This is a genomic window from Paraburkholderia caledonica (genome assembly GCF_000383275.1).
In the GTDB taxonomy this organism is placed as follows: domain Bacteria; phylum Pseudomonadota; class Gammaproteobacteria; order Burkholderiales; family Burkholderiaceae; genus Paraburkholderia; species Paraburkholderia caledonica.
In genome coordinates this window covers 113326-226423 of the sequence record NZ_KB911035.1, presented here as the reverse complement: position 1 = coordinate 226423, position 113098 = coordinate 113326, and the positions used below count along the sequence as shown (strand labels likewise).

General features: G+C 62.9%; 105 protein-coding genes (2 of these 105 running past the window's edge). 46 read left to right on the top strand and 59 right to left on the bottom strand.

Going from position 1 to position 113098, the window contains the following annotated elements; translation table 11 throughout:
• A protein-coding gene (bcsD, locus tag H281_RS0107170; RefSeq protein WP_020066406.1) for a cellulose biosynthesis protein BcsD crosses the window boundary here: on the bottom strand, positions 1–381 show its 5' portion. The gene continues 75 nt to the left of window position 1, outside the view; only the first 381 of its 456 coding nucleotides appear in the window; its start codon is at positions 379–381; its stop codon lies beyond the left edge, outside the window.
• A 591-nt stretch (positions 382–972) separates the two neighbouring features.
• Here bcsD and H281_RS0107165 point away from each other — a divergent pair.
• Positions 973–3315 carry a bifunctional diguanylate cyclase/phosphodiesterase gene (locus H281_RS0107165; RefSeq protein ID WP_020066405.1) on the top strand — a complete coding sequence of 781 codons (2343 nt, stop codon included), beginning with the start codon at positions 973–975 and terminating at the stop codon, positions 3313–3315.
• Positions 3316–3392: 77 nt separating this feature from the next.
• Here H281_RS0107165 and H281_RS36755 read toward each other — a convergent pair whose 3' ends face one another.
• Both H281_RS36755 and H281_RS0107155 read right to left on the bottom strand, forming a co-directional pair.
• On the bottom strand, positions 3393–3536 hold the full coding sequence (locus H281_RS36755) for a hypothetical protein (RefSeq protein ID WP_020066404.1): 144 nt from the start codon (positions 3534–3536) through the stop codon (positions 3393–3395).
• A 62-nt stretch (positions 3537–3598) separates the two neighbouring features.
• Positions 3599–3889: a hypothetical protein gene (locus H281_RS0107155; RefSeq protein WP_020066403.1), complete on the bottom strand. Its 291-nt coding sequence runs from the start codon at positions 3887–3889 to the stop codon at positions 3599–3601.
• Positions 3890–4220: 331 nt separating this feature from the next.
• Between H281_RS0107155 and H281_RS0107150 the strand changes: the two genes are divergently transcribed.
• Entirely contained in the window at positions 4221–5327 is a 1107-nt protein-coding gene (locus H281_RS0107150) for a 4-oxalomesaconate tautomerase (RefSeq protein WP_020066402.1), read from the top strand.
• 72 nt (positions 5328–5399) lie between these two features.
• On the opposite strand, the gene H281_RS0107145 is transcribed toward H281_RS0107150, so the two are convergent.
• A complete protein-coding gene (locus H281_RS0107145; RefSeq protein WP_020066401.1) occupies positions 5400–6722 on the bottom strand; it encodes a LysR family transcriptional regulator in 1323 nt (440 codons plus the stop codon).
• The gene (locus H281_RS0107140; RefSeq protein WP_027804368.1) at positions 6719–7420 is read right to left on the bottom strand and encodes a GntR family transcriptional regulator; all 702 of its coding nucleotides are present in this window, start codon (positions 7418–7420) and stop codon (positions 6719–6721) included. The genes H281_RS0107145 and H281_RS0107140 overlap by 4 nt, the downstream gene beginning before the upstream one ends.
• A 400-nt stretch (positions 7421–7820) precedes the next feature.
• Here H281_RS0107140 and H281_RS0107135 point away from each other — a divergent pair, with 400 nt between their 5' ends.
• The 4 genes from H281_RS0107135 (at position 7821) to H281_RS0107120 (ending at position 12221) form a co-directional block, all read left to right on the top strand.
• Positions 7821–8666 (top strand): gallate dioxygenase, encoded by an 846-nt coding sequence (locus H281_RS0107135; protein WP_020066399.1) that lies wholly within the window; start codon positions 7821–7823, stop codon positions 8664–8666.
• Positions 8663–9022 carry a protocatechuate 3,4-dioxygenase subunit alpha gene (locus tag H281_RS0107130; protein WP_020066398.1) on the top strand — a complete coding sequence of 120 codons (360 nt, stop codon included), beginning with the start codon at positions 8663–8665 and terminating at the stop codon, positions 9020–9022. Before H281_RS0107135 ends, H281_RS0107130 begins: the two co-directional genes overlap by 4 nt.
• A 107-nt stretch (positions 9023–9129) precedes the next feature.
• Entirely contained in the window at positions 9130–10473 is a 1344-nt protein-coding gene (locus H281_RS0107125) for an MFS transporter (protein ID WP_020066397.1), read from the top strand.
• A gap of 278 nt (positions 10474–10751) precedes the next feature.
• Entirely contained in the window at positions 10752–12221 is a 1470-nt protein-coding gene (locus H281_RS0107120; RefSeq protein ID WP_020066396.1) for an alkaline phosphatase family protein, read from the top strand.
• Positions 12222–12266: 45 nt separating this feature from the next.
• Here the strand turns inward: H281_RS0107120 and H281_RS0107115 are convergent, their stop codons facing one another.
• Positions 12267–14633, bottom strand: a complete 2367-nt coding sequence (locus H281_RS0107115; protein WP_027804367.1) for a DNA polymerase II — start codon at positions 14631–14633, stop codon at positions 12267–12269.
• Positions 14634–14817: 184 nt separating this feature from the next.
• Between H281_RS0107115 and H281_RS0107110 the strand changes: the two genes are divergently transcribed.
• Positions 14818–15243 (top strand): PRC-barrel domain-containing protein, encoded by a 426-nt coding sequence (locus H281_RS0107110; RefSeq protein ID WP_020066394.1) that lies wholly within the window; start codon positions 14818–14820, stop codon positions 15241–15243.
• A 136-nt stretch (positions 15244–15379) separates the two neighbouring features.
• Here the strand turns inward: H281_RS0107110 and H281_RS0107105 are convergent, their stop codons facing one another.
• The gene (locus H281_RS0107105; RefSeq protein ID WP_020066393.1) at positions 15380–16390 is read right to left on the bottom strand and encodes a DUF2891 domain-containing protein; all 1011 of its coding nucleotides are present in this window, start codon (positions 16388–16390) and stop codon (positions 15380–15382) included.
• A 347-nt stretch (positions 16391–16737) separates the two neighbouring features.
• Between H281_RS0107105 and H281_RS0107100 the strand changes: the two genes are divergently transcribed.
• Entirely contained in the window at positions 16738–16941 is a 204-nt protein-coding gene (locus H281_RS0107100) for a hypothetical protein (protein ID WP_027804366.1), read from the top strand.
• Between the two features lie 46 nt (positions 16942–16987).
• Here H281_RS0107100 and H281_RS0107095 read toward each other — a convergent pair whose 3' ends face one another.
• A complete protein-coding gene (locus H281_RS0107095; protein WP_020066391.1) occupies positions 16988–17917 on the bottom strand; it encodes a LysR family transcriptional regulator in 930 nt (309 codons plus the stop codon).
• 187 nt (positions 17918–18104) lie between these two features.
• On the opposite strand from H281_RS0107095, the gene H281_RS0107090 reads away from it, so the two are divergent.
• From H281_RS0107090 to H281_RS0107080, 3 genes are all read left to right on the top strand, one after another.
• Positions 18105–18974 carry an amidohydrolase family protein gene (locus H281_RS0107090; protein WP_027804365.1) on the top strand — a complete coding sequence of 290 codons (870 nt, stop codon included), beginning with the start codon at positions 18105–18107 and terminating at the stop codon, positions 18972–18974.
• Positions 18975–19118: 144 nt separating this feature from the next.
• A complete protein-coding gene (locus tag H281_RS0107085; RefSeq protein ID WP_020066389.1) occupies positions 19119–20420 on the top strand; it encodes a dicarboxylate/amino acid:cation symporter in 1302 nt (433 codons plus the stop codon).
• A 124-nt stretch (positions 20421–20544) separates the two neighbouring features.
• Complete coding sequence (locus H281_RS0107080; protein ID WP_033379450.1) at positions 20545–21630, top strand: porin; 1086 nt, start codon at positions 20545–20547, stop codon at positions 21628–21630.
• Positions 21631–21672: 42 nt separating this feature from the next.
• On the opposite strand, the gene H281_RS0107075 is transcribed toward H281_RS0107080, so the two are convergent.
• The gene (locus H281_RS0107075) at positions 21673–22824 is read right to left on the bottom strand and encodes an MBL fold metallo-hydrolase (protein WP_020066387.1); all 1152 of its coding nucleotides are present in this window, start codon (positions 22822–22824) and stop codon (positions 21673–21675) included.
• Between the two features lie 83 nt (positions 22825–22907).
• Here H281_RS0107075 and H281_RS0107070 point away from each other — a divergent pair, with 83 nt between their 5' ends.
• Positions 22908–23522 (top strand): TetR/AcrR family transcriptional regulator, encoded by a 615-nt coding sequence (locus H281_RS0107070; protein WP_020066386.1) that lies wholly within the window; start codon positions 22908–22910, stop codon positions 23520–23522.
• A 316-nt stretch (positions 23523–23838) separates the two neighbouring features.
• Here the strand turns inward: H281_RS0107070 and H281_RS36750 are convergent, their stop codons facing one another.
• The 3 genes from H281_RS36750 to H281_RS0107055 form a co-directional block, all read right to left on the bottom strand.
• Positions 23839–24219 (bottom strand): hypothetical protein, encoded by a 381-nt coding sequence (locus tag H281_RS36750; RefSeq protein ID WP_164701835.1) that lies wholly within the window; start codon positions 24217–24219, stop codon positions 23839–23841.
• A 163-nt stretch (positions 24220–24382) separates the two neighbouring features.
• Positions 24383–24799, bottom strand: a complete 417-nt coding sequence (locus H281_RS0107060) for a cupin domain-containing protein (RefSeq protein WP_020066384.1) — start codon at positions 24797–24799, stop codon at positions 24383–24385.
• Positions 24800–24901: 102 nt separating this feature from the next.
• Entirely contained in the window at positions 24902–25864 is a 963-nt protein-coding gene (locus H281_RS0107055) for a LysR family transcriptional regulator (RefSeq protein WP_020066383.1), read from the bottom strand.
• A 168-nt stretch (positions 25865–26032) separates the two neighbouring features.
• Here H281_RS0107055 and H281_RS0107050 point away from each other — a divergent pair, with 168 nt between their 5' ends.
• A complete protein-coding gene (locus H281_RS0107050; RefSeq protein WP_020066382.1) occupies positions 26033–26650 on the top strand; it encodes a peroxidase-related enzyme in 618 nt (205 codons plus the stop codon).
• Positions 26651–26673: 23 nt separating this feature from the next.
• Here the strand turns inward: H281_RS0107050 and H281_RS0107045 are convergent, their stop codons facing one another.
• The gene (locus H281_RS0107045; RefSeq protein ID WP_027804363.1) at positions 26674–27924 is read right to left on the bottom strand and encodes an MFS transporter; all 1251 of its coding nucleotides are present in this window, start codon (positions 27922–27924) and stop codon (positions 26674–26676) included.
• 142 nt (positions 27925–28066) lie between these two features.
• A complete protein-coding gene (locus tag H281_RS0107040; protein WP_020066380.1) occupies positions 28067–28993 on the bottom strand; it encodes a LysR substrate-binding domain-containing protein in 927 nt (308 codons plus the stop codon).
• 264 nt (positions 28994–29257) lie between these two features.
• On the opposite strand from H281_RS0107040, the gene H281_RS0107035 reads away from it, so the two are divergent.
• Positions 29258–29986 carry a DUF899 family protein gene (locus tag H281_RS0107035; protein WP_020066379.1) on the top strand — a complete coding sequence of 243 codons (729 nt, stop codon included), beginning with the start codon at positions 29258–29260 and terminating at the stop codon, positions 29984–29986.
• Between the two features lie 57 nt (positions 29987–30043).
• On the opposite strand, the gene H281_RS0107030 is transcribed toward H281_RS0107035, so the two are convergent.
• Positions 30044–32017, bottom strand: a complete 1974-nt coding sequence (locus tag H281_RS0107030; RefSeq protein WP_027804362.1) for a putative bifunctional diguanylate cyclase/phosphodiesterase — start codon at positions 32015–32017, stop codon at positions 30044–30046.
• 200 nt (positions 32018–32217) lie between these two features.
• Positions 32218–32601 (bottom strand): hypothetical protein, encoded by a 384-nt coding sequence (locus H281_RS0107025; RefSeq protein WP_020066377.1) that lies wholly within the window; start codon positions 32599–32601, stop codon positions 32218–32220.
• Positions 32602–32952: 351 nt separating this feature from the next.
• On the opposite strand from H281_RS0107025, the gene H281_RS0107020 reads away from it, so the two are divergent.
• Positions 32953–33231 (top strand): HU family DNA-binding protein, encoded by a 279-nt coding sequence (locus H281_RS0107020; protein ID WP_006049832.1) that lies wholly within the window; start codon positions 32953–32955, stop codon positions 33229–33231.
• A gap of 171 nt (positions 33232–33402) precedes the next feature.
• On the opposite strand, the gene H281_RS0107015 is transcribed toward H281_RS0107020, so the two are convergent.
• The 3 genes from H281_RS0107015 to H281_RS0107005 form a co-directional block, all read right to left on the bottom strand.
• Positions 33403–34521, bottom strand: coding sequence for a 3-deoxy-7-phosphoheptulonate synthase (locus H281_RS0107015; RefSeq protein ID WP_020066376.1), 1119 nt, complete (start codon positions 34519–34521; stop codon positions 33403–33405).
• Between the two features lie 116 nt (positions 34522–34637).
• Positions 34638–35495, bottom strand: coding sequence for a DUF72 domain-containing protein (locus H281_RS0107010; RefSeq protein WP_020066375.1), 858 nt, complete (start codon positions 35493–35495; stop codon positions 34638–34640).
• 126 nt (positions 35496–35621) lie between these two features.
• Complete coding sequence (locus tag H281_RS0107005; protein WP_020066374.1) at positions 35622–36377, bottom strand: TetR/AcrR family transcriptional regulator; 756 nt, start codon at positions 36375–36377, stop codon at positions 35622–35624.
• 281 nt (positions 36378–36658) lie between these two features.
• Between H281_RS0107005 and H281_RS0107000 the strand changes: the two genes are divergently transcribed.
• The 4 genes from H281_RS0107000 to H281_RS0106985 all read left to right on the top strand — a co-directional run bounded on the left by H281_RS0107000 (position 36659) and on the right by H281_RS0106985 (position 42465).
• Positions 36659–37840, top strand: coding sequence for an isovaleryl-CoA dehydrogenase (locus H281_RS0107000; RefSeq protein ID WP_027804361.1), 1182 nt, complete (start codon positions 36659–36661; stop codon positions 37838–37840).
• Positions 37841–37937: 97 nt separating this feature from the next.
• Positions 37938–39545: a carboxyl transferase domain-containing protein gene (locus tag H281_RS0106995; protein ID WP_020066372.1), complete on the top strand. Its 1608-nt coding sequence runs from the start codon at positions 37938–37940 to the stop codon at positions 39543–39545.
• 28 nt (positions 39546–39573) lie between these two features.
• Positions 39574–40359: an enoyl-CoA hydratase/isomerase family protein gene (locus tag H281_RS0106990; RefSeq protein WP_027804360.1), complete on the top strand. Its 786-nt coding sequence runs from the start codon at positions 39574–39576 to the stop codon at positions 40357–40359.
• A gap of 72 nt (positions 40360–40431) precedes the next feature.
• Positions 40432–42465 (top strand): acetyl/propionyl/methylcrotonyl-CoA carboxylase subunit alpha, encoded by a 2034-nt coding sequence (locus H281_RS0106985; RefSeq protein ID WP_020066370.1) that lies wholly within the window; start codon positions 40432–40434, stop codon positions 42463–42465.
• Between the two features lie 40 nt (positions 42466–42505).
• Here H281_RS0106985 and H281_RS0106980 read toward each other — a convergent pair whose 3' ends face one another.
• The 5 genes from H281_RS0106980 to H281_RS0106960 all read right to left on the bottom strand — a co-directional run bounded on the left by H281_RS0106980 (position 42506) and on the right by H281_RS0106960 (position 46201).
• Positions 42506–43297, bottom strand: a complete 792-nt coding sequence (locus H281_RS0106980) for a phosphate/phosphite/phosphonate ABC transporter substrate-binding protein (RefSeq protein ID WP_020066369.1) — start codon at positions 43295–43297, stop codon at positions 42506–42508.
• Between the two features lie 46 nt (positions 43298–43343).
• Positions 43344–43622: a DUF1488 family protein gene (locus H281_RS0106975; protein ID WP_027804359.1), complete on the bottom strand. Its 279-nt coding sequence runs from the start codon at positions 43620–43622 to the stop codon at positions 43344–43346.
• A gap of 223 nt (positions 43623–43845) precedes the next feature.
• Complete coding sequence (gene gph, locus H281_RS0106970) at positions 43846–44538, bottom strand: phosphoglycolate phosphatase (protein WP_020066367.1); 693 nt, start codon at positions 44536–44538, stop codon at positions 43846–43848.
• Positions 44535–45305 (bottom strand): HAD family hydrolase, encoded by a 771-nt coding sequence (locus tag H281_RS0106965; RefSeq protein ID WP_027804358.1) that lies wholly within the window; start codon positions 45303–45305, stop codon positions 44535–44537. Before H281_RS0106965 ends, gph begins: the two co-directional genes overlap by 4 nt.
• A gap of 179 nt (positions 45306–45484) precedes the next feature.
• Complete coding sequence (locus H281_RS0106960) at positions 45485–46201, bottom strand: MotA/TolQ/ExbB proton channel family protein (RefSeq protein WP_020066365.1); 717 nt, start codon at positions 46199–46201, stop codon at positions 45485–45487.
• A gap of 261 nt (positions 46202–46462) precedes the next feature.
• Here H281_RS0106960 and H281_RS0106950 point away from each other — a divergent pair, with 261 nt between their 5' ends.
• Positions 46463–47584, top strand: coding sequence for a YVTN family beta-propeller repeat protein (locus tag H281_RS0106950; RefSeq protein WP_027804357.1), 1122 nt, complete (start codon positions 46463–46465; stop codon positions 47582–47584).
• A gap of 74 nt (positions 47585–47658) precedes the next feature.
• On the opposite strand, the gene H281_RS0106945 is transcribed toward H281_RS0106950, so the two are convergent.
• Complete coding sequence (locus tag H281_RS0106945) at positions 47659–50022, bottom strand: TonB-dependent receptor (protein WP_020066362.1); 2364 nt, start codon at positions 50020–50022, stop codon at positions 47659–47661.
• 204 nt (positions 50023–50226) lie between these two features.
• Between H281_RS0106945 and H281_RS0106940 the strand changes: the two genes are divergently transcribed.
• Positions 50227–51249, top strand: a complete 1023-nt coding sequence (locus H281_RS0106940; RefSeq protein WP_020066361.1) for a histidine kinase — start codon at positions 50227–50229, stop codon at positions 51247–51249.
• Here H281_RS0106940 and H281_RS0106935 read toward each other — a convergent pair.
• From H281_RS0106935 to H281_RS0106880, 12 genes are all read right to left on the bottom strand, one after another.
• Positions 51219–51881: a response regulator gene (locus H281_RS0106935; RefSeq protein WP_020066360.1), complete on the bottom strand. Its 663-nt coding sequence runs from the start codon at positions 51879–51881 to the stop codon at positions 51219–51221. The genes H281_RS0106940 and H281_RS0106935 overlap by 31 nt on opposite strands.
• A gap of 83 nt (positions 51882–51964) precedes the next feature.
• The gene (pqqE, locus tag H281_RS34400) at positions 51965–53167 is read right to left on the bottom strand and encodes a pyrroloquinoline quinone biosynthesis protein PqqE (RefSeq protein WP_020066359.1); all 1203 of its coding nucleotides are present in this window, start codon (positions 53165–53167) and stop codon (positions 51965–51967) included.
• A 4-nt stretch (positions 53168–53171) separates the two neighbouring features.
• A complete protein-coding gene (pqqD, locus tag H281_RS0106925) occupies positions 53172–53441 on the bottom strand; it encodes a pyrroloquinoline quinone biosynthesis peptide chaperone PqqD (protein WP_020066358.1) in 270 nt (89 codons plus the stop codon).
• A complete protein-coding gene (gene pqqC / locus H281_RS0106920) occupies positions 53438–54190 on the bottom strand; it encodes a pyrroloquinoline-quinone synthase PqqC (RefSeq protein WP_020066357.1) in 753 nt (250 codons plus the stop codon). The genes pqqD and pqqC overlap by 4 nt, the downstream gene beginning before the upstream one ends.
• A 43-nt stretch (positions 54191–54233) precedes the next feature.
• Positions 54234–55154, bottom strand: coding sequence for a pyrroloquinoline quinone biosynthesis protein PqqB (gene pqqB, locus H281_RS0106915; RefSeq protein ID WP_020066356.1), 921 nt, complete (start codon positions 55152–55154; stop codon positions 54234–54236).
• Positions 55151–56146: an alpha/beta fold hydrolase gene (locus H281_RS0106910; protein ID WP_020066355.1), complete on the bottom strand. Its 996-nt coding sequence runs from the start codon at positions 56144–56146 to the stop codon at positions 55151–55153. Before H281_RS0106910 ends, pqqB begins: the two co-directional genes overlap by 4 nt.
• Positions 56147–56181: 35 nt before the next feature.
• Positions 56182–56745: a cytochrome b gene (locus H281_RS0106905; RefSeq protein WP_020066354.1), complete on the bottom strand. Its 564-nt coding sequence runs from the start codon at positions 56743–56745 to the stop codon at positions 56182–56184.
• A 15-nt stretch (positions 56746–56760) separates the two neighbouring features.
• Entirely contained in the window at positions 56761–57615 is an 855-nt protein-coding gene (locus H281_RS0106900; RefSeq protein ID WP_020066353.1) for a formylmethanofuran dehydrogenase subunit C, read from the bottom strand.
• Entirely contained in the window at positions 57612–58571 is a 960-nt protein-coding gene (gene fhcD / locus H281_RS0106895) for a formylmethanofuran--tetrahydromethanopterin N-formyltransferase (RefSeq protein ID WP_027804355.1), read from the bottom strand. Before fhcD ends, H281_RS0106900 begins: the two co-directional genes overlap by 4 nt.
• A gap of 31 nt (positions 58572–58602) precedes the next feature.
• Entirely contained in the window at positions 58603–60303 is a 1701-nt protein-coding gene (locus H281_RS0106890; RefSeq protein ID WP_020066351.1) for a formylmethanofuran dehydrogenase subunit A, read from the bottom strand.
• Positions 60300–61718, bottom strand: coding sequence for a molybdopterin-binding domain-containing protein (locus tag H281_RS34395; protein ID WP_020066350.1), 1419 nt, complete (start codon positions 61716–61718; stop codon positions 60300–60302). Before H281_RS34395 ends, H281_RS0106890 begins: the two co-directional genes overlap by 4 nt.
• A gap of 303 nt (positions 61719–62021) precedes the next feature.
• On the bottom strand, positions 62022–62768 hold the full coding sequence (locus H281_RS0106880) for a HisA/HisF-related TIM barrel protein (RefSeq protein WP_020066349.1): 747 nt from the start codon (positions 62766–62768) through the stop codon (positions 62022–62024).
• Positions 62769–62781: 13 nt separating this feature from the next.
• Here H281_RS0106880 and H281_RS0106875 point away from each other — a divergent pair, with 13 nt between their 5' ends.
• The 3 genes from H281_RS0106875 to H281_RS0106865 all read left to right on the top strand — a co-directional run bounded on the left by H281_RS0106875 (position 62782) and on the right by H281_RS0106865 (position 65730).
• Positions 62782–63915 carry an ATP-grasp domain-containing protein gene (locus tag H281_RS0106875; RefSeq protein WP_020066348.1) on the top strand — a complete coding sequence of 378 codons (1134 nt, stop codon included), beginning with the start codon at positions 62782–62784 and terminating at the stop codon, positions 63913–63915.
• Positions 63912–65036: a hydantoinase/oxoprolinase family protein gene (locus H281_RS0106870; RefSeq protein WP_020066347.1), complete on the top strand. Its 1125-nt coding sequence runs from the start codon at positions 63912–63914 to the stop codon at positions 65034–65036. Before H281_RS0106875 ends, H281_RS0106870 begins: the two co-directional genes overlap by 4 nt.
• Positions 65037–65139: 103 nt before the next feature.
• On the top strand, positions 65140–65730 hold the full coding sequence (locus tag H281_RS0106865; protein WP_020066346.1) for an amino acid kinase family protein: 591 nt from the start codon (positions 65140–65142) through the stop codon (positions 65728–65730).
• 93 nt (positions 65731–65823) lie between these two features.
• On the opposite strand, the gene H281_RS0106860 is transcribed toward H281_RS0106865, so the two are convergent.
• From H281_RS0106860 to pqqA, 3 genes are all read right to left on the bottom strand, one after another.
• Positions 65824–66567, bottom strand: coding sequence for a (5-formylfuran-3-yl)methyl phosphate synthase (locus H281_RS0106860; protein WP_020066345.1), 744 nt, complete (start codon positions 66565–66567; stop codon positions 65824–65826).
• 54 nt (positions 66568–66621) lie between these two features.
• A complete protein-coding gene (locus H281_RS0106855; protein WP_020066344.1) occupies positions 66622–67206 on the bottom strand; it encodes a DUF447 domain-containing protein in 585 nt (194 codons plus the stop codon).
• A 100-nt stretch (positions 67207–67306) separates the two neighbouring features.
• Positions 67307–67381, bottom strand: coding sequence for a pyrroloquinoline quinone precursor peptide PqqA (gene pqqA / locus H281_RS35895; protein WP_013342881.1), 75 nt, complete (start codon positions 67379–67381; stop codon positions 67307–67309).
• Positions 67382–67934: 553 nt separating this feature from the next.
• On the opposite strand from pqqA, the gene H281_RS0106850 reads away from it, so the two are divergent.
• From H281_RS0106850 to rpe, 8 genes are all read left to right on the top strand, one after another.
• Entirely contained in the window at positions 67935–69434 is a 1500-nt protein-coding gene (locus H281_RS0106850) for a ribulose-bisphosphate carboxylase large subunit (protein ID WP_020066343.1), read from the top strand.
• A gap of 109 nt (positions 69435–69543) precedes the next feature.
• Positions 69544–69972 (top strand): ribulose bisphosphate carboxylase small subunit, encoded by a 429-nt coding sequence (locus H281_RS0106845; RefSeq protein ID WP_020066342.1) that lies wholly within the window; start codon positions 69544–69546, stop codon positions 69970–69972.
• A 114-nt stretch (positions 69973–70086) separates the two neighbouring features.
• Positions 70087–71175, top strand: a complete 1089-nt coding sequence (gene cbbX / locus H281_RS0106840; protein WP_020066341.1) for a CbbX protein — start codon at positions 70087–70089, stop codon at positions 71173–71175.
• Positions 71176–71200: 25 nt separating this feature from the next.
• Entirely contained in the window at positions 71201–72316 is a 1116-nt protein-coding gene (locus H281_RS0106835; RefSeq protein WP_020066340.1) for a class 1 fructose-bisphosphatase, read from the top strand.
• A gap of 62 nt (positions 72317–72378) precedes the next feature.
• Positions 72379–73251 carry a phosphoribulokinase gene (locus H281_RS0106830; RefSeq protein WP_020066339.1) on the top strand — a complete coding sequence of 291 codons (873 nt, stop codon included), beginning with the start codon at positions 72379–72381 and terminating at the stop codon, positions 73249–73251.
• 90 nt (positions 73252–73341) lie between these two features.
• Positions 73342–75402, top strand: coding sequence for a transketolase (tkt, locus tag H281_RS0106825; RefSeq protein WP_020066338.1), 2061 nt, complete (start codon positions 73342–73344; stop codon positions 75400–75402).
• A gap of 32 nt (positions 75403–75434) precedes the next feature.
• Positions 75435–76472, top strand: a complete 1038-nt coding sequence (fba, locus tag H281_RS0106820; RefSeq protein ID WP_020066337.1) for a class II fructose-bisphosphate aldolase — start codon at positions 75435–75437, stop codon at positions 76470–76472.
• Positions 76473–76486: 14 nt separating this feature from the next.
• Complete coding sequence (gene rpe, locus H281_RS0106815; protein ID WP_020066336.1) at positions 76487–77197, top strand: ribulose-phosphate 3-epimerase; 711 nt, start codon at positions 76487–76489, stop codon at positions 77195–77197.
• Positions 77198–77216: 19 nt separating this feature from the next.
• On the opposite strand, the gene H281_RS0106810 is transcribed toward rpe, so the two are convergent.
• Genes H281_RS0106810 through H281_RS0106800 form a run of 3 tightly spaced genes read right to left on the bottom strand, consistent with a single transcriptional unit; the run spans position 77217 to position 81316 of the window.
• Positions 77217–78599, bottom strand: a complete 1383-nt coding sequence (locus H281_RS0106810) for a DUF6513 domain-containing protein (protein WP_020066335.1) — start codon at positions 78597–78599, stop codon at positions 77217–77219.
• Between the two features lie 24 nt (positions 78600–78623).
• Positions 78624–79202, bottom strand: a complete 579-nt coding sequence (locus H281_RS0106805; protein ID WP_020066334.1) for a flavoprotein — start codon at positions 79200–79202, stop codon at positions 78624–78626.
• Positions 79199–81316 carry a sigma-54-dependent Fis family transcriptional regulator gene (locus H281_RS0106800; RefSeq protein WP_020066333.1) on the bottom strand — a complete coding sequence of 706 codons (2118 nt, stop codon included), beginning with the start codon at positions 81314–81316 and terminating at the stop codon, positions 79199–79201. Before H281_RS0106800 ends, H281_RS0106805 begins: the two co-directional genes overlap by 4 nt.
• Before the next feature lie 421 nt (positions 81317–81737).
• Between H281_RS0106800 and H281_RS0106795 the strand changes: the two genes are divergently transcribed.
• Positions 81738–82274, top strand: a complete 537-nt coding sequence (locus H281_RS0106795; protein ID WP_020066332.1) for a dihydroneopterin aldolase — start codon at positions 81738–81740, stop codon at positions 82272–82274.
• 69 nt (positions 82275–82343) lie between these two features.
• Here H281_RS0106795 and H281_RS0106790 read toward each other — a convergent pair whose 3' ends face one another.
• From H281_RS0106790 to H281_RS0106745, 9 genes are all read right to left on the bottom strand, one after another.
• The gene (locus H281_RS0106790; RefSeq protein WP_020066331.1) at positions 82344–82751 is read right to left on the bottom strand and encodes a hypothetical protein; all 408 of its coding nucleotides are present in this window, start codon (positions 82749–82751) and stop codon (positions 82344–82346) included.
• 91 nt (positions 82752–82842) lie between these two features.
• Positions 82843–83352, bottom strand: coding sequence for a formaldehyde-activating enzyme (gene fae, locus H281_RS0106785; protein ID WP_020066330.1), 510 nt, complete (start codon positions 83350–83352; stop codon positions 82843–82845).
• Between the two features lie 103 nt (positions 83353–83455).
• Positions 83456–84394 carry a triphosphoribosyl-dephospho-CoA synthase gene (locus H281_RS0106780; protein ID WP_020066329.1) on the bottom strand — a complete coding sequence of 313 codons (939 nt, stop codon included), beginning with the start codon at positions 84392–84394 and terminating at the stop codon, positions 83456–83458.
• Positions 84395–84502: 108 nt separating this feature from the next.
• Positions 84503–85537 (bottom strand): ATP-grasp domain-containing protein, encoded by a 1035-nt coding sequence (locus H281_RS0106775; RefSeq protein ID WP_020066328.1) that lies wholly within the window; start codon positions 85535–85537, stop codon positions 84503–84505.
• Entirely contained in the window at positions 85534–86577 is a 1044-nt protein-coding gene (gene mch / locus H281_RS0106770; RefSeq protein WP_020066327.1) for a methenyltetrahydromethanopterin cyclohydrolase, read from the bottom strand. Before mch ends, H281_RS0106775 begins: the two co-directional genes overlap by 4 nt.
• Entirely contained in the window at positions 86540–87754 is a 1215-nt protein-coding gene (locus H281_RS0106765) for an ATP-grasp domain-containing protein (RefSeq protein WP_020066326.1), read from the bottom strand. Before H281_RS0106765 ends, mch begins: the two co-directional genes overlap by 38 nt.
• A gap of 27 nt (positions 87755–87781) precedes the next feature.
• Positions 87782–88747, bottom strand: coding sequence for an NAD(P)-dependent methylenetetrahydromethanopterin dehydrogenase (locus H281_RS0106760; RefSeq protein ID WP_027804353.1), 966 nt, complete (start codon positions 88745–88747; stop codon positions 87782–87784).
• 262 nt (positions 88748–89009) lie between these two features.
• Positions 89010–90038 (bottom strand): beta-ribofuranosylaminobenzene 5'-phosphate synthase family protein, encoded by a 1029-nt coding sequence (locus H281_RS0106750; RefSeq protein WP_020066323.1) that lies wholly within the window; start codon positions 90036–90038, stop codon positions 89010–89012.
• A 214-nt stretch (positions 90039–90252) separates the two neighbouring features.
• Positions 90253–90660: a 4a-hydroxytetrahydrobiopterin dehydratase gene (locus tag H281_RS0106745; RefSeq protein ID WP_027804352.1), complete on the bottom strand. Its 408-nt coding sequence runs from the start codon at positions 90658–90660 to the stop codon at positions 90253–90255.
• 574 nt (positions 90661–91234) lie between these two features.
• On the opposite strand from H281_RS0106745, the gene H281_RS0106740 reads away from it, so the two are divergent.
• From H281_RS0106740 to H281_RS0106690, 11 genes are all read left to right on the top strand, one after another.
• Entirely contained in the window at positions 91235–93001 is a 1767-nt protein-coding gene (locus tag H281_RS0106740; RefSeq protein WP_370687530.1) for a methanol/ethanol family PQQ-dependent dehydrogenase, read from the top strand.
• Between the two features lie 236 nt (positions 93002–93237).
• Positions 93238–93657 (top strand): c-type cytochrome, encoded by a 420-nt coding sequence (locus H281_RS0106735; protein ID WP_020066320.1) that lies wholly within the window; start codon positions 93238–93240, stop codon positions 93655–93657.
• A 30-nt stretch (positions 93658–93687) separates the two neighbouring features.
• On the top strand, positions 93688–94602 hold the full coding sequence (locus tag H281_RS0106730) for a substrate-binding domain-containing protein (RefSeq protein WP_020066319.1): 915 nt from the start codon (positions 93688–93690) through the stop codon (positions 94600–94602).
• Positions 94599–95408: a hypothetical protein gene (locus H281_RS0106725; protein WP_020066318.1), complete on the top strand. Its 810-nt coding sequence runs from the start codon at positions 94599–94601 to the stop codon at positions 95406–95408. The genes H281_RS0106730 and H281_RS0106725 overlap by 4 nt, the downstream gene beginning before the upstream one ends.
• 13 nt (positions 95409–95421) lie before the next feature.
• Positions 95422–96408 (top strand): LysR family transcriptional regulator, encoded by a 987-nt coding sequence (locus H281_RS0106720; RefSeq protein ID WP_020066317.1) that lies wholly within the window; start codon positions 95422–95424, stop codon positions 96406–96408.
• A gap of 52 nt (positions 96409–96460) precedes the next feature.
• Entirely contained in the window at positions 96461–97480 is a 1020-nt protein-coding gene (locus tag H281_RS0106715; RefSeq protein ID WP_020066316.1) for an AAA family ATPase, read from the top strand.
• Positions 97481–97483: 3 nt separating this feature from the next.
• Positions 97484–98443, top strand: coding sequence for a DUF58 domain-containing protein (locus H281_RS0106710; protein WP_020066315.1), 960 nt, complete (start codon positions 97484–97486; stop codon positions 98441–98443).
• Complete coding sequence (locus tag H281_RS0106705; RefSeq protein ID WP_020066314.1) at positions 98440–99375, top strand: hypothetical protein; 936 nt, start codon at positions 98440–98442, stop codon at positions 99373–99375. Before H281_RS0106710 ends, H281_RS0106705 begins: the two co-directional genes overlap by 4 nt.
• Positions 99372–100361 carry a vWA domain-containing protein gene (locus tag H281_RS0106700; protein ID WP_020066313.1) on the top strand — a complete coding sequence of 330 codons (990 nt, stop codon included), beginning with the start codon at positions 99372–99374 and terminating at the stop codon, positions 100359–100361. Before H281_RS0106705 ends, H281_RS0106700 begins: the two co-directional genes overlap by 4 nt.
• On the top strand, positions 100358–100927 hold the full coding sequence (locus H281_RS0106695) for a hypothetical protein (protein ID WP_020066312.1): 570 nt from the start codon (positions 100358–100360) through the stop codon (positions 100925–100927). Before H281_RS0106700 ends, H281_RS0106695 begins: the two co-directional genes overlap by 4 nt.
• A complete protein-coding gene (locus H281_RS0106690; RefSeq protein ID WP_408735236.1) occupies positions 100924–101958 on the top strand; it encodes a vWA domain-containing protein in 1035 nt (344 codons plus the stop codon). The genes H281_RS0106695 and H281_RS0106690 overlap by 4 nt, the downstream gene beginning before the upstream one ends.
• Positions 101959–102018: 60 nt before the next feature.
• Here the strand turns inward: H281_RS0106690 and H281_RS0106685 are convergent, their stop codons facing one another.
• Positions 102019–102963, bottom strand: coding sequence for an ATP adenylyltransferase family protein (locus tag H281_RS0106685; RefSeq protein WP_020066310.1), 945 nt, complete (start codon positions 102961–102963; stop codon positions 102019–102021).
• Positions 102964–103043: 80 nt separating this feature from the next.
• Positions 103044–103865, bottom strand: coding sequence for a LysR substrate-binding domain-containing protein (locus H281_RS0106680; RefSeq protein WP_174447015.1), 822 nt, complete (start codon positions 103863–103865; stop codon positions 103044–103046).
• A gap of 124 nt (positions 103866–103989) precedes the next feature.
• Between H281_RS0106680 and H281_RS0106675 the strand changes: the two genes are divergently transcribed.
• Complete coding sequence (locus H281_RS0106675; protein ID WP_020066308.1) at positions 103990–104841, top strand: alpha/beta fold hydrolase; 852 nt, start codon at positions 103990–103992, stop codon at positions 104839–104841.
• 68 nt (positions 104842–104909) lie between these two features.
• On the opposite strand, the gene H281_RS0106670 is transcribed toward H281_RS0106675, so the two are convergent.
• The 3 genes from H281_RS0106670 to H281_RS0106660 all read right to left on the bottom strand — a co-directional run bounded on the left by H281_RS0106670 (position 104910) and on the right by H281_RS0106660 (position 108517).
• Positions 104910–106133 (bottom strand): acyltransferase family protein, encoded by a 1224-nt coding sequence (locus tag H281_RS0106670; RefSeq protein ID WP_027804350.1) that lies wholly within the window; start codon positions 106131–106133, stop codon positions 104910–104912.
• 105 nt (positions 106134–106238) lie between these two features.
• On the bottom strand, positions 106239–107240 hold the full coding sequence (locus H281_RS0106665) for a glycosyltransferase family 2 protein (RefSeq protein ID WP_020066306.1): 1002 nt from the start codon (positions 107238–107240) through the stop codon (positions 106239–106241).
• 260 nt (positions 107241–107500) lie between these two features.
• Positions 107501–108517, bottom strand: coding sequence for an ATP-grasp fold amidoligase family protein (locus H281_RS0106660; RefSeq protein ID WP_027804349.1), 1017 nt, complete (start codon positions 108515–108517; stop codon positions 107501–107503).
• Positions 108518–108913: 396 nt separating this feature from the next.
• Here H281_RS0106660 and H281_RS0106655 point away from each other — a divergent pair, with 396 nt between their 5' ends.
• Entirely contained in the window at positions 108914–109603 is a 690-nt protein-coding gene (locus H281_RS0106655; RefSeq protein ID WP_020066304.1) for a hydrolase, read from the top strand.
• 45 nt (positions 109604–109648) lie between these two features.
• Here H281_RS0106655 and H281_RS0106650 read toward each other — a convergent pair whose 3' ends face one another.
• Both H281_RS0106650 and H281_RS0106645 read right to left on the bottom strand, forming a co-directional pair.
• Positions 109649–111538, bottom strand: a complete 1890-nt coding sequence (locus H281_RS0106650; protein ID WP_020066303.1) for a feruloyl-CoA synthase — start codon at positions 111536–111538, stop codon at positions 109649–109651.
• Between the two features lie 120 nt (positions 111539–111658).
• A protein-coding gene (locus H281_RS0106645; RefSeq protein ID WP_027804348.1) for an aldehyde dehydrogenase crosses the window boundary here: on the bottom strand, positions 111659–113098 show its 3' portion. The gene runs 12 nt beyond the window's last position; 1440 of the gene's 1452 nt are visible here — the last part of the coding sequence; its start codon lies beyond the right edge, outside the window; it ends in the stop codon at positions 111659–111661.

The window sequence follows — 113098 nt, the reverse complement described above, 5'->3', positions numbered from 1 at the left end:
GCCTTGCGCGCCAAGCGCGCTCAACCAGGTCTGATACGCGCCTTCCAGGAATGCCGGGGTCCACGCGAGCGCGTCGTTGCCGAACGCCGGCAGCGGCGCGCAGTAGTGAACGATGCGTAGCGACTCCGAGTCGTCGGCGAGTTCGACATATCCCCAATCGATTTCCTGCCAACGCTCGTTCAGGGTCCGCTCGAGGTCGGTGGTCGAGTCGCAGGCAGGCAGCGGATGGGCCGCAGCAAACCGACTTCCCACGCGGTGCATCAGTTGACGCAATTCATCGCGGCCGATCTGCGCCTCGAACTCCGAGGCCAAGGCGCAAAGCATGCCCCGCCATTGCGGTGACATCTGGCGTTCGAGCAGGTAATCGAGGATTGGAACCATGTTTTCTGGAAAATGGCCGTCGATGCCAACTGGCTAAAAAGGACCGCGACGACCGGGTGCAGGGACAGTGCTCGCATAACTCGCGCAAGGCCGCGTAGGTTAGTTTTACCGCTTTCACCAGGCGCTTCCGCACACTTTGAAGCAGTCTACTTAAGACATTAACTTTTAGCCACTTTCGGTCACCTGGCCGATACGTGCGAACCCTATGCTGCATACAGAAGGACCACGAAGCATTACAACTTCTGCCATGAGTCTGTGGCTCGCAAACGACTGTTGCGCTCACAACTTCCAGGTGTATTAACGGCTGCTTTGTTCAAGGCATTGAGGATCTTCGCCTTCCTTTTTCTACCGACGTGCATTTCCGCGCGAGGGGCTATTTCTCGTCGGAATTAATTTCCGGCCGGGAGTATGATCGCCGAGCCCCGAGCATTGCGGATTCAGCGCGCGGGCGCGGCCCAGTCGCTGCGTCGCCTGATCCGAGCGAGCGCCCGCGTATTTATTGCCGGATATTTTTGGAAAGGCTCAACATTCGTCAGATGTTTGCCGATATACATGGATAGAGTGACCGGACCTGCCCTGTAGCCCATCCTTATGCTCCTCACTTCGACGCAGCACTCATCCGATGCCAGTCTGCGCGAGCGCTTTCACCGGCGCTCGCTTGAACATCAGCGTCCGCTGTCGACCGTGACAATGGCGTTCACCGTCGTTGCGTTCCTCTCTCTCGTCGCGGCGCGTGCGTTTGTCGGCGGACCGGCGGCGCCGCTTGCGTATCGCCTTGGCTGTGCGCTAGTGCTGGCTTTGCTGGTGCTGGCCATCCCGCGTGCGAAGTCGACGTGGACCTTCGGGGCAATCGGCGTCGCGTTTTCGCTCGCGCTCGTCGGCGGACTTGCGCTGAATGTTGTGGGCTTGCAACAGCCGCTGCTGTGGACGCTGCCGGCGATGGTTGTGATACCGGTTTGCGCCGCGCCGCTCTGGCTCACGCCGACGCATTTCTTTGTCGGCAGCGCGCTCTTCTATGCGGCAGCGATTCCGCTGCTGCCTGGCGCGCCGCGCACGGCCAACGTCGACGTCGTCATGTGGATGTGGATCGCGGCGATTGGCTTGCCGACCTCGGTCGTATTTCATTTCGGCTTCTACCGGTTCCGGCGGAATCACTTCCTGCTGGAGGACCAGTTGGCTCAACTGGCGGCCACCGATCCATTGACCGGTCTGCAAAACCGCCGCGCGTTCGTCGCCCAGGCGGAGCGGCGGCTCGCGGACGTGGCGCAGGGCGGAGAGGTCAGCGCGATCTTTCTGGACATCGACAACTTCAAGTCGTTGAACGACCGGTTCGGTCATGGGGTGGGCGACCTTGCGTTGCGCGAAGTCGCGCAGGTGCTGCTCGACGGAACCGGCGGCACGGACAGCGTGAGCCGGATCGGCGGCGAAGAATTTGCCATATTGCTATGCGACGGACTGGCCGGCGCGCTGCGCCTCGCCGAGCGGCTGCGCGGCGCAATTGCCGAGATTGAGCGCCCGGACGGCAATCTGACTGCCAGCTTCGGCGTGGCCGAACACCGCAGCGGCGAAAGCATCATGGTGCTGCTCGACCGCGCCGATGAAGCGTTGCTGCGCGCCAAGCATTCGGGCAGGAATCGCGTGTGCTCGGAGCGCCCGCTGCCGCAGGCACCGCTGCAATCGCTGATCGAAGACGCCTGTGGTGCGGCGGGCTCGGCGGGCGCGTCGAACTCGCGGCATCGATGGGAAGACTACTACCTGACCTCTCATTTTCAGCCGCTTTTCAGCTTGTCGCATCAGAAGCAGGTGGGCTTCGAGGCGCTGCTGCGGGGCGAGCTGGACGACGGCACGCTGCTGCCGCCCGCGGCGCTGTTCGCGCCGAAGCCCTCCAACGACGAAGGCGTGCTCGACCGTGCGAGCCATGCCGTGCACCTTGCCAACGCACGCGCGTCGCTGCCCGCCGACGGCTGGCTGTTTCTCAACATTCTGCCGGCCACGTTCGTCGCCGACGGTTATGCGGATGACCTCGCCGCCATCGTGCGAAGGGTGGGACTCGCGCCGCAGCAGGTGATTCTGGAAATTCTCGAGTCGCATGGCGGCAGTGTCGGCGAGATGTCGCGCGCAGCGGCGCTGTATCGCGAACACGGTTTCCTGATTGCCGTCGACGATTTCGGAGCCGGCCAGTCGAACCTCGACCGGCTGCTGCGCATCCGTCCGGATATCGTCAAGCTCGACGGCGAACTGATACGCGCGACGAGCCACGGCACCGAACAGCCGATCTTGCCGAAGCTCGTGTCGCTGTTGCATCAGGCCGGCATGCTGGTGGTAGTGGAAGGTGTGGAAACGACCGAGGAGCTGATTCTCGCCGTCGAATCGAACGTGGACTTCGCGCAAGGGTATCTGCTTGGGCGGCCGGCAGCGCAGATCGTTTCGCCTGGCTCCGTGCATCTACGAATTGACGATGCGTTCGACATGATCGCGCAGGGCCGCGCGCATCAGCATGCGTTGTTCGAATCCGTGGTCGAGCCGTACCGCGTGGCGTTGCGCGAGGCCGCGGACGCGTTGCATGCCGGCGTAGCCATGGATCGCGCGTTCTCTTCTCTGGCGACGTTCGAGCGTTGCGTAAGCTGCTTCATCCTCGACGCTTCCGGACGCCAGCTCGGTCCCGAAGTGCCGGGGCCGGCGTGGAGCATGGAAGGCGCTTCGCTGCATCCGGTGGCGAATCCGCGAGACGCGCGCTGGGATCATCGGCCGTACTATCGCAATGCAGTGCTGTTGCCGGGTGTCGCGATCGCCAGCAATCCATATCTTTCGCTAGCGAGCGGCAGGCCGTGCATCGCAGTGACGCTCGCTGCACAGTTCGCGGACGAGCGTTCGGTGATCGGCGTCGAACTCGACTGGTCGGCGCAGGGTTTGCCCTGGCCGGCGCGGGAATGACGGCACCCAAGCGGCGCCGTGCAACGACCGTTCACCGCAATCCAGCGAGCCCCGCTGCATCGCGCCCCGCCGAGCCCTTATTCGGCGATTGAGAAGCGCGCCGGACGGCTTTGTGTCGACTTCCTGGGGCGCTCGACGCGCGCCGTGGCTCCGCGGATGAACAGCACCGCGCAGAACGCAACCATTGCCCAGATGCAGAGAATTACCGTCAAAGCGCTCATTTCTTGTCTCGAAGATTGGAAACCGCGGTTATTGCTGTCGGCCTTGTTTTATTCAGGGCCGGTCAGTGCATCGTGAGCTGGTCGGCCCCGCCGGAAACAAGCTCGTCGATCAGACGCGTGGTCAGACCCAGTTGCTGTTCCAGCGACGCGCGCGCTGCCTGTGCCGCTGCATCGTCGCCGCGCGCCGCAGCATTGTACGTCTGCGTCGCGAGGTGCAACACATTCTGCGAAGCAATGTGCAGGCCGTGCATGGTTTGCGCATCGGCGTCGGGCGCAGGGTTGGTCCATTCGGCCGTTGCCGGCTCGAGCGGGTTTTCGTCGAACGGGCGATTCTGGCGATGACGGGAAGACATCTGAAGCTCCTGACGCAATTGGCACAATGTCAGTGTGCGCTGGGTGGCCGAGCTTCAATTGGTCGAATAGAAGGCGGTTTTGAAGCCAATCCCCGGCGATGGGCAAATGCGCGCATTTCGTATGGAGAAAACGGTTTTCACGTGGACGTTGCGTCAACGCATGCCAGCAGGCTCGCATTCGTGCCATTCCAGGCGGCTTGCAACAAGGCTGCAGATCGCCGTCAGGCATAGTCGATAAACAGATTGGATGGACTTGCAGGCCGCTTTAGGTGCTGTGCCGGCGGCATCGAAAACTACAATGAGAGCCGCCTATTAGCGATGGAGACTCGCGATGCCCAGCCGCACCCAGACCCGCATTCCCTGCATGATGATTCGCGGCGGCACGTCCAAAGGCGCGTTTTTCATGGCGTCCGACTTGCCCGCTGAGCCCGCCGAACGCGACCGTGTGCTGCTCGCGGTGATGGGCTCGCCCGATCCGCGGCAGATCGACGGCATCGGCGGCGCGGACCCGCTGACCAGCAAGGTCGCGATCATCTCTCCATCGTCGCGCGAGGACGCCGACGTCGACTATCTGTTCGCGCAAGTCGTCGTCAACGAGGCGCGCGTCGATTTCGGCCAGAACTGCGGCAACATTCTCGCGGGCGTCGGGCCGTATGCGATTGAACGCGGACTCGTCAACGCTGAAGACGGCAGCACGCGCGTGGCGATTCACATGGTCAACACCGGGCAGATCGCGGTTGCAACGGTCCGCACACCGGGCTGTCGCGTGACGTATGAAGGCGACGCGCGCATCGACGGCGTGCCGGGCGGCGCCGCGCCGATTCCGCTCGAGTTCCGGGATACGGCCGGCTCGACGTGCGGCGCGCTGCTGCCGACGGGACGGCTCAAGGACACCGTGGAGGGCGTCGAACTGACGTGCATCGACAACGGCATGCCGCTCGTGCTGATGCGAGCGCGCGACCTGCAACGCACCGGTTACGAAACGCGCGAAGAACTCGACGCAGACAACGAGCTCAAGGCGCGCATCGAAAAAATCCGGCTTGTCGTGGGCCCGATGATGAACCTTGGCGACGTCAGCGCGCGCACGGTGCCGAAGATGTGCCTCGTGGCGGAGCCGCGCAACGGCGGCACCATTTCCACGCGCAGTTTCATTCCGCACCGCTGCCATGCATCGATTGGCGTGCTTGGCGCAGTCAGCGTGGCGACGGCGGCGGTACTGCCCGGTACGGTGTGCGACGGCATTGCGAAAGTGGAACTCGAAGGTGCACGCAAACGGGTTTCCGTCGAGCATCCGACCGGCGAGTTCACCGTCGAACTCACGCTCGGCGGCGAGCCCGAGCGGCCCGAAGTGCTGAGCGCGGCGTTGCTGCGCACCGCGCGCTGGCTGTTCGACGGTGTGGTCGGCATTCCTTCCTCGGTATGGGAGCCGCAGGTCTAGCGACGGATACGACCGCGGTCCTCGCTGCTGGTCGTTAGCGGACCATCAGCGGGCAGTCGCCGCAAGCCGCCGCTAACTTGCCGCGACGCTGACTGTGCGCGTGAGCTCGACCACCGACAGACGAATTGCGTCGATCAGCGCCCGAGCCGCCGGCGAGGGTGTACCTGCCGCGCGCATGGTCAGCCCAATCTCGCGCCGCGTGTTGTGCAGCGGCACCTTGAGTACTGCGAGTTGCCCCGCTTGCACCTCGTAGTGCAACTGCTGCGCGGACAGCGCCGCCACCATGTCGGTGCCAAGCAGCAGGCCGCGAATCACGGCGAGGTCGGCGGTTTCGACCGTGGGCAGTGGCGGTTTGATTTTCATCCGTTTGAACTGGGCTTCGAACAGCGCTCGCGCGGGCGCGTGACTGCGCGGCAGGATCCACTGCGCGTCACGCAGATCCGCGATGTTCGGCTCATGAGCGCGCGTAAGCGGATGATCGCGCCGCACGAGAAGCACCATGTCTTCGGACATCAAGCGCTCGTTCTTCAGGCCGCTCGTCGAGTCGTTCTCGCGCAGCGCGCCGAGAATGAAGTCGATGTCACCCGCTCTCAATCCCGCGACCAGCGCTTCATACGCGCTTTCGTCGGTGACTACCCGCACGCCCGGATTGTCCGCGCTCAATTTCGCAATCGCTTTGGGAAGGATCAGCGTGCGCCCGAGCGGCAGCGCGCCGACCGTTACCGCGCCCCGGATATTGCCGCGCAGGGCGGCGATATCGTCGGGTACGTGGCGCAATTCGTTCAACGCGCGCCGCACATGCAGCAGAAACGTTTCACCTTCGGCGGTGAGCAGAATGCCGCGCGGGCTCCGGTGAAAGAGGCTCAGTCCCGAGCCGCTTTCGAGCACACGAACCGCGGTGCTGACGGCGGGCTGACTGATACCGAACGTTTTGGCCGCGCTCGGCATATGACGATGCCGTGCAAGCGCGACGAAAATCTGCAGCCGCCGTGTGTTCAGCAGATAGGCCGGCAGTGCGCCTTCAGCAGCAGGGCGGCGGCGCGCCTGCCGCGCAGCGCACCATTGTGCGAGTTCTTCGAGTTCTACGAATATCCGTTCGCAGCGAAGCAGCACCGCCCGGCCAACGGGTGTGGGCAGCATGCCCGAAGGACCGCGATCGAATAGCGGTTCTCCAACTGCCGACTCGAGTTCCTGAACCGAGCGCGTCACCGCCGATTGCGCGCGAAACAGCGCGGCGGCCGCACGCGTTGCACTGCCCATGTCCGCGACAAGGCGAAAGGCGCGCAGTTGCGCGAGATTGAGCAGGTCCTTGCTGCTTGCGGGCGCCGTGGTCTTCGCAGGCGCTTTGCCGGGCGCGTCGTTTCTGACGGCAACGAGCGATGCGTCGCGCGTCATGCGGCGCCTGCGATCAAATGCAATGCCGGCAGCGACAGATTCAGACTTTCCTTCGATATGTGCGTGTGCTCTTTCATCAACGCCTCGACGCGCGCGCCTTCGCCTTTCTTCAACGCGTCCGCGATTGCGTGGTGCTGTCGGTGGGCGTACATCAGCATCATGAATTGACGCTCGCGTGCGGCTTCGTCGAATGCGATGGTGGAGGGCGAGACGAACGGAATCTTGTCGTTCAGACTCAACGCGGCGCTGACCGCCGTGTTCTGCGCTGCCTCGATGATGAGCGAATGGAAGCGTCCGTTCATCGCTGCATAGCGCACGTCGTCGCCGGGTTGAAGGTTGCCGTTGCGAAAGATGTCGTCGCCTTCGCGCAGGCAATCGTCGAGCGCGGCGGCAAGTGCAACGTCCACGCCGCTCTCGGCGACCGCACGCGCGGCGAGACCTTCGAGCACGCCGCGCACGTCGATTGCGTTCAGTACGTCGCGTACGCTGAAGCGGCGGACTATATAGCCGCGCGCGCCCGAGCGGTCGAGCAGTCCTTCCGAAGACAGCACACTGAGTGCATAGCGCAGCGGCGTACGTGATACGCCGAGCGATTGCGCGAGTTGCGCTTCGACGAGTCGTTGGCCCGGCGACAGTTCTCCTGCCAGGATCTTCTCGCGTAAGGTCTGAACAATAGCCTGCTGTGTCGTTTCGTTCATCGTCATCTGCTCATTGGACGTCGTCCAGTATAGCCACGCAAAACGCGCCGCACCACGGTAGAGACACACCTTGCGAGTTGGTTTCAGAGGCATCTATTTTGTTTATGGCTACCTGTCACCAAAACTCCTTGGAAAATGCTGCGCACGGGGAATTGGGATACAAAACGCTCCAAGCGGAGGAAGGCTTTCAGGACTGATACAAGGCTCAGACAGTCTGCAATGGGGCTTCATATAGGCACTCATTGACCCCATAACATTGGTTTACCCGTACTTCCTAAAAAGCCGCGCAACTCTTATCTTGGTATCCCAAGAGTAATGCGAGAAGGCGTTCAGCCTTCCTGCAACGTATCCGATTGACCCGCAGTAATTGCGCAGCACGAAGCGACGGAAGACAAACGAAATGGCAAGGATCATTGGTGGCATCGGCACCTCGCATGTGCCGACTATCGGCATGGCGTACGACAAGGGTAAGCAGAACGACCCGGCATGGGCGCCGCTCTTCAAGGGCTACGAGCCGGTTGCGAACTGGCTCGCCGAGCGTAAGCCGGACGCTATGGTGATGTTCTACAACGACCACGCGAACAGCTTCTTCTTCGACTGTTACCCGACCTTCGCCCTGGGCGTGTCGGGCAATCATGAATTCGCGGACGAGGGTGCGGGCAAGCGTCCTCTTCCGGATATCGCGGGCCATCCCGATCTTGCAATCCACATTGCCGAGCAACTGGTCAACGACGAGTTCGACCTCACCATCTTTCAGGACCGTCCGCTCGATCACGGCTGCAATTCGCCTCTCTCGTTGATGCTGCCTCATGCCGGCGGCTGGCCGCTTGCGCTGGTGCCCGTGCAGGTCAACGTGCTGCAGTATCCGCTACCGACCGCGAACCGCTGCTATCGCCTTGGCCAGGCGTTGCGCCGCGCGATCGAATCGTTTGAAGAAGATCTCGACGTGGTAGTGGTCGGTACGGGCGGTCTTTCGCACCAGGTGCACGGCGAGCGCAGCGGCTTTAACAACACCGAGTGGGACATGGAGTTCCTCGACCTGATCGTTCATGAACCGCAACGTCTTGCCGCGATGAAGCATGTCGATTACGTGCGCCTCGGCGGCGCGGAAAGCGTCGAAACGATCATGTGGCTCGCCATGCGCGGTGCGCTCGGTCCGAAGATCCGCGAGCTGCATCGCAATTACTACCTTGCAACAAGTACCGCAATGGCCGTGACGATTTACGAAGACGAGGTGGCGCAATGAATCCGCAACTGATCGGCGTCGAAGAACTGACGGGCACGTATCCGTTCGATATCCGCCAGAGCATCAAGGCGATGCGCCTGAACCGCTTCTTCTGGCAGATGCGCGAAGCGGCGGCGCGCTCACTGTGGCTCGAAAATCGTCAGGCGGCGTATGACAAGGCAGGTCTCACGCCGCAGGAACGCACGCTGGTCGACAACGCCGACTGGATCGGCCTGATCCGCTACGGCGTGTGCTTCTTCGTGCTAGAGAAATTCGCGCGCGTGGTGAAGATCACCAACCTCGGCATGTACGCAAGCATGCGTGGCGAAACCCTCGAAGCGTTTTTAAAGACGCGCAACGTGCCCGACGCCGTTTAGCGCGCAGCACTTGAGCCGCGCGCTGGCGGCTTCTTCATTTCGATGCAGAACAAAACCCGGCTTCCACGGAAAGCCGGGACGGGAAACTATTTTCTTCGGAGACATGCATGAAATCTGCAGATTCAGTCGACATCAAGGCGTTTATCGACGCACGAAAGGTGTCGCCCTACCAATGGCTCGTGCTCGTTCTGTGTTTTCTGATCGTCATGATGGACGGCCTGGACACGGCCGTGATGGGCTTCGTTGCGCCTGTCATCATGCATGACTGGAATGTGAGCCGCACCGCGTTCGGTCCGGTGATGAGCGCTGCCATGGTCGGCCTCGCGGTCGGCGCGTTGGCTGCGGGCCCTGTTGCCGATCGCATTGGACGCAAGAAGGTGCTCATTGCTTCGGTGTTCTGCTTCGGCTTTTTCAGCCTGATTTGCGCATTTGCCGAGACGCCTGTGCAACTCGTCGCGCTACGTTTTCTCACGGGCCTCGGCCTTGGCGCCGCCATGCCGAATTCGACCACGCTGCTCTCCGAATATGTGCCGTCGCGCAATCGCTCGCTGCTGCTCACGATCATGTTCACGGGCTTCAATTTCGGCTCCGGCGCGGGCGGCTTCGTCGCGGCTTCGCTGATCCCGCACTACGGCTGGCGCGCGGTGTTCATGTTCGGCGGAATTCTGCCGATTGTGAGCGTGCCGCTGCTGCTGTGGCTGCTGCCTGAATCCGCGCGTCTGATGCTGGTGCGCAAACTGCCCACTCAACGTATTGCGGCGACGCTCGGGCGCGTGTGCGGCCACGAATTCAGCAGCGACGTGCGCTTTACGGCGCCTGAACCGGTGGTCGCCGCCAAGGCGCCTGTGCGGATGCTGTTCGCCGACGGCTACGCATTCAGCACGCTGATGCTGTGGCTGACCTATTTCATGGGACTGCTGATCATTTATCTGCTGACCGGCTGGCTGCCGACGCTGATCAAGGACGCCGGTTTGCCCGTCGAGCGCGCGGCCGCGATCACCGGCATGTTCCAGTTGGGCGGCACTGTCGGCGCGGTGGCGGTGGGCTTCGCGATGGACCGTCTGGACCGCAACGGCGTGATCGGTGCGGCCTACCTGCTGGGCGGCGTATTTATCTTTGCGCTCGGCATGGGCACGCTCAAGTCGAGCCTGCTGCCGGTTCTCGTCACGTGTGCGGGGTTCTTCATGAGCGGCGCGCAGACCGGCTTGAATGCACTGGCGCCGAGCTGCTATCCGACGCGGGCACGGGCGACGGGCGTGAGCTGGATGCTCGGGTTCGGGCGCCTCGGCGGGATTCTGGGTTCGCTCGTGGGCGGTGCGCTGCTGTCGCTCGGGTTCAGCTTCCAGGTAGTGTTCTCGGTGCTGGCTGTCCCCGCCATCATCGCGGCCGTTGCAATCGTGATGAACCGGCTTGCGCTGCGCTTCATCAGCAGCCCGGTTGCCGACGCATAAGCCCTGAACCAGGGGCGTTGCGAAGGCTTATAGCCGGTCGCTGTTTCCGGCCGTGCCGCATCGCTCAGGCCCGGCGCGGCGCGGGCATATCGCTCACCGTTTTCCATTGCTGGCCCAATCCTGTTGCCGTGGAAGAAGCCGGGCTGCGTTGTCAGCCCGGCTTTTCTTTTTAGCGGAACGGTAATTGCTCCCTCGTTGCACGAAATCGCCCGGCGGTAAAAATCCGCCACGCGAATTCTTCCACGAAAACAGCAAGCAGCTAACAAAGGGAGACGATCATGACGACCAGGCCAACCAATCCGCCCGATGCAGGCCGCCGCAAGGTTCTTGCCGCGCTGGCAGGCTCAATAGCACTGTCGGCGTGTGGAGGAGGCGGCGGAGGCGGTAACAGCGGCGGCTCCGGAGGAACGCCAGCCGTCGGCACGATTCCTCCTGGCCGCGCGAATCTGCCGCGTCCCGCGCTACCCGATCCGGCCACCTCGGGCATCGACCACGTGGTGCTCGTCACCATGGAAAATCGCTCATTCGACCATCTGCTAGGCTGGGTGCCCAATGCGGAAACTGCACAGAGCGGTCGAAATTTCAAAGATGCATTTGGCGAAACTCACACGCCGTTCTCGCTCCCCTCGAACGCCGCCTATGGTTTCCAGGCCTGCTCGTTCGCCGACCCCAATCACTCATACGACGCCGGACGCGTTCATCTTGCCAATGGCGCAATGAATGGCTTCCTGCTCACGCCCAACACGAGCCTCGCGCGTGGCGACCTGTTGCCGATCGGTTATTTCCAGGCGGCAGACCTCGACTTCTATCGCGGCGCGGTACCGCAGTACACCGTCTGCGACTATTACATGAGCGGCATTCTGGCCGACACTTATCCGAACCGCGTCTATCTGCACAGCGGCGAGACAGACCGCTTGTCGGACACGCTCGCCACGTCGACGCTGCCAACGATCTGGGATCGCCTGGACGCGAAAAACGTCTCGTCCGCCTACTACTTCCACGACGTGCCGTTTACCGCGCTCTACGGCACGCGCTACGTGGGCCGCTCGAAGCTCTTTGCCAACTTTCTCTCCGATGCCGCCGCGGGCACGTTGCCGTCGTTCTGCATGGTCGAGCCGAGCTTTGGCGGCGAGGCGCAGGGCACGTCGAACGACGACCATCCTCACGCCGACGTGCGCAACGGCCAAGTGCTGCTCGGCCAGATCTACGATGCGCTACGCACCAGCCCCAACTGGAGCAGGACGCTGATGATCATCGTGTATGACGAGTGGGGCGGCTTCATGGAGCATGTCGCGCCGCCCGTTAAGCCGGTGTCCGCCGCCGAGGCCGCACTCGGCAACGACGGCCGGCTCGGTTTTCGCGTGCCCTGCATGCTGCTCGGACCGCGTGTGCGTGCCAACTACGTGTCGCGTTATCCGTTCGACCCGAGCTCCATTCACCAGTTGCTCGCATGGCGCTTCGGACTGGACCCACTCGGTGTGCGCGCGAGCGATTCGACAACCTTCAACCTGGCCTATGCGCTCGACTTTACCGACGCCGCGCGCACCGACGCGCCGGCGATCGCGGTGACGCAAGGCACCTTTGGCTCTGCCTGCTCGAATCTATCGACGGCGACTTCGGGCGCGAGCGGCATCGAGCAACTCGACAAGAGCCAGGCCGTGCCCAACACGGCGATCAGTGCGCCGGGTGGCCGTTTTGCCGAGTTGCGAACCAAAGCGGACGCGCTCGGCTTTCCGGCGCCGCAATAAGCCTGAATGATATGGCTTGCCCGACTTTACGCTGCTGGCACCCCGTCAGAACAACTGTTTCTGCCCGGACGTCAGCCGCGTAAAGTCGTCGCGCAGCAGCGGCAAGATTGCGTCTGCAACGGGTTGCAATTGACGCGTCAGATAGTGCTCGTAGTCGATGGCCGAGCGTAGCGTTTCGAGCGGCTCGGGTCCGGCGATCGTCATGACGTAGCTGATCCAGCCGCCGTTCTGATATTGCAGCGGGCGTCCTTGCCGGCGGTTGAATTCGTCGGCGACGCGCGCTGCGCGCACGTGAGGCGGCACGTTGCGCTCATAGTCGCCAAGCGGCCTGCGCAGGCGCTTGCGATAGACGAGCTGATCGTCGAGCTTGCCTGCGAGCGTATCGCGCACATAGTCGCGCACGTAGTCCTGATAAGGCTGCTGTGTGAAGATGCGCCGATAGAGCTCCTGCTGAAATTGTTGCGCGAGCGGAGTCCAGTCCGTTCGCACCGTTTCGAGTCCTTTGTAGACGATCTCTTCGCTGCCGTCCGGCAAAACAGTAAGCCCCGCATAGCGCTTCTTGCTGCCTTCTTCGGCGCCCCGAATGGTCGGCATGAAGAACCGCCGGTAATGCCGCTCGAACTGCAGTTCGAGTGCGCTCTCCAGCCCGAAACGCTGTTGCAGATCCTGCCGCCACCATGCGTTGATATGGTCGACAAGCGTTCGTCCAATGCGGCTCGCTTCTTCTTCGCCGTGCGCGTGCTTGAGCCAGACAAAGGTCGAATCCGTATCGCCGTAAATGACTTCATAACCTTCGGCCTGAATCAGCTCGCGCGTGCGGTGCATGATCTCGTGACCGCGCATCGTGATCGACGACGCAAGCCGCGGGTCGAAAAACCGGCAACCTGTCGAACCGAGCACGCCGTAAAACGCATTCATGATGATCTTCAGCGCTTGCGAGAGCGGCTTGTTCTGCTCGCGCTTAGCTGTCTCGCGGCCTTGCCAGACCTGGCTCACAATCGACGGCAGGCAATGGCGCGTGCGAGAGAAGCGGGCGCCGAGAAAGCCCGGCACCGATTGATCGTCGGCGGGATTCAGCATGCCTTCTACCAGTCCGACCGGGTCGATCAGAAACGTACGAATGATCGACGGGTACAGGCTCTTGTAATCGAGCACCAGCACTGAATCGTAAAGTCCAGGGCGCGAGTCCATGACGAATCCGCCGGGACTCGCGGCGCCCGCCACGTCGCCGAGATTAGGTGCGACATAGCCTTGCCGGTGCATTCGCGGCATATACAAATGCGTGAACGCCGCAACCGAACCGCCGCTGCGATCGGCAGGCAGGCCGGTTACGGTGGCGCGTTCCAGCAGAAACGGCAGCAGTTCTGTTTTGGCGAAAATGCGCGTAACGAGCTCGCAATCCTTCAGGTTGTACCGGGCGAGCGCCGGCTTGTCCTCGTCGAAGCGGCGCTGGATCTCATCCATGCGCTGATAAGGATTGTCGATAGCTTTGCCTTCGCCGAGCACGGCGCGCGAAACGTGTTCGAGACTAAACGACGGGAAGCTCCACGTCGCGGAGCGTAACGCCTCTATGCCGTCGATGATTAGCCGCCCGGCTGCACCCGCGAAATAGTGGTTCTGCTTGAGGCCGTGTTCGCGCCATTCCATCGCGGCGCCGCCACGTCCAAGCCGAAGCGGCACGCGGTATTGTTCGGCATGCTGCTGGAGTACACGCAAATCGAACTGCACGAGATTCCACCCGATGATCGCATCGGGATCGTGCCGCTCCATCCACGTATTCAACTTTTCGAGCAACTGTGCGCGCGTTTCGCAGTATTCGAGGTCGAAGTCGAGTTCACTCGCGTCGCCGTTCGGCGGCCCGAGCATATACACCTGACGCTGCCCGCAACCTTCGAGTGCAATCGAATAGAGTTCGGCGTGGACGCTCGTTTCAATATCGAGCGACACGAGTTTCAATGAAGGACGATAGTCCGCTGCCGGTTTCAACTCGCCATTCACGAGCGCGCCGTCGCGTGCATGATCACCGCTGAACATGACCGGCGCGGTGATGAAACGCTCCATCATGTAGCGCTCGGGCGGAAAGATGTCGGCTTCATAGACGTCGACGCCGCCTTGCTTCAGGCGCTTTTCAAAGGCGGTCAACTGACGATATTGCGGACAATACAGTCCCATCACGGGCCGATGATGAAAGTCGCGCAGTTCCAGTGAACGCAGATCGAGCGGTGCTTCGCGACGCAGAATGGTTTCGGCGCGCTCGCGCTGTTCAGCGGGAATGAATGCAACCGATGTTTGATGCCGCAGACGGATGTGGCGAGGCCCGCCGTCCGTTGCCAGCCAGAAATCGACTTCGGTGCCGGCGGGTGTGTCCCGCCAATGCCGCGTCAAGATGAAACCCTGTTCAAGCTCAGTCAAACTCACCACCTCGGAAACAGCGCGTTATCGCCCGATGCGATTTTACCGCCCTGTGTATGCAGCGCGCTCCGCCCCTGTGTCACCGAGCATGCAGCCGCGCGTCGCAGCCGGTATGATGCTTTCGCAGCGTTTCGTTCGGCGCGATTATGCGCCGGTCAGATCTTCTAAAAAGGGAGTAAATAGAATGACCTTGGGCAAACTTCTGGTGGCTGTCGCGGTAGCTGCAACGAGCTTTGGCGCGCAGGCGCAAGTCGCCGGCACGCAACCCCTGAGTGTCACCGTCGAGCAGTCCAATGCGCTGCTGAACGGCTGGAGCGTGAAGAAGAGCATTCTTGGCAAGGCTGTGTACAACGACCAGAACGAGAAGATCGGCTCGATCCGCGATCTGGTGGTCGCACCGGACGGCTCGCTTTCAGCAGCAATCGTCGCTGCGGGCGGTTTCCTTGGCGTTGCGTCGCATGACGTAGCGGTGCCTATCGCAGCACTCGACATTCGCTCGGGCAATTTTTATCTGGCCGGCGCGACGAAGGCAGCCTTGAAGGCAACGCCGGAATTCCAGTACAACAAGGTCCAGGCGCCGGCGAAGCCGAAGAAGCTGTCGACACAGTGATGCAGGTGGCGGCGGATTCGCGGGCTCTACGAGAGGCCCGACTTGAGGCGCGCGATTTGTCGCCCGATTTGTGAGTTGATCCGTCGTCCCACGCAGATCTGTTTTGCAGGCCGGACATAGCCGGCCTGCACCCAACTCACGCTTCCAGTGCGAGCGTAGCGAACGTGCCCAGCCAATGCTCGCCCATGTAATCTCCCGCCACGTGAGGCAGCGCGCTTTGCAAATGCCGCTCGGCCGAATCGAACAGCACTGCGCGCCGTATGTCTTGCGCCGGTAGCGCGCGGGCCAGCGAGCGTTGACACCATGCACGGCTCAGATTGAGGCCGTCGAGGTGCGCAATCTTGCCGTCGGTGCGATCAGTGACGGTAACCGGTTCAAACAGCGTCGCGGGCTTTTTCGCACCCAGATCGGGAAGAAAGCGGCCGAACCAGTCGACGAACTGAGCGGGCGGCAACACACGCCGCATCAACTCGGCTTCCATCAGCGAAGGGGACAGAAACTCGTCGCCCGCGGGCTCCCATGCCTGGCAACCCACGTCGTGCAAAAACCAGCGCTCCGCGGTACTGACGATCAGCGCTTCGAGCTGGCTGTGTGACGTTTGCCGCGCGAAATCCAGCGTGAGTGCAAGCGCAAATGCCATGTTGAAGTGCGTGCCGACGCGCAACGGATAGGTGGCCTTGGGAAGGAACGTCTGGAAGCGTTCGACGAAAACTTCGGTCAGCGGCGCGAACGTTTTCGCCCACCGCGCAGCATCCGACAGCTTCAACGAATGTAACTGCGCGCTGAGCGCGAGCAGCCATGCCCAGCCATACGGCCGCTCGAAGCCAAGGTTGTGCGGCAAGTCCAGATAAGCGCGCTCGCCGGCCACGTTTGCCGTGGTGAAGTGCTCGTCGACCACAGCGACGATACGTGCTGCTTCCGGCAGGTCCGGAAAGCGCTCTATTAAATGAAGAACCAGCCAGTAGCCGTGCACGCACGAATGCCAGTCATAGCTGCCATAAAAGATCGGATGCAATGCACGAGGGCTCTTGACGTCTTCGGGACCGGCAAGCGAATGCGTGAGTTTGTTCGGATATTCGCGCGTGAGGTGGGCGAGCGCAAGGTTGGCGAATTTCGAAGCGAGTTTGCGAGTGAGCAGGGCAGTCATTAGCAGTTCCTCGAAGGCGGAATACGAACAGGCTACTAGTATCGTATTGGCGGCTGACAATAGCAAAGCGGCAAGCGTCGCGCGCTGCCAGATGCGCTCCGGGCAATTCCGTCGCTACGGCTGGATTGGCGCGATGTTGGCGTTTGCGGCCGCGAACAGAAGGCAATTGCAGTTAAAGCGGCGCTTAAATTTTCGAACGTTGATTGGGAGGGACGAGAGCAAAAAAGGACGTCCGAGCGGTGTTCCTTTCGACTTCTTTGCGCCGCTCTTTTGCTTCGTATGCGCGTGCTATGGTCGCTTTCCAGAACAAGCAATGCGCTGATCACACGAAGATGGAGCAGTTCTTTATGCGGCGTACTAGTGCCGTGAATTTCCTGCTGGCGCGCCGGCGCATGTGCCTCGACAAGATTGCGGCCGCAACCAGCGACGACGTGCAACGCCAACGTGAAGTGGAATTTCTCGAGCGCCTGGTACTCGACGTTCGCGCGGGCCGGCTCAGTACATTCGAATTGACCCACGCAAAAGCCGTTGCCGTGGTAATTACGGATTAGCGATTTAAAGTACTGCAAGCGCTATGGCGAAGACGTCCCTCATTTCTTACCTGCTGCGCACCGCACTGTAGAGGGGCAATGCCCGCTCTTCGAGCATTGCAATCGCCTGAACCGCCAGTTGCGACAACGTATGCTTACTGCTCGTCGCAATAGCAAGGCGACTGAATAAAGTCGGCTCGGTAATCCGTGTGACGCTAAAGCGCCGTTTGAGCGCGTCGCTCACGGTTGCGTTGAGCGGCAGCACTGCGTAGCCGATGCCTTCGCTGACAAGATCCAGAATCGACGACACCGCATCTACCTCCAGCTCAATGTTGAGCCTTACCCCTTGCTCGGCAGCGACTGATTCGAGCATGCGCCGGATTGCGTGCATGCGCCCGGGAATCACCAGCGGATAACGCGGAATATCGCGCAACGCGATTGCATCTACCGGCTCGCGTGCGGATTCGGCTTGCGCTTCGCTGTTATCAGCACCGATCAGAAAGAGTTCTTCGGTGAATACGGTGCGTTTGTCGATCAGCGGTGTATCGAACGTGTCGTAAAGAACTGCGACGTCGACACGACCCATCATCAGCCATTCAATCAGATAGGTCGACAGACCTTCTGCAACCGAAATGGTCGCGCCGGGAAACGACGTGCGAAAGCTGCGCACCAGTTCGTTGGTCGCCACTTTCGCGAAGCTCGGCGTAATGCCAATGCAAAAATGCCCGCCGACGGTACCGCGCAACTCGTCCAGATCTTGCGACGCGCGCTGGACCTGCGAAAGGATCCCTTTCGAATGAGCGAGCATTCGCTGACCTGCGGGCGTGAGCGCGACGCCGCGGCCATTTCGCTCGAGCAGCGTATGGCGCAATTCCACTTCGAGCTGTCGCACGAGCCTGCTCAGCGCAGGCTGGTTGGTGTCGAGCGTAATGGCGGCGCGGGTAAAGCTGCCGAGTTCGGCCACATGCACAAACGCTTCCAGCTGCTTGAGGTCCATGGCGGGAGGTATGTGAAATTCACATATCAGCTAGTTTGGTATAGCGATTGTATCGAGCGACGCTCCCCGCGACAATCGGCTTACTTCAGCTTACCTGGCAGCTCATTTGCCAGCTCACTTGCCAAGTTCCTGCCAGCTTACATAGAGAGCCGCGCCGCGCGGCCACCCAGATAGAGACGACGCTTCCATGAAATCCTGTTTGCCGCCCGATCCCCATCCTGTCCGGCCCGCACAGCAATTGCCGGCCAACGCCTGCGACGCGCATTGCCATGTGTTCGGTCCCGCCGAAGTTTTTCCGTATGCGCCCGATCGCAGCTACACGCCGCCCGACGCGCCTTTCGATCAATTGGTCGCGTTGCATGATTTTCTCGGCCTGAGCCGCGGTGTGATCGTGCAGGCGAGCTGTCACGGCACCGACAACACCGCGATGCTCGATGCGATAGCGCGTGGCAACGGCCGTTATCGCGGTGTCGCGATAGTCGACGGCGATGTGACCGACGCACAACTCGCCGACCTCGACGCACGCGGCGTGCGGGGCGTGCGCTTCAACTTCGTCGCGCACCTTGGCGGCGCGCCGGATCTCGACGTGTTCGACCGGGTACTGCAGCGGATCGAGCGGCTGGGCTGGCATGTCGTGCTGCATCTGGATGCGCAGGATATCCTGCAGTACGCCGAGCGGATCGAGCGTATCAAGGTGCCGTTCGTGATCGACCACATGGGTCGCGTGCGCGCCGAAGCAGGCCTCGATCAACAGCCGTTCCGGCAACTGCTCGAACTGATGCGCAATCCGCTCGCATGGGTCAAGGTCTGCGGTTCGGAGCGTGTGTCTGCAGGCCGCCGGCCTTTCGACGATGCGATTCCGTTCGCCCGAACGCTGATCGAAGCCGCGCCGGACCGTGTGCTGTGGGGCACGGACTGGCCTCATCCGAACATCAGCAAGGACATGCCGAACGACGGCGAACTGGTCGATCTGCTATTACGCTTCTGCCCGGACGAGGCATTGCGTGAAAAACTGCTGGTGACAAATCCCGCGCGGCTTTACGGCTTCGACGTGTAGTTGCAGCCGCAATCATGTCCTGAACTGCCGCGTGAGACGGCAGGCATGCGGAAGGCGACATTTATCGACTTTCCGCTCATCAATTTCGATGGAGACGAAGATGACTAGAACTGATTCCCGGGTTTGCCGATTCGGAGCGGCTTCATGAGCGAGAGTGCCGTCATGACCTCGTCCGCGCCGGGCGCGAAGAAGCCGTTTTACAGAACGCTGTATTTCCACGTGTTTGCCGCGATCATTATCGGCGTGCTGCTCGGGCATTTCGCGCCGTCGCTCGCCGTGAAGATGAAGCCGCTCGGCGACGCGTTCATCAAGCTCATCAAGATGGTCATTGGCCCAATCATCTTCTGTACTGTGGTGACCGGCATTGCCGGAATGGGCGACATGAAGAAGGTGGGGCGAGTCGGCGGCAAGGCGCTGCTGTACTTCGAGATCGTGTCGACGCTCTCGCTCGTGATAGGTCTTGTAGCAGGGCACATCTTTCACCCGGGCAGTGGTTTTAATCTGGATCCGGCCACCATCGACACAAAAGCTCTGGCCGGTTACACGACTGCTGCACATCAGCAGAATACAGTCGAGTTTCTGATGCACATCATTCCCGACACCGTTACAGGTGCCTTCGCGTCGGGCAACGTGCTGCAGATCCTGCTGATCTCAGTGCTGTTCGGCGCGGCGCTTGCAGCGACCGGAGAGCGCGGGCGCCCGCTGATTGCAATGATCGATTACTTTGCCCATACGTTTTTCGGCATCGTTCACATCATCATGAAGGTGGCGGCAATCGGCGCATTCGGCTCCATTGCGTTCACGATCGGCACCTACGGAATCGGCGCGGTGGTGCCGCTGCTGAAGCTGATCGGCGCGTTCTATGCGACGCTCGCCGTATTTGTGATCGTGGTGCTGGGTGCAATTTCGCGGCTGCTCGGTTTCAGCATTTTTCGTTTCATGAGCTATATCCGCGAAGAGATTCTGATCGTGCTCGGCACGAGTTCTTCTGAGGCCGCGCTTCCGCAAATGCTCGAAAAACTCGAGCGCCTCGGCTGCTCGAAGTCGGTCGTTGGACTCGTGATTCCGGCGGGCTATTCGTTCAATCTCGACGGCACGAACATCTACCTGACGATGGCTGTGCTATTCATTGCCCAGGCGTTCAACATCGAACTCAGCTTGACGCAACAACTGACGCTCGTGGGCGTAGCGATGCTGACGTCGAAAGGGGCAAGTGGTGTGGCCGGTGCCGCGTTCGTGATGCTCACTTCCACGCTGCTGGTTTTCCCGCTCATTCCGGTGTCCGGCATGGTGCTGATTCTCGGCATTCACCGTTTCATGGGTACAGGTCTCGCGATTGCAAACACGATCGGTAATGGCGTTGCGACGCTCGTCGTGTCCGCGTGGGAGCACGAACTCGACCGTTCGAAGCTGAATGCAGGCATGTCGCGTCGACGGGCGGATTGACCGCATGCTTTGACCACCTAGCCGCTGCAAAACAATAGAGATCGTTCTGGTTGCGTGCGCCTACGCGCACGCAGCAGGGGCAGCTTGCGCTCAAAAAATACAAACTGGTCAGGAGACATAATCCATGTGCACAAAAATAAACGGCATGCGCCACGGGGCACGCTTTAAAGCAACATGCATTGCATCGGCGCTGCTCGCGTTAGTGAGCGGCACAGCGAACGCCGATTCTTCGCAAGCGGCGGCGGGCGCTGCGTCGTTATCGACTTCGTCGGTTCAGATGTACGGCTTGATCGGCATGTATATCGACAGCGCGAAAGTCAGTACGGCCCGCGCAAGCACGGTGCAAATGGGCGGTGGCGGAATGACCACGTCGTTCTGGGGCATCCGCGGCCGTGAAGATATAGGCGGCGGTAACGCGGTGATCTTCAGCCTCGAAAGTTTTTTCCGGCCGAACACCGGGCAGATGGGACGCAATACGACCGACGGGCTCTTTTCGCGCAACGCCTACGTTGGACTCACCGGCGCATACGGTACGTTCAAGTTCGGCGAGCAAACGAACCCAACGTACATCAACCAGCAATTCGTTAACCCGTTCGGCTCTTCCGTGGTCTTCTCGCCATTGATCGTGCAGTCGTATACGGCGAGCTACAACAATACGGTGATCGGCGACACCGTCTGGCAAAACGCAATCGAGTACGTATCGCCGAATTACGGCGGATTGACGGGCACGGCGATTTATAGCGTGAGCAGCACGACGGGCCATCAGGGGCGCGACAACGTCGGCCTGCATTTGACGTATGCGAATGGACCGCTGACTGCGGTGTTTTCTGCGCAGCGCGTGCGGACGGCGGCGGTCGCGCCGTCAACGGGACAGTATCTTTATCTCGCCGGCGCCGCGTACGACGCGAAGTTCATGAAGGTCTACGGCGCCGCGCAAATGACCAGCAACAACAACGTCGAAACCGGCTCGCATACTTATGAACTGGGTGTTTCCGTTCCGCTCACGCCGTCCAACGTGATTCTCGCCGAGTGGGCGCGCACCAAACACAGCGCGCCGAGAGACCGCAGCGATGTGCGCAACACGGGAAGTCTCGCCTACGAATATATTCTTTCTAAACGCACCTACGTGTACACGGTGTATTCGTACGACAAGCTCACGGCCAATCCTTCAGGCAGCACGTATGGCGTGGGCATCCAGCATACCTTCTGAAGAGGCTGCGGAAGTCCGTTGAAGGGACCTCCGTACGCTGCCTCAGGAGTTCGCCCGGCCCGCGCGGTTGCATGAGAACAGGCGTGCGAATGAACGCGCGAGAAAGCCCTGCGATGGCTGCGGCGCCTTAACCGGCTCAACGACATTGCGCCACCAACGCTCGCCTCGATGCGGCGCGGCGAGATCTAACCGCTGGCCCATGCGCGGCGTCGAAAGCGCGATGCCACGCGCGGCGGCAAGCCCGAGCACCCGTTCGAATGGCTCGTACCATTTGTGCATCGCCAGATCGAATGTGCCGTTATGAATCGGCACAAGCAACTGGCCGCGCAGGTCGATATGCGCCTGTACGGTGTCTTCGGGCTGCATGTGGACGTAAGGCCATTGCGCGTCGTACGCGCCCGTTTCGACGAGCGTCACGTTGAAGGGGCCCAGGCGTTCGCCGATGGTCCTGAAGCCGTCGAAGTAGCCGGTGTCGCCGCTGAAAAACACGCGCAGATCTTCGTCGACGATGACCCACGACGCCCACAGCGTGCTGTTGCCGTCGAACAGGCTGCGTCCCGAGAAATGCTGGGCCGGCGTCGCCGTGAATGCGATGCCGTCAATTTCAACGCTTTGCCACCAGTCGAGCTGGCGCACCTTGCTCGCGTCAATGCCCCAGTCGATCAGCCGGTCGCCCACGCCGAGCGGCGTGACGAACACCTTCGTCGTAGCGGCCAGCGCGCGCACCGTTTCCCGATCCAGGTGATCGTAGTGATCGTGCGAAAGAATCACGCCGGCAAGCGGCGGCAAATCGGCAAGCGCGATGGGCGGCGCATGGAAACGCTTCGGGCCGAGACGCTGGAACGGCGATGCACGTTCGGCGAACACCGGATCGGTCAGCCAGAATCGGCCGCGCAACTTTAGCAGCACCGTTGAATGACCGAGCCGGTACAGGCTGCGGTCGGGCGCTGCATCGAGTTGCTCCCGCGTCAACGTGTCGACAGGCAGTGCGCCGGCCGGAACGGTTCCCTGCGGCTTGTTGAGCAGCACATTCCACGCAATGCGCAAGGTTTTGCCGAATCCTTCGACGGGACGCGGCTTGACGTTGCGAAAACGCTCGCCGTCGTGCTGCGGCGACAACCCGGAAAGCTCGCGCCCGCGCTTCGCAGCGGTAAAACCGAGTACACGGCCGATCGAATCGATGAGCGCTGTCATGTGTGACGTCCTGACGTGGAAAGTAGACTGGGTAGTGTAATTTATAATCTCGAAAAGTAAACCACTCGGTGTAAAATTTCCGGATGGACCCGAGCCTCACTCATCAACGCCTGACCGACCGCAAGCGCGTCGCCGTGGTTTCCGCGGCTATCGAAGAATTCCTCGCGGCTGGCTTCGACGCGACCAGCATGGATCGCATCGCCGCGCGCGCAAACGTCTCGAAGCGGACCGTCTACAACCATTTCCCCAGCAAGGAAGCGCTCTTCGCGGAGATATTGCGGCAGCTGTGGGACGCGAGCCATTCGGGTGAGGCGTTCGCTTATCGGGCGGCAGCGCCTCTGCGCGAGCAACTGATCGAACTGTTGATGCGCAAGCTCAGGCTGATGAACGACGAGGCCTTCGTGGCGCTGGCGCGCGTGGCTATTGCCGCCGGCATCCATTCTCCGGAACGCGCGCGCGATATGGTGGCGCGCCTCGGCGAGCGCGAGGAAGACCTGACTATGTGGATCCGCGCGGCAGCCGCCGACAAACGTCTGCGGATTTCAGATCCCGTGTTTGCCGCGCATCAACTGCAGGGTCTCGTGAAGGCATTCGCTTTCTGGCCGCAGGTGACGATGGGGCAGCCGCCGCTTGACAGTGCCGAACAGCGGGCAATCGCGGACTCAACGGCCGATATGTTCCTCGCGCGCTATGCGTGAATGCCGATCCTGTTGAGGAATGCGTTTGGTGCGTCCTGAAACAGCGTCTTCAACTTCTCACAACGGGCGCAAGTCATGCATGTGTGACTGATATGCGTGGCCGTCTCGTCCCTGAACTGCGAACTCCTAAGCCGAACAGCAGGCAATCGCGGACTCAACGGCCGATATGTTCCTCGCGCGCTATGCGTGAATGCCGATCCTGTTGAGGAATGCGTTTCGTGCGTCCTGAAACGGCGTCTTCAACTTCTCACAACGGGCGCAAGTCATGCATGTGTGACTGATATGCGCGGCCGTCTCTTCCCTGAACTGCGAACTCCTAAGCAATGTGACGGCCTGTGCGAGCATGCGCGGGCAGTCGTGCAGTGAAACCAATGGATGCGGCGACGCGCATGGCACTTGAACGCTGCCCGTTTTTTACATGTGATTGCAAGTTGTACCAGGGCAGCAAACGGTCGCGTTTTATCACCGTGTCGCGTTCGCATGCGGATCGCTTTTTGCCGACGATGAAACGTGCGACGCGCCCGACTCGTGAGGAGAGGATGATGGAACCAGTGCTGAGAAAGGTAATGACCGCCGTGTTGATCGCGGCGCTGGCAGGCGGCACCGTGGGGTGCAAGCGCTCGGGCTCGAACGATACGGCCGGAACCGCGGGCACAGGCGGGCCGGCGGCCATGAGCAGCGGCACGGCGGCACCCATGGGCGGTGCATCGGCCGCGAGCCAGTAAGTCCGCACCGCAAGCGTTCGCTTCGCGATATCGCGGCATTTCCGCGCGACCCTTCGCAATGGGGCCGGCGTGTGGCCCGTCGCGCATTGCATGGCTCCGATGCCACGCGGTCATGCGTCTGGTAGAAGCGGCGCGCTATGCGTCTCCGGCAGGGTCATACGGCACGACAGATTCGTGCTCGTCCGGCTGATTGCGGGCGACTATCGCTCTTGCTGCGACTGTGTCGTCAAGATTGAACGGCTGATGCGGCATGCCCGAAGGAATAAAAAGGAAATCGCCGGCTTCGGTAATGACCGACTCGCGCAAACCGGGACCGTAGCGTGTTTCGACTCGTCCTTCGAGCATGTAAATCGCCGTTTCATAGTCGGCGTGACAATGCGGTTCCGCATGGCCGCCGGGCGGCACGACGACCATGTACATCGACAAACCCGCTGCCCCAGCCGTGCCTCGAGAAATGCCGACAAAGTACGGCAAGCGCTGGCTTGTTGTGATCGCCTCGTCCGGGCGAACCCTGACAACGGTTTGCTGTGCGTCGTGCAAAACGTTTGACATGGCGGCTCCCTGGCAACAGCGGGAAGGTTCGTCGTGGTCCGCGTTGTGAAGTGAAGTCTACGCGATAGATGCGTTGCTTTCGAACCTGAAGCTGAGCGCTGATCAGGTTCGCGATGCGCGTTTCTGCCTGCTGCGCGGCACGGCTTTCGCGCTCAGCATGTCCTTGTCTCGCGCCAAAGCCGCGCGCAAACGCGGCACCGCGAAATCAATGAAACTGCGCGTTTTCAGCGGCAATTTGCCTTGCCCCGCATGCATGATGCTCACGGGTATGGGTTCCGGTTCGAAGCTGCGCAGCACCAGTTTCAGCTTGCCTTCGTCGACGGCTCGCGCCGCCTGATACGACAGCACGTTGGTCACACCGACACCGGCAATGGCGGCGTCGATGGCCGCCTCCGCTGTATTCACCGAGAGCCGCGCGTGAATCGGAACGGCCTCGTGCGGGCCGCTGCTCGTGGCGAAGTCCCACACGTCGCCCGAAGGGAGCGAATCGAAATTCACGCACGAAAAGCGCATCAGATCGGCGGGTGTCTCAGGCTCGCCCGCCTGCGCGAGGTAGTGCGGACTCGCGCAAGCCACGCGGGTCACCGTGCCGACCTGCGTCGCGACCATGCTGCTGTCAGGAAGCTTGCCGATGCGCAGCGCAACGTCGATATGGTCGTCCAGCAGATGCAGGTTGCGGTCGGCGAGCACGAGCCGCACTGTTATCTCCGCAAACGTCGCGAGAAAATCACTGACGATGGGCAGCATATGCAGCCGCCCAAATACGATGGGCGCCGTCACGACGAGTTCGCCGCGCGGCGTGCTGTACTCGCCCGCTGCGGCGCTTTCTGCTTCGCTGACCTGCTCGAGAATCTGCTTGCACGCGGCGAGGTACGCTACGCCCGCTTCGGTCAGCGTGAGCTTGCGTGTGGAGCGTACAAGGAGACGCGCGTTCAGATGCGCCTCCAGCTCAGCGACTTTGCGGCTGACGGTGGGCAGCGGCATACGCAGCTTGCGGCTCGCCGCGGAGAAACTGCCGGTCTCAGCCGCGGCTACCAGAATCGACATTGCTTCAAGACGGTCCATGAATCCGCGCGCTCATCGAATATGAATCGATGGAAAATACCGGATTGCAGCTACTTCTGGAAGAGCGTGGGCGCGGTTATGCGAAACGGGCTGCTCGCGCTGCGCCCATGCTAATGCGCGCGAGCGCTACAATCGTCATGACATAAAGCACTATAACGGAGACATAGCATGGCCAATCTTCAGCCAATCAGCCGCTACCCGGTGCCCGATCCGAGCGAATGGCCCGACGACATCAGCGCACGCATTCTCGAAGTACAGCAAAAAGCCGGGTTCGTGCCCAATGTATTTCTGACGCTTGCGCATCGGCCCGATGAGTTTCGTGCGTTCTTTGCGTATCACGACGCATTGATGCTGAAAGAGGGCGGGCTCACCAAAGGCGAACGCGAGATGATCGTGGTCGCCACCAGCGCGGTGAACGATTGCCTCTATTGTGTGGTTGCACACGGCGCGATTCTGCGCATTTACGAAAAGGCGCCGCTGCTCGCGGATCAGGTTGCCGTGAACCACCGCAAGGCGGACATTCCCGCGCGGCAGAAAGCCATGCTCGACTTCGCGTTGAAGGTATGCCGCGAATCGGGCAGCGTCGACGATGCCGACTTCCAGACGTTGCGAGAACACGGATTCACGGACGAAGACATCTGGGACATTGCCGCGATTACAGCGTTTTTCGGCTTGTCGAACCGCATGGCCAATGTCATTTCAATGCGCCCCAACGACGAGTTCTACCTGATGGGGCGCGTGCCGAAAGCCGCTTCCGAGTCACCGCAGAATTCACCGCAGAAATAGACCTCGAACTGCTTATGCAGTGCTCATGCGCTCGCCGGTTCTGAACGCAGTGCGGGCGTGTGCAGCGCAGTGTCGTCGATCGGAAAGTGCAGCAGTGCGGCGACAAGACCGCTTGCTACGGTCGCTTGCCACAGCAGCGAGTACGAGCCTGTCAGGTCGAAGACCACGCCGCCCAGCCACGCGCCGAGGAACGATCCGATCTGATGGCTCAGAAAGCAAAGGCCGAACAGGCTCCCGAGATGGCGTGTACCGAATACTTTCGCAACGAGGCCGCTCGTCAGCGGAACAGTGCCGAGCCAGGTGAGACCCATGACGGCCGCAAATATGACTACGGTCAGCGCACTTTTCGGTAGCAGAAAGAATGCGCCGATCGTCACGCTGCGAATCAGGTAGAGCCAGCCAAGCACGTAATGCTGCCGGAACCGGCCGCCTAACCAGCCGCAAGCCCAACTGCCGATCATGTTGAACAGGCCGATTAATGCAAGGGCGGTCGCGCCGAGTCCGATGGGCATGTGGCATAGCGACAGATAGCCGGGCAAATGCGTGGCGATGAACGCGAGCTGAAATCCACAGGTAAAGAACCCGAGTGTGAGCAACCGGTATCCGCGATGCTGCGCAGCTTGAGCAAGCACGCTGCGTAGCGGCGCGAGCGGCGGTTCAGCAAGCGGTGTTCCGGTTCGTGCACGCCGGTCCAGTACGATGCCGAGCGGAGCCACCATCAGCATCAGGAAAGCCAGCACGAATAGCGATGTGGCAATGCCCGCGTTGAGCCTGATCCCCTGAACGAGCGGGACCATCAGTACCTGCCCGGCGGACCCTCCTGCGCTGACCAGGCCCATCGCCATGCTGCGCTTTTCCGCCGATGCCACCCGGCCGACCGCCGGCAACACGACGCCGAACGTGGTGCAGCTCACGCCAATGCCCACCAGCAAGCCCATGCCGACGATCAACATCGGCCCGCTCGGCGCGACGGCCGCAAGGCCGAGGCCCGCCGCGAAAGTCGTCGCGCCGAATGCGACGACCGGCGCGGAACCATAGCGGTCCGCTGCCGCGCCGGCGAACGGTTGCGCGAAGCCCCACACCAGATTGTGAAGCGCAATTGCGAACGCGATCAGCGTGACGGGCAAACCTCGATCGAAAGAAAACGGCCCTATGAATAGCCCGAACGTTTGCCGGATCCCCATTGCCGCGCTGAGAATGAGCGCGGCGGCGAGAATGACGAATGTCGTGTGATTGAACGCGGGCGCGATGTGTTTGCTGTTGGCGGTCGACATGGTTCTGATCTCCTTCGACACAATGGTCGCAGCGAGCGTCGCAAGCAGCAAAAGAAAAGTTTTTGACGACAGGTGAGCGCCGTTCACCTGTGCGATTGAGTGGGCGCGCCGATCGGCGAGATCCGGTGAGTATCAATAGCCTCTATTGCGGTGCGTGCGCGCTAACGCTTAAGTCGCACGAAGACTGCCCGGCCTCTGCGAGCATCCATTGCCTGAAGTCGAGTAGTTCCGGCCGACGTTGCGCGTCCTCCGCGCTGACGAGCCAGTAGGCGGTGGACGAAGCGATCGTACTGGAAGCCGCCTCGACCAGCGCGCCGCTTACGAGGTCGCGATCCACCAACGGCCTGCGGCCGAGCGCAACGCCGAGCCCCATGCTTGCAGCTTCAAAGGCGAGCTGGATCGTGTCGACATGCAAGCCGTCGCTGGGATCGACGCCTTCCATGCCGGTGGTTTCGAGCCACGTCTGCCAGTCTTCGCTCGCGGCGTTCACGTGAATCAACGTCGCCTTGCCCAACAGCGGCGTGCCGTGCGCGTCGCGAAGCGACTCCAGATAGGCGGGGCTGCATACAGGAACGAGTTGCTCTCCAAAGAGCCGAGTCCACGCCGTGCCTGCGACAGGCGCCCGGCTCATGCGGACCGCGAAATCGAATCCGTCCACAGGAAAGCCGACCTGGCGGTGCGATGTATCGACCGTCACATTCACGTGTGGCCAGCGCGCCCTGAAATTCTGCAGGCGCGGCAGCAACCAGCGGGACGCAAAGGTCGGGGCGCAACTCAGGGCGATGGGGCGGTTCGCGCGGTAGTTCGGCAGACGCTGCGTGCCGATAGCGATCAGCGAAAACGCTTCTGAAACGTATGACAGATAGTCCGCGCCGCTGGCAGTGAGCGAAATGCCGCGAGGCTCGCGCACGAAGAGTTCAACGCCTAGCGTTTGCTCCAGACCGACGATTCCGTGACTGACCGCACTCGGCGTGACATTCAGTTCCGCGGCGGCGAGCTTGAAACTTTGATGCCTGCCGGCCGCTTCGAAAAAGCGAAGCGCTGGCAGCGGCGGTAGACGAAGCGGCATGTTTTGCATCTCCCCTGGCGGCGCAGCGCGGGCGGGGCCACGTGGCTGCTGTTTCGCGACAGCATACCGCGTCGCGCCGGTCACAACCTGTACGGTTTGCTTTGCAGTGCGCAAAGGCCCGCGCAAAGGCGGTGCGGAAAATGCAATGTGGAAATGTTCTCGCCGGCTGTCGATTCGCCGTGGCTTCGATCGTCGTGTATTTGGGTGGCGGGGCGCTGAACGCACGCTCCCCATTGGTCCTTTTCCTCGACAGGGAGATCGCACATGACCGAATTGAAAGAAGCAGCACCGGCCCTCAAGCCGGCCCGCGAACTGGCGGACTCGCCGCGGCGCTTTCCTGGCGAAAGCGCGGAATATCGCCGCGCGCGCAACGATCTGCTCGCCGAAGAAATAGAACTGCGCCGTCATATCGAACGTGTTGCCGCGCAGCGTCGCGCGTTGCCGCCGGGCGGCATCGTACCGGAAGACTATCGTTTTGAAGGGGAGAGCGGCCCCGTTACGCTTTCCGACATGTTCGGCAGGCACGATACGCTCGTGACATATAACTGGATGTTCGGTCCCAGGCGCGAGCGGCCTTGCCCGATGTGTACGTCGCTTCTGAGCGCCTACGACGGCGAAATGCCCGACATGTTGCAACGTGTCGCGTTCGCGGTGATCGGCCGCTCGCCGATGGAGAAGCTCGCCGCCTTCGCGAAAGAGCGAGGCTGGCGTCATTTGCGGTTGTATTCGTCGGCAGGCAATACATTCAATCGCGATTATGCGGGCGAAGATCCGGATGGCGACGACGTTCCCGCGTTCAACGTATTCACGCGGTCCGGCGGTACGGTACGGCACTTCTGGGCAGCGGAAATGGGTCCGTGGACGGCCGACCCCGGGCAGGACCCGCGAGGCGCACCCGACGTGATGCCTCTTTGGACCGTGCTCGACATGACGCCCGGCGGTCGGGGCAGCGACTGGTATCCGAAACTCGAGTACAACACCGTGCTGCGTTAGCTCGGGTTGCGCTGCGCTGCAGCTGTGCTGCGCGGCGTTCTTTTGCGGCGGTCGCGATTACGCGGCCCCGTCTTCCACGTGGCGTTGCTCCCGTGCTGCCTGCAAATAGCCCGAGACCGCGCCCGAACGCATGGGCCGGCTGAACAGGTAGCCTTGCACTGCGCGAGCGCCCAGTGCCTTGACTACTTCCGCCTGTGACGACGTTTCGAGTCCTTCAACCACGCATTCGAGTCCGAGGTTCTTGCACAGGTCGAGCACCGATTTGACAATCTTCTTCGATGCGCTGTTCGAATCCACGTCGGTCATGAAACTGCGGTCGATCTTGATCGAATCGAAGGGCAGACGGTGCACGTAACTGAGACTCGAATAGCCGGTGCCGAAGTCGTCGAGAGAAACGCGGCAACCGGCCTGCTTGATCATCGTGAGGGCCGAGCGCGCTTGCTCGAAATCGCGAGTGAGCGCAGTTTCGGTGATCTCGAACGAAACGCGATGTGGCGGCACGCCGCTTGCCGCGACAATGTCGATCAGGCGGCGCGCGCGTGCGGACGTCGAAATGTCGATTGCAGAGAGATTGAACGACAGATAGAGCTCGCTCGGCCAGTGCGGCACCTCGGCGAGCGCCTTGTGTAGCAGCACCTCAGTGATGCGCAGAATGATCTCGGTTCGTTCCGCGATCCGGATGAACTCTTCCGGTTTGACCGCGCCGAGCCTTGGGTTGTGCCACCGCCCCAGTGCTTCGAGACCGATGGTTCGCATCGTGACGACATCGGAAATCGGTTGAAACTCCAGAAAGAGTTCCGACTCCAGTTCGGCGTGACGCAGCTCCTGCGTAACCAGGCTCGAACGCCGGATGCGTGTTTCGTGCTCGGTCGAGAAGATCACCGCCGTGCCGCGCCGGCTTTCCTTGCCGACATAAAGCGCCGCGTCCGCGCGCTCGAATACCTGGGTAACGGTTTTGCCCGCATCCGGGAACGCGGCCCAGCCGATCGTGCCCGACAGTTCCGCAATATTGCCTGCCACACGATACGGTTGACTCAGCGAGTCGCAAATGCGCTGGCCCAGTTCGAATAGCGTTTCGTTCGACTGCGTGTGTTGGGCCAGCACGCCAAATTCGTCGCCGCCAAGCCGTGCGAAGAAGATGCCGGGCTCGGCCAGCGCGAGCAGTCGCAAGCCGACTTCCTGCAACACGAGGTCGCCGCTTGCGTGGCCGTAGATATCGTTGACCTGCTTGAAGCCGTCCAGATCGATGAGGCCGACATTGAATCCGTCGCCGGTGGCAAGCGCCTGCTCGGACAACGCCCGCAGCGAAGCGAAGAAGCTGCGGCGGTTGGGCAGGTCGGTCAGGCTGTCGATGCTCGCAAGGCGAAAGTTCTCGTCGCTGAGCCTTTGAGTTTTCTCCTGGCTCGCCTGCAATTCGCGCTGCGCATATACGACGCCGGAGAATGTCCGGTGATACAGCTCGATGATGAAAGCGAGTGCAAGTCCGACGAGCGTCATGTCGATCGCCATCGCGATGAACACCGGCGATCCCGTGAAGACGAGAAACGTCGAAAAACTTAGGATCACTATGGACAGAAGCAGCAGGGCGGCCACGCGCAAGTGCATCAGGCAGAACACGCAGCCGACCACGGTAGTCGCCATGTAGAACGCAACCTGCGCCTGCTCGTACGCAGTGCCGTACGGCAGCAGCATCAGCGACCAGGTGGTAAAGGCAATGCCGAATGAGCTCGAGAGCCAGACGAGCTTGCGTACCTCGGGCACGGCTTTTTCATGCGTCAGCACGCGATGCCGCGCGCGCCACCACCGTATGCATCGCACGACGCACAACGTGCACAGCGCGCCCGGCGCATAGATCGAAAGCCATGCCGGCGCACTGTGCACGTGCGTGACCGTGACCGCCAGCGTATTGACGAACAGGATGAAGTAAAGAAGCGGAATCTGGCGGCCGACCGCCTGGAGCTGCGAACGCACGAGATCGGGGTCTGTGTCCGCCCCGGAAAATGCCTGCCTCAAAGTGGCTAGTCCAACCATTCCTGTCCCTTAACGTTTGCGCCGCATACGCAGCCTGGTATATCGGCACATACTGATCAGACCTTGAGTGCGCGTGAGTGCGCTGGATGCATCAGATGCGTTGTCCAGCATTCGTCGTGGTCCGGTAATTAAGACCTGCGCGACCTTAGGCGGCAGGCGCTTCGGGCTCCTTGTGGGTAACTTTGACCTTGAGGCGGCCTTCAAAGCTTGGGACAGGACAGTACTTGCAATGGTCCGAGGGTGGTGCCCGGTTCGCCTTGCGCGGCCGGATTACCTTGCGGAGGAGTGGATATGAGGCGCACTGCATTGTCGCCGGCATTCGCCAGCACATATTTTTCGGCGCCGTTTTCCGCTTGCCAGTAAGCGCGAAACACGCCGTTTTCGCCGAATAGAAGCAGCTTGCCGTGCACTGTTTTTGCGCCGCTGATCAGGTCGACGGGTTCGCCGTCGCGCACCCGGAACGGCTGGAGCGAAGTCGAATTCGTCGTTCCCGCCAACGTCGCGCAGCTGTTTTCTTCGGCTGAGACGGTCGTGCATAAGAGCGCGCCGACGAGTGCACATGTTGCTATATGGCGAAAATTCATTTTTTTCTTTCTCCCAATTGCAAACTCAAAACCCGCTCGGCGCTGCCCGAATCACGGTAGCCGATGGAGTACTCCGCCAAAGCAAAAACTTGTCCACGACCCTTTTGCGTCGCGCTAAAGCACTGAAATTGCAACGGATTGTGATACGCGACCGATGCCGGCCAAGCGGGCAATACACGTAAGCAGGCGATTCTTAGGGCACTTTGCCGCACAAATTCGTCAAATCGGCTGTGGGCGGGTGATACAAGGCTTACACGCAGGGTTTGCGCGAAAGCGCGCCTATGCGTTAGTGTGTCGGTCCCGGCGCGACAGATGTAGCGCCGGTTCCATGATTACCATACGGGAAGTGCTATGAACAAACAGGAACTGATTGATGCAGTCGCCGCAGCAACGGGCGAAAGCAAAGCGGCCACCGGCCAAACCATCGACGCTATCGTTGAAGCGGTGACCAAAGCCGTTGTTGGTGGCGATACGGTGCAACTGGTCGGTTTCGGTTCTTTCTCGACCGGCGCGCGCGCAGCACGCGTGGGCCGCAATCCGTCGACGGGCGCCGAGATCCAGATCGCTGCTGCCAAGACGGTGAAGTTCACCGCAGGCAAGGCGTTCAAGGAAGCCGTCAACGCGTCGTAATGCAACGCGCTTCACGCCGGAGCATCCGCAATGCGCTGTCATGGCGCGGCGCGAGCGATGCCTCGGGTGTGAGGAATCACGCGCTGCCCAGCCCCGGTAGGACGAATCCATCGGCGGATGGCGCGGCGCGTGTGCCTGCTTGCTGCATGCAGTTATCACGCGTGTCCGCGATCAGCTCGCGCGGCGCTTGCGTGTCGCGTCGGCAAGTGTCTCGAGCACCGGTTCGGTTTGCGCCCAGCTTACGCAAGCATCTGTAATCGACACGCCGTAACGCAGCGGCTCTCCCGCCTTCAGATCCTGACGGCCTTCTTCCAGATGACTTTCAAGCATGACGCCGATAATGCGGCGCTCCTGCGCTGAAAGTTGTTGCGCTACGTTCTGCACCACGTCCAGTTGACGCAAATGCGATTTGCCCGAATTTGCGTGCGAGCAGTCGATCATCACCTGTTCGCGCAGACCCGCTGACTTGAGTGCGGCACAGCTCGCGGCGACCGACGCGCTGTCGTAGTTCGGTCCTTTCTTGCCGCCGCGCAGAATCACATGGGCGTCGTCGTTGCCGCGCGTTTCGAAGATGGCCGCCATGCCCATCTTGGTCATGCCCATGAACGCGTGGCTGGCGCGCGCGGCCACGATCGCGTCAGCGGCGATCTGTACACCGCCGTCTGTGCCGTTCTTGAAACCGATCGGACAACTGAGCCCCGAAGCGAGTTGACGATGACTCTGGCTTTCCGTTGTACGTGCACCGATTGCGCCCCACGCGATCAGATCGGCAATGTATTGCGGACTCAGCAGATCAAGGAATTCGGTGGCGGTAGGTAAGCCCAGGCCGTTGATGTCGAGCAGCAATTGCCGCGCGCGACGCAGGCCTTCGTTTATACGGAAACTGCCGTCCAGACGCGGATCGTTGATATAGCCCTTCCAGCCCACTGTAGTGCGCGGCTTTTCGAAGTACACGCGCATGACGATCAGCAGGTCGTCTTTGTACGCATCGGCCGCAGCCTTCAGCTTGTGTGCGTATTCGATCGCCTGGTCATGGTCGTGGATCGAGCAGGGCCCGACGATCATCACCAGCCGGTCGTCGCGTTCGTGCAGGACGTCGGCGATTTCCGCGCGTGTCTTTTCCACGAGCGATTGCACGGTGGCGGGCACGGGCAATTCGTCCTGCAATAGCGCAGGGGAAATCAGCGGGCGGACCGCGCCGATGCGAACGTCGTCAATGCGCGTAGTGTCCTGCGTGGCGTCGGCCGAGCCGACTTCCCGGTCGTGCAGAGGATTGTCGATGGCGCTCAAGGTATTCTCCCGGACTTTCGATGTGAGGTGGCCTCGCGGCCTTGAATGTAGTGTCGTTGCGTGTGGTTCGCTGCCGGGATTATGACACTCGCATGCCGCCGCCGAAACGGCGCCGCTCAAAGCCGCTCGATCAACGCCATTGCAGCGGCCGGATTGCGTTCCTTGAAGCCGCTGATCACGTACAGATAAACATCGCGTGGGACCGCTTTTGCGGGCGGCTCGGCGCACGTTTCCAGATCGGCGGGCGTCGTGCCCGCAGCCAGTTGCCGAGCACGTTCGACCCATGCGTCGAGGGTTTTGGTCGCGTAGCCCTTCGCCTGTTTATCGGTTGTACCCATGATGCGGGCGTAGACGAACGGCGCGGTGATATCCGCGATCTGCGGGTACTCGCTGTCGCCGGCCAGCACGACTGCGACCTTATATTTACGCGCAAGCGAGATGAATTCAGGTGTCTTGAAGCTGTCGTTGCGCACTTCGATTGCATGCCTAAGCTTTATGCCTTCGATGCTCGCCGGCAGCAGTTTGAGGAAGGCCTCGAAATCTTCTCTGTCGAACTTCTTGGTCGGCGCGAATTGCCAGTTGATGGGCCCGAGCTTCTGTTTGAGAAGCAGCACGCCGCTTGCGAAGAAACGTTCGATAGTCTCGCCAGCCTCTGCGAGTACCTTGCGGTTGGTCGAGTAGCGCGGCGCCTTCAACGAAAAGACGAAGTCGTCCGGCGTTTCCTGATACCACTTTTCATAGCTCGCCGGCTTTTGCAAACCGTAAAAGGTGCCGTTGATTTCGATTGAACTGAGATGCCGGCTCGCGTACTCGAGTTCGCGGCTTTGCGTGAGATCTTCAGGGTAGAAGGTGCCGCGCCACGGCGCATAGGTCCATCCTCCAATGCCGATCCTGACGTTGCCGGCCTTCGCAGCTTTCGTAGTCTTTGCGCTCGTTGAAGATTTTGCGGCTTTCGCGGGCTTGAGATCTGCCACCTGGTGTTCTCCTTTTGGCTGCGCTTTATCTACCGTGAGACCGGTAGATTAGCGTCTTTTTCGCCACCAGACAGAACTCGCGAGAACTACGAATAGTAGGGGAAACAGAAACCGAAACGCCAGACGCTATTCGCCGCTTTCCGGATCGGCGTTGCGCGCAGCGGCCTCACACGTGGCTTCCTCGAAACGGCGGTTTGCTTCCGCCACTTCCGCCCTGAACTGTTGCAACGCATTCACCGCGAGATCGGGCGGTGTCAACGCGGCCCACAGGACGTCGATCAACTGATCCGCGGTTGCTTCGATGTCGGTGTGCCGGTTCGCGAGCGTCGCGTCCCACAACACATGTTCCATTGGCCCGAACACCATGGAGCGCAACAGGCGCAAAGGCATGTCCGCGCGAATCTGGCCGCTTTCCTGACCTTGAGCGAGGACGCGCATTAGCGGTGCGGTATAGCGGCGCTGCAACTCGGTCAGCGCCTCGCTCAACTCATGATGACGCGCGCGTCCTTCCGACAACACCAGCGCGCAGAGGTCGGTGCCGTTCACGAGCATCAGCCGCAAATGCGTCCGCACGATAAACGCGAACTGCTGGCGCACCGTGCCGTCGCGCGGCAGTCCGGATTCGATTGCGTCGATGATCTCGTCGTACCAGTCGCCGATAACGCGCGCGCACAACTCGCGCTTGCCGCGAAAGTAGCTGAAGACGGTTGCCTCGGAAACGCCCAGGCGTTGGGCGATCTCGGCGGTCGTGGCGCGCTCGTAGCCCTTCTCGGAGAACACGTCGCGGCCCGCCTGAAGAATCTCTTTGACCCGCTGCTGCGACTTGCGCCCGGCCGGCTGGCGGCGCGATGCGGGCAATTCGGCCTTGAGAGCAACCGTCATATGAGTCGAAGTCAATTTGCTGGAAGGGTTCGGCTAAAAACGCCACATTGAGCCCATGCTATCACAGCATCAGCGGCCATGAACCGATCCGATGGGTTTCTGAGTGAGACTCAGAAATACCTATTGACGCTTACGTAAATCTAGCGTGAAATGCGTCTTGAACGTCGCGCGCCTCAGGTATGGCGAGAGACGCGGCCCAGCAGCCGGCCGCCGTCCGCGTGGCCGCGATCGAATTCGCCGGCATCGTTGTCCGGCCGCCAATGAACTCTGGAGACACCGCAATGAGCAACCTGCCCGGATTGCAATTCCCGCTCGGCGAAGAAATCGAAATGCTGCGTGACAGCATCGCGGGATTCGCTGCGAAAGAAATCGCGCCGCGCGCGGCTGAGATCGATCGCACGGACCAGTTCCCGATGGACCTGTGGCGCAAATTCGGCGATCTCGGCGTGCTCGGCATGACGGTCTCGGAGGAATATGGCGGCGCCAACATGGGCTACACCGCGCACATGGTCGCAATGGAGGAGATCTCGCGCGCGTCCGCTTCGGTCGGTCTTTCATACGGCGCGCATTCGAATCTATGCGTGAACCAGATTCATCGCAACGGCACCGAGGCGCAAAAACAGAAGTACTTGCCGAAACTCGTGTCGGGCGAACACGTCGGCGCGCTTGCAATGAGCGAGCCTAATGCGGGTTCTGACGTGGTCAGCATGAAGCTGCGCGCCGACAGGAAGGGCGACCGCTATGTGCTGAATGGCACCAAAATGTGGATCACCAACGGCCCGGACTGCGATACGCTGGTCGTCTACGCGAAGACCGATGTCGAAGCGAATTCGCGTGGCATTACCGCGTTTATCGTTGAAAAAGGCATGAAGGGTTTCTCGGTTGCGCAAAAGCTCGACAAGCTCGGCATGCGCGGCTCGCACACGGGCGAGCTCGTCTTTCAGGACGTGGAAGTGCCTGAGGAAAACATTCTCGGGCAATTGAACGGCGGCGTGAAAGTACTGATGAGCGGCCTCGACTACGAGCGTGCGGTGCTCGCGGGCGGCCCCACGGGCATCATGGTCGCGGTGATGGATGCGGTCGTGCCGTACATTCACGACCGCAAGCAGTTCGGTCAATCGATCGGCGAATTCCAGCTGATTCAGGGCAAGGTTGCCGATCTCTACACCACGCTGCAGGCGTGCCGCGCGTATCTCTACGCGGTTGGCCGTCAACTGGACACGCTCGGCACCGCGCACGTGCGCCAGGTCCGCAAGGATTGCGCGGGCGTGATCCTCTACACGGCCGAAAAAGCGACATGGATGGCGGGCGAAGCGATCCAGATTCTCGGCGGCAACGGCTATATCAACGAGTATCCGGTCGGGCGTTTGTGGCGCGACGCGAAGCTGTATGAAATCGGCGCGGGCACGAGCGAAATCCGCCGCATGCTGATTGGCCGCGAGCTGTTTGCCGAGACTGCGTAAGCGTTCACGCGCCAACTTCCAAACAAGCGGCATGAGATCGCAGTAAGCGCTAAAGCGCCGACTCCGATTCTCCGATCGACACAGGAGAAGCCACGCAATGCCGATCATCGAATCCAAGCTGAACCCGCGCTCCGACGACTTCCGCGCGAACGCGGCGGCGCTCGAGGCGCTGGTCGCCGATCTTCGTGCGAAGGTCGAACAGCTCGCGCTGGGCGGCGGGCAGGCAGCACGCGAAAAGCACACAGGGCGCGGCAAATTGCTGCCGCGCGAGCGCATCGAAAAGCTGCTCGATCCGGGCACCCCGTTTCTCGAGTTCTCGCAACTCGCAGCTTACGGCATGTATAACGACGACGCGCCGGGCGCCGGCGTGATCACCGGTATCGGACGGATTGCGGGCCACGAGTGCGTGATCGTTTGCAACGATGCGACGGTCAAAGGCGGCACGTACTATCCGGTCACGGTCAAGAAGCACGTGCGTGCGCAGGAAATCGCGGCGGAAAACCACTTGCCGTGCGTGTATCTCGTCGACTCGGGCGGCGCGAACCTGCCGAATCAGGACGACGTGTTTCCCGACCGCGACCACTTTGGCCGCATCTTCTACAACCAGGCAAATCTGTCTGCAGCGGGTATTCCGCAGATTGCGGTGGTAATGGGCTCATGCACCGCAGGCGGCGCCTATGTCCCGGCCATGAGCGATGAATCGATCATCGTGAAGAACCAGGGGACCATCTTTCTCGGCGGTCCGCCGCTCGTGAAAGCCGCAACCGGCGAAGTGGTCAGCGCGGAAGACCTCGGCGGCGGCGACGTGCATACACGTCTGTCCGGCGTGGTCGATCATCTCGCGCAAAACGACGCACATGCATTGGCGATTGCACGCAGCATCGTCGGCAATCTGAACCGCACGAAGCACGTGGCGCTCATGTTGCAGGAGCCGAAGCCGCCGCGCTACGACGTGAAGAGCATGTACGGCGTGATTCCCGTGGATACGAGAAAGCCGTTCGATATTCGCGAGGTGATCGCGCGCATTGTCGACGACTCTGCATTCGACGAATTCAAGGCACGTTACGGCACGACGCTTGTGTGCGGCTTCGCGCATATCTGGGGCCATCCGGTCGGCATCATTGCAAACAACGGCATTCTGTTTTCAGAGTCCGCGCTGAAGGGCACGCACTTTATCGAACTGTGCTGCCAGCGCAAGATCCCGCTCGTATTTCTGCAGAACATCACAGGCTTCATGGTGGGCCGCAAGTACGAGAACGAAGGCATCGCACGTAACGGCGCAAAGATGGTAACGGCAGTGGCCACGGCGAAAGTGCCGAAGTTCACGGTGATCATTGGCGGCTCTTTCGGTGCGGGCAATTACGGCATGTGCGGTCGCGCGTTCTCGCCGCGTTTTCTCTGGATGTGGCCGAACGCGCGTATTTCGGTAATGGGCGGCGAGCAGGCGGCGTCGGTCCTGGCCACGGTCAGGCGCGACGGTATCGAAGGCAGAGGCGGCTCATGGAGCGCCGACGAAGAAGAGGCCTTCAAACAGCCGATTCGCGAGCAATACGAGCATCAGGGCCATCCGTACTATGCGAGCGCGCGTCTTTGGGATGACGGCGTCATCGACCCGGCGCAAACACGCGACGTGCTCGGTCTCGGTCTGTCGGCTGCGATGAATGCGCCGATCGAAGATACGCGCTTCGGCGTGTTCCGGATGTGACGCAGCACGACGCATGGGAGCCGACACGATGCACTATGAAACACTGAATGTCGAATTCGCCGGGCACGTTGCAACCGTTACGCTGAATCGTCCGGACGTGCGCAACGCGTTCAACGAAACGATGATCGCCGAACTGACATCGGCCTTCACGGCATTGGACACGCGCGACGACGTGCGCGCGGTCGTGCTCGCCGCAAACGGCAAGGCTTTTTGCGCGGGCGCCGATCTGAACTGGATGAAGAAGATGGCCGCCTACTCCGACGAGGAGAACCGCGCCGACGCGATGCTGCTCGCGAACATGCTGTCGTCCATCTATCGTTGCAGCAAGCCGGTAATCGCCCGTGTAAATGGCGACGCCTATGCGGGCGGCATGGGACTCATCTCGGCGTGCGACATCGTTGTGGCGGTGGAAAGCGCTCGCTTCTGCCTGTCGGAAGCGCGGCTAGGGCTCATTCCGGCGACTATCGCGCCCTACGTGGTTCGCGCGTTGGGCGAGCAGGCGTCGCGCCGCTATTTCATTACCGCTGAGCAGTTCGACTGCGCGACGGCGCTGCGCCTCGGGTTCGTCGGCGAAGCGGTCAGCGCCGGGCAACTGGATGCCACCGTGCAGCAGATCGCGCAAACCCTGTGCGCGAACGGTCCGCAAGCGGTGCGCAATTGCAAGCGGCTCGTGCAGGACATGGCAGGCCGCAAGTTGAACGATGCACTGATCGAAGACACGGCCGCGCGCATCGCGCGCACGCGAGCCGGCGCGGAAGGCCGCGAAGGCGTCGCGTCATTCCTTGAAAAGCGCACGCCTGCCTGGCGTGATTGAAGCGCGGCTCACTGACATTCCGAGGCGCCCGCAGGCCTTCACCAGAAGAATATCCCGAGATCGAGACAACTCATGTTCAACAAGATCCTGATTGCAAACCGGGGCGAAATCGCGTGCCGCGTCGCGGCGACCTGCAAGCGGCTCGGCATTGCGAGTGTGGCCGTTTATTCAGACGCGGACGCCGATGCAAAGCACGTCAGCGCCTGCGACGAAGCCGTGCATATCGGCGGCGCGACCGCGGCGGAAAGTTATTTGCGCGTAGCGCGCATTATCGAGGCGGCGCGCGCAACCGGCGCACAGGCCGTGCACCCCGGCTATGGCTTCCTGTCGGAGAACGAAGACTTCGCGCATGCATGCGAAGCCGCCGGCATCGTATTCATTGGACCGCCGGTCGAAGCGATCGCCGCGATGGGCTCGAAAGCCGCGGCGAAGGCGTTGATGCACGCGGCGGCGGTGCCGCTCGTTCCCGGTTATCACGGCGATGATCAGAACCCCGAACTATTGCATCGCGAAGCAGATGCGATCGGCTATCCGGTGCTGCTCAAGGCCAGTGCGGGCGGTGGCGGCAAGGGCATGCGTGTTGTCGAGCGCAGCGAAGACTTCCTCGCGGCGCTCGCTTCGTGCAAGCGCGAGGCGGCAAGCAGTTTCGGCAACGATCGAGTGCTGATCGAAAAGTATCTGACGCGGCCGCGTCACGTCGAAGTGCAGGTCTTCGCAGATCGTCACGGCGGCGCGGTTTATCTGTTCGACCGCGACTGCTCGGTGCAACGGCGTCATCAGAAGGTGCTGGAAGAAGCGCCCGCGCCGGGATTGTCCGCGCAAATCAAGCGCGAAATGGGCGAGGCCGCAGTGGCCGCCGCGCGCGCCGTGAACTACGTGGGCGCCGGTACCGTTGAATTCATCATGACGGCTACAGGTGACTTCTATTTCATGGAGATGAACACCCGCTTGCAGGTCGAGCACCCGGTGACGGAAATGATCACCGGTCAGGACCTGGTGGAATGGCAACTGCGCGTCGCCGCCGGCCAACCGCTGCCGCTCACGCAGGACCAGTTGAAGATTGACGGCCACGCAATCGAGGCGCGCATCTACGCCGAACATCCGGCGCGCGGGTTCCTGCCTTCGACCGGCACGCTCAAGCATTTGCGCATGCCTGAAGGCGTGGAATTCGCGATCCATGCGGGCGCGGGTGAAAGCCGCAAGGCGCCGGTGCGCATCGACAGCGGCGTGCGCGAGGGCGATACGATCACGCCGTTCTACGATCCGATGATCGCGAAGCTGATCGTACACGGCGCGACGCGAGAGGAAGCGCTCGCGCGAATGAGCCGTGCGCTGCACGCGTGTGAGGTGGTCGGTCCGCACACCAACGTCGAGTTCCTGCAACGCATCGTCGAGAGCGAGCCGTTCGCAACGGGGGACCTCGATACGGGCCTGATCGAGCGGCATCACGAAGCGTTGTTCGCGCCTGTAAAGAAGCCGTTCAAGGAAGCGCTCGCGCTTGCGTGCGCCGCGCTGCTCACGCGCGAGGGCGGCACCGCGCACGGCGCGTCGCCGTGGGATGCGCTATCGCACTGGCGCCTGAACAGCGGCTTCACACAAACGCTGGGCTGGCTCGCTATCGAAAGCAGCGGGGAAACCGGCAGCCCGTTCACCGTCGCTTTTGCACGCGACGGCGCGACGCAAACGCTCGAACACGACGGCGTGCGCGAAGCTTTCTCATGGTCTAGCGGCGCGGGCTTGCATGAATACCGCGCGACGATAGGCGATGCGCGCGCCACGGGCCGTGTGTTCATCGACGGCGATACGTTCCATGTGTTCTGTCTTGGTCACGCGCTGGCCTTCGAGTGGCAGAACCTGCTCGCACATGCCGCGGACGCCGAACATGGCGAAGGACGCTTGACCGCGCCGATGCCCGGCAAGGTCATCGCGGTCCTGGTCGAGCCGGGCGCGGTGGTGGAGAAAGGCACGCCGCTAATCGTGATGGAAGCGATGAAAATGGAGCACACGATCGGCGCACCGGCAGCAGGCACGGTGTCTGAAGTGCTGTATGCGGTCGGCGATCAGGTGGCCGATGGTGCACAGCTTCTGGTGCTAGACGTGCAATAGGCGCGATCATTTCCGGCTGCGTAAAAGCCGCAACGAAACCTCAGCCGAGGCGCGTGTACCCGGCCGCGCGCGCCTCGTTTTCCAGTTGCGCAATGCGTTTATAGTCGTCGAGCGGCAACGTGGAAAAGCCCTGCAAACGCAGGCGTCTTGCGCGATCGGGCCGCAGTGCGAGCGCTTCGTTAAGCGCCTCTCGCAACGCTTCCACCGTTGCGGCGGGCACCGTGTCCGATGCGATTAAAGGCAGACCCGGCGAGGCCGCTGTCATGCCTATGCGCCTGACTCGCCGTGCGAGTTCCGGCATTTCATCGCAGACAAAAGCGAACGTCACACAATCTATCGCGGCGACATCCGCCCTGTTCTCCGCGACGGCACGCAGCGAGCCGACATGCGAACCGGTGCGGACCGCAGCGCGGAAGAACGCACCCTCGTGCGAGTGCGGCGCGACCGCGTGGCGTAGCGCATTCATGCCGCTGTTCGAATCGTCCTGGTTGTAGGCGGCGCGTGCGCCCCGCAGCGACGCGAGCGTATCGAACGGCGCGTCCGAGCGCGTGACCAGCACGCTCGAGTAATGCGCGCCTTCGCAACCAGGCGCGTCGAAGCGCGGCGTGGCGATCAACTGCACCTGTTCGTGCAAGCCGTGCATCAACGGATAACCGCAGGTTTGCGACATCAACAGATTGGGCCGGCGCCAGAAGCCGTGCAATTCTTCGTCGGGTTCGACGATGCGGCACGCGGGCTTGACCATGCGCAAGACGTCGGAAAGCCACCCGCGCCACTCGGTCTCGAGCGAGGGCGTGATGTTGTACATCGGCAGGGCGGCGATCCAGGTCATGACGCGAGTCTTGCTTACCTATTTTGCTGACTAATGCGTGGTCATACTAATGCAAGATCATACGGAATTCGTCGACACCCAGCCGAACGGGCTCGCTCGGCGTGAAGGTCCACCTTTGGGCGGCCACCGTGAGAATCTCGTTCTGCGCGCCTTCGAATGCGAGCAGTAAGTCTTTTTTTCGCGCGCTTGCCGCGCCGCAAAAGGCGATCAACGCATCCGCGCTCACTTCGAAAATCTGCGCCCGGTCGTCGCGGCACACTCTGAACGCGACCGTCGCGCACTCCGTCACACAGGGCCGGAACCCTTCATCTACATAAACCGACATGGCGACCTCCTTTCGCGCGCGCGCCTGAGTTGTCAGCATGACAACCTGTAAGCCGCCGGTATGTGGGAGAGCCAGCATTCGCGGTGAAATCGGCCAGCGGTGCGGACACGTGCGCCACTAACGCCCAGAAAAAAGACGATGGATACCAGTCAGGCACGCGAAGTGAGACTACAACGGGCACCGATTCGCAAGCGTGGGCGCTTGCCGGTGTCCGTCGCAGGTTTTAGCGCGGAAGAAGCAGAGCAGGCAGTTTCGCAAACGAATCGATCAGCGCATCGCATTGCAACGCCTCTGGGCCATCCGGGCCGCCATACCCGTAGCTCACGATGAACACCGGCATACCGGCGGCTCGCGCCGCGCTAACGTCAACCGGAGAATCGCCGACCAGCACGCTGCACTCCACATCTACGCCCAGCAATCGGCAAGCGTGCAACAGCGGTTCGGGATCGGGCTTCATGCGCTCGATCGAATCGCCTGCGACCAGCAGGTCGAGATGATCCGCGAGGCCTGTCATCAGCAGCAACGGCGCTGCAAGCGCCTCCGGTTTGTTGGTGACGCATGCAAGCCGGTAGCCGAGCTGTCGAAGCTCGTCGAGACCCGCGGCGACGTGCGCAAACACATGGCCATGCTTGCCATTGGTCTGCTCATAGTGCCGATGAAAAGTCGCCAGTCCGTCGCTCATATCTACTTGCCGGTCCAGCGCCGCCGCCTCGAGCGTGCGTCGAACGAGGTTCGGAACACCTTTGCCGATAAAGCCGCTGACCGTGTCGAATGGCAACGGCGCCCGACCGAAGTCGGCGAGCATGCGGCTCGCCGCTTCGACGATATCCGGCGCGGTGTGAACCATCGTGCCGTCGAGGTCGATCAGCACGGCACGTGTTCGCGCTTGCGGCGATAAAACAGGTTGCGCGCTCATACGGCAGCGGCCTCGTTCAACGCATCGCGGTGCCAGCGGCGCAACGTGTCGAGGTCCACCCATGCGGGCCGCTCGCCTGCCGTTCCGGATGGGATCGCCGTATGAGGATCGCCGAGATGAGGCAGCACGGCTAACGCGCCGTCGAAGGAATCCTGCGATGTGTATGCAGTCGGTGTTACGACAGTCGGTATCAGCGCCGCGCGCGCGGCCCGCAGACCGTTGGCGGAGTCTTCGAACGCCATGCAGGCCGCGCCTGGCAGGCCGAGTCGCCGAAGCACGTCGAGGAAGACATCGGGCGCAGGTTTCTTTTTCTGCGTGGTGCTCGCGTCGCAGATCGCAGCGAAACGGCTCCGCCAATCGGGGCCGAACGGACCTTGTAGAAGCGCATCGAGATTCGCCGGCGTGGTGGTCGTCGCGATTGCCACGGGAATGGAGGCCTCGGCGGCTTCGTCGATCAGCCGCACAATGCCGGGCCGCAACGGCAACCCGCCGTTGCGCACGCGGGCCGCGTAATGACGGGTCTTGATCGCGTGCACCGTGTCGATGACGCGGCTCACGCCCGAGCCCTCGGCTTCTTGCGGGTCGGCGATGCGCCAGTAATGCAGCAGACGCTCCTTGCCGCCCGCTACCGCGAGAAGACGCGAGTAGAGGGCTTCGTCCCAGTGCCAGTCGAGACCGGCTTCCGCGAATGCCGCATTGAACGCGTGCAGGTGCGCGCTTTCGGTATCGGCAAGCGTGCCGTCCACATCGAAGATCAAGGCTTGCATGAGCCAGTCCTCTTCATGTTTGCAGAGCGGCGTCATGCATGTCGCCGGTGTGCAGTCACGATAGCGGAGCGGCACGGCAATTTGAACTCAGAGTTTCTTTGGACCGCGATAACCGATCCTTTAACGGCTTTCAACGCTGCGAGCGCGCCGCGTGAGCGGCATGCTCGTGCGCTATCGGGTCACGCGCGCGGCAGTTGCAGGCCGGTGACGAAGTACGCGTGCAGTCCATGCGCAAAGCGCTTGAGCCGGGTGACGATCGACTTGTTCGCGCGCGTGAGGCCGTTGTACCCGAGCACCGCGGGTATTGCGACAAAGAGCCCGAACGCAGTCATGATGAGCGACTCGCCGACCGGTCCGGCAACATGATCGATCGAGGCCTGTCCCGTTTCGCCGATCACGATCAGCGCATGGTAAATGCCCCACACGGTGCCGAAGAGGCCGACGAACGGCGCGGTGCTGCCGATCGACGCCAGCACGGCGAGACCGCTTTGCATATGGGCGATGATGTCGTCGATGGTGCCCTGCAGACGGCGCGCAATCCAGTCCGACACGCCGATGCGGTCTTGCAGATGCGGCCTGTTTTGCCGGTGATGAGCCGCGGCTTCCGCGGCTGCCACAGCAAGCGCCAGAAGAGGATTGTCGCGCAGCACTGCCGCCGATGCGTCGTCACTGTGACTATTAAGGCCGCCCAGGTCTTCGAGCCCGTGTTCGAAGCTGTCCGCTTGCCAGAACAATGCGTCGGTGCGGCCGGTCACACGCTTGATGCGCATGACGTGCCACAGTTTGACGACGATGACAGTCCACGACACGATGGACATGATGAAAAGCGTGCCGAGGACCGCGCGTGTGACGAGATCGCCGCTCTGCCAGACATTCGCGACACCATAGTGCTGCATATCGTTTCCTTCAAGTCGCTTCGCATGAAAAGCGAAACGCAGGCAACTAGCGGACTAGAGGCAGGCGACGTGCGTCGTATCGTCGATGTCTGCGCATTCATTCTCCGCTGCGGAGCGGCGTTTTAGAACGGCTACTGCAGTTGCTAAGTCAATTCGGGAAAATTTCCTGCCCCTCTGCGTTGCCAAACGTTCCTTTAATGAACTACTTTGCTTGAATGCCGGGCTTGCGCGGCACAGCGCTTTCACAACGGAGTAAAAAATATGCTGGAGACACGCGTTCGTATAACAACAGGGGGACGTCCCATTGTTTTAGCTGCGGCTGTCGCGGCTGTCTTTGCCGCATTCGCGGCCGCCCCGGCGCTAGCCGCGGCGCCAACGGCTTATGTGACGAGCGAGAAGGCCGGTGTCGGTGTGATCGACCTCGACAAGATGTCGCTAACGAAGACGTTTCCTGTCGGCGAAGCCGGTCCGCGCGGGCTGAGCCTGAATGCGGACGGATCGCGCCTCCTGGTGGCCAACAAGAACACCGGCGACCTCGCCGTCATCGATACGGCTTCCGGGGAAGTCGTGCAGCGCGTGAAAATCGGCAAGAATCCGGAGTTTGTGCGTGTGCACAACGGCTATGCGTACGTCACATACGAGCCGGGCGAAGACGGCGGGCCGCCCGCCGCGAACGCGCAGCCCGGCAAGCCGGCTAACGAGTCAGGCAACAAACCGCATGCCGACGACGATGACGATGCGAACAAGCCGCCCGCCGAGATCGCGATCGTCGATATGAAGACCTGGCGCGTGGTGCGTTCGGTGACGAGCGGTCACGAAACCGAGGGCATCGAGTTTTCGCGTGACGGCAAGAGCATGCTCGTCACGAACGAAGGCGACGACACGGTTTCCGTCTATCACGCGCGCACCGGAGCACCGCTCAGAACCGTGAAGCTCGCGGCGGGCGGGCGTCCGCGCGGCATCCGCCTGTCGCCGGACGGCAAGGAATACGTGGTCACGCTCGAGTCGTTGAGCAAGCTGGTCGTCATCGACGCGCACACGTTCAAGGTCGTCCGGACCGTGGATACCAAGCTGGGTCCATACGGCGTGGCCTACGGTCCGGAGGGCAAGAGGCTCTTCGTCGCCGCGGCGCGCGACAAGACGGTCCAGGTGTTCGACGGCCACAGCTACGAGCATCTCGCCGACGTTCCGGTGGGACAACGCTGCTGGCACTTCAGCTTTACGCCGGACGGCACGAAACTGCTGGTGGCCTGCGGGCGCTCAGACGCCGTCTATGTGCTCGATGCGCGCAGCTATCAGCCGATTACGCAGATCGGCCAGTTGCCGCTCGCATGGGGAATCGTTACCTATCCGCATAGCGACGGCTCGATCGAATCGCGCTGACTGCCGCTCATTCGCGGGGCGATGACAGGTCCATCATGTGTCATCGCCTCGCGTATGCATCGTGTCGCATCGTGTCACTTCCACGCATAGCGCAGGCCGACCCAGAACCCGCGCGGCGCGCCTGGCCCGACGAACTGCTCGTTGCTCGGGTTCGCGCCGTCGAACGTATGATTGGGGCCGTTGAAGAAGTTCTCGCCTAGCGTGCCGAAGCTCGCATACCGCTTGTCGAGCAGGTTCGTGATGTTCGCGAAGACCTGCAACTGTTTGGTCACCTGGTACGACGTATCCAGATCGATCAGCAGATAGCCGGCGATCTTGCCGTTCACGTCCTGGTTGTTTTCGTCGCCCTGTGCATAGATGCCGCCGCGCCACGTGAGGTTCGCGCCAACCTTCCACTTCGCGGTGGCTGCATAGTCGAGCTGCAGCTTGACCGTGTTCGCCGGAATTCCGGGCAGATGGTCGCCCGGCTTCACGGCAATGTTGCCGTTCGCGTCCGCGCTCGAATTGCTCGGGCTGCTCTCGGTCCAGGCCGACCGGTAGGTTGCGTCGATATAGCTGTAGCTCGCCGTCACGGCGAGTGGACCTAGCTGGCTGCGCCCGGAAAGCTCGAAGCCTTGCCGGCGCGTGCGGCCGACGTTCTGAAAGAAGCCACGATTGCTCGCGGCGCCGTTGCTGCTGATGAACTCTATGTCGTTATCGAGCGTCGTTCTATACACGGCCGCGCTCCATGTCGTCGCCTGACCGACCCGTCCGCGCGCGCCGAACTCGAAGGTCTTCGAAATCACCGGTTGCAGCGCCGGGTCGGATACGAAATCGTTCGGCAGCGAGCAGGGCGCGGCGGGGTCTGCGCAGGCGAGTTCGATCGCCGTGGGCGAGCGCATGCCTTCGTTGTAGGTGGCATAGGCCGTGAACGTCGAAGTCGGATTCCAGTTGATGCCGACTGCCGGATTGAAACGGGAAAACGTATGGTGTCCGTTCAGCTGCGGCTGAAGGCCGCTCGAGTCGCCGATGGTGGCATCCGCCCAGTTGTAGCGGCCCGCAAGCGTCAGCGACCATTGCTTCGTCAGCGACAACGTGTCTTGCATGTAGATGCCGTAGTTGCCGTTATGCGTTTTCGCCGCGGTTTGCTGCGTGAAATCGCCGATGCCGAGCGTCGCGCGTGAGTCGGTGAACACCGCGTCTTGCGACGATTCCGTGTAGCGCGAATTTGCAATGTCCGCCGACACGCCAGCCACGAACTGATTCTCCATGCCGCCGAGTTTGCCGAGCAACGTGAGCTGCAGGCTCGCGCCGTAGCTCTCGGTCGAGACCACCGATTTTTCGTTGGTCGCCTGCGTGGTGTCGAGGTCGCCGTCGTCCCCGATGGAGCCGAAGTTCGGATTGGTGTTGCTGCTCAGGTTGCTGTTGCGGAAATGCCGGTAGTACGCATTGCCGCTCAGTTCCACGTTGTCGCTGAAGTAGTGTTCGCCGGACAGCGTCAGGTAGCCCGCCGTGTTGAGGTTCTGGTCGGGATAGGTGTACGGCTGCTTCGGGTTGCCAAGAAACGAACGCGGAATAGTCTGCGTACCGTGCAGATCGTTGTCCGCGCCACCTGCCGACAGCGACAGCGTGGTGTCCGCATCGGTATAACGCAGCTTGCCGAAGATCTGGCGCACGCGGCTTGCATTCTGTTCGGCCCAGCCGTTGTCGTTGGCCACGTTGCCGGTCACGTAGTAGTCGAGGTTCTGTCCGATCGTGCCGCCTTGCTCGATCTGCGCGCTCTTGCGGCCCCACGAGCCGAGCGACACTTCGGCCTCCCCGCCGGGGCTCGTCTTGCCGTTCTTCGTGGTGATAGCAAGCGCGCCGCCGAGCGTGTTCAGGCCATAGGTCGGATTGGAACCCGGAATCAGTTGAATCGTGTCGATGGCTTGCTGTGGCAGCACGTCCCAGTTGACCACGTCGCCGAACGGCTCGTTCACGCGCACGCCGTCGACGAACACCGAAATGCCTTGCGGTGTGCCGAGCAACGGCGACGCGGTGAAGCCGCGATAGTTGACGTTCATCTGATACGGATTGCCCTGCGCATCGGCGATATCGACGCTCGGCAGATTCTTCGCGAAGTAATCGGTGAGCGTGCTGCGGTGCTGTTGCGCGATGTCTTGCGCGTGGACCGTTTGCACATTGGCCGGCACCTGAGCGAGCGGTGTGCCGATGCCGAGAAGCGGCGTGGTGCCGACCACCACGACCGGCGCGAGCGTGGTTACCTCGCCGTCCGCACCGGTCTCGACAACTTCCGCCGATGTCGCTGCCGATGCCGACACCTCGGCCGCCGGTTGCCCGTCAGCCCACGCGCCGACCGAAATGCTCGCGAGCGCGCTGCCGAATCCCAGCGTCAGGCTGGCGCGTCGCTGCAGTTTGAGCACGGTATTGGGACGACGCACGCGTGATGCGATATTCATTATTCTGTCTCCTGCCGGGGCGACGCTTTTTTGATGGCGCAGCCGCGTTGCGGCATGCGTAGCGCTTTCTTTCAAGGTGTGCAAAGCTTCGCATGCGCCATCGCGCGGAAGCTCGGGAGCTTTTCCCGAAATCGCGAGGAAGCGTTCCCTAACTCGTTGCAACCAGAGTTCGTGTCCGACCGGCCTGAGTAGAATGCAAACGTGATGTCGAGCGATTCCTCCAAACCTTCGTCAGCGCGCCGCGAGCCATCGCATTCGACGGTTCCGCGCGATCTCGCATGTGTGCTCGCGCTGACCACGCTCGCTGCGGTGTTGAGTTCGGTGTTCGATGTCAGCGAGCACGCGTATCGCTGGACGCGAGGTCTGGAGCGCTTCCAGCTCGACGAATTGCCGGGCACGCTGTGCGTGCTCTCTTTGGGCCTCGCCTGGTTCGCGTGGCGGCGCTATCGCGAGACGCGCCGCGAGCTTGCCTATAGCCGCGCGCTGGAAGAACAGGCCGAACGTCTGCTGGCCGATAACCGGCGTCTCGGCAATCAGGCGTTGCAGGCACAGGAGATCGAGCGCCGCCATCTCGCGCGGGAACTGCACGATGAACTCGGCCAATACCTGAACGCGATTTCACTCGACGCGGCGCGCATTCGCGATCTTTCAGCGGCACGCGAACCGGAGGTTCATCGAATATCGCTTGGTCTGATGCAGAGCGCGAGCCATGTGTACCGGCAAATCGGCGGCATGATCCGGCGGCTGCGGCCTATCGGTCTGGATGAATTCGGCTTGCCGAGTGCACTTGAACATTGCATCGACGGCTGGCGGGAGCGGCTGCCGGATGCGTCGTTCTCGCTGACAATAGAAGGCGATTACTCGGGCCTTAGCGACGCGTTGACGATCACGCTTTACCGGCTCGTGCAGGAAGGGCTGACGAACGTGTCGAAGTTCGCGCGCAACTCGCGCGTGGAGGTGTTCATGGTGCGCGCGCCGCGCGAAGCACACATGTCAGAAAACACTGCGAAGGCGAACGAGTCGATCGACGAAATCGTCGTGACCATGGCCGACGACGGCCCCGGTGTCGATCTGGATGCACCGCGCGACGGCCTGGGCCTGATCGGCATGCGCGAGCGCGTTGAGGCGCTCGGCGGCGAATTTCATGTGGCGAGCAAGCCCGAAGGCGGCTTCCTGTTTTGCGCGCGCGTGCCCGCTCAGGCGGGGCTCGCCGAACCGGTGAACTGAAGTCCGAGGCGGCTTGCCATTTGCGCGAGTTGAACACCGTTGTCGGCACCGAACTTCTGCCGGATCACCGACTGATGATTGGCCACCGTCTTCTGGCTAAGACCGAGTTTTTCGGCGATGCTCGGCAGCGTGTAACCCTGCACGAGCAGACGCAGCACTTCGAATTCACGCGCGGATAACTGCCGCCCAGGCGGGCCTTCGCTGAAGGCGTTGCGCAGTGCGAGCGCCTGCGAGACGTCAGGGCTCAGATAGCTCGCGCGTCTCGCGATCGTGCGAACCGCTTCCACGAGCACATCGGGTGCGCTGGCCTTGGTCACATAGCCGAGCGCGCCGGCGTCGAGCGCGCGGCGCACGAAAATCGCTTCTTCATGCACGCTGAAAATCAGCACCCGGGCATCGGGCTCGCGCGCGAGCATGCGCCGCATCGCCTCGATGCCGCTTGCTCCCGGCAGCGACACGTCCATCACCACGACATCGGGCCGCAACGCACAGAAGCGCTGATAGGCGAGGGTGGCGTCGGCCGCCTCGCCGCACACATGCACGTCGGCATTCACTTCGAGCAGACGCCGGTAGCCTTCGCGCACCACGGCGTGATCGTCGACGAGCAACACTGAAATGTCCGCCCCTGCCATGTTCAGCCTCCATGCAACGCGGTCGATCAGAGTTCGCGCTTCAGCGCGTTACTCCGGTACCCTGCAGCACTGTCCCTTGCCACTTACTCGTAATGGCCGCCGTCATGCGGCTTATCCGCCGCTTGCGCAGCCAGAAGCTTGCGCGAGTTCGCGTCGTTCCGGAACAGGATGGGTTGCTCACGCGGCGCGCTGGCCGATGCCGCCAGGCGCGTCACGTTCACCACTTTTTCATGCGACGGCGACTTGTCGCAAACCGGGTCGGCATTGGCTGCGTCGCCGGTGAGCAGATACGCCTGGCAGCGACAGCCGCCGAGATCGCGCTCCTTCTCCTCGCAACTGCGGCACGGTTCTTTCATCCACTGCAGACCGCGAAAGCGGTTGAAAGCGTCGCTGTGATACCAGATCTCGCGCAGCGGCGTCTCTTTGACGTTCGGCAGCACGAGTCCGGGCAGACCGCGCGCGGCGTGGCACGGCAGCGCTGCGCCGTCGGGTGCTACGCCAAGGAAGACCGCGCCCCAGCCGTTCATGCAACGCTTCGGGCGTCGTTCGAAGTAGTCAGGCACGACGAAGAAAATCTTGCACCGGTCGCCGTGCGTGCGTCGATAACGTTCCACCACGGCTTCTGCTTCATCGAGCTGCTCGCGTGTCGGCATCAGTTGAGCCTGATTGTGATGCGCCCAGCCGTAGTACTGCGTGTTCGCGAGTTCCAGATATTCGGCGCCCATCGCAAGCGCCATGTCGATGATCTTGTCGACGTGCGGCAGGTTGTAGCGATGCAGCACGCAGTTCAGCACCATTGGAAAGCCATGCCGCTTGATCGACGCAGCAACCCGCTGTTTCAGATCGAACGTGCGCGTGCTGCTCAGAAAGTCGTTGAGTTCCTGCGTCGAATCCTGAAACGACAGTTGAATGTGATCGAGACCGGCCGCCTTCAGATCGCCGAGGCGCTTGTCGGTCAAACCGATGCCGGACGTGATCAGATTCGTGTAGAACCCGAGCTGCCGTGCTTCTTCGACCAGCACTTCGAGATCGTCGCGCACCAGCGGTTCGCCGCCCGAAAATCCGAGTTGCGCGGCGCCGAGCGCGCGCGCGTCGCGCAGCACGCCGATCCATTGCTCGGTGCTGAGTTCGCGACTGTGATCGGTGTAGTCGACCGGGTTGTAGCAGAACGCGCAATGCAGCGGGCAGCGGTAGGTCAACTCCGCGAGCAGCCACAGCGGCGGCGCGACGCCCTCCGGCACGGCTTGAGACCGTGCGTCGGCAACGGGTTGCGAAAGATCGGTCATCGCGCTACTCCAGCCATCCACGTGAATGCGCTTCAGCGACGAATGCGCGCACTTCGGGACCGAGTCCGGTGGCGTTGAACGCCTGCTCGAGATCGGCAATCAGCGCATTCATGTCGCGCGTGCCGTCGCACCGTTTGAGAATTTCCGCCGCGCTCTGGTTGAGCTTCACCATCCCTTCCGGATAGAGCAGCACGTGAGCGTCTTGCGCCGGTTCCCATTGCAGGCGAAACAGCTTGTTGAGGGCGGGACGTTCCGCGTTGGACATGTCGTTCATTGTGGGAACGCCTTTTCGATCGAGTCCAGCATGGTCCACAGTATGTCGAGCTTGAATTGCAAAATCTCGAGCGCACGTTCCTGCTGTTCGCGCCGCGTGAAATGATCGAGCGTGACCTGGAGACCGTGCTCCACGTCGCGCTGCGCGAGCGTGATGCGTGAGCGGAAATACGCGAGGCCGGACGCTTCGATCCACGGATAGTGTTCGGGCCAGCTTGCGAGCCGGTCGCGATGCACTTGTGGCGCGAACATTTCCGTCAGAGACGAACACACCGATTCCTGCCATGGTGCGCGGCGTGCGAAATTCACGTACGCGTCGACGGCAAAGCGCACGCCCGGCGTCACATGCTTGAGCGACCACAGTTCGTCGCGCGACAGGCCGACCGCGTCGCCAAGACGCGCCCATGTTTCTATGCCGCCTTCCTCGTCGCCATAGCCGTCGTGATCGAGAATGCGCAGCACCCAGCGGCGGCGCGTCTCGCGATCCGGGCAATTGGAGAGCACCGCTGCGTCTTTCAGCGGAATATTGATCTGGTAATAGAAACGGTTCGCGACCCAGCCGCGAATCTGTTCGCGCGAGCAGCCGCCGCTATTCATCTTCACATTGAACGGATGGTGAATGTGATACGCCGTGCCCTTCGCGCGTAACTGCGCTTCGAATTCCTCGCGCGTCCAGGCTTCGTCGCCGGGCTTTTCGCCGCTCCCGGCGGTGTTGTGCGGTGCTGCACTCAAGGTGTCTTTCGCGTTCATGCGATCTCCGGTTCGTGCGCAGTCAGTGCTTGCTGCGCACGCTTCATAGTTCGAACGTCATGCCGTCGTACGCAACTTCAATGCCGTGCTCCATGAGGATACGGCGCTCGGCGCCGTCCTCGACGAGAATCGGGTTCGTGTTGTTGATGTGGATCAGTACCTTGCGGACCTGCTGCTCACCAAGCGAGTCCAGTACTTCGATCATGCCACCAGGACCGGATTGCTGCAGATGACCCATATCCGCCGCGGTTTTCTTCGAGAGGCCGAGGCGGATCATTTCATCGGCGGTCCACAGCGTGCCGTCGACGAGCAGCAGATCCGCCTCGCGCATCGCATCGAGCACGTGTGCTTCGATCGCGCCGAGGCCCGGTGCGTAGAACACGCGCTTGCCTGTCTGCCGGTTGGTGATGACGAGCCCGATGTTGTCGCCGCGCTCCGGTGCGTTGCGATGCGGCGAGTAGGGCGGCGCCTTGCTGGTGAGCGGCAACGCGTGGATCTGCACGCCGGGTAGTGCGTCGACGGCGAGCGGCGCGCCGTCCAAAGCGATGCGGCAGTGTTCGACGCCGCAGTAGTGCGAGAGCATCGGCGCGATCGGAAAGCCGCTCGTCAGGTCTTGCCAGACGGCATCGGTCGCATAGAGCGGCAGCGGCGTGTCGCGTTCGCGCAGCATCAACAGGCCGGTGACGTGATCGATCTGCGCGTCGATGACGAGCACCGCCGCAATGCCGCTGTCACGCGCGCGTCGAGCCGGCTGCAGTTCGGGGTTTGCGGCAATTTGCGCGAGCAGATCGGGCGACGCATTGACGAGCAGCCAGTCCTCGCCGTTCGCGCTGATCGCAATCGACGATTGAGTGCGGCGCGTCGCTTTCAGCGTGCCGCGCCGTACGCCGTCACAATTGCGGCAGTTGCAGTTCCACTGCGGAAAGCCGCCGCCCGCGGACGAGCCCAGTACCTTGATTTTCATGCCGCGCAGCGCAGCGTGCGCCCCTCGTGAGTAGATGGAAGAAACATGGCCGCGAGCGCATCAGCCACGCGTTCGCGCAACGCGGGATCGCTTGCCAGGTGGCCTGCGCGCACGCACTCGACGTGTGCGGCGGGCACGGCCCGCGCGAGCCGGCGCAGATTGTCCGGCGGACACACCGGATCGCGTGAGCCGTGCACGGCGGCAAGCGGCACACCCGCTGCGCCGGCGACGCGCGCAAGCGACAGCAGTCGTGTCGCTCCAAGCCAGCAGCGATGCGTCAGGTAATGAGCCTGAATGCGATATTTGTCGACCAGCTTGCGGCTCTCCTTGTGTGAGCTTCTGGCTGGCACGAGCTTGCGCCGCGTGCTTGCACTGGCAAGCACTGCGTTTTCATAGCCACGCCACGCGAGCGCGAGCGCTCGCCGTTGCGCGTCACTCGCGTCACTCGCGCGGCCGTGTCGCAAGCGCGCGGCGCAGCGCGCGAGCAATCCGGCAGGCTGCGTGCAACGTGCGGCGGCACACAGCTTCGCCCATGCATGCGGCGCGCGTCTGCGCGACGTGACAAAGAGACCGCGAACCTCGCGCGCCGATGTGAGAAAGAGGCCGCGTAGCACCACGCCCGTCACCGATTGCGGATGCCGCCCCGCATACGCGAGCGCGAGTGCCGCGCCCCACGAGCCGCCGAGCACGCCCCACCGTTCTATGCCGAGCCGTACACGCACCGCCTCAATATCTTCAATCAGCCGGTCCGTGCGGTTGTGGCGCACGCCGCCACGAGGCGTCGAGCGACCGGTGCCGCGCTGATCGATCAGCACGACTTTGAAGCGCGTCAAGTCGAAGAGCCGCGTTGCGTCGGGCTGGCTGCCGCTGCCGGGACCACCGTGCAATACGACGACGGGCACGCCGTCCGCGGCTCCGGTCACCGTGAACGACACGCAGTGAGCGTCGCGCGTGCGCAGCGCGTGCACAGTCGGCGCCGTTTGCGGACGCATACGTGTGTGCATTTGCGTGGCTGAGCGCGGCCGCCTCATGGCAACATCCTCGCGAGCAGATTGTCACGGTCGATCCATTGATGCTTGAGCGCGCCCGCCACATGCAACGCGATCAGCGCGATCAGCACATAGGCGGTCGCTTCGTGAATGCCGAAGAACAGTTCGCGCAGCCCCGCGTCGTCCCAGCCCCACTTGGGCAGCGGGATACCCCAGAAGCGCGTTCCATAGCGGTTGAATGACGAGCCCAGATAGCCCGACACGGGCATTGCCACCATTGCCACGTATAAAAGGCCCTGCGTAGTGCGCGCGGCGGCGCGTTGCCACGGTCGCATCGGCGGCAGGGGCGGCCGATGAAAGGCCACACGCGCCACGATGCGTAGAAGCACCAGCAGGAAAACCGTCAGTCCGATGGACTTGTGAAGGTTCAGAAGCGTCGCCTTGACGGGCAGGCCCTTCGGCAGTCCGACCATATACAGCCCGAGCGCGAGCAGGCCGATGATGCCGAAGGCGATCAGCCAATGCAGTGCGATCATCGAGCCGGCGTAGCGCGGTGCGGCGCTGGCGCGTGAGGGCGCGGAAGAAGAATGCGCGGTCGTCATGTCTGCCTCCTTTGGTTAGCCCACCACGAGGATTTCGCCCCGTCCGTCGACGGCGACATCGCCTGCATAGCGGCGCGGCAGACGGGCCGCGCGCCACTGTGAGAAAGGCGCAATCTCGCTGGCGAGACTGCGCACGAGCAGAGACCAGAATACGTCGAAACCACGGCCGCCGTCGGTGAAGGTGGGTGGCACACTGGTGGGACGCTGGGCGAGCAGCAGGGTTCCGCGCCTCATCCCATACGCATAGTGTGCGCCCAGTTGACCCGCGATGCCGATGGTGCCCGCGACGAGCCGCGACGCTGCGAAATCGCCCGCGTTGCCGCCCACCAGCACGAGCCCGCGACGCATGCGGTCGGCGAGCCGCGCGCCCGCGTTACCGTGAATCGTCAGCGTGCCGCCCGTCATGCCTTCCATGTCGCCGGCGAGCGCGCCCGCCGCGAAATCGCCGCAATTGCCCGCCACCGTGAGCCGTCCGCCGCGCATTTCGCAGGCGGTGAAATGGCCCGCGTCGCCGTCGATTCGCAACACGCCGCCGGCCATCTGCAAGCCGCATTGATCGCCTGCCGAACCGCTCACGATGAGGTGGCCTTGCGTCATTCGCGCGCCGATGCGGTCGAGCCACGGTCCGGCGTCTTCGATCATCAGGGCGCAGTCGGCGCCGCCCTGGCCCGCTTCGTCCGACGTCGCCGCATCGCCGCTGCGCGAGACGTCGAATACATCGCCGACGGCGCAACTATCGTTGCCTGCGGGCAGCACGATGCGCTCGACGTCCGCGATGGAGAGCGCTGCGAGCGATGCCGGCAGCAACGCCGAGGCGTCGACGCGAAAACCCGGCGCCGTCCTGACGCGCAACGTGGTCACGACACTCATGCGCCGCTCCCGCCGAGACCGGCCGCCAGTTGGTGAAGATGGAAGTGGTAGGGACCGAGCTTACCGCCGTAATTGCCCGCCGACACGCGCAGCAGGCCCGCCGCGCGTCCCAGTCCGGCGGCTGCGACGATGCCCGCCGTCATCGCCGCGCCGACATCCGCTTCGGTGAGCCCGTCGATCACGATCTCGAGCACGCAGCCCACTTCAGCGCTCAGTTCGCTGCGCGCCGACAGGCCCGCGAGCGTTGGACAGAACGCGTCGTTCGTGGACGCGGTGGCGCCTTTGTACTTCGAGCCGACCTTCGAGCCCGAACGCACGACGCCGCCCGGAAAAGGCATGATCACGTTCGGCAACATGCGCATCGCGGCGACGGCCGCTTCGGCAGCGGCCAGCGCCGCGTCGATATCGCGTGCGAGAAGAATCAGATTGCCGCCGCCCACGGCCTTCACGGTGGGCGCGGTTTCCTCGCAGACGAATTCGCCGTCCATCACCGGCACTCGCCAGTAGCGCGTGTCGCCGAGCATCTTCGAGATCTGCCAGCCGTCGCCGAAAAAACGCAGGTTCTTGCCGAGCGGCGCGAGATCGGAGAGCGGCGCTCGGGTCGTTTCCGGGTCGATGCCGCGATACACGGCAGTGGTCGGGCAAGTGAGCACGCATTGTCCGACACGCCGTTCGATCTGCTTGGCCAGTTCCTTCGACGACACGGCGAACAGCAGCACGGCGGCGCCCGGCCGTCCATCCGGTGTTTCGTCGCCTTCGAGCGTGCGTTCGATGCCGGCCTCGCAACCGCAACCGATCACCGAGGTCGCAAAACCCGTCAGCGAGCGCGCCGCGTTCATTGCCCACGCCGGCGTATGCGCGGTGATCACGAGCCGCGTCGCCTTCATCGGAAACGCTTCCGCGAACGTGGCGTCGATCGTGGTGCCGTTGATTTGCAGGGTCGCCGTGTCGCTCATCGTGTGCGGGTCGCTGTTCAGGTCAGCCATGTCAACCCTGCGCAAAGCATTCGACCGGCAGCAGCTTGCCGCCGCGGCAGCAGTTGCAGATTTCGTCGTCGCTGATCGCCGCATGCGCGAAGTTGCTCGCGAGATTTTTTTCGCTGTAGGCGCGTATCCGCTTCTCGATGCCCCGGTCGAATTCCGGCGACACGAAATGGATGCCGCCCGTCGGCGTCGCGACGAGCGTGCCGTCGCGTGCCACCAGCTCGCCGTCCTTGAACACGTAAGCGGGCGACGTGAACATCCGTTCGCGGTCCGGATCGTCGCGATAGACGGCAATGTCCGCCGCCGCGCCCAGGCCGAGATGGCCGCGGTCGCGCAAGCCGAGCAGGCGCGCCGGTCCCGCACGCGTGATGATTGCGATCTCGTACAGCGAGAACTCGCGTGTCAGTTGCGGTAACGCACTCGCCACTTGCGCGTCGGCATGGAGCTTCGCCAGTTGTTCGTCGCGAAACGATTTGTCCATCAAGAGACGGATCAGATGCGGATAGCTCGTGAAGGGGCCGCCGTTGGGATGATCGGTGGTCATGGCGACGCGCCACGGGTCGTCCACGAGAAGAAAAATCTCCAGCCCGATGATCCACTGCAATGCATTCACATAGCTCTGCTCGCGATAGCGGAACGGCACCACGCCGCACCCGGCATCGCATTCGATATCGCCCACCACCCACTTGTGCGGCCGGGCGAGCGGCGCGTTGCGGAACTGCATCATCGTGTCGCCGGAGGCCGTCACGGTCTGGCCGAAGATAATCTGGCCGACGTCGATCGACACGTTCGGCCGCGCGTTCACGGCCTCCGCGATCTGGCGCGCGCCCGACGAGAATTTCAGCGGTCCTTCCACGCCATAGCTGTGAAACTGAATATGAGTGAGGTGCACGGGGAGGCCGTCGGCGGCATCCATCGTGGCGATGGTCGAATCGATGTTGCCGGGCACGCCGAGATTGCTCGCATGCACATGCAGCGGATGCGGCACGCGCAACTCGGTCAACGCGCGCGTCAACGTGTGCAGCACGTCGCGCGGCGTGATGCCGTAATGCACGTGCGGTTCGTCGACATTCAACGCGCGCTGATTGAACTTGAAGGCGGAAATGCCGCCGGGGTTCACGACCTTGACGCCCAGCGCCTTGCTTGAATGGATCGTCCAGCCGACATAGTCGCGCAGGCGCTCGAAGTCGTCGCGCGCGGCGAGCATCTGCAGGAACAGTTCGTCGTTGCCAAGCATCACGTAGGCGCCGTGATCGATGATCGGCGTGTCGCCCATCTCCAGGTGCGTGTGCCGCGCGTTCGACGGCATCATCGCCGGCTCGAACGCTGCGGTGTAGCCCATTTCCGCGTAACGATAGCCGGTTGCCAGCGTGCCGGGCGCGCAGACGCCGCACGAAGGCAGCCTTAGATAGCGGCCGTTCGCGTCCTGCACGGACTCATAGGCTGCGTCGCGCACGGGGTCGTCGCGGTGATCCTCGGGCAGCAGAAGGCGCGACAGATTCGTCTTGCCGCCGCCAATATGCGAATGCATGTCGATGCCGCCCGCCATTACGATCATGCCGGTGGCGTCGTATTCGCTGTCGGCCGGGACGTTGGCAGGCACATCGACGATGCGGCCGTCACGAATGGCCAGGTCGCGGCGCTCGCCGTCGATGCCGTTGGCTGGATCGAAAACCGTGCCGCCCTTGAGCCGGATCAGCGTCATGGCCGCACCTGCGCGGCGGAAGGTGTGGGATCAGGCGCCGGGAAGGTGGTGGGTATCCGCGCGGCAAGCTGCGCCGCCACGGTCGCGACCGTGGCAAGCGGCGCGGCGCGCGCGGCGGCGAGCGGCATCACCACCGAACTGTCGACCCGGAACAGATGCCCGCCGCTATCGACGCCAGGTGTGGCGACCGGAATGAACACGGTGCCCTCGCCACGCGCCGCCGCGATCTGCGCGAGAGCGGGGTGGCCGAGCACGATGGTCGGCAGGTCTTGAGGCAATGCTTCGGGCCATGCGGGCGGCGCGAAACTGGCGACCCACAGCAGCGCGTCGATTTCGCCATCCGCGAGCAGCCTTTCGGCGCGATAGCGATACGGGTCGTGATCGAGCGGTGCGGTGCCGGCGGTGCGTGCCGGCTTCGAGACCCGCGTGCGAAGCGGCAGCCCCGAGAGCCACGTGACCGTCTGGTTGACGCTCAGCGCGCCGTCGTCGCCGCCGAGCGCGAGGCCGCCCGCGCGCGACTTCAGATTCGACGCCTTGACGATCCGGTTCAGCGCTTCGATCAACAGTGCCGCATGCGGGGCGGGTAACGAAGCGGGCTCATAAACGAACACGGTGTAGCGCGCCGCCGCGATGCGAGCCTGAAGCGCCTGCAACACGTCGAGCGACTGCTTCGAGTTCTGGGCATCTGCCATGTCTTCAGGGAATGCGTTTGGCGCACGCGCGTCGCTGATGGTGGACCACAGCGCGAGCGTATCGAACGGATCGGCGTCCGGCAGGATCGACTCGACTCGCGTGTTCGCGAGCCGGCTTGCCGCCGGATCGGGCTCGCAGCCGACGAACACCAGTTCGCGCGCCGTGTCGGTTCCTTCTATCGTGCGGGCGAAGAAGCGCGGATAGCGGCGCGACGGCTGACAGCCGAAAAATATCAGCAGATCGGCGCGGGAGCGCACTTCGGAAAGCGTCGTGAAAAACGAGCCGCGGTCCTGCAAGGCGAGTGTGGCCGCGCTCATCGCATCGCCATGCTGATGATCGAGAATCGCGCCGCAGCTTGCAGCAAACGTGTACAACGCACGCGCGCCGGCCACATCGGTCGACAATCCGCCGAACAGCGGACGCCGGGCCGACGACAGAATCCGCGCCGCATGAGTCAGCGCTGCGTCCAGTTCCACGTCGTGTCCGTCAACGCTCGCACCGCACTGCTCATCGGTAGCGCCGTAGCACGCGAGCGCTTGCAAGAGGCGAGGGCAGTCGGTGTTCTGCACGGCGAGCGTTGCGTCGCCACGCGATTCGATCGCGAGGTCGTCGCATAGCAGCGGACAGAACGGGCAGGTCCAGTCGCGTGTGATCGCCGCGGTGGGCACGTGGGCCGCGCCTGAAAGCATGGTCGTCGACGGGTCAGTGGGCGAGAGGTGCATGGGGCGACATTTAGCAAGCTCCATGCCGATGCGTTGGAACGCACAGCATGAGCGGCGTCCGCCAGCGCTCCGGCTGCCTATGCAAGCCCTCGTTAGCTGGATCGCGGCGACTGGCGAGACACGACCAAGGGCCGAGGGCTCGCGACCTTGTCACCACAGGCCGCGCAAGTCTGACGCAGCGCACAGGTTGTGTGTCGTTCTGGAGCAGAGTGTCACGCGCGGCTCTTTAAAGTTCGACAAAGCTTGCCGTTTGTTTACCGCCACACCCCGTTCGCCGATTGGCATGGAACTTGTTTTGCTCGCCTACGTGGATGCGGCGAGCGGCATGCCGACGCGGCCGTCGTGCAGCGCAGAGGCCACGAGCCACGCGCTTGCGCCGGTGCGAGCCGCCGCCTCGATGTCGTCGCGATGGCGAATCCCGCCTGCGCCGATCACGTCTGTATGGGCTGGAGCAGTGGCGCGAACACGCTCGAAAGTGGCGAGATCCGGGCCGTCGTAGCTGCCAACCTGATCGAGTGTCATCGCGATCACTCTTCGCGGCCACGACGCGGGCGTGAGTGTCGAGATGTCGGAAGGTGTTGCGGCTGTCAGCAGTTGACCGGCGCGATGGTCGAGTGAGAGTAGTGGCGAGAGCCCGGCGGTTTCGGCGGCGTGCAGGGCTTGCGGGTCTTGCAGCGATTCGGTGCCGAACACCGGCACGAGCGTCGCCAGATCGTGGGTCGCGGGCTTGCTGCCAGCGTCGATTCGGTCGAAGAGCGCGAGCATCGACGCGTAGTCGGCGTAGCCAGCGTCGAGCCAGATGTCGATGCCCGGCAGCGCGGCACGCAGAGCAGTGAGCGTTTGAATGTGAGCGCCCCGTTGGAGGATGGCGCCAAGGTCGGCGATATAGAGCGTGCGCGCGCCGCTCGCAACAAGCAGCGCGCGGGCGACGGCAAGCGGCTCGCTGGTGGCCGTCAGCGACGAGCGTATCGGCAGATAGGCAGTCCGTTCGCCGCGCACCGCACGAACGACGTGGCCGTCGAGCAGATCGAGAACCGGTATCACCTGCATAGGGGCGCATCCTTTGACCAAGATCTTTGTCTTCGAGTATCTCACCGGCGGCGGCATCGACCCCGCGCTTGCCGGGGCTGGCAGCCTCGCCGACCTGAGCGCGCTGATCGTAGAAGGCCGCGTGATGCGCGACGCGCTGGTCGCGGATCTGCGCGAACTCGACGGCGTTCAGGTCAGCTTCGCGAGTTCGCGCTTCGAGACCGTCGATCCCGCGTTGGCTCATTGTATGGCCGCGCCCGGTGAATCGATGACGGCCTTCGTCGCGCGCGTGGCCCGCGAGCACGACTACGCATGCATCATCGCGCCGGAATGCGACGGCTTGCTGCTGCATCTGTACGACGCGGTCGGCGCGGCGCGCTGGCTCGGCTGTGCGAAAGAGGCGATTCGCGTCGCGTCGAGCAAGAGCGCGACGGCGGCCTGTCTGGCGGCGCATGGCATCGCGACCACGCCGGCCATCGAACCCGGCCAGGCGGTGACCCACACGGGCAACAAATGGGTCGTCAAACCCGACGACGGCGCGGGCGGACTCGACACATTCCTGTTCGACGATTTCGCGCAGGCTTGCGCCGAATTCGACGCACGCGCGGCGCAAGGGCGCAACCCGGTATTGCAGGAGTGGGTCGACGGCGAGCCGCTCAGTCTTTCTCTGATCTGCGATGGCGAGCGCGTCGAACTGGTCAGCATCAACCGGCAGCAGATTGGCTTGAGCGAAGGCAAGGCGCATGGGCAGCATGCGCGCATCGTCGAATTCGACGGTGTGGCGGTCAATCAGATCGACACGGCGGGCGAGCAGGGCGAGGCGCTGCGCGAGCTTGCGAAACGCGTCGCGACGGCGATGCCCGGGCTGCGCGGCTTTGCGGGCATCGACGTGGTGTGGCATCCGTCGCGTGGGCCGGTCGTCATCGAAGTCAATCCGCGTCTCACTGTGGCTTATGCAGGCCTTTCCGCCGCGCTGGGGGGCAATCTCGCGGCGGCTTTGCTGGCCGCGCATGGCGTGCGCGTTCAGCCGGGCAAAACCGGTGAAACCCGTGAAACCGGCCAATCAGGCGAATCGCGCGGGCCGGGCGAATCGGCAACAGGCGGCCGACCTACGGCTGCGGCGGCGCGCGCCCACGACGCCCGGCCTCTTTGCGGAGTTCGGCCATGAACGCGCCGCGCATGAACCCCGTGAGCGCCGCGCCGGTGTTCGGCTGGGACGTCGGCGGCGCGCACGTCAAGGTGTCGATGAACGATGCGAGCGGCGTCGTGCTCGAGGTCGCGCAGTGGGCTTGCCCGTTGTGGCAAGGGCTCGAACATCTCGAACGCACCATCGACCTCGTGTTCGAACGCTGGCCGGTCGCGAAAACCTACGCGGCGCGCCACGCCGTGACGATGACGGGCGAGATGGTCGATCTTTTCGAGGACCGCGCGCAAGGCGTGCGGGCAATCGCAGCGGCGCTCGCCCAACGGCTCGGGCCACGCGTCGCTTTCTATGCGGGCGAGTCTGGTTGGTTGACGGCGCAGACGTGCGCGGCCGGCTGGCGCAGCGTCGCGTCGGCGAACTGGCTGGCGACCGCTCGCTGGATAGCGACGCGCGTACCGAATGCATTGCTGATCGACATCGGCAGCACGACGACCGACATCATTCCGCTTGCGAACGGGAGAGTCGTTGCGCGTGCATCGACGGATGCAGGGCGGCTCGCGACCGGTGAACTCGTCTATCAGGGCGTCGTGCGCACGCCGTTGTGCGGGATCGCGCAGCGAATTGAGTTCGGCGGGGCGGCGGTCAACGTGATGAACGAATGGTTCGCGACCACCGCAGACGTCTACCGCCTCACCGGCGAACTCGCGCCGCAATACGACCTTTACCCGAGCGCCGACAACGGCCCAAAAGACGAACTCGCGAGCAGAAGGCGGCTCGCGCGGATGATCGGCCGCGACGCGCATGAGGCGAGCCCCGCCGAATGGCGCGCGTTCGCGCAGCGTTGGCGCGAGCTGCAGCTGCGCGAGATCGGTGCCAACCTGACACGCGTGACAGCGGCGCATCCCGAGCTTGCCGCCGCACCGCTCGTGGGCGCTGGTTGCGGACGCTTTCTGGCGGCGGCCCTCGCGCGTGAAGAGGCGCGCGGCTATATGGATTTCGGCTCGCTGGCGGGAGGCGCGGCCGATCAGGCGGACTGGATAGCGACGTGTGCGCCGAGCGTGGCGGTGGGGCTGCTCGCGGCGATACGTTATGCGCAGGCCGGCGGCGGCATTCGAAGCGTCGATGCGGCTACACGCGCCGCATGAACCACATGAGACATCCGGAGGAGGCGGGCGCAAAGAGCAAACAGGCGGGCCAGCAGGCAAGCGGACAAGCAAACGAGGTTAATCGCAAACGAGGACAACGATCATGTGGGTGGTCAAGATCGGGGGCAGCCTGAGTCATGAGCCGGCGCTGCGCCAATGGCTCATCGAGCTATGCGAAGTGGGGGGCGGGCGCGTCGTCATCGTTCCGGGCGGCGGCGATTTCGCGGACAAGGTGCGGCAGTATCAAAGCGAGTGGAGCTTCGACGACCTCGCCGCGCACAACATGTGTTTGCTGGCCATGACGCAATACGCGCTCCTCATGCAAGGAGTCTTGCCCGAACTCGTGCTCGCTTCGAGCGAGGCGAAGATCCGTCGCGCGCTGCGCGACGGCCACGTCGCCGTGTGGGTGCCGACTGCGCTGATGCGCGACACCCCCGACGCGATGAGCAACTGGGACACAACTTCCGACAGCCTGGCCGCGTGGCTCTCGACGATGCTGAACGCCGAGCGGCTGATCGTCGTGAAGTCCTGCCCGATCTTGGGAAACGAACGGCTCGAGACGCTTGCAGCCGCGGGCGTGGTAGACCGCAGCTTTGTCGATTACGTGAACGAGGCGAACTACGTCGTCGAGCTGTTCAATAAGGACAATGTCGAACTGATGCGCGACCGGTTGCTGAATACGCCGGTGATCTGACTGCGCTGCCTCGCAGAGGCGGTTGAGCTTGCCAATCTAGCCGAGCCGAGGTTAGGGCATAGAGCGGATCAGTCATGCCGCCCATGCAGCGTGCTACACGCGGACCGCGTCGGCCGCAGCCCGATCCGCCGCCATACCGGCAGCGCCAACATCGCCTGAGCCGCGATGCAATGCGTCCGCCCATTGCGCGACGCGCTGCGGATCGAGCCGCGAGCGCCTGCCGTCGACGCACAACGCGGTTCGAAAACCCGCCACGTCAGGCGCGAGCGCGCGAATCTGTTCCAGCTGCGCCCAGCCGAGCGAACCGGCAACGCCGCACATTCCGCCTCGTTCGCGCGTGAGTCGCAGCCATCGCCCGAGCGTGTCGGTGTCCACATGATCGAACAGCGTGCTGCCGTCTTTGGCGGAAGTGTCGAACATCACGCCGACAAAACCGAGAGACGCCGCGTGCGCGGCCAGCTCGCCGTTCATGCCGCCATCGCAAAGCAACACCGGCACGACAGCCGCCGGCAGGTTCGCCAGTTGTTCGAGGCAACGGCGAGCGGCCGGTCCAGGCGTCACGCCTACTTTCACGTAATCGACGCCCGTGTCGCTCACTTCGATCACGCGCGCGGCGATTTCATCCAGCGCATCCGCGGGAAAATCGCCGATCGTCGCGCTAATCGGCTTGACCGGATAACGGGCGCGAAGCTCGCGCACGATCCGCGCGATGTCGCCGATATCGAGCCCGCCCAGCGCGCCCGCGTGCGGTTCCTTCAGGTCGATCAGATCGGCGCCTGCGCGGGCGGCATCCAATGCTTCGTCGTACGAGCGGACGCTCGCAAGCAATGCGGTCATCGGTGTTCTCCGAAAAAAGCGGGAAAAACGCGAGTGGTACGCAACTAATACGTGTCAGGCGGCCTGGCCACCCGGCGATGCAAGACGTTCGCGGTGCCGCGCGATCGCGGCGGTGAGCCAGCCCCACGCGGTGCGTTCGGCGTCGCCGGCTGTTTTGTCGATGGCGATCTGCAGATACGCCATTTCGCGATCGACCTTGTCGGCCGGCAGCATGAAGAGCCGGCTCACGAGAATTGCGCCTTCCACCACGGCGGCCTGCGCGCGGTTGAAACCGGCGAACGGCGCATGCGTTTCGCGGTACACGCATTTCATGCGCAGTACCGGGCGCTCGTTGTCGTCACGCAATTCATCGAGTTCGAGTTCGGCATGCGCGAGCGACTCGGCGAGCCGCACGCTCGCCACATGGCTTGCGGCGAGCGTCGGCCAATCGGTCGCGCAATGCGTGACGCAGCCGGCAAAGATGCGGACATCGGTAGTGAAATTGAGGACCGCCGCGCGCGAGGCGACAATATTGTCGAGCGTCACGGACGGACGGAACGGCGAGAGAATGACGAACTCGCCCTCGTAACGGGCTCCCATCGGCGCGACATGAGGACGGCCATCGCACGCTGCCGTAGTGACGATCGTTTCGTGAATCATGGATGGGAACGCGTGTCCTGGCAGCGCTCTAGGCCGCCCGTTCAGCTAACGATTAACAATCGATCCGCAGAGGGGCCGCATCACGCGGCCCATGCGGGCTTTAACGCGTAGCGATATACATCGTGATTTCGAAACCAAAACGCATATCGGTGTAGCTCGGAGTCGTCCATTGCATAAGGTGCTTCCTCCATCGAGTTGATACAGCGTTGCGCCGTCGGCCCGACACACTGCCGGACTGCATTGGCGTAATCGACTACGCAAGCTCCGTGCCGGACCGGCAACGAAGACTGGAGCAGCCTATGCCGCGCCGCAATACAGCGTTCGCCGAATAACGGCGGCGGGCAGGCCCGCGCGGCATGGGCGCCGCACGAGCTTCTGGCGCGGCGCACTGTTCCGATAATGCAGCAAAGTGTTCCACCGCGCACGAAAGACCCTGATGCGCGTGTCACATACGGCGCGCATGCAACTTCACACTTTCGATGGCCATTCAGGAGCGGAGCCGGCCTCATGCTTACGCCGCGATTTCACCGAAGCAAGTTGCAAACGAGTGGTGACAGGTTCCTTTCTTCGCACTTGCCGAAAGCGCGCTCCACGATATGCGATCGATAATGGATCGATTAAGTCTGCCAAATAAAATCGTGAATTCTCAACAATGACGTCCTTGCCTACAGTGCACTCAAGCGCTTCGTTCTTCCGGCAGCGCGCCTGTTCACAATCGAGGATACGTCATGAACGATTTCAGTCAACCGGTGATCGAGTCCCTGCACAAGCCGCGCGATGCGGGCAATGCGCGCGAGCGCTATGCCGCCGGCGTCATGAAGTATCGCGAGATGGGCTACTGGCAACCGGATTACACGCCGAAAGACACGGACGTGATCGCGCTCTTTCGCATCACGCCGCAACCGGGCGTCGAGCCGGAAGAGGCTGCGGCGGCCGTGGCCGGCGAATCGTCGACGGCAACATGGACCGTGGTGTGGACCGACCGGTTGACCGCGTGCGACATGTACCGCGCAAAAGCGTATCGGGTCGATCCGGTGCCCGCGTCGAACGCGGCCGAGCCGCAGTACTTTGCGTACATCGCGTATGAACTCGATCTGTTCGAAGAAGGCTCGATCGCGAACCTGACGGCGTCGATCATCGGCAACGTATTCGGCTTCAAACCGCTGAAAGCGCTGCGGCTCGAAGACATGCGCATACCTGTTGCTTATCTGAAGACCTTTCAGGGGCCGCCGACGGGAATCGTCGTCGAACGCGAGCGGCTCGACAAGTATGGCCGTCCGCTGCTGGGCGCCACCGTCAAGCCCAAACTCGGTTTGTCTGGCAAGAACTATGGCCGCGTCGTGTACGAAGGTTTGCGCGGCGGCCTCGATTTTCTGAAGGACGACGAGAACATCAACTCGCAGGCTTTCATGCACTGGCGCGACCGCTTTCTGTTTTCCATGGAGGCGGTGAACCGCGCGCAAGCGGAGACCGGCGAGGTCAAGGGCCACTACCTGAACGTAACGGCGGGCACGATGGAGGAAATGTATGAGCGCGCCGAATTTGCGAAGGAACTGGGTTCATGCATCGTGATGATCGACCTTGTGATCGGTTGGACCGCGATTCAGTCGATGTCGCGCTGGGCTCGCAGGAACGACATGATTCTGCACCTGCACCGGGCGGGGCACAGCACATACACGCGTCAGCGCAATCACGGCATTTCGTTTCGCGTGATCGCGAAGTGGCTGCGCATGGCGGGTGTCGACCATGCGCATGCGGGCACGGCGGTGGGCAAGCTCGAAGGCGATCCACTGACCGTGCAGGGGTTTTACAACGTGTGCCGCGAGGCGCGCAACGAAGTCGACCTGTCGCGCGGCATATTCTTCGAGCAGCCATGGGCGGGCTTGCGCAAGGTAATGCCGGTGGCCTCGGGCGGCATTCACGCGGGACAGATGCATCAACTGCTCGACCTGTTCGGCGACGACGCGATCCTGCAGTTCGGTGGCGGCACCATCGGTCACCCTGGCGGCATTCAGGCGGGCGCCGTGGCCAATCGCGTCGCACTCGAGGCGATGGTGAAAGCGCGTAACGAAGGACGCGACATTCGTCACGAAGGCCCGGACATTCTGGAGGCCGCGGCGCGCTGGTGCGGGCCGCTGAAGCAGGCGCTCGATACCTGGCGCGACGTGAGCTTCAACTACGCATCGACCGATTCACCGGATTTCGCCGCCACGCCGACCGCGGCATAAGCGGCGCATCGAAAGATTCCTGGTGCAGGTTCGCAGCAGTGCCGACGCACTGCGCGGGAGACCGTGTGCGCCGTCTGAACGTTGCAGTCAATCAATCGCGAGGTACGTCATGCGCATTACACAAGGCACGTTTTCTTTCTTGCCGGAACTCACGGACGAAGAGATCGGTTTGCAGATCGACTACGCGCTCGGCCAGGGCTGGGCCTGTTCCGTCGAATTCACCGACGACCCGCATCCGCGCAACACGTATTGGGAAATGTGGGGTCTGCCGATGTTCGACCTGCACGATGCGGCCGGCGTGCTGCAGGAAGTGAAGGCGTGCCGCGCCGCGCGGCCGCAGCACTACATCAAGGTCAACGCGTTCGACTCGGTACGCGGATTCGAGACGATGCGGCTGTCGTTCATCGTCAACCGGCCCGATGACGAGCCGGGTTTCCGGCTTACGCGTAGTGATGGACCCGGGCGTGTGCAGCGATATGGGTTGTCGGGCTACGCGAGCGACAGGCCATCGGGCGAGCGCTACGGTCCGGCGCGCTGATAGCGGCGACGGGAGCGTAATGAGGTGCCGCGGAGGTGCCGCGGAGGTCCCGCGAAAGCGTGACCAATGCGTGACCAATGTGCGACTAGAGCGCGATGACCGGAGGGAGAAAGCATGACCGAAGCTGCCGTTATTGACGCCGACGCACCGTCGTCGGCAGCCGGGCACGACGCACCGGACGACCGCGCGGCAACGCACGCGAGCCGCGGGTTGCCGCCGCATATCGACCTCGCCGCGCTTTATCGCGACTCCGGCATCGGCGACGTGCTCGCGGAACTCGACCGCGATCTCGTCGGCCTCGCGCCGGTGAAAACGCGCATTCGCGAGATCGCCGCGCATCTGCTCGTCGAACGGGCGCGCGAATCGCTCGGTCTCGCGAGCGGCGCGCCGACGCTGCATATGTGCTTCTCTGGCAATCCCGGCACCGGCAAAACGACGGTGGCACTACGCATGGCCGAGGTGCTGCATCGGCTTGGTTACATTCGCCGCAATCATCTCGTCTCCGTCACGCGCGACGATCTGGTCGGCCAGTACATTGGCCATACCGCGCCGAAAACGCGCGATGTGCTGAAGCGCGCGATGGGCGGCGTGCTGTTCATCGACGAAGCGTATTACCTGTATCGCCCCGAAAACGAACGGGACTACGGGCAGGAAGCCATAGAAATTCTGCTGCAGACAATGGAAAACCAGCGCGACGATCTGGTGGTGATCCTCGCCGGCTACGCGTCGCGCATGGAAGTGTTCTTCGAAAGCAATCCGGGTTTTCGCTCGCGCATTGCGCATCACATCACGTTTCCCGATTACGGCGACGCGGAACTGCTCGACATTGCCGAGCGCATGCTCTCGACCTTGAATTACCGCTTCGACACCGATTCACGGCGCGCTTTCGCGGATTACCTCGCGCGGCGCACCCGTCAGCCGAATTTCGCCAATGCGCGCTCGGTGCGCAACGCGCTGGACCGCTCGCGGCTGCGCCAGGCGAATCGTCTTTTCGCCGCGGCGATGCAGGGCGGCGCGCCGATCGACGCGGCCGCGTTGACACTCATCACGACCGAAGACATTCGCGCAAGCCGCGTATTCGCCGAGCCGCTCGCGCAAAACGCCGAGCCGTCCGGGCCTTTTCTTCCGTCGGGCGCGGAAGAGCCGGGCGCCACTGCGTCGGGCGCCGCTGCGTCGCGTGCCGTGACGGCGCCGCCAGGCTGAAACAGAACAACCTCAGGAGATCGCCATGCAAGACGGACGCACGACCCTTTCGAAGTTTCTCATCGACACGCTCGACCGCCAGCCTTGCACGGCGGGAGCGGCACAGAACGCGGGGCTATCCGCGCTGCTGATCGACGTAGCCGCGGCCATCAAGTCGATCTCCGCGATGCTGACCAAGGGGGCGCTCGGCGGTAATTACGGATCGGCGCAAAGCATCAACACACATGGCGAGGAGCAGAAGAAGCTCGACGTCGCCACCAACGAAATCTTCGTGCAGCAGTGCGAGTGGGACGGGCTGCTTGCCGCGATGGCCTCCGAAGAAATGGAGAGCGTCTACACGATTCCGCAAGGCTACCCACGCGGCGACTATCTGCTTGCGTTCGATCCGCTCGACGGCTCGTCGAATATCGACATCAACGGCGTGGTCGGTTCGATTTTTTCGGTGCTGCGCAATGTGGATGAGCGTTCCGCCGACATGGATCGACCGGTCGGCGAATCCGCGTTTCTGAGGCCTGGCCGCGAGCAGGTCGCGGCGGGCTACGCGATTTACGGCCCTTCGACGATGCTCGTGCTCTCGGTAGGCAACGGCACGCATGGTTTTACGCTGGAGCGCGAGATCGGCAATTTCGTGCTGACGCACTCGAACATTCGCATTCCGGAGAACACCGCCGAGTTCGCGATCAACGCGTCGAACGAACGCTTCTGGGAGCCGCCCGTGCGCCGCTACGTGCAGGAATGCAAGGACGGCCGCACGGGCTGCCGTACAGAGGACTTCAACATGCGCTGGATTGCCTCGATGGTCGCGGAGGTTCATCGCATCCTGATGCGCGGCGGCGTGTTCATGTATCCGCGCGACTCGAAAACGCCGGTCATGGAAGGGCGCCTGCGGCTTCTGTATGAAGCCAATCCGATGAGCTTTCTGGTCGAACAGGCCGGCGGCCTTTCCATCACGGGCCGCGAGCGCATTCTCGACGTGGTGCCGCATGCGCTGCATGGGCGCGTACCCGTGATTCTCGGCTCGCGCAACGAAGTGGAGCGCATTGGCCGCTATCACGGCGAATACGACCGTGGCGAGGACCGGCCGTTCACGTCGCCGCTCTTTGGCCGCCGCTCGCTTTTTCTGCCGGGTTTCACCGCCTGAGCGCAAGACGCCAAGGCTCGCACAACCGGCCGAACAGAACACTACTATCCGGAGACAAACGCATGTCAGTCAAACACCCGATCATCGCGGTGACCGGTTCGAGCGGCGCCGGCACCACAACCGTGATGAAGAGCTTCACCCATATCTTCAGGCGCGAGAAGATCAACGCACAGATCGTGGAAGGCGACGCCTTTCATCGTTACGACCGCAACGGCATGCGCGAAGCGATGAAGCAGCACGAGCGCGACGGCGTACCGAACTTCAGCCATTTCGGACCAGAGGCAAATCTGCTCGAAGAACTGGAGGCGCTGTTCGCGAGCTATGGCGAGAACGGCACCGGCAAATTTCGCCACTACGTGCACGACGAAACTGAAGTGCGGCTCTACAAGCAGGATGCCGGGACGTTCACACCGTGGGAAGACGTGCAGCCCGGCACGAACCTGATGTTCTACGAAGGCCTGCACGGCGCGGCAGTGACCGATCGCATTGACATCGCGCGGCATGCGGATCTTCTGATCGGCGTCGTGCCGATCATCAATCTCGAATGGATTCAGAAACTGCATCGCGATCAGACTATGCGCGGTTACTCGCACGAGGCGGTGGTCGATACGATCCTGCGGCGTATGCCTGATTACGTGAACTACATATGTCCGCAATTCTCGCGCACGCACGTGAATTTTCAGCGTGTGCCGACCGTGGATACGTCGAACCCGTTTATCGCGCGCGAAATTCCGCAGCCCGACGAGAGTTTTGTCGTGATCCGCTTCGCGCGGCCCAAAGGTATCGACTTCCAGTACCTGCTGACGATGCTGCACGACTCCTTCATGTCGCGTCCCAACGTGATCGTCGTTCCGGGCGGCAAGATGGGGCTCGCCATGCAACTCATCTTCACGCCGATGATTCTGCAACTGATCGACCGGCGATCAAGGGCATGAGTCGAAGCGGCATGAGCCGCAAGGGTCTGAGCCTTCCACGCTCCGGCTTTGCAGCGAGACATTCAGTGCAGGTTTTGAAGGAGACATTCGATGAGTGCCGTCGCAGAATCCATTGCATATCCCGAGACCCGCGTGATGGCCAACGCGCTGCGCATGCTCGCGATCGACGCCGTCGAAGCGGCAAAGTCAGGCCACCCCGGCATGCCGCTTGGCATGGCAGAGATCGCCGTCGCGCTATGGGACCGGCATTTGAAACACAATCCGCGCAATCCGGCATGGCCCGATCGCGACCGCTTCGTGCTGTCGAACGGACATGGCTCGATGCTGTTGTACGGGCTGCTGCATCTCACGGGCTACGACCTTGCTATTGACGAACTCAAGCGGTTTCGTCAATTGCATAGCAGGACGCCGGGGCACCCCGAGGTTGGCGTAACGCCGGGTGTCGAGACGACGACCGGCCCGCTCGGACAGGGCCTCGCCAACGCGGTCGGCATGGCGCTCGCCGAGGCACTGCTCGCGCGCGAATTCAACCGGCCCGGTCACACGATCGTCGATCATCGCACGTATGTGTTTGCCGGCGACGGCTGCCTGATGGAAGGTATCTCGCACGAAGCGGCGTCGCTCGCGGGAACGCTGAAGCTCGGCAAGCTCACGGTGCTTTACGACGACAACGGCATCTCCATCGACGGACATGTCGCGCAGTGGTTCAGCGACGACACGCCCGCGCGTTTCGCCGCATACGGCTGGCACGTGGTGCGCGACGTGGACGGCCATGACGTCGACGCTGTCGACCTCGCGCTGCGGGACGCGCGCGCGGCTGGCAAGCCCACGTTGATCTGTTGTCGCACCGTTATAGGCAAAGGGTCTCCGTCAAAAGCGGGGACGCACGACGTGCACGGCGCACCGCTCGGCGCTGAAGAGGCCGAGAAAACGCGGCGCGCACTGGGCTGGCCGCATCCGCCCTTTGCGATTCCGCAAGAGATCCGCGCGCAGTGGGATGCGGGCGGGCGCGGCGAGGCCGCGGAGGCCGACTGGAAGCGCCGCTTCGATGCTTATCGCGAGCACTATCCGCACGAGGCTGCCGAATTCGAGCGCAGAACGCGAGGTGCGCTCCCCGCGCATTGGCGCGATACGGTTCGCGCGATGCTGCGCGACGCTGACAGTGCGGCTCAATCCATCGCGACGCGCAAGGCGTCGCAGCAGAGCATCGCCGTGCTCGCCCGCGCGTTGCCGGAATTGCTGGGCGGCTCGGCCGATCTGACCGGCTCGAACCTCACCAACTGGCATGCCGCCGTGGACATTCACGCCGACGAAGCCGGCCTGCAAGGCGGCAACTATCTGCACTACGGCGTGCGCGAGTTCGGCATGAGCGCGGCGATCAACGGTATCGCGTTGCATCGCGGGCATATAGCATTTGGCGGCACTTTCCTCACGTTTTCCGACTACTCGCGCAACGCGCTCCGCATGGCCGCGCTGATGAAGACGCGCTCGATCTTCGTGTTCACGCACGACTCGATCGGCCTGGGAGAAGACGGGCCGACTCATCAGTCGGTTGAACACGCAGCGAGCTTGCGGCTGATTCCCGGACTCGACGTCTGGCGTCCGTGCGACACGGTAGAGACGGCGCGCGCGTGGGCGAGCGCGGTAGAGCGCGAGGGACCGTCGTGCCTGCTGCTGAGCCGGCAGAACCTGCCGTTTGTTGCACGGGAGAGCGAGCAGATCGACGCGATCGAGCGGGGCGGTTATGTGCTGCGGGACTGGCACGATGCGTCGAAGTCCACGCATTCACACCAGGAATCGCGGCTGATACTGATCGCTACGGGATCCGAAGTTTCGCTCGCGCTCGATGCGCTCGCCACGCTCGCTGCCCTGGGTATCGCTGCGCGCGTGGTGTCGATGCCGTCGACGAGCGTGTTCGACCGGCAGGCCGACACATGGCGCGATGCGGTGTTGCCGCCCGGCGTGCCGCGCGTCGCCGTGGAAGCGGGCGTGCGCGCGTTCTGGCGTCAGTATGTGGGTCTGGAAGGCGGCGTGGTAGGTATCGACACCTTTGGCGAATCCGCCCCGGCCGCCGATCTGTTCGACCATTTCCAGTTGACCGCGCAGGCTGTCGTGGACGAAGCCCGTCGCGTCGTGCTGCGTGCTAAGTGAACAGAATCCGATTCGTCTTCGAGGAGTTTGCAATGGCCTTCATAGCACTGCGTCAACTATTGGATCACGCGGCCGAGCACGGCTACGGCGTGCCCGCGTTCAACGTCAACAACATGGAGCAGATTCACGCGATCATGCAGGCCGCGGAAGAAACCGCGAGTCCGGTGATATTGCAGGCGTCGGCGGGCGCCCGCAAATATGCGGGCGAGCCTTATCTGCGCCACCTCGTGCTGGCCGCGCTCGAAGCGCATCCGGACATTCCGCTCGTGCTGCATCAGGACCACGGCGCGAGTCCGGCGGTGTGTCAGCAGGCAATCCGTTCGGGCTTTACATCCGTGATGATGGACGGCTCGTTGCTGCCCGATCAGAAAACACCCGCAACTTATGACTACAACGTCGAGGTGAGCCGGCGCGTGGTGGACGCAGCGCATGCGGTGGGTGTTTCCGTCGAAGGGGAACTCGGTTGTCTCGGGTCGCTGGAAACCGGCATGGCCGGCGAGGAAGACGGCGTTGGCGCGCAAGGGCAGCTCACGCGCGACGATCTGCTGACCGATCCGCGCGAGGCGCAGATTTTCGTGGAATCCACTGGCGTCGACGCATTGGCGATTGCGATCGGCACGTCGCACGGCGCCTATAAATTCAGCCGCGAACCGACGGGGGATATTCTTGCCATCGGCCGGATCGTCGAAATTCACGAGCGGATTCCGAACACGCATCTCGTGATGCACGGTTCGTCGTCGGTGCCACAGGAATGGCTCGCGATAATCCGTGAATTCGGCGGCGAGATTCCCACCACGTACGGCGTTCCGGTTGAAGAAATCCAGCGCGGCATTGCGCACGGAGTACGCAAGGTGAATATCGACACCGACATCCGGCTCGCAATGAGCGGCGCAATGCGCAAGTCGCTGGCGAACGCGCGGGCCGAGTTCGATCCGCGCGCCGCGTTGAAGGCCGCAACGGCGGCCGCGCGCGGTGTTTGCGTGGAGCGCTTCGAGGCATTCGGCTGCGCAGGGCAGGCGCCGCGCATCAAGCCATTGCCGCTCGACGCGATGGCGCGCCGATATCACTGAGCAAGGAGACAGGCATGCGTGATTTTCTGATTGCTCCTTCGCTGCTGTCTGCCGACTTTGCGCGTCTCGCCGAAGAGATTCGCGATGTCACCGCAGCCGGCGCCGACTGGATTCATCTCGATGTAATGGACAACCATTACGTGCCGAATCTCACGGTCGGGCCGCTCGTTTGCGCGGCGATCCGGCCGCATACGCGCGTGCCGATCGACGTGCATCTGATGACCATGCCGGTCGATCCGCTCGTCATCAGCTTTGCGGAAGCCGGTGCGAACACGATCAGTTTTCATCCGGAAGCATCGCTGCATGTCCATCGGACCATCGAACTGATCAAGACGCACGGCGCGCGCGTCGGGCTCGCGCTCAATCCTGCGACGCCGCTCGCAGTGCTCGACCATGTGATCGAGCGGCTCGACGTGGTACTGGTCATGTCGGTGAATCCCGGCTTCGGCGGTCAGGCCTTCATTCCCGAGACGCTAGAGAAACTGCGCGTACTGCGCGAACGCGTCGACGCAACCATGCAGCGCACCGGACGCGCGTTGCTGATCGAAGTGGATGGTGGTGTGAAGGCGTCGAACATCGCGCCGATTGCAGCGGCGGGTGCCGACGTGTTCGTGGCCGGCTCGGCGGTCTTCGGCGCCGACGACTATGCGCAGGCCATGGGCGCGATGCGTGCCGCGCTCGCGCAGATGAGCGAAGCGAACGAAGCGTTAGCGGAAGCGCGCTGAACGGTCGTACCGTGCGTGCTCACCGTTTCTTCATCGTCTCGCCGGGCGCGCACCAGGCGGACAGGTCCTGCTCGGGCCGATCGACGGCGCAGCCCCAGTCGAGCGGCTGGTCCTGATCGAAGCGCTTGCCGAGCCGCCACGCGATCTCAGCGCGTGCAAGCTGCACGCCCATATAGAAGGCGTGGCCGCCGTCTGCTTCCAGATGAAGGTCCGGATAGAACTCGAATGGATCACCGCCACGAAGATGTCCGTCGCGGTTGTAGACGTGAATGGCCTCGGCACTCACCTGCACGCGGAAATTCGGGTCGCGCACCTGCCGGGCAAATTCGTCGATCTCGGCGGGACTGTATGGAAACGGGCGCTTCGCATGCACTGTCGCAAGATCGCCGTCGATGCCCTTGGGCAGCACCTGCGCTTCGCGGGCGGCATGCATCACACGACGCGCGATGTCGGCTTCGCGCACGGCCCGCCGAGCATGCAGACTGACGGACGTGGTAAGCACCGCACTCACACGAAGCTCCGCCGCCATGCCGAGCAACACGGCGTTGATGCCGCTGGTGTCCGCTTCGGTCAACTCGGTCACGTTGCCGATGCCCATCATGATCGCAACGTCTGGATAGCGTTCGCGCAGTCTCACGTAACGCGCGATCGACGTAGCGAGGCCGAACGGGATCGGATCGAGAATCGGATCGGCAAGAAAAGCGCGGCCGCGCGCGGTGAACCGCTCGATGGCTGCGTCGAGCGAAGCGGGATCGCGTGAATCGCGTGCGACGAGAATCGGCGTGGACGGCACTTCGTCCGCGATCCACAGCGTGTCGAGGTTCAGGCTCATCAGATAGTCGGCGCCTGCGCGGCCGCCGCGCAGCAACTCGTCGGTGTGCATCGAATCGACGCTCACGCGATAGCCTTCGGCCTTCAGCCGGCGTACCGCGTCTTCGAGATGCGGGAACGGTGTTTCCGGCAAGCAGCCCAAGTCGATCACATTTGCGCCCTGTGCGGCATAGTCGCGAGCACGCGCGGCAATGCCGTCCAGGTCGAGGCGCGGCGCGTCGACGATCTCCGCGAAAATCTCGGTCTCGTAGCGCGAGAGGTCCACCGGCTTCGCCTCGCGGCCGAAGAACTGCGGCAGGTCTTTTACTTCTTCCGGGCCGCGTTCGAACGGCACGCCATAGTGTTCGGTCAGCGCCGCGAGGTCGCCTCGGCATCGACCTGGCACGATCACGCGCTGTGCCGCGAGCGGCGCGGGCACGCGGCGCCGGATCATGTCGGCGGTCATTAGTGCGGCGACTTGCAGACCGATTTCGCGGATTTCCCAACTGAACGGCGTCGGCGCCATGCTTTCGAGCACGCGGAGCAGGCTCTTTTCGGCGAGCCGGCCGGTCAGGAAGACGATGTGGTCCATGTCAGTGAGCGCCGAGTGGCAGGGTCATACCAGGTCGAGCGTCGCGAGGCGTTGATCGAGAGCCGTCTTCAGTTCATCCAGCGAGCGCACGACCGTCGTGTATTCGATGCGCGACAGGCGCTCCACGTTGTCGAGTTCGATCGTTCGCGGTCTTAGTTCGACCCATTCGTTCGGGCTTTGTGTGACGACCGTCGGTTCCGTGTCGCATGCAAAGACGATGCCCGGTATGCACTGCTTGCCGGCCTGCGCGTACATGTTGGTGGGCAGCGTGTCGGAGATGCCGAACGCGCATTTGGCCACCGTGTTGCTGGTGGCCGGCGCGATGATGACAGTGTGATACATGCCGTGATACAGCATGCCGACCGGCACGCCGCTCGCGCTCTTGTCGCGGAACACGTTGAAGCGCTCGCGCAGTCTGGGCAGCTTCCAGCCGTAAAGCGGCAGCACTTCCTCGGCTGCGGCGGAGAGAAAAAGGTCCGTGCGCGGCAACGCCAGCGCGAGTTCGATCGACTCCTCGAGCAGATGGCCCGAGCCCGTCACGCACCACGCAAAGCGCGCGTCAGGCTTGAAATCGGCGAGCTTGCGAGCGGGCGCCTGGGTCATGCGCTATGAGCGTGCGGCGAACCGTCGGGCGGCGATCCGTCGGGCGGCGCGCCGTCGAAGGACTGTTCGTCGGCTGGGTCGTCGAGATCGGTGCCGTCGTGCCCCGAGCCGTCATGCGACAGACGGATCTGCAGCCGGCGCATCTTGCGATACAGCGTATTGCGGCTGATGCCCAGCGCCTTCGCCACGTTACTCACGTTCCAGCGATTTTCTTCGAGCATCGCAAGAACGGTCCCACGTTCGTTCAACTGGATTGCGTTCAGCGCGGAAAGATCGGGGTCGTCGTCCGGATGGGGCGCCGGCTGCGCAACCGGGTGCGACACGACGGGCGTCGCGACTAGCGGATCGCGCTGCGTGACTTCCACAGGCAGATCTTCGCAGCGGATCGGTTGTCCGTCGCATAGCGCGATCGCCATCTGCAGCACATGTCGCAACTGACGGATGTTGCCAGGCCATGCATAGCTCAACAACGCCTGCTCGGCTTCTTTCGTTAGCTCCGGCGGATCGTTATCGGTCTCCGCCTCGAGCAGATGATGAATTAGCGGCAGCTTGTCGACGCGCTCGGCGAGCGGCGGCAGATTCAGTTCGACGCCCTTCAGGCGGTAATACAGATCCTCGCGGAACTGTCCGCCGTGCACGAGTTCGAGCAGGTTGCGGTGGCTTGCGCTGATCAGCTGGAAATTGACCTTGACGGTAGTTTCCGCGCCGAGCGGCGTGACCTCGTGCTCTTCGATCACACGCAGTAGCCGCGCCTGCAACGCGAGCGGCATGTCGCCGATCTCGTCCAGAAACAGCGTGCCGCCGTTGGCCTGCACGATCTTGCCACGGCGTCCTTCGCGCTGAGCGCCAGTGAACGCGCCCGCGCGATAGCCGAACAGTTCGCTCTCGATCAGGTTCTCCGGCAACGACGCGCAATTCACCGGCACGAACGGCCCCGACGAATGCGGGCTGATGCTATGCAACGCCTGCGCGAAGACTTCCTTGCCGGTGCCCGTTTGCCCTCTGAGGATGATCGGAATCTTGCGTTGGACGACGCGCACGCCTAGCTGGATCTGCGAGGCCATGCGTGGATCGCCGAACTCCAGATGCGCGATTTCATCGAGCCGGGCCGGCGGTGGGCGCTTTTCGGGTGCGCTCGTGCGCGCCACGGGCGCTGTCACGGCGACGCGCGTGCCGCGTGCCGCCGCATTTTGCGCGGTCTGCGCGACGAGGAAAAAGCGGTTCGTCGCGTTGGCGCTGTACACGGTGACCGGATGAAACGAGCCGCGAATGCTGCGCGCGATCATGTCTTCGAGCGACGCGTTGAACGCCTCCTCGATACGCCGTCCGCGCAGTTCGCTAAGCGAGCGGAAGCCGAGCTGGAAGAGGGCGCTGCGGTTCGCCGCCAGCACGGTACTGTCGTCCGCTACCGCAAGCTTTCCGCCATGCAGTGTGCCGACGAACTCCGGGCGGCTGTGAAAGTGGATCATGTTCGCATGACGATAGCGCGCGTCGAGCAAACGGTTTTCGATCATCTGGCGCGACATGCCGACTAGCACCAGAGAGTGCTGCTGCAACAGTTTCGAGCGGCTCGTGACGTCGAGTACGCCGGCAATCTCGCCGCGGTCGTCGAAGATCGGCGCGGCGGAGCAGGTGAGCGACGTGTAGCGCGGATAGAAATGCTCGTGCTGGCAGACGGCAATGCAGTCGCGTTCGGCGAGGCACGTACCCATTCCGTTGGTGCCCGCTTCGCGCTCGCTCCACAGCGCGCCGACGCGGAAGCCGTCGGAGGCGACCGCTTCCGCGAACGGTACGGACGACACCTGGTGGACGATCACGCCGCCCGAGTCGACCAGCACCACGGCAAGTTCGGGATCGGCCAGCTGTTGATAAAGCGTGGTCATTTCCAGCTTCGAACACGCGATCAGATCGCCCATGGCCTCACGGCGCGAGCTTAGTTCGTAGTCCGTCAGGATGGGCGGCGTGACAAAGCGGGAAGGGTCGAGCTGAAACTCGTTGACACAACGCGCCCACGATTGAGCGACTGGCTCGCTCGTCGGACGTGTCGCCAGTTGATGATTGACGACGTTGAGAATTTCACGGACGTGCATGGAGCTGTCAGCAAGCAACGACATGGGGTTCGTCTCCGTTGCGGCAACTTCACGCGCGCCGAACGTTGCCTTGCGAAATGTTGCATTCGCATGGGCTTCGCCTGCGTGTCACGAGTGCCGCTTTATCGATAATGTCATCCCCTGGCGCCGCGGCTTCTGTGTCGTGCCCTGTCCGTATGCGCACTGAGTAATACGCCCGCTGTTTCCGTTTACTGTCAGGCGTTGGCTTAAAACTTTACGCTCGATGTCGCTCACGTTCAATAAGAAGTCGCATCAATAGTACAAGGTGTGCCCGCTTTTTGCTTTTAATGTCGGCATGCCCTGCCCGGGGCCTGCATTGACGTTGCGCGGCACAGAGCGCTTCGCGCGCGAGTCATTGTGTGCTGCTCTGCGTTTACCCGGGTTGCGTCTCTTAACTTGTTGCCGCTACGCGGCGGAGTACACCATGGACCGTATCGATACCGTTCGCCTTGCCAGCTTCTGCGCCGCCGATGCGCAGGCGCCTCGCGCGGGTATGCCCTGGGGTGCGCCTTCGGAGGGCCTAACCTCGGGCACGCCCAAGCGCATGGACATCGTGTTTATCGAGAACTTTATCGGTCAGACGATTATAGGTATCGACAGCAGCGAGTTGCATGTGCCGCAGTCCGTGCGGATGAACCTCGCGATCGGCGTGCCCGCGATTCGCGCCTGTACGACGGATCGCATCGAGGACACGATCAACTATGCTGCGGTGCGCAGCGCGTTGCATGCGCTGCTGGAGTCGCACGGTGTGCGTCTACTCGAAGCGCTTGCCGAAGCGGTGGCGCGCCTGCTGATCACCGATTTCGGCGCGCACTGGGTCCGCGTGTCGCTCGCTAAACCGGCAAAATTCGACGACGTAGCGGCCGTCGGCGTGCAGATCGAGCGCCAACGCAGCGATATGCCAAAAGCGGGTGGACCTGCGAGTTATGCGTCGCTTGGCGAGGGGCTGATTCCGGACTGAGCCCGCGAGGCCCGGATATGCATCGTCCGGGCGCACCCGCGCCCACGCCGGGCTAACCTGCCACATCCGCTATTTCGACGCCGCAGTTTTATCGCTGCCCAATCCGCAACTGCGGTAGGCGTCCGCTTGCAACGTACGAAATTTCTTCGTCTGCGCTTTCGCATGGTCGACCCGGAACTCCGAGCCGCCTTCGCCGCCGAGCGTCGCATACTTAGCGAAGGTCGATTGATCGACGAACTCGTCATACGGGAGCGCGGTCGCCATTTTGTCGATCACGCACGAGCATTTATAGACGTTCGCGAAATCGTGCCCGTTGTCGTCCATGCAGGACAGCACGTATTCGACGCGTCCCTGCGTCGGGTAGTTGTAGCCTGACGACGGCGCCGGCGTTTGTTGCGGATCGCCGTCCGCCCAGGCGAGCGGCGCGGCAAGCGCAATGCAGGCAAAGGCCGCCAGCGCGCGACATCGTAGGGTCATCTCATGCCTCTGTGAGAGCAATTGCACGATGGCATCATGCGAGGCCCGCGCGGACCTGTTTTGCGGCTGTGTCCGCGCGGGCCGGGAGCCATCAGTTCGGAGCGAACGGATGCGCGACGCTGCTCTTCTTCGACACGACCTCCGCAGCGCTCGGTTCGCCTTTGACGGCACGCTGGATCGCCTCGCGCGTCGCCTTGTAGTTGTACTCCTGAATCTTCTTGTCGTCGTCCGCCTGCCAGTGAATAAAGACGCCGACGCATAGGAACAGGTCGTCCGCCTCGTCCTGCGGGATCGTGCCGTCCTCGACGCTGTCAGCGACAGCGAGCGCGACGGCATGCTGCGCCGGCCCGAACATCTGCACCGCCTGTTTCGCGCCCTTGATCGTGACCTTGTTGAAAAGGATCGTGTTGGGCTTGGTGAGCAGGTTCGGCGCGACGACCGCGAGCAGCGATGTGAAGCCGTCCTTATTGTTGGTTAGCGCATGACAGAATGCGGTTTCCGCAGCGGAACCTCGCGGTCCCATCAGCAAGTCGATGTGTGCGACCTCGTTGCCGTCGCCGACGAGCGACTCGCCTATCAGGACGCGGTTGATCTTGGCCATGCTGTTCCTCCGATGAGTGGAATGGGGACTTGCCGACTGACTGACACGCCGCCTGAACGGTCCTGGTCCGCGATCGCCTGGCAGCGGTTGATGCACGGTGGCATTAACTAACAGAATCCGTGCCAGTGCGGGGCGCGTCAGCCTCGGATGGCGCGCCGTTTAAGGTGCCCGGCTCATCGAGGCAAAGTGCGACGAACAGCGTCGCCACCGTCAGGTCCGCGCTGGTACCGGGATTGATGGCAGCCGCTTTCATTTCGGCATCCCATGTATCGAGGGACCGATTGCCCGCGGCGGCGCTCGTTTGCGTGAGCGTGCGACGCCATTGCGCGTGCCGCTCGCGTGCCGTTCGCGTGACACTCTGCGCCACCCCAAGTCCATGCTTACGCACAATGTGCGAGTCGGGCCACGTGCTGAAGAACGTGAGGAACACGTTCAGCGTGGCGATGCGCGGATCGTCGGCCGGAACTTCGCGCCACGCGGCGAGGCCGGTTTCGAAAATGTCGCGGAAGCCCTCGGCGTACTGGCGCGCGATGCTGTCGCGCGAGGCGGCGAGTGCCATCGCGGCGCGCAACGCGACTGTCGGCGCGTCGTGCACCGATTGCTCGGGAGCCTCGCCGAGACCGCCCGGATTGGCGAGCGCGATCGCGCGGTATGCGAGGCGGGAGTCGTCGATATCGAGGCTAGCAAGCACGCGCCCGGTTGCCGCGTGCCACGCGTGGGCCGACAGCGGGTGCGCGGTTTCTTCGAGCGCTGCGGCGAGAGGAGCGACCAGCAGCAGGATGCCCAGGTTCGTATTGCAGCCGACCGTGGCGCGCGTGCGCGTGACCGCATCGAGCAGGCGCTGGCCGACGGGCATGCCGCGCGCGAACAGCGCGTCGGCGGCCGCGTCGGCGCTCGCGATGAACTGCGCCGCGCTCATGCCGTGGCCTTCGCTATCCACGCTGACATTGCCTGGCTTCGGTGTCTCGACGTCCAGCCGGCAGGCTGTCAGGAAGGCAGCGCGAGCATGCTTTGAGTCGGTGACGAATCGGGGCGTGTTCATATCGGCGGGAGCCCCGGAACCTCTCGAACTCGCCGCGCACTGTAGCGGCTCTTGTAGCCGCTCAAGCAGCCGCTCAGGGCCATCGCGAGCAGAAAACCCCGCAGCCGCTCAGCCATGGCGTCCGTGCAGCGCCACCACCGCCGCCACCTCGCCGCGCTGCGCGGGCAGCTTGCGGAACAGCAGATCGTCGGCGAGCGCCGCTGCAATGTCGATGGACGTTACCGATTGCAGGCCGCGCCACGCCGCCACGCCGTTGACCTCCAGCACGAGCGGCCGGGCGGCGTCGTGAGGGTCGGGAATCAGGTCGACACCCGCGTAGTCGAGCCCGAGCGCCTCGGTGGCGCGCACGGCCGTTTGCGCGAGCGCGGGGTCCAGCTCGGCCGCCTCGCACGTGGCGCCCTGCGCGAAGTTATGAATCCAGCCTTTGCCGCCGATGCGCCGCATCGCCGCCACCGCGCGGCCGCCGATCACGAGCACGCGCCAATCGAAGCCTGGCCTGCCGCCGTCGATAAAACGCTGCAGATACGCCACCTGGCTGTACGGCTTCAACGAAGGCAGCGGTGCCAGCGCGCGCGGCGGCGTGCTGCGCAAGCCGAGCCGTTTCAGCCCATGGCCTTGCGAGCCGAACAGCGGTTTGAGCACGACCTGGCGTCCGGCCGCCGCCTCACGCATCAGGACGCGCTGCGCAAATGCTGCCGATTCGCCGGCCCACGTGGCGGGCATAGGCACGCCGTGGCGATGCAGCAAAAAACTCGTCATCGATTTGTCGACGCTGCGTTCGATCGCGCGTGCGTCGTTGTAGACCGGCACGCCCGATTCGCGCAGCGCATGCAGGATGCCGAGCCGCAACGTCACCTGCTCGAACGTGCCGCCTGCGATGCCACGCACAAAAACGGCGTCGGGCAGCCCATGGCCGAAGCCCGGCAGCACGAGCCCATGCGGTTCCCACGTCGTGTCGATGCGGCAATCGGCGAGGTCGATGCAGCGCGCCTCCGCACCACGCGCGCGAAACGCTTTTTTCAGGCGCCCGGTGTGCCAGCCGGTTTCGTCGGTCATGATCGCGATGCGCAGCGGGGCCTGCGCGCCGGGCGTGTCGGTGCCCGCGTCCATGGCCGTCGAGTCGCTGGGCAAAGGCAGACTCATGGCTTGCCGCTCCATTGACCGTGCAGCAGGTCCGCGTCGACGGCGCCGCCGTGATAGGTCGCGCCGCTTTCGAGGCTGCTCACCCACACTTCAGCCGGGGCGAACAGCGCAGGGTCGATCTGGTAGAAGTCGAAATTGAACGATGTGAAGATATCCGCGAACGGCCGGCCGTGATCGCGCGAAGTCGATGCGGGCAGTTCCGCGGCGAGCCGCCGTGCCACCGCGTCGTGCTTCACCGTGAGATGCACGCGGCCGCCGTACAGGATTGCGTCGTTGGTGCGGCCCATTGCCTGAACGCCGTCCGGCGCCGGCGGCGGCAACGGCGCGGAGCCGCCGGCTTCCACCACCTCGTCCAGTGCGACGCCCAGCACATGCGTTTTGTGCAACGCAACCTCGACGACCCGCGCCACTACCTGCACCGTTCCCGCGACAGACGGTGTCGGCGTGGTGACGACTGTCAACCGCTCGGGCGCAAGACCGCAGTCGTGCACCACCTTGTCGATGATGAACTGCGGCGGCAGACGGTCCACTTCGAGCACGAGCACGCCGCGCTCGTGACGATCTCGATAACCGAGTTCGGCGAAGAGCGGCTCCTTCACCGCAAGCGCGCGCGCCGGGCCTGATCCGAGAGAGAAAAACTTCTTGCCGCCGGTCTGCTCCTTCGTTGCCGCGAGGCTCCATCCCGCGTATTGACTGGCGAGGCAGGCCAGCACCGGCCACGACGTGCGCACTTCAATCGTGCTCGGCCACAGCGGCCTCGCATCCAGGCTCTCGCGCACGGTCACGTGGCCGAGGCCGCCCATGCAGATGCGAGCGATCAGCACGCCCGCCGCGACGCTGCCGGGCGCAGCCACGCCCGCGTCGACGAGCACCGTGCCGTTCGCCGTGCGGCTAATCGCGGCGCCGAAACGCGGGGCGTCGTCGACGAGACGGGCGACCAGACGTTCGCTGAGCGCGTTGACGCTCAGTGCGGCGGCATCCGCGAGCGGCGGCCTGGGTTCGTCAGGAGTGGCAGTGGATGAAGGCACAGTCGGGTTCATAGCAGGGCTCATGGCAGGTTTCGATTCGTTGCAGCACCAGCGTGTGCTGGGCGTCGAGCGCATGCCGTACCGCGTCCACCGAAGCGGCGCGCACGATGAGCGTACAGACGGGCTGGCCGGCTTCGACCCATGTGCCGGGCATCGGCACGTCGCGGCAACGCGGATCGCGCATGCAGGCATCGCTGAACGCTTGCGAGACAGCGAACGGACGCGGCGCGAACAGCACCTGTTGACCGGCGCGCCACGTCGCACGCGGGGGTTCGGCGGGCAGACGGCCGTGACGGCAGGCGTCGATATGACTGGCGACGAGCCCGCGTGCCCATGCATCGGGCGAGGCGGTTTCGTAAAGCGTCATCGTCGACGAAGGGCGTGTGTTGATTTCGAGCAGTTCGAACGAATCGCCGTCGAGCAGAAAGTCGCAGCTATTGATGCCGCTAAGCCCGACGCGCGCGCACAACGCGGCGATCGCCGCCCGAACGCGCACCTCGACGGCGGGCGGCAGGTCGATTGGGCCGATGGAGCCCGCATGCACGAACGGCAAGTTGCCCATCGCGCACGTAAGCTGGTGCGCGAAGCCGATCACGCGCGCGCTGCCGCGCGCCGCGATAAAAAGCGCCGACATCGCGACGCCTCGGCTGTGGCGCTGGAAATAGACTTGCGCGGGAACGCGTGCGTCGGTGACCGCAGGGAGCGGCTCGACGTGCGTTCCGCCGCAGCCGTCCGCGCGTTTCGCGAGCCAGCCCTGCGGCGCGGCGGGGCGCGTGAAGGCGACCGGCGGATGCGGAATGCCGAGTTCGTCGAGCAGCGCGAAGAAGCGCCGCGGATCACGCACGGCAGCGGTGGCGTCGACGGAATTGCCGATGAAGCGCGGCAGGCCCGGCGCGCTGCGCAACTGCGCAACGAATGGTTCGAGCCCGCTGCCGTCGATCCAGCCGATCATGCCCGGCAGGCGCGCGCTGCGTTCCAGCGCGTCGGTGAGCCGCGCGGCGTCGATCGACAACGGGCCGCCGCCGATGTCGAACCACAGTTCGGAGGCCTCGCGCGTATCGCAGTCGCCGAACACGTCGAGCGCGACGACCCGCAAGCCCGCACGCGCGGCGGACTGCGCGAGCATCCGCGCGGACAGGCCCGCCACCGCGACGAACGGCGCACGCGCTGGAGATGGACGCATGGTCATGGCTGGTGCTCCCGCACAGTTTGCCGCTCAGCCAAGACCGGCCGCGACGGCGCGCGCCTCGTCGAACGCTTGCGGAAAACTCAGGTAGACGGGTTTGCCGCCCGTGCGCATCCGCGTGAACAGCCGGTGTTCGACCTGATATTTGACATTGCCGATCGCCAGTGCGCCGATGCCGATTGCGCCGCCCGTGGTGGGCACACCTTCGATCGGCTTGCCGTCGTTCATCACGTTGACGCCGGCAATGCCTTCGGGCGGCACCGCGTTGACGTCGGCGGCGATCAGCAGACGGCGCGCATGTTCGAGGTCCTCGCGGGTCACCACCTGGACGCCGGCGATCGCCGTGGCCAGCACGATCTCGGCCTCGCCGAGCACCGCGCGCAGTTCGGCGGGAGTCGCCGTGCCCACGCCTTTGGTCACGATGCCAAAGCGCTGGTTCAGATCGTCGCTGACCCGCACCGCGCGCGCCTGGTCGGTGTGGCTCCCGATCGACACATCCGCGCCGAGCGAAGCCGCCATCGCCGCCGCCACGCGACCGACGGCGCCGGTGCCGCCGAGAATCAACACACGCTTGCCGCCCAACTCCATCCCATAGGCCTTGCCCAGATGCCGCTCGGCCAGCGCGACGAGCGCGGCGGCGGTCGTGTATGCGCCGCTCGGATCGGCGAACACGGACACCTCGAACGGCGGGACCATGGCTTTGCGCGCGGTGTCGAGCATGTCGGCGGCGAGCATCACATCCCGTCCGCCGATGAAGATGCCGGTGCGCGCCACGCCTTTCGGGCCGCGCGAAAAGATCGCGTCCTGAGTGAGGTTGGCGACCATTCCGGCGTCGACATTGCAATACGGCACGATGATCTGGTAGCCGGCGTCGGCGGCCATATTGACGTCGAACGGACTCATCTGCGGCGTGGCCGTGAACATGTGCAGGATGTAGGGCCTTTCGGCAGGTTTTTCAGCGGGTCTTTCAGCGGGTCTTTCAGTAGTGTCGGACATGGCAGGGGGCTCGTTTCAGTGACGATGTCATGAACTGCGCAACGCGGGGACTAGGGCGTTGCTGCGCGTGGGCGTGGCGAGTATGAGTCGGATCGATGGCGCGTGTGCCGCGCCTGTTGCATGGGCCGCCGGCGCCATATGTGCATGCGCGATGCTTTCGCGAGCTGGCCGTTTACAGATCGCGCGTTCGAGCGCGCTCCATTTCGACGCGCCCGTTCACCGGCTGCCCGGTCCGTAACTCGCGGCGCGGAATAAACGCACATCATGCGGCGTCGATGCGCCGATGCTGCCGCGCTTCGGCGGAGCGCACCGTCGCGCCGCGATTGCGTCCCGTCACGATCGTGCATTCGATGTGCGGCATGCCGCGCGTGGCTTCGCGCGCCGTAGCGAGCGCGCCTTCGGCGTCGCGGGCGCTGCCGACGATCGCAAAGCCCGTCGGCCCCCACGAAGTCTGGCCGATTCCGGCGGTGCGCTGCGCGGCCACGGCGCGCAGCGCACGCTCGACGCCGGGGCTCGCGAACACGCCGCCTTGCACGGGCGCGAAGTATTCGCCGATGGTCTGCTGCATCTCGGTCAACCCATGCGCGAACGGCACGATGTTCCGCTCGGCGGCGCCAGGCAGGATCTTCATCAGCACGAGGTGGCAAAGATGCGCGGCAAGTTTCTGAGGAAACGGCGCGAGCGCGGCGAGGCCGCGCCGTTCGTCAGCGCCGTGCAGACCTTCGCGTGAATTGTCGCTGACGAGCAGCACGCGCCAGTCGTCGGGAAACGGCTGGCGTGCGAGCAGCGGCGGCACGCCCGGATGCAGATCGCCCGACGGGCCGCCGTCCACCAGCAGGCCGCCGGAATCGAAACCGAGCACGCCGATGCCCGAGCGCGCGCCGCGTCCGAGCAGGGCCGCGAGTTCGGCGCTCGGCGCGACGTGGCCGAGCAGCCGGACGAACGCCGCGCCGACTGCGAGCGCGAGCTGCGTCCCCGATCCGAGGCCCGTGTGGGCGCGCGGTGTCTGAGTGACGTCGATCGCGACGGGCGTGGGGTCGTAGGCGGCGTGCAGCCGTTCGAGACATACCGCGATGCGCTCGCGTTCCGCATCGGACACCGCACCGTCGATGCGGTCGCGTTCAGCGAGCCGCGCTTCGACGCGAGTGCCGCCGCCGTCGATCACGAGTCCGACGCTGCCGAACGCGCGTCCGAGCGACGCATTCGGGTCGAGAAAGCCCAGATGCAACCGCGCGGGGGCGTCGACCGTCACGGTGGCGTCAGGCGGAAGGCGGCGAACGTGAAGCTGCATCGCAAGTGTCCTTGTTCGGGCGTGATCCAGTGTAGGCCGCGCACGGCGAGCCGCACACGCCGCCCTGGCGACGGCGTGTGCCGTCCCGTGGGCGGCCGGCGCAGGACGTTAAGCGAAAGCCGTACCAGGCACATACGGGGACGTCCGCTTTCAGACGTACCAGATGACGTGCGGGCCGCTTCCGCTTCGCCGCTCCCGCTTAGCCGCTCCCGCCTCAGCCGCCCTCGGCGGCTCCCTCCGCTTTCGCCGCGTCGTACTTGATGTAGCGAAAGCGCTGGTCGTCGCTCGGCGTGCCTTCCAGCGGGCCGCCTTCGGTGGCCGGCTGCCACTGGATGAACGACTCGATCTTGTTGGCGAGCGCAAAGTCCTTGTCGGTGATGCCTTTTGCGGAGTGCGTCTTCAGCTTCACGATCACGAATGCATAGGAGACCGTGAGATCGGGGTGATGCCATGCGGCTTCCGCGAGATGGCCCACTGCGTTCACCACCATCAACGTTCCCTTCCAGCCCTCGGTGCGGTATTTGCGCCGCAGCCAGCCGTCTTCCACGTACCAGTGCTGGAGCGGTCCGACGAGCCGTTGCTGGATCTCCTCGTCGGTATAGGTCTTTTCGGTTTTTGCCATGATCGCTTCTCCGCGGATGTTGGTTCGATCGATAACACTCATGTTGCGCTGCAAATGACCCGCCACTGGATGCGCCGTACTCGCGCGAACCCGATACAGCGCTTTTGCGAAGCGGTTCTCCCGCGGCCTGCGACGCGACGGACACGCTTCGTATCGGGCAATGACACAGTATGTTCCACATGCCCGGATTAAGTGGTGTGACGGCGTGACACCGCCGAACGGCGTCTCGCGTCATTGCCGTTTGATACAGCCTGCGCACGGCGCTCGAACGGTACCCGACGCGCGGCGCGTAGCCTGATGCGGTGTGCCTGTGCGGCGTTTTCAGACCGGCTTGTGGCGGCGAAGGCGGCGCGTGCCGCTGCGCGACCGGCATGGAATATGCGTTGGCCGTCATGCGCCGCAAACCCGACAACGATTGGGAATGGCGCTGATCGTTACCCTGCATCCGTGGAGGGCGCGCCCGGTGCGACGAGGTAGCGTGGGTCATTCGTGAGTTGAACAGCAAGACCATTCTGGAGGAGACATGAACTTACGCACCACGGTTCTTGGGCTCGCGATCCTCGCGTCGGCAGCCATGAGCTCTATCGTTGCACAGGCCGATTCGCAGCTCGATGGGCTCATGAAAAGTCCGTCGAACTGGGCGGCGCAGGCAGGCGATTATGCGAATCACCGCTACAGCCCTCTCAAGCAGATCAACGAGAACAACGTCGGCAAACTACAGGTCGCGTGGACCATGTCGACCGGCGTGCTGCGCGGCCATGAAGGCGCGCCGCTCGTGATCGGCGACACCATGTATATCCACTCGCCGTTCCCTAACAAGGTGATTGCGATCAACCTGAAGGATCAAACATTCCTCTGGCAGTACCAGCCGAAGCAGGACGATTCGGTTGTCTCCGTGATGTGCTGCGACACAGTCAATCGCGGGCTCGCCTATGGCGACGGCAAGATCTTCCTGCAGCAAGCCGACACCAAGCTCGTCGCGTTGAACGCCAAAACGGGCGACGTGGTCTGGACCGCGCAGAACGGCAACTCCAAAGCCGGCGAAACGAACACCAACGCGCCGCACGTTTTCGGCGACAAGGTGTTGACGGGCATCTCGGGCGGCGAGTTCGGCGTGCGTGGACGTCTGATCGCGTATGACATCAAGACCGGCAAACCGGCCTGGACCGCGTACAGCACGGGTCCGGATAAAGACATGCTGATGGACCCCGACAAAACGATGACCTACGCCGACGGCAAGATGGTGCCGGTGGGCGCGGACTCGTCGCTGAAGTCCTGGAAGGGCGATCAGTGGAAGCTGGGCGGCGGCACCACGTGGGGCTGGTATGCGTGGGATCCGAAGCTCAACCTTGTCTACTACGGCACCGGCAATCCCGGCACATGGAACCCGACGCAACGTCCGGGCGACAACAAGTGGTCGATGTCGATCATGGCCCGCGATCTGAATACCGGCATGGCGAAGTGGGTCTATCAGATGACGCCTCACGACGAGTGGGACTACGACGGCGTCAATGAAATGATCCTGTCGGATCTGACGATCGACGGCAAAAAGGTACCCGCTATCGTTCACTTCGACCGCAATGGCTTCGGCTACACGTTGAACCGCGAGAGCGGCCAACTGCTCGTTGCTCAGAAGTTCGACCCCGCCGTGAACTGGGCCGACAGCGTCGACCTGAAGAGCGGCAAGCCGATTCGTAACGCGGCGTATTCGACGCAGGCAGCAGGTTCGGATCACAACGTGAAGGGCATCTGTCCGGCGGCGCTCGGCTCGAAGGATCAGCAGCCCGCAGCGTACGACCCGAACTCGAGCCTCTTCCTCGTGCCGACGAATCACGTTTGCATGGACTACGAACCGTTCGATGTCGACTACGTGTCCGGTCAGCCGTATGTGGGCGCGACGCTGTCGATGTATCCGGGTCCGAACGAGAACAATGCGATGGGCAATTTCATCGCGTGGGATGCGGCGAAGGGCAAGATCGTCTGGTCCAAGCCGGAGAAGTTCTCGGTGTGGTCGGGCGCGCTCGCGACCGCTGGCGGCATTGCGTTCTACGGCACGCTGGAAGGCTACCTCAAGGCGGTTCGCATCAAGGACGGCAAGGAGTTGTGGCGCTTCAAGACCCCGTCGGGGATTATCGGCAACGTGTTCACGTACCAGTATCAGGGCAAGCAGTACGTCGGCGTCTACTCGGGCATTGGCGGCTGGGCCGGCATCGGCATGGCGGCAGGACTCGAGAAATCGACGGAAGGCCTCGGCGCGGTGGGCGGTTATCGCGAGCTCGCGAAGTACACGGCGCTCGGCGGTACGCTCTTCGTGTTCGCCATTCCTGGCGGCAACAGCTGAGGGCAGGTCGTTCGAATCGCGCGGCCGGTTCGCTCCTGGTGAAGCACCGGGGGCAGCCGGCGGCGCCGGTTCGTCAGGACGGTTCAATGCGGGTTCGAACTACGAGTCACATACGAGTCACATACGAGTCACATACGAGTCACATACGAGTTACCAGGTCCGCGCGCTTGCAGAGATGCAGCAATGCGTCGATGAAACGCATCGCGCGCGGCTCTAACATCAGGAGACATCTGTCTATGAAACGCCGAGCAATCTTGTTGCGGGCGGCACTGCCCGTCGTTTTCGTCATGCTGCCTGTCACGTACGCCCAGACCAATCCCGCGATGGCCCAGGTGGCGTACAAGGTGGTCGACGGCAGCAAGGTGGACGCCAATACGTTGCAAGGATGGAAGACCTGGCGCGCGCTTGCATGCGAACGCTGCCACGGCGCGCAGCAGCAGGGCATGGTGGGACCCTCGCTTGTCGACGCCTTCAAGACGCTCGACAAGAACGAGTTTCACCGCACGGTGTTCGGTGGGCGGGTCGACAAGGGCATGCCTGACTTCAGTTCCAGCCAGATGATGCAAAAGAACTGGGAGAACCTTTACGCCTATCTGAAAGGGCGCTCCGACGGGCAGATCAAGCCCGGCGATCTGCAGGCCATCGACGCGAAATAGCGCCGGCGCCACAACTTCAGGAGGTGATCGATGCGTCATCGCAAACTCATGCACGCGCATGCCGCGCTCGTGGCAGGCGCGCTGTGCTATGCGGCGCTCGCAAGCGGCGCGGTACGCGCCCAGGGCGAGGCGGCGCTGCCGAACAACGACGGCGCCGACGGCGTTCTGCGAGTGTGCGCGGACCCGAACAACATGCCCCTGTCGAACAACAAGGGCGAGGGTTACGAGAACCGCATTGCGAGCCAGATGGCGAGCGACTTCGGCTACAAGCTCGAATACACGTATTTTCCGCAGCGCATGGGCTTCGTGCGTCACACGCTGCGCGAGAAGGTGGCCGACAGCGAGCGCTACAAATGCGATCTGATCATCGGCGTGCCGAAAGGCTACGACATGACTTCGACGACGCAGCCGTATCTGCGCTCCACCTATGCAATGGTGTTCAAGAAGCGGCCCGAGCTGGCCGGCATCAATACGCCGGACGATCTGCTCAAGCTGCCGCCGGATCAATTGCACAAGCTGCGCTTCGGCATCTTCTCGCAGACGCCCGCGGTCGACTGGCTGCTCGGTCATAACCTGATCGATCAGGCTGTGTCGTATCAGGTGCAAAGCGGCGATCCGCAGGAATATCCCGGCCAGATGATCGAAAAGGATCTGCAGGCTGGCAACGTGGACGTCGTGTTCCTGTGGGGGCCGATTGCCGGCTACTTTGCGAAACGTTCCGGCGATTCGGTGAAGCTCGTGCCTTTTCCGGCCACGCCGGGCATCCGTTTCGACTATACGATCTCGATGGGCGTGCGCTACGGCGAGAAGGCGTGGAAAGACAAGGTCGATCAATGGATCGGCGCGAACCACGACAAGATCGACAGCATCCTGACCAGTTATGAAGTACCGCTTCTGAAGCCCGTCGATGCGCCGTCCGGCAAGCCCGCGGACGCATCGCCATGACGGCGGCGCAAGCCGGTGTGCGACGTGAATGGCGGCGCATGCTTGCGGCAGGCGCTGCGAGCATCGCGTGCTTTACGGGTTTTGCGTGCCTGATCGGCGATGCGCACGCGGCCGCGCCTGCCGCGGGGACCAGCGAGATATCGCCGGCCGAGCGGCTGATCTTCACGACCGATCATCTGCACGGCGTCGCGCAGCAAACCGAACTCGACTACGCGCTGCTCAGTTCCGACCCGCCCGCGCGCGGCACCGACATCGTCAAGGTGCTCGTGACGAGCCCGGACAACGCGAAGGGCGACGCCCAGGTGTCGGATCACAGCGGGGCCGTATCGTTGCCGAACGGCGGCTTGCAGTGCAACCCGGTGATCATCTATTTCCTCGAACGCGACATCGCCGAGATGGAGCAGTTGACGGGCGGACAACGGCGCTATTTCCAGCAGCGCTTGCGGCTCGCGCTTGCCGCCGGGCCGAAGATCGAAACGGTGACGAGCCAGATAGACGGCAAGCCGGTGAAGGCTCAGCAGATCGTCGTACAGCCCTATCTCGACGATCCCAATGCCGAACGTTTCGCTCAGTACACCGCGAAGCGCTACACGTTCCTGATCGCGAGTACGGTACCGGGCGAGGTCGCGTTGATTCGCACGGAGGTGCCCGGCGCGAACAACGACTTCGCGCATCCGCTGCATAGCCGCACCCTGAGCTTCCAGGCTGCGTTGCGCAAGCTGCCGCCGCCGGGGAATGCGCCGAACGTACCGAACACACCGAACGCGCCCGTCAAGTCGTCGAACGCGCCGCGCGCAAGCCGGTAGCGGACGCGCGGCCGTGAACTTCATCCGCTCGCTCACGCTGCGTCAATTGCAGATCTTCGTCGTGGCGAGCCGCTATACGAGTTTTGCGCGAGCCGCCGAAGAATTGCATCTGACGCAGCCCGCGGTGTCGATGCAGATTCATCAGCTGGAGGAGGCGGTCGGCCTGCGTCTCTTCGAGCGGATCGCGCGTAAGCTCGCGCTGACCGAAGCCGGCGAGAAGTTCAGCCATCACGCGAGCCGGATTCTCGGTGAGATCAAGGACGCGGAGGACGCGATGAGTTCGCTCAAGCAGGCCGATAGCGGCTCTATTGCAGTGGGCATCGTCAGTTCCGCAACGTATTTCGCGCCCAAGTTGCTCGCGATGTATTCGCATCTTTATCCGAAAGTCGACGTGCACTTCTCGGTCGGCAACCGCGATGCGCTGTTGCGCCTGCTTCAGGACAACGCGATCGATCTCGCGATCATGGGACGTCCGCCGCCTGAACTGGATACGACAACGGAGCCGCTCGCGTGGCATCCGCAAGTGCTCATCGCGCCGGTTGACCATCCGCTCGCGGGCGCGCAGCGCTTTGACTTGCAGGAGTTGCGCGGCGACACGTTTCTGCTGCGAGAACCCGGCTCGGGCACCCGCATGGCCGCGGAGGAAATGTTCCGGCAGCATCTTTTCACGCCCGCGAAAGTCGTCACGCTCGGCAGCAACGAAACGATCAAGCAGGCAGTGATCGCCGGAATGGGCGTGAGCCTTATTTCGCTGCATACGCTGCTGCTGGAATTGCGGACGAAAGAACTCGCATTGCTCGATGTGAACGGCACGCCGATCGAGCGCACGTGGCAGATCGTGCATTTGCGCGCCAAGCAGCTTTCGCCGACCTGCATGATGTTCCGGCAGTTTCTGCTGGAACAGGCCGCGGCTTATCTGGAGCGCGAGTATGCGGTATTCGTACGGCCGCCCAGCAAGCCGAAGGTCCTCATACCGGCAGTCGACGATGCGTCCGCGTGACTCGCAATTTTGCCGGCGGCGCAGGGTGTGCCGGCCATAGGAGATTGCACCGATGGGATCCAGCGAACAGCTTCAGGACTGGCGTCTGCATGCGCTGCAGATCGAGGAGGAAGTCGCGAGCGCCGTGATCGGCCAGGCAGAGGTGATCCGGCTCATCACCGTTGCGTTGTTCGCGCGCGGGCATGTGCTGCTCGAAGGCGGCGTGGGCGTCGGCAAGACGACGGTGCTGCGCGCGTTTGCGCGTGTCGTAGGCGGCGATTTCGAGCGCGTGGAAGGCACGATCGACCTGATGCCGGGTGATCTTGTGTATCACACGTATGTCGATGCCGAGGGCAGGCCGCGTATCGATCCAGGCCCGCTTCTGCGACACGGCGAGGCTCTTACGACATTCTTCTTCAACGAAATCAATCGGGCGCGTCCGCAGGTTCAGTCGCTCTTGTTGCGCGCGATGGCCGAGCGCTCCGTCTGGGCGTTCGACCGCGAATACCGCTTCCCGCACATGACGGTGTTCGCCGATCGCAACAAGGTCGAGAAAGAGGAAACCTTCGAGCTCGCCTCGGCGGCGCGCGATCGTTTTCTGTTCGAACTGAGCATGCCGACACCGGACGACACCGACGTGCGGCGCGCATTGGTGTTCGATGCGGATTATCACGACGTCGACCGGCTGCTGGCACGGCTTTCTGCGGCTATCGTGCCGTGGGAACAGCTGAATCAGGCTGGCGCGGCCATTCAGCACAGCGTGCAGTCGAGCGAAACGATCGAACGTTATGTGCTGGACATCTGGCAGGCAACCGAAACGCCGCAGCGTTTCGGTATCGCACTCGACGGCGTGGACATGGATCGGCTCATTCTGGCGGGCGCGAGCCCGCGCGGCATGAGCGCGCTGTTGCGCGCGGCGCGTGTGGTGGCGTGGCTCGCGGGACGCACGCATCTAATTCCCGAGGACATTCACGCGGTGTTGCTGCCGGCGCTCGGCCACCGTGTGTTCTTCACGCCGATCTACGAGTTGCGTCGTCAGGAACTGGCGGAGGCGCTGACCGCGCAGATTGTCGACAGGCTTGCAGTGCCCTGATCCATGAAAGAAATCGCGGAATTCCATTACCGTTTGCCGATGCGTTCGTCGGGCTTTCGGCCCGGCTCGCATCGCGGATCGAGCTTTGGTGCCGGCCAGGAATTCGCAATGCATGGCCGCCTGTTCGACTATCCGGACCCACGTCGCATCGATCTGCGGGCAAGCGTGCGCGCGGCCCGTTCCGAGTGGCTCGTGAGAGTGCATCTGCAGCGCGCCGCGGTGCCCGTGCAGGTGCTCGTGGATGTGTCGGCGTCGATGCGCTTCGGCACGCGCCGCAGCAAGTTGCAGGTAGCCGCGGATTTCGTCGAAGCATTGGGGTACAGCGCGTTTCGCGTCGGCGATCCGTTGGGGATGCTCGCGTTCGATAGCGCCGCGCGCGACGACCTTTTCATGCCGCCACGCTCCGGGCGCGGCATCGGCAATTTGCTTGCGGGGATGTTGCGCGAGAGCGCAGGTGTGGACGCGGGAACGGGCGCGGACTTCGCTGCGGCAGCGGTCTCGGGTAACCGCAGCGGCAACCGCAGCGGCGATGGCAGTGGCATTGGCAACCGCAACGGCAGCGGCAGCGGCAGCGTCGGCGCGTTGCAGCGCATTGCGTCGACGCTTGCGGGCCGTCAGGCGCTGGTCTTTCTCGTCTCCGATTTCCACTGGCCGCTTACAGCATTGCCGGCGGTGCTCGATCTGCTGGTGCATGCGTATGTGGTGCCCATCGTCGTGTGGGATGCTGCCGAGATTGCGCCGCCCGCGGGCGGTCCGCTGCTTGCGGTGAGGGACGCCGAGTCCGGTGCGCGGCGCACGCTGTGGTTAAGCGCCGGCGCGCGCGAACGCTGGCACGAAGGCGTTGCACGGCGCCGCGCGGAACTCTCGCAGATGTTCGGCAAACGCGCGATGCAGCCGTTCTACATTGAAGGCGCGTTCGACCCGGAAGCGATGTCACGCTATTTTCTGGAGGCAATCGCATGAGAGCAAATGGTTCGTCGCGCCGCCTCCGGTTCGCCCTCGTGCTTGCCATTTCGCTGATGCCGGCGATGATGCCGTCCACCAGCAGCGCAGCGGCGAGCGGCGCGGCCTTGCAGCCGACGGTGCAGGAACCGCGCGCATTCGGCTACCTGCTGGGCGACGTCCTCACGCAACGCATTCTGCTCAAAGGCGACGGCTACGATATCGGCACCGTAACGCCGCCTTCGCTCGGTCGCACCGATTCGTGGCTCGAACGCCGGCGGGTTCGTAGCGAAACCGACGCCGACGGTCGTCGGTGGATGGCGATCGACTACCAGATCGTCAACGTGCCGACGACACTCACGCAGGTTGCGTTGCCTGCGTTGTCGCTGACGTCGTCGTCCGGCGCGACGCTTCAGGTGGGCGAATGGCCGCTCAGCATCGGTCCCGCAACGCCCGCGAATCCGTTCAACGTCGGCGACCTGCAAGCGCTGCGTCCGGACCGCCAGGCGCCCGCGGTGCCCACAGCCGCGCTTCGGCGGCAGGCGGGCTTCGCGCTTGGCTTGCTCATGCTGACCTTGTTGTCGTGGGCTGGCTGGTGGTTCTGGCGCAACGCGCGCGAGTCGGCGCGTCTGCCGTTTGCACGCGCCTGGCGGGAACTGCGGCACATGCAGCGCAAGCCACGAGCGAGCGGGCCGCCTGGGGACGCGTCTGCGGAGGCATGGCTTTGCCTGCATCGAGCGGTGAACGAAACGGCGGGCCACGTGGTGCATGTGGGCGCGCTGTCGGGTCTCTTCGTTCAAGCGCCCTATCTGCAACCGTTGCGCGCGCAACTGGAGCAGTTCTACCGGCAATCGGCCGAGCGCTTTTTCAGGCCTGCGCCCGCGGGCGACGCCTATCCGCTGCGCACGCTGTGCGAGGCGCTGTATCGCGCGGAGCGGCGCCACCAGCGATGAACGATATGGCGCTCGACCTGGCTCACCCCTGGCTGCTTGCGCTGCTGCCGCTCGTGTTGCTGCCGCTGTTGCCTCGCCGCGCCGACACGCTCCCGTTTTCGTGGATCGCATGGCTGCCCGACGATCGCGCCGGGCGATGGACCGGCGCCGTCGCGCAGGGCAGTGCGGTGCTGGCGATGCTCGCGATCGTCATCGGTCTGGCCGGTCCTGGGCGTTCGCCTCGGGAGGTGGTGCGCACGGGCAGCGGCGCGCAGATTCTGATTCTGATGGATCGCAGTGCCAGCATGGACGAGCCGATGAACAGCAAAGGTGTCGAGGTGAGCGCAGGGGAATCGAAGAACAGAGTGGCGCGCGCTTCGTTGACGCAGTTCGTCGCCCAAAGGCCGAATGACCGGCTCGCATTCATGATGTTCGGCACGAGCCCGTTGCTTGCAATGCCGTTCACCTACGACCATCGCGCGATCGACGCCGCTATCGCCGGTACTGCGGTAGGCCGCGGCATGCCCGATACGCAACTCGATCTCGGGCTGCTCACGGCAATCGGTGAATTCAATCAGCAGCATTCGTCGAGCCGCCGCGCGATCGTTCTCGTTTCGGACGGCGGCGCGAAGCTCGACGCGCGCGAGCGGCAGTTGATCGAGGACGGCCTGCTGCGCAACGAGATTGCGCTTTACTTCATCTATTTGCGCAGCAGCGTATACAGCCCCGATCTGAACGCTGCCGTACCTGCGAGCGAGTCGTCCGCTGAAGCTGAGCTGCACCGTTATTTCCTGTCGCTCAAGACACCTTATCGTTTGTTCCAGACCGGTAACGCAAAAGCAATGAGGGACGCGATGGCCGAGATCAACCGCCAGCAAAATGCGCTGACTACGTTTATCGAGCGTTTGCCTCGCGAGGACTTCAGTCCGTACTGCTTCGCGGTCGCGCTTGCAAGTTGCGTGCTGCTGATGGCACTACGGCTCTTTCAGGTGCGGGTGTGGTCATGAAGCGCTCGTCGGTACATATGATCTTCGGAGCCGTGGCGCTGTGCTGCGCGGCCGTAGCGGCTTACAACTGGATCGAAGTGCAGCGGGCGGAGCAGGTGAACCGGACCGTTGCGGCAACCGTCGTGGCGAACAAAGCGGGGTCCAAAGATGCGAAGCGCAACGTTGCCAGCACCGACGATGTGCCCCAGGTCAGGCTCGCGCGCGCAGTGGCGTTGTCCAAAGACGGCGCTTACGATACGGCGGGCCCACTCTTCGAGTCGCTGATTCGGGAGCAGCCCGAAGGCGAGGTCGGACGCGCGGCGCTGTTCGATCTCGGCAACCTGTACCTGCGGCAGGGCATCGGACATAGCCCTTCCGGCGCGATCGAATCGCTTGCAATGGTCGAGGAAGCCAAGGCGCGCTACCGCAGCCTGCTACGCATTGCACCGGACGATTGGGATGCGCGCTACAACCTGGAACGGGCGTTGTGGCTCGCCCCCGAAACGCGTTCCGCATCGGGCGCGCCGGACGTGAAGGAGCAGCACGACGTCAAGGTGCGCGATCCTGAAAGCAAGGACTTGCCGTGAGCCTCGGGGCCCAAACACGTGGTTTTCTCGCAGGCCGTCACTGGACGATGCCAGCCGCGCTCGTGCTGCTGATTCTCGCGCTTACCTTGCCGCCGGTGGCGTTGCCGCGCGACACGTCGAGCTATGTTGTCACGTTCGATATCACGCAGAGCATGTACGTTGAGGACGTCGTGCTGAACGGCGCGCCGGTGAGCCGGCTCGCGTTCGCGCGCGCCGCGATGCGCGAGGCACTCGGTCGATTGCCGTGCGGCTCGAAAGTCGGCTGGAGTGCATTCACCGGGCAACGGAGTTTTCTGCTCGTGGCGCCGGTCGAAGTCTGCGGCAACTATGACGCGCTGCTGTCGTCGCTCGATCGGATCGACGGGCACATGCGCTGGACGAACTACAGCCGTATTGCAGAAGGCGGTGTGTATTCGGCGGTTCGCGTGGCGCAGGAGATCGGCGACAGCACAGCCGTCGTGTTCCTCACCGATGGACAGGAGGCGCCGCCGCTGCTGCCCTCCGATGCGCTCAAGCAGGATATCAATCCCGCTCACGTGAAGGGCTGGTTGATCGGCGTGGGCGGCGATCAACCCGCGCCAATTCCGCGCAGCGATGCCCACGGAAATCGCATCGGCTTCTGGCAGGCGGACCAGGTGGTACAGGTCCCGCAGATGCACGCGTCCGCGACTCATGCCGAGAGTCGCGAGGAGTTGTCGGCGTTGCAGGGGCACTATTTGTCGTCGGTGGCGGGGCAAGTCGGGTTCGGCTATGGGCGCCTCATCGACGCCGCGTCATTGCGCGACGCGTTGCTCGATGCACGGCTTGCTCACCGGGAAAGCGTGCCGACCGATTTGCGCTGGTGTCCCGCAGCGCTCGCGCTGCTGCTGCTCGTCTGGCGCTTCATGCCGGACATCGTCGTTGTCTCCGCGTGGATGCGCGCCGGCGCGCGCCTTTTCCGTCCTGCGCGAGGCGCTCGCGCAGATAGCGCACCGCTTGCTGGCAACGTGCGGACAGCGGCCACCCGAAGCGAGGAATCGATCACGACGTAGCAATGACAGCTGCGCCTCGTTCTTCGCCGCTGATTAAGTGAGGATACAGATACCGACGCTTCAGATGGTCCCCGCGACTTGTTTCAGTATGCTCATCGGACCGCGCGTCCGGACGATGTCCATTTGTGTTTCGTTGCGCACGAAAAGCGATCCGGCAAACCCCAACGCGTTGATCGAAATGCCCTCGCTGTGCTCGGCGCGGCGAGGCACGAGCATCATCCATCGCGTAGTGACGAGCAGGTTATAAGGTGCCGATTGCAGCGGTTCACCGTCCACATCGACAGCGTGCAATCCGGTTGCGGCGAGCAACGACATGTACCGCTCGAAAGCACTGTGCGCCAGTTCCAACGGACGCGATACAAGCACCGGATCGAAGCCGACAAACGCATGCGCAAAGTCGAGGCCCGGCACCGTACCGACGGAGCCGTCCATGCGCGCCGACGCCAGCAGCGGTTCTATCGGCAGTGGTGGCGTAGTGTCGTCGAGCGGCAAGGGCGCGATCTGTAAATGCTTATGAAGCTGACTTGCGCCGGCTTCGGGGCCGCCGTTGTAAAAGCCGAGACTGTCGAACTGCGTCATGCAAGTGAAGAGCGCGCGGAAGTCCGCGAGATTCAACAGCGCTCGCTGTAGCTCGAAGCGGCGCGTAACGATCAGCACATGGTGATCGATTACGTTGAATTTATTGAGCAGGACGAGATGCGTGTCGGAAATGTCGGCGACGAACAGATCCGGGTCGTAGGGCAGGAAAGGGTTGGACGCGCGAGCGCCGCTCGATCCGGCTTTGCGCTGCTGCGCGTCCTTTTCTTTGCGGGCGAGGCTTGAGACTTGCCGGACCACAAACCGCACGCCGCCGTCATCGATGGTAGTGCGGCTCGTTTGTATCGGAAGCAGCGCGCCGCGATCGAGCGCATGTGCGGTTTGGCGGAGGATGGCCGGCCATAACGCGCCGGCTTGCTCGGGAAGGGAGGTGTTCATCGAAAGAGGCAAGCCCTGTTTGGACGACATGCAGCTTCCTTTATACACTCGGCCGACCTGCCTCGCGCGGAGAAGGTCACGCCTGTCACCGTTCAGTTCTCTGCGACGAGTTAGCGCCTCAGTTCTGCGATGATTTTCTCCGCGAGAAAATCGCACGGCGGCCGTTTCGAAGCCGTGCTTCGCGCGAGCACGACTTCGAGCGCTGCGATTTCGGGCAGCCCCTGCGCATGACCGAGCAGCGCGAAATGCGCGGGTACGGCGCATTGTGCGAGCGGAACGATCGCAAGGCCGGCTTCGGCCATCGACACGAGGCCCATCAGACTCGGACTTTCATACGAGGTCCGGTAGCTGATCTTCGCGTGTTCGAGGCTGCGGATCGCATTCTCCCGCGCGACGCTGCCGGGCAAAAACACGGCTATCGGCAACGGCCTTTCGCGCCAGATGTCGTGTGCGCTCGGCGACGCCGCCCAGACCATCGGCTCGAGCCGCAAAAACTCGCCCGACAACCCTTTGACCCGCGTTGCGCACACGAGATCGACGGAACCGTCCTTCACCATGGGCGCGAGCGCGACGCTCGGCAGGCCGACTACCCGGATTTCGACCTTCGGATAAGTTGCGGAGAATTTTTTGAGGATTGGCGGCAGTAGGGAGGACGCGTAGTCGTCCGGCACGCCGATACTCACGCGGCCGGTGACGTCGGGCCGAACCACGGCGGCCCAGGCTTCGTCGCGCAGCGCCAGCATTCGCCGCGCGTAAGCGAGCAGCACTTCGCCGTCCTGTGTCGGTATGACGTTCCTCGGCTTGCGCACGAAAAGCGGCTTGCCGAGCGCGGTTTCGAGCGTCTTGATCTGCATGCTCACCGCCGATTGCGAGCGGTGCACGACTTCCGCCGCGCGGCTGATATTGCCGGTGTCCGCGACGGCGACGATCATCGTCATCACATCGAGATCGAGTGCTTTCAAGGTCTGGTATCATAAAATCAAATAGATTCCATCAATATTACGCGATTTTCTTAAATGTTGACGTGCGGCATAGTGCAGGCAAAGGAGCCAGTGTATGAACGCCCGAACCGATTTCTCCCTGCTTGCCGCGCCCGAACTATCGTTTGCGACCATCGCATCGGGCATTAGCGTGCCGTATGTCGAGTGCGGAACGGGAGAGCCGCTCGTCTTCGTGCATGGCTCGCTGTGCGACTACCGCTACTGGAGTGCACAGGCAGCCGCGCTGTCCGGGCATTTCCGCTGCATCTCGGTGAGCTTGAGCCACTACTGGCCCGCAGCCTACGCGTGCATTCAGGGCGAGTTCGGCTGGCAGACGCATGTTGCCGAACTGGCCGAATTCATCGAGGCGCTCGGCATCGCGCCTGTGCACCTGGTCGGCCACTCGCGCGGCGGTTGCGTCGCGTTCAACCTGGCGCGCGAGTACCCGCGACTCGTGAAGACGCTTACGCTTGCGGACCCTGGCGGTCCGTTACAGATAGACGGCATGCCCGACGCGTCGCTGCCGACCGCGACGAACGCGCTGCGCGCACGCGTTGTGGACTTGATAGAAGCAGGCGAGATCGACGCGGGTCTTGAACTGTTCGTGGACTCGGTCAGCGCGCCGGGCTCATGGCGCAAGAGTTCTATAGCCTTTCGCACGATGGCCACGGACAACGCGGCCACCTTGCCGAAACAGCTGCGTGATCCGTTGCCCGCATATTCACGCGACGCGGCGCGCGGTGTGAAATGCCGAACGCTGTTGATCGAAGGGCAACGCAGCCCTCGCATGTTCCGCAATAACGTCGAAAAACTCGCGGACTGGATCGACTACGCGGACAAGCAGACCATTGCGGGCGCGTCGCACGGAATGAATGTGTCGAACGCTGGAGCTTTCAACCGGCTCGTGCGTTCGTTTGCGAGCTCTTGAAGGTGCTTTTAAAGGTGCTTCTGAAGGCCGCCGCCTGGCGCTGAAACGCCTCGCGGCGGCGTCAATCCTCAAACACTTCCCGGCTCTGCTGCGGGAGCCCTCGTCCTCGCTCTGAGGAACCGGCCGCGAATCCAGTCCCTCAACGGAGCGACCAGCCGCTCCTGGAAATACACGGCCGCAATCACCGTTCCGATCAGATACAGCGGATAAGTCGCCATACTGGGTATGACTTCTTTCGAAGCCGCGACGCATTCGGAGAAGTGCGAAGCGCACCATAGGGGCGATTTGCCGATAGACAGCAGTTTCAACACCTTCATCATGACGAGGAAGATCGGCACATGAATCGCAAATAGCGAGAGTGCCGAGTTCCCTAAACGAGTCGATAGCGCCGCGAATCTGGACGGAACCGAAAGGCCGGCGAATACGGCGACGAGCAACAGCTCCGCAGGCATCAACGCGCCGTTATGAACGAGATAACGTGTATTGATGGATCCATGCGACTCGAACCACGCAGCGGCTGCGAACGAGCCTGCAAACACCAGCAACGCTGCGGCAAGCTTCATGCCGCTGCGGTGTATGGCGGTCAGATGTCCCTCGCGAAACAGTCCATAAAGGACGATACCACCCAGAAATTCCGGTAGTCGCAGCACCGGGTTGCGGGTGACTATGCCGACCGCGGCGGGACCGTACCAGTGCATCAGCGTCGCAAGCACAGGCGGGACGAGGTAAAGCACCCACAAAATCAGTAACAGCCGGTGTTTGTTTCGGGCTTTGAGAAGCCGCGGCGCGAAAAACGGAAACGCGAGATAGAAGAAAAACAATGTCGCCAGCGACCATGATGGCGGATTAACCGACCCGTATAGCGGATTCCACACCTGCAGCAAGAACAGGTTCAGCACGAAATTAATAGCGGTCTCGGTGGGGCCGAGCGTAACGTAGTGCTCTGCGTCGTCGAGCGACATGATCGCGAACTGCTGGTATCCGCGCGTGCCTGCCGCCGAGACGAGAAGCACCAGTACGAGCGCAATGAGATGAACGGGGTAAAGATTGGAAAGGCGCTTCACGAAAAACTCGCGCGTGCCGCCCCGCAACTCGACGCTTCGCCCGAAGTAGACGTGGGCGAGAATGAAGCCCGACAAGATGAAGAACGAACTCGTGGCGAAGCCGCCCAGGTTGGCCAACTCAACGAACGGAAGCGTCACGTACTGCGGATACTGATGTATCGAATGAAACACCATCAAATACACAGCCAGCGCGAAACGCAGTACATCCAGGCCAACGAACTTGTTCATCATCACTTCCATGCAAATTGTTGCGGTGACATCAGGTGCAACGCACCGGGCATGCTTTAAAGATTGAAACGAACCGCAAACAACAATTGATCTTGCTTCGGATGACTAAAGGCGACGACGGGCAAGAGGATTTGCAATGTAACGAACGGCGAAATCGGAGAGCGTCGAGAAAGGCAGCAAACAGAGACTCGACAAAGCGAGCGTGCCAATCTTTTTCTTGTAGCTCCAGAACGGGTTCCCCACGATAGAGCGGAAGTAACTATGCGACTGCCGGCTGACCCATCGCCAGCGTTTCGTGAACGGCGCCTGATAAACGGCAGAGCAGAAATGGGCCTTCTCAAGCGAGAAGTCATGAAACGACAGCGGAAGTTCGATCCCCAGACGCGCGCGCGCCATTTGCCGCAGAATGGCCCAGCGTTTGGTCAGCGCCTTGGGTGCTTTGTCGTTGCTTTCGGAGTTTGCGAAATCAATCCCCGAGTTTTCGGTGCGATGCACGCGGTAAGCACCGAGCGATTCCGGAATCGTTGCGACGGCTCCTAACAAGGCGACGCCGTAGATCGCATAAAAGTCCGCTCCGTAGCGATTGATATCAGCCTCTGGAACGGGAAATATCTTCTTTAATGCGCTTGTGCGGTAAGCGTTGCCCGATGCAGGCGGCGACGGATATAACCATCCCTGGCGCAAGGGGCTGCCGCAGTCGCTGGGAGCCGCGGAGTGCGGTACATATGTACCCGACGGCTTGCCTGCGGGATCGATGACGTCGAGCCGGAACTGGACCTTGACGAAGTTTCCGCTATCGAACACGCGCATCACTTTCGACACCGCGTGAGAATAAAGCAGATCGTCGGAATCGAGCAGAATGACAAATTCTGTCTCTATCAGGTTCACTGCATCGTTATATGCGGATACCTGGCCGCCATTTTGCTTGTAAAGCGCTTTAACGCGGCAACCGTAACTTTCTATGATTTCACGCGAGCCGTCGGTCGATCCGTCGTCGATTACGAGCACCTGAGTAGCCGGATAATCCTGATCGAGGGCTGAGTTGATGGCCTTAGCGAGGAAGCGGCCATAGTTGTAATTGCAGATGACGATTGTCACGTTTTGCATATTTATTCACCACCTGTCATGAACCGGGAGCGCAGCGTACCGGCGACTACTGCCCGCCTTGGGTTCGCTCGCGCTGGCCTCTGGAGCCAGCACGAATCAATTTACCTTTCCGTTCGTTGCCCCGCCAACGGGTGGTAGTGCGATATGTGCGGTTGATAACACAACTGGACGCGGCTCGCGTGAGCTTCGGTAAAGCGGGGAAAATGCCCTTATGCGGCGCGCGTTACCTGACAAAAGTTGCCGAAATAAACCGGCAAACGTTACGCCGGTTGCGTCGACGGAATCGGTAAAGGCGGCCTTGCTGAAAGGAATGCGTCCGGCACGAGTTTTCCCCACTCGTAGTCGATCTTGTCAGGCGTGAATGGCAGTACGCCCGCGCCGGGCGTAAACGTCAATTCGCCGAAGTAAATCTGGTTATCCGGCGCATACAGGTCCACGCGAACATAATCGAAATCGCTGCATAGCCTGGTGGCGGCGTCCAGAATGGCTTCCAGGTTCTCCGGGCGGGGCGACGGCTCCGCACTGGGTTTGTAGGCGCCAATCGCCATGTCCAGATGGTTCCAGTTCGCGTCGTATATGTCGCCATGCGTATTCGAGCCGAACCGGTCCGAGATCACCAGAATGTAAATGGTAGGCCTTCCACTTCGGCCGCCAAAGCAGTGCAGTTTGTAGTCGGCGGGAATCTGGCCGCTCTTGTCGAGCAACAGGTGTTCGAAGAAAACCCGTGGCTCGATCTGGCGATAGTGTTTCTCTCGCGCGATCTTGTAGAAGTCGAGTGTCAACCAGTGATCGGCAAGCTCTCGCAGTTCTTCGAAAGAGCGTGTGGACTTGTCTCTCACCACCTCCACATAGCTGCTGCCGTGATTGGCTTTCATCACGAACGAGTTCGGCAGCGCATCGAATACTTCTTTCGAAAAGGTGTCCGGCGCTGCGAGCAACGGAATTACGTGCTCCTCGCCCAGCACTCTCGCTACATATTTTCTGACCGTAAGCTTGTCGGTCAGCTCCGCGAACCACGGATCGGGCCGCAGGCTTTTACGCAAGATCTTCTCATTGAAGGTAGTGGGGCGCAGCAGGCTCGGATAGCGGCCAACTTCTTTGTGATGCAGCAAGCTCAGGAACAGTGGCGCCGGTAATAGTGACTTGGCCGCTTCCTTTATCTTGCGGACTGTCGATTGGCGGCGCAGTGGGGCGGTACTTGTGGACGATGGCGCTTTTTGTTGAGGTACAGAAGGGCCGGATTCACCCGGAAACTGGACTGAATTAGTCGTCGTCATTTTTCGAATTCCCGTAAGTTATTCGCGCTACATCAGGGGCCCGGCCAGGCCTGCCGATGTATCACGATGCGAGGTTAACGTACGGAAGTCGCGCTAAATGCCAGCGTCGCTAAACGAAGGTGTTTTGGCCTAATCCCATGAAGGCGGCCGATTGTGCGCGGACATGTTTTCGAACCGAAAGCATGTGGCTGCAGGGTATCGGCGCCTTGCGGTGCGCTGGCCCTTAAGGATGAAACCTTTCGGTTTGTTATTTTTAAGAACGATTAAGGACTTGGACAAGGACTCGGCGCAAGCCCGTCGATAGACTGCATTCCAGTTTTTCCTCGCTTGTGAAGCGAATGCGGCATGTTTTCCCTGTTCAGCAAACCCTTATCGACACTTAGGACGTACAAAGCCATGGCTAATCCGAAACTGCAAGTCCTCACGCCTGCGAACTCGCAGATCATCTTTATCGATCACCAGCCGCAAATGGCTTTCGGCGTCCAGTCGATCGACCGGCAGGTGCTGAAGAACAACGTGGTTGGCCTTGCCAAGGCCGCACGCGTGTTCAACATTCCCACGACCATCACGACGGTGGAATCGGAAAGCTTCTCCGGCTATACGTACCCGGAGTTGCTGGATGTGTTCCCCGGCCACAAGGTGCTGGAACGCACGTCGATGAATTCGTGGGACGACCAGAAGGTTCGCGACTCGCTCGCCGCCAACGGCCGCAAGAAAGTGGTGGTGGCGGGTCTGTGGACCGAGGTCTGCAACAACACCTTCTCGCTGTGCGCAATGGACGAAGGCGACTACGAGATCTACATGGTGGCAGACGCGTCGGGCGGCACCTCCAAGGAAGCGCATGAATATTCGATGCAGCGCATGATCCAGGCCGGCGTTGTTCCTGTGACGTGGCAACAGGTGCTGCTCGAATGGCAACGCGACTGGGCTCACAAAGAGACGTACGACGCAGTCATGGGCATCGTCAAGGAACATTCCGGCGCATACGGCATGGGTGTCGACTACGCGTACACGATGGTCCACAAGTCGGCGCAGCGCGCGGCCGGAACGCACGAAGTTCTCGCGCCCGTGCCTGCACGCAAGTAAGCGCTTAGGCCGCATGCTGCGGCCAGCGCGTCGCATTGCCTGGCTTCAGGTCCGGACATGCGGCGCGTAAATCACGGCCGGATCCCGCTGGATCGGGTCATGCAGCGCCTGCACGAGTTCAGCGCGATGTGAGAGCACGGCGCGCTGATTGATCGAGCCTTTGTCGGTTATTTCACCGAGGTCGAGCGACGGCGCGACGTCGAGCAGACGCATCCGCGCGATCGTGGTCGCGCCGCCTGTCGACTCGCGATTGAGCCGATCGAGCAATTCGACGAAGAACTGCCGCACGGCGGGCGCGCTCACGACTTCCGACGCGCTCGCCGACGAAGGCAGTTGCGCGAGGCGCCGGCAGTCGTCGAGTCGCGGGAACACGAGCAAGCCGACGTCGTCGCAATTCAATCCAGAGACGACCACGTCCTGCACATATGGTGCGCCCGCCGATATAACACGCGCGCGCATCGGGCCGACGCTGACAAAGGTGCCGGAACTGAGCTTGAAGTCTTCGGCAATGCGGCCGTCGAACATCAAACCCAGTTCGGGCTGTTGCGGGTCGACGAACTTCAGTGCGTCGCCACTGCAGTAATAGCCTTCGTCGTCGAATGATTTCCCCGTGGCTGCACCGTCCATTCGCCAATAGCCGCGCATGACGTGGGGACCGCGAAAGCGCGCCTCCAGCTTGTCCCCGATGGGCACGAGCTTCACTTCACAGCCCGGCGCGGGTACGCCCACATAACCGGCGGCCTTCGCGGGCAGCGTCGTGAAGAGGCACGACGGCGAAGTCTCCGTCATGCCGAGACCCGCCATGATGCGAATACGCTCGCCGCAAAAGCGCTCCGTAACCTGTTGCAGCCGATCCCACGCGGCCTGCGAGAGTCCCGCTCCCGCAAAGAAATACACCTTTACACGTGAGAAAAATGTCTCGCGCAGCTTGGCGTCGGTTTCAAGCGCGCTTGTCAGTTCTTCCCAGCCTTTGGGCACATTGAAGTAGATCGTCGGAGCGATCTCGCGAAGATTGCGCAGCGTTTCTTCGAACTTCTTGCCGACGGGCTTGCCGTCGTCGATATAAAGCGTGCCACCGTTATAGAGCGCGATGCCCGCGTTGTGACTGCCGCCGAACGTGTGATTCCACGGCAGCCAGTCGACGAGTACCGGCGGCTCGTCGGCGAACTCGGGAAATGTTTCGCGTAGCATCTGCTGGTTGCTGCATAGCATGCGATGCGTCGTCGGAACGGCCTTTGGCAGCGTCGTCGAGCCTGACGTGAAGAGGAATTTGGCTATGCTGTCCGGGTCGATCGCTTCGTGCGCGGCATCGACCGTAACGGGCGTTGTGTCGAGCAGCGCCGACAGCTTCGTGACAGGGCGGGCACAGCAGCCCGTGGACGTCACGACTTCGACATCGGCCGCAACAGTTGCGTCGATTGCAGCGGCAAATGCAGAGGCGTCGGTTGCGAAGACGAGACCGGGCGTGAGCACATCGAGCGTATGCCTCAACTTGCCAAAATCGCTGGAAACGAGCGAGTACGCCGGCGAAATGGGCGCGTACGGTACGCCGGCCCACATTGCGCCGAGCGCGATCATCATGTGTTCGAGATCGTTGCCGGAGAGAATCGCAACGGGCCGCTCGGCCGACAGGTTGCGCTCGAGCAGCGCCTGGCCGATGGCACGCGCACGCTGCAGCATTTGCGCGTAGCTGATGCCTTGCCATTCCCCGTTCGCGCCGCGGCGCGCGACGAGCCAGCGGTCCGGATGCGCACGCGCGCCGCTTGCCAGCCGGTCGGTCAGGCGCTGCGGATAGTTGCCGGGCATCGCGGCGGACTCCATGTACCACACGTCGCCGTCACGGCGAACGCGGGCGGGCGCCGAACCGATCCGCACTTCGCGATAGCGCACGGGCGTTTCTCTATCGACACTGGATTGCGTCGGCTGCAAATTCACTTATTGTCTCCTTCCCGCAGTCTTCGTCTGCTGCGAAGCATGCGGGATTCGAATGATGCCGCTGAACGGCATTCGTGTCAGATCGGGGTGTTTCCGATCGAAGCATTCTGATCGAGCGGCCTAGATCGGATAGTGACGCGGACCCGTCTGGATCGTAATCCAACGCAGATCCGTGAACTCGGCAATCGACGCCTTACTGCCGAAACGTCCGTAACCGCTTCCCTTCACGCCTCCGAACGGCATCTGCGCTTCATCGTGAACGGTCGGTCCATTGATGTGGCATATGCCCGACTCCACACGTTTCGCGACGCTCATCGCGCGCGCGATATCGCGGCTGAAGACAGCGGCGGACAGGCCGAACTCGCTGTCATTCGCCACTTTCACGGCTTCGTCGTCGGTATCCACGCGCAGCACGGTCACGACCGGCGCAAACGATTCTTCGGCGTAAAGCTTCATAGCCGGGAGAACGCCGTCGACGATGGTCGGCTGCATGATTGCGCCAGTCAACGCGCCGCCGCCGAGTACTTTCGCGCCATGTTCCCGGGCGTCCTGCACGAGCGCCGTTGCGCGTTGCGCGGCTTGCGCGCTGACCATCGCGCCGAGCTTGGCATCCTTCGCGTTGGGTGCGCCGGCAACCAGCGTGCGCGCTTTCTCAGCGAGCTTGTCGACGAGCGCATCGGCTACGCTGCGATGCGCGATCACGCGTTCCGTCGACATGCAGATCTGCCCTTGATTGAAGAAGGCGCCGAACGCAATGGCGTCCACGGCCGCGTCGAGATCCGCGTCTTCGAGCACGAGAACGGGTGCCTTACCGCCGAGTTCGAGCAGTGCGGGCTTGAGATGTTTGGCTGCATGCATCGCGATGATGCGGCCCACGTGGGTCGATCCCGTGAAGTTCACGCGACGCACGGCGGGGTGCGCGATCAACCGTTCGACGATGGCAGGCGCGTCGTCCGGCGCGTTGGTCACCACGTTGACGACGCCGTCGCCGAGTCCCGCATCCTGCAGAACGCTGCCGATCATTCTGTGTACGGCCGGACAGGCTTCCGATGCTTTCAGCACGACGGTGTTGCCGCACGCGAGCGGCATCGCAACAGCGCGCGTGCCGAGAATCACCGGCGCATTCCACGGCGCAATGCCGAGTACGACGCCGCACGGCTGGCGCACCGCGAGAGCAATGTTGTCAGGCGTGTCGGTCGGAATCACGCTGCCGTCGATTTGCGTAGTCATGGCCGCCGCTTCGCGCAACATGTTGGCTGCGAGATGCACGTTGAAGCCGTACCAGTTGGCCATCGCGCCGGTTTCGGCCATGCCGCATTCGATGAACGCGCCCGCTCGCGCGTCCATGATGTCGGCGGCTTTCAGCAGGCGCGCACGACGTTCGGTCGGCCGTAGCGCGGACCACGCCGGAAACGCGGCGGCGGCGGCTTCGACAGCGGCGTCCGCGTCGGCGAGTGTCGCAGCAGGCGCGCGCGAAGCCACGCCGCCGGTAACCGGATCAATCCGCTCGAAGGTGGCGCCGCCCGACGCCGGACAGTCTTTGCCCCCGATCAACATACT

What these genes read in the sequence shown, in the direction of transcription:
- pqqC (WP_020066357.1), bottom strand. Translation starts at nt 54,190, where the DNA reads ATGAACGCGAAAGACACCTTGAGTGCAGCACCGCACAACACCGCCGGG.
- H281_RS0106870 (WP_020066347.1), top strand. Translation starts at nt 63,912, where the DNA reads ATGAACGCGCCGCGCATGAACCCCGTGAGCGCCGCGCCGGTGTTCGGC.
- H281_RS0106780 (WP_020066329.1), bottom strand. Translation starts at nt 84,394, where the DNA reads ATGAACACGCCCCGATTCGTCACCGACTCAAAGCATGCTCGCGCTGCC.
- H281_RS0106740 (WP_370687530.1), top strand. Translation starts at nt 91,235, where the DNA reads ATGAGCTCTATCGTTGCACAGGCCGATTCGCAGCTCGATGGGCTCATG.
- H281_RS0107095 (WP_020066391.1), bottom strand. Translation starts at nt 17,917, where the DNA reads ATGGACCTCAAGCAGCTGGAAGCGTTTGTGCATGTGGCCGAACTCGGC.
- H281_RS0106995 (WP_020066372.1), top strand. Translation starts at nt 37,938, where the DNA reads ATGCCGATCATCGAATCCAAGCTGAACCCGCGCTCCGACGACTTCCGC.
- H281_RS0106795 (WP_020066332.1), top strand. Translation starts at nt 81,738, where the DNA reads ATGGACCGTATCGATACCGTTCGCCTTGCCAGCTTCTGCGCCGCCGAT.
- H281_RS0106745 (WP_027804352.1), bottom strand. Translation starts at nt 90,660, where the DNA reads ATGGCAAAAACCGAAAAGACCTATACCGACGAGGAGATCCAGCAACGG.
- H281_RS0106700 (WP_020066313.1), top strand. Translation starts at nt 99,372, where the DNA reads ATGAACGATATGGCGCTCGACCTGGCTCACCCCTGGCTGCTTGCGCTG.
- H281_RS0106835 (WP_020066340.1), top strand. Translation starts at nt 71,201, where the DNA reads ATGCAAGACGGACGCACGACCCTTTCGAAGTTTCTCATCGACACGCTC.
- H281_RS0106855 (WP_020066344.1), bottom strand. Translation starts at nt 67,206, where the DNA reads ATGATTCACGAAACGATCGTCACTACGGCAGCGTGCGATGGCCGTCCT.
- H281_RS0107130 (WP_020066398.1), top strand. Translation starts at nt 8,663, where the DNA reads ATGAATCCGCAACTGATCGGCGTCGAAGAACTGACGGGCACGTATCCG.
- H281_RS0106765 (WP_020066326.1), bottom strand. Translation starts at nt 87,754, where the DNA reads ATGACCATGCGTCCATCTCCAGCGCGTGCGCCGTTCGTCGCGGTGGCG.
- H281_RS0106730 (WP_020066319.1), top strand. Translation starts at nt 93,688, where the DNA reads ATGCGTCATCGCAAACTCATGCACGCGCATGCCGCGCTCGTGGCAGGC.
- H281_RS0106900 (WP_020066353.1), bottom strand. Translation starts at nt 57,615, where the DNA reads ATGAGTGTCGTGACCACGTTGCGCGTCAGGACGGCGCCGGGTTTTCGC.
- fba (WP_020066337.1), top strand. Translation starts at nt 75,435, where the DNA reads ATGGCCTTCATAGCACTGCGTCAACTATTGGATCACGCGGCCGAGCAC.
- H281_RS0106790 (WP_020066331.1), bottom strand. Translation starts at nt 82,751, where the DNA reads ATGACCCTACGATGTCGCGCGCTGGCGGCCTTTGCCTGCATTGCGCTT.
- H281_RS0107005 (WP_020066374.1), bottom strand. Translation starts at nt 36,377, where the DNA reads ATGACGGTTGCTCTCAAGGCCGAATTGCCCGCATCGCGCCGCCAGCCG.
- H281_RS0106705 (WP_020066314.1), top strand. Translation starts at nt 98,440, where the DNA reads ATGAGAGCAAATGGTTCGTCGCGCCGCCTCCGGTTCGCCCTCGTGCTT.
- H281_RS0106980 (WP_020066369.1), bottom strand. Translation starts at nt 43,297, where the DNA reads ATGACCTGGATCGCCGCCCTGCCGATGTACAACATCACGCCCTCGCTC.
- H281_RS36750 (WP_164701835.1), bottom strand. Translation starts at nt 24,219, where the DNA reads ATGGGTGCCGCCGTGCCGCTGCTCATGGCCGCCGGCCCGCCTGTGCCC.
- H281_RS0106950 (WP_027804357.1), top strand. Translation starts at nt 46,463, where the DNA reads ATGCTGGAGACACGCGTTCGTATAACAACAGGGGGACGTCCCATTGTT.
- H281_RS0107060 (WP_020066384.1), bottom strand. Translation starts at nt 24,799, where the DNA reads ATGTCAAACGTTTTGCACGACGCACAGCAAACCGTTGTCAGGGTTCGC.
- fhcD (WP_027804355.1), bottom strand. Translation starts at nt 58,571, where the DNA reads ATGAGCGACACGGCGACCCTGCAAATCAACGGCACCACGATCGACGCC.
- H281_RS0107025 (WP_020066377.1), bottom strand. Translation starts at nt 32,601, where the DNA reads ATGAATTTTCGCCATATAGCAACATGTGCACTCGTCGGCGCGCTCTTA.
- H281_RS0106985 (WP_020066370.1), top strand. Translation starts at nt 40,432, where the DNA reads ATGTTCAACAAGATCCTGATTGCAAACCGGGGCGAAATCGCGTGCCGC.
- H281_RS0107070 (WP_020066386.1), top strand. Translation starts at nt 22,908, where the DNA reads ATGGACCCGAGCCTCACTCATCAACGCCTGACCGACCGCAAGCGCGTC.
- H281_RS0107090 (WP_027804365.1), top strand. Translation starts at nt 18,105, where the DNA reads ATGAAATCCTGTTTGCCGCCCGATCCCCATCCTGTCCGGCCCGCACAG.
- H281_RS0107040 (WP_020066380.1), bottom strand. Translation starts at nt 28,993, where the DNA reads ATGCCGCTTCGTCTACCGCCGCTGCCAGCGCTTCGCTTTTTCGAAGCG.
- pqqE (WP_020066359.1), bottom strand. Translation starts at nt 53,167, where the DNA reads ATGACCGATCTTTCGCAACCCGTTGCCGACGCACGGTCTCAAGCCGTG.
- H281_RS0107105 (WP_020066393.1), bottom strand. Translation starts at nt 16,390, where the DNA reads ATGACTGCCCTGCTCACTCGCAAACTCGCTTCGAAATTCGCCAACCTT.
- H281_RS0106940 (WP_020066361.1), top strand. Translation starts at nt 50,227, where the DNA reads ATGTCGAGCGATTCCTCCAAACCTTCGTCAGCGCGCCGCGAGCCATCG.
- H281_RS36755 (WP_020066404.1), bottom strand. Translation starts at nt 3,536, where the DNA reads ATGAGCGCTTTGACGGTAATTCTCTGCATCTGGGCAATGGTTGCGTTC.
- H281_RS0106860 (WP_020066345.1), bottom strand. Translation starts at nt 66,567, where the DNA reads ATGACCGCATTGCTTGCGAGCGTCCGCTCGTACGACGAAGCATTGGAT.
- H281_RS0106685 (WP_020066310.1), bottom strand. Translation starts at nt 102,963, where the DNA reads ATGTCGTCCAAACAGGGCTTGCCTCTTTCGATGAACACCTCCCTTCCC.
- H281_RS0106710 (WP_020066315.1), top strand. Translation starts at nt 97,484, where the DNA reads ATGAAAGAAATCGCGGAATTCCATTACCGTTTGCCGATGCGTTCGTCG.
- H281_RS0107100 (WP_027804366.1), top strand. Translation starts at nt 16,738, where the DNA reads ATGCGGCGTACTAGTGCCGTGAATTTCCTGCTGGCGCGCCGGCGCATG.
- H281_RS0106800 (WP_020066333.1), bottom strand. Translation starts at nt 81,316, where the DNA reads ATGTCGTTGCTTGCTGACAGCTCCATGCACGTCCGTGAAATTCTCAAC.
- H281_RS0106830 (WP_020066339.1), top strand. Translation starts at nt 72,379, where the DNA reads ATGTCAGTCAAACACCCGATCATCGCGGTGACCGGTTCGAGCGGCGCC.
- H281_RS0107050 (WP_020066382.1), top strand. Translation starts at nt 26,033, where the DNA reads ATGGCCAATCTTCAGCCAATCAGCCGCTACCCGGTGCCCGATCCGAGC.
- H281_RS0106775 (WP_020066328.1), bottom strand. Translation starts at nt 85,537, where the DNA reads ATGAGTCTGCCTTTGCCCAGCGACTCGACGGCCATGGACGCGGGCACC.
- H281_RS0107055 (WP_020066383.1), bottom strand. Translation starts at nt 25,864, where the DNA reads ATGGACCGTCTTGAAGCAATGTCGATTCTGGTAGCCGCGGCTGAGACC.
- H281_RS0107020 (WP_006049832.1), top strand. Translation starts at nt 32,953, where the DNA reads ATGAACAAACAGGAACTGATTGATGCAGTCGCCGCAGCAACGGGCGAA.
- H281_RS0107075 (WP_020066387.1), bottom strand. Translation starts at nt 22,824, where the DNA reads ATGACAGCGCTCATCGATTCGATCGGCCGTGTACTCGGTTTTACCGCT.
- H281_RS0107135 (WP_020066399.1), top strand. Translation starts at nt 7,821, where the DNA reads ATGGCAAGGATCATTGGTGGCATCGGCACCTCGCATGTGCCGACTATC.
- H281_RS0106890 (WP_020066351.1), bottom strand. Translation starts at nt 60,303, where the DNA reads ATGACGCTGATCCGGCTCAAGGGCGGCACGGTTTTCGATCCAGCCAAC.
- H281_RS0106695 (WP_020066312.1), top strand. Translation starts at nt 100,358, where the DNA reads ATGAAGCGCTCGTCGGTACATATGATCTTCGGAGCCGTGGCGCTGTGC.
- fae (WP_020066330.1), bottom strand. Translation starts at nt 83,352, where the DNA reads ATGGCCAAGATCAACCGCGTCCTGATAGGCGAGTCGCTCGTCGGCGAC.
- H281_RS34395 (WP_020066350.1), bottom strand. Translation starts at nt 61,718, where the DNA reads ATGCACCTCTCGCCCACTGACCCGTCGACGACCATGCTTTCAGGCGCG.
- H281_RS0107000 (WP_027804361.1), top strand. Translation starts at nt 36,659, where the DNA reads ATGAGCAACCTGCCCGGATTGCAATTCCCGCTCGGCGAAGAAATCGAA.
- H281_RS0106680 (WP_174447015.1), bottom strand. Translation starts at nt 103,865, where the DNA reads ATGATCGTCGCCGTCGCGGACACCGGCAATATCAGCCGCGCGGCGGAA.
- H281_RS0107165 (WP_020066405.1), top strand. Translation starts at nt 973, where the DNA reads ATGCTCCTCACTTCGACGCAGCACTCATCCGATGCCAGTCTGCGCGAG.
- cbbX (WP_020066341.1), top strand. Translation starts at nt 70,087, where the DNA reads ATGACCGAAGCTGCCGTTATTGACGCCGACGCACCGTCGTCGGCAGCC.
- H281_RS0106760 (WP_027804353.1), bottom strand. Translation starts at nt 88,747, where the DNA reads ATGTCCGACACTACTGAAAGACCCGCTGAAAGACCCGCTGAAAAACCT.
- H281_RS0106670 (WP_027804350.1), bottom strand. Translation starts at nt 106,133, where the DNA reads ATGAACAAGTTCGTTGGCCTGGATGTACTGCGTTTCGCGCTGGCTGTG.
- H281_RS0106725 (WP_020066318.1), top strand. Translation starts at nt 94,599, where the DNA reads ATGACGGCGGCGCAAGCCGGTGTGCGACGTGAATGGCGGCGCATGCTT.
- H281_RS0106735 (WP_020066320.1), top strand. Translation starts at nt 93,238, where the DNA reads ATGAAACGCCGAGCAATCTTGTTGCGGGCGGCACTGCCCGTCGTTTTC.
- H281_RS0106850 (WP_020066343.1), top strand. Translation starts at nt 67,935, where the DNA reads ATGAACGATTTCAGTCAACCGGTGATCGAGTCCCTGCACAAGCCGCGC.
- H281_RS0106935 (WP_020066360.1), bottom strand. Translation starts at nt 51,881, where the DNA reads ATGGCAGGGGCGGACATTTCAGTGTTGCTCGTCGACGATCACGCCGTG.
- H281_RS0106715 (WP_020066316.1), top strand. Translation starts at nt 96,461, where the DNA reads ATGGGATCCAGCGAACAGCTTCAGGACTGGCGTCTGCATGCGCTGCAG.
- tkt (WP_020066338.1), top strand. Translation starts at nt 73,342, where the DNA reads ATGAGTGCCGTCGCAGAATCCATTGCATATCCCGAGACCCGCGTGATG.
- H281_RS0107080 (WP_033379450.1), top strand. Translation starts at nt 20,545, where the DNA reads ATGTGCACAAAAATAAACGGCATGCGCCACGGGGCACGCTTTAAAGCA.
- pqqD (WP_020066358.1), bottom strand. Translation starts at nt 53,441, where the DNA reads ATGAACGACATGTCCAACGCGGAACGTCCCGCCCTCAACAAGCTGTTT.
- H281_RS0107125 (WP_020066397.1), top strand. Translation starts at nt 9,130, where the DNA reads ATGAAATCTGCAGATTCAGTCGACATCAAGGCGTTTATCGACGCACGA.
- H281_RS0106910 (WP_020066355.1), bottom strand. Translation starts at nt 56,146, where the DNA reads ATGCGTCCGCAAACGGCGCCGACTGTGCACGCGCTGCGCACGCGCGAC.
- H281_RS0107140 (WP_027804368.1), bottom strand. Translation starts at nt 7,420, where the DNA reads ATGAACGAAACGACACAGCAGGCTATTGTTCAGACCTTACGCGAGAAG.
- H281_RS0106660 (WP_027804349.1), bottom strand. Translation starts at nt 108,517, where the DNA reads ATGACGACGACTAATTCAGTCCAGTTTCCGGGTGAATCCGGCCCTTCT.
- H281_RS0106990 (WP_027804360.1), top strand. Translation starts at nt 39,574, where the DNA reads ATGCACTATGAAACACTGAATGTCGAATTCGCCGGGCACGTTGCAACC.
- mch (WP_020066327.1), bottom strand. Translation starts at nt 86,577, where the DNA reads ATGAACCCGACTGTGCCTTCATCCACTGCCACTCCTGACGAACCCAGG.
- pqqB (WP_020066356.1), bottom strand. Translation starts at nt 55,154, where the DNA reads ATGAAAATCAAGGTACTGGGCTCGTCCGCGGGCGGCGGCTTTCCGCAG.
- gph (WP_020066367.1), bottom strand. Translation starts at nt 44,538, where the DNA reads ATGAGCGCGCAACCTGTTTTATCGCCGCAAGCGCGAACACGTGCCGTG.
- rpe (WP_020066336.1), top strand. Translation starts at nt 76,487, where the DNA reads ATGCGTGATTTTCTGATTGCTCCTTCGCTGCTGTCTGCCGACTTTGCG.
- H281_RS0107085 (WP_020066389.1), top strand. Translation starts at nt 19,119, where the DNA reads ATGAGCGAGAGTGCCGTCATGACCTCGTCCGCGCCGGGCGCGAAGAAG.
- H281_RS0106905 (WP_020066354.1), bottom strand. Translation starts at nt 56,745, where the DNA reads ATGACGACCGCGCATTCTTCTTCCGCGCCCTCACGCGCCAGCGCCGCA.
- H281_RS0106750 (WP_020066323.1), bottom strand. Translation starts at nt 90,038, where the DNA reads ATGCAGCTTCACGTTCGCCGCCTTCCGCCTGACGCCACCGTGACGGTC.
- H281_RS0106880 (WP_020066349.1), bottom strand. Translation starts at nt 62,768, where the DNA reads ATGCAGGTGATACCGGTTCTCGATCTGCTCGACGGCCACGTCGTTCGT.
- H281_RS0106665 (WP_020066306.1), bottom strand. Translation starts at nt 107,240, where the DNA reads ATGCAAAACGTGACAATCGTCATCTGCAATTACAACTATGGCCGCTTC.
- H281_RS0107045 (WP_027804363.1), bottom strand. Translation starts at nt 27,924, where the DNA reads ATGTCGACCGCCAACAGCAAACACATCGCGCCCGCGTTCAATCACACG.
- H281_RS0106965 (WP_027804358.1), bottom strand. Translation starts at nt 45,305, where the DNA reads ATGCAAGCCTTGATCTTCGATGTGGACGGCACGCTTGCCGATACCGAA.
- H281_RS0107145 (WP_020066401.1), bottom strand. Translation starts at nt 6,722, where the DNA reads ATGACGCGCGACGCATCGCTCGTTGCCGTCAGAAACGACGCGCCCGGC.
- H281_RS0106960 (WP_020066365.1), bottom strand. Translation starts at nt 46,201, where the DNA reads ATGCAGCACTATGGTGTCGCGAATGTCTGGCAGAGCGGCGATCTCGTC.
- H281_RS0106865 (WP_020066346.1), top strand. Translation starts at nt 65,140, where the DNA reads ATGTGGGTGGTCAAGATCGGGGGCAGCCTGAGTCATGAGCCGGCGCTG.
- H281_RS0107150 (WP_020066402.1), top strand. Translation starts at nt 4,221, where the DNA reads ATGCCCAGCCGCACCCAGACCCGCATTCCCTGCATGATGATTCGCGGC.
- H281_RS0106805 (WP_020066334.1), bottom strand. Translation starts at nt 79,202, where the DNA reads ATGACCCAGGCGCCCGCTCGCAAGCTCGCCGATTTCAAGCCTGACGCG.
- H281_RS0106975 (WP_027804359.1), bottom strand. Translation starts at nt 43,622, where the DNA reads ATGTCGGTTTATGTAGATGAAGGGTTCCGGCCCTGTGTGACGGAGTGC.
- H281_RS0106945 (WP_020066362.1), bottom strand. Translation starts at nt 50,022, where the DNA reads ATGAATATCGCATCACGCGTGCGTCGTCCCAATACCGTGCTCAAACTG.
- H281_RS0106810 (WP_020066335.1), bottom strand. Translation starts at nt 78,599, where the DNA reads ATGGACCACATCGTCTTCCTGACCGGCCGGCTCGCCGAAAAGAGCCTG.
- H281_RS0107120 (WP_020066396.1), top strand. Translation starts at nt 10,752, where the DNA reads ATGACGACCAGGCCAACCAATCCGCCCGATGCAGGCCGCCGCAAGGTT.
- H281_RS0107110 (WP_020066394.1), top strand. Translation starts at nt 14,818, where the DNA reads ATGACCTTGGGCAAACTTCTGGTGGCTGTCGCGGTAGCTGCAACGAGC.
- H281_RS0107035 (WP_020066379.1), top strand. Translation starts at nt 29,258, where the DNA reads ATGACCGAATTGAAAGAAGCAGCACCGGCCCTCAAGCCGGCCCGCGAA.
- H281_RS0106675 (WP_020066308.1), top strand. Translation starts at nt 103,990, where the DNA reads ATGAACGCCCGAACCGATTTCTCCCTGCTTGCCGCGCCCGAACTATCG.
- H281_RS0107030 (WP_027804362.1), bottom strand. Translation starts at nt 32,017, where the DNA reads ATGGTTGGACTAGCCACTTTGAGGCAGGCATTTTCCGGGGCGGACACA.
- H281_RS0106845 (WP_020066342.1), top strand. Translation starts at nt 69,544, where the DNA reads ATGCGCATTACACAAGGCACGTTTTCTTTCTTGCCGGAACTCACGGAC.
- H281_RS0106655 (WP_020066304.1), top strand. Translation starts at nt 108,914, where the DNA reads ATGGCTAATCCGAAACTGCAAGTCCTCACGCCTGCGAACTCGCAGATC.
- H281_RS0107155 (WP_020066403.1), bottom strand. Translation starts at nt 3,889, where the DNA reads ATGTCTTCCCGTCATCGCCAGAATCGCCCGTTCGACGAAAACCCGCTC.